Source organism: Streptomyces sp. NPDC006385, assembly GCF_040612485.1.
In the GTDB taxonomy this organism is placed as follows: domain Bacteria; phylum Actinomycetota; class Actinomycetes; order Streptomycetales; family Streptomycetaceae; genus Streptomyces.
In genome coordinates this window covers 54,608-150,480 of the sequence record NZ_JBEXQG010000018.1, presented here as the reverse complement: position 1 = coordinate 150,480, position 95,873 = coordinate 54,608, and the positions used below count along the sequence as shown (strand labels likewise).

General features: G+C 70.3%; 65 protein-coding genes, 10 tRNA genes, 1 other RNA gene, 9 pseudogenes and 1 riboswitch (1 of these 86 cut by a window edge). Of the genes and pseudogenes, 35 read left to right on the top strand and 50 right to left on the bottom strand.

Annotated features, from left to right (window positions below; genetic code table 11):
* Window positions 1-126: 126 nt before the first annotated feature.
* Window positions 127-951, top strand: coding sequence for a tRNA (guanosine(46)-N7)-methyltransferase TrmB (trmB, locus tag ABZ078_RS17150; protein WP_356575980.1), 825 nt, complete (start codon window positions 127-129; stop codon window positions 949-951).
* A 91-nt stretch (window positions 952-1,042) separates the two neighbouring features.
* Window positions 1,043-2,431 carry a PrsW family intramembrane metalloprotease gene (locus tag ABZ078_RS17145; RefSeq protein ID WP_356575978.1) on the top strand — a complete coding sequence of 463 codons (1,389 nt, stop codon included), beginning with the start codon at window positions 1,043-1,045 and terminating at the stop codon, window positions 2,429-2,431.
* A gap of 83 nt (window positions 2,432-2,514) precedes the next feature.
* Here the strand turns inward: ABZ078_RS17145 and ABZ078_RS17140 are convergent, their stop codons facing one another.
* From ABZ078_RS17140 to ABZ078_RS17125, 4 genes are all read right to left on the bottom strand, one after another.
* Window positions 2,515-3,459, bottom strand: coding sequence for an aldo/keto reductase (locus ABZ078_RS17140; RefSeq protein ID WP_356575976.1), 945 nt, complete (start codon window positions 3,457-3,459; stop codon window positions 2,515-2,517).
* Window positions 3,460-3,653: 194 nt separating this feature from the next.
* The gene (locus ABZ078_RS17135) at window positions 3,654-4,676 is read right to left on the bottom strand and encodes a M23 family metallopeptidase (RefSeq protein ID WP_356575974.1); all 1,023 of its coding nucleotides are present in this window, start codon (window positions 4,674-4,676) and stop codon (window positions 3,654-3,656) included.
* An 11-nt stretch (window positions 4,677-4,687) separates the two neighbouring features.
* A riboswitch (cyclic di-AMP (ydaO/yuaA leader) is annotated at window positions 4,688-4,852 on the bottom strand.
* Between the two features lie 311 nt (window positions 4,853-5,163).
* Window positions 5,164-5,237, bottom strand: a tRNA-Met gene (locus ABZ078_RS17130).
* Between the two features lie 77 nt (window positions 5,238-5,314).
* Window positions 5,315-6,448 (bottom strand): dihydrofolate reductase family protein, encoded by a 1,134-nt coding sequence (locus ABZ078_RS17125; protein WP_356575972.1) that lies wholly within the window; start codon window positions 6,446-6,448, stop codon window positions 5,315-5,317.
* A 69-nt stretch (window positions 6,449-6,517) separates the two neighbouring features.
* Between ABZ078_RS17125 and ABZ078_RS17120 the strand changes: the two genes are divergently transcribed.
* Window positions 6,518-7,033 carry a MarR family transcriptional regulator gene (locus tag ABZ078_RS17120; protein ID WP_356575970.1) on the top strand — a complete coding sequence of 172 codons (516 nt, stop codon included), beginning with the start codon at window positions 6,518-6,520 and terminating at the stop codon, window positions 7,031-7,033.
* A gap of 132 nt (window positions 7,034-7,165) precedes the next feature.
* Window positions 7,166-7,846: a GTP cyclohydrolase II gene (gene ribA, locus ABZ078_RS17115; protein WP_356575968.1), complete on the top strand. Its 681-nt coding sequence runs from the start codon at window positions 7,166-7,168 to the stop codon at window positions 7,844-7,846.
* A gap of 66 nt (window positions 7,847-7,912) precedes the next feature.
* Here ribA and ABZ078_RS17110 read toward each other — a convergent pair whose 3' ends face one another.
* Both ABZ078_RS17110 and ABZ078_RS17105 read right to left on the bottom strand, forming a co-directional pair.
* Window positions 7,913-11,191, bottom strand: coding sequence for a S8 family serine peptidase (locus ABZ078_RS17110; protein WP_356575966.1), 3,279 nt, complete (start codon window positions 11,189-11,191; stop codon window positions 7,913-7,915).
* Window positions 11,192-11,815: 624 nt separating this feature from the next.
* Window positions 11,816-12,100: a hypothetical protein gene (locus ABZ078_RS17105; RefSeq protein WP_356575964.1), complete on the bottom strand. Its 285-nt coding sequence runs from the start codon at window positions 12,098-12,100 to the stop codon at window positions 11,816-11,818.
* Between the two features lie 239 nt (window positions 12,101-12,339).
* Between ABZ078_RS17105 and ABZ078_RS17100 the strand changes: the two genes are divergently transcribed.
* On the top strand, window positions 12,340-12,882 hold the full coding sequence (locus ABZ078_RS17100; protein WP_356575962.1) for a DUF5994 family protein: 543 nt from the start codon (window positions 12,340-12,342) through the stop codon (window positions 12,880-12,882).
* On the opposite strand, the gene ABZ078_RS17095 is transcribed toward ABZ078_RS17100, so the two are convergent.
* From ABZ078_RS17095 to ABZ078_RS17085, 3 genes are all read right to left on the bottom strand, one after another.
* On the bottom strand, window positions 12,849-16,232 hold the full coding sequence (locus tag ABZ078_RS17095) for a M48 family metalloprotease (RefSeq protein WP_356575961.1): 3,384 nt from the start codon (window positions 16,230-16,232) through the stop codon (window positions 12,849-12,851). The genes ABZ078_RS17100 and ABZ078_RS17095 overlap by 34 nt on opposite strands.
* Window positions 16,229-16,759 carry a hypothetical protein gene (locus ABZ078_RS17090; RefSeq protein ID WP_356575959.1) on the bottom strand — a complete coding sequence of 177 codons (531 nt, stop codon included), beginning with the start codon at window positions 16,757-16,759 and terminating at the stop codon, window positions 16,229-16,231. Before ABZ078_RS17090 ends, ABZ078_RS17095 begins: the two co-directional genes overlap by 4 nt.
* A gap of 212 nt (window positions 16,760-16,971) precedes the next feature.
* Window positions 16,972-18,012: a LacI family DNA-binding transcriptional regulator gene (locus tag ABZ078_RS17085; RefSeq protein ID WP_356575957.1), complete on the bottom strand. Its 1,041-nt coding sequence runs from the start codon at window positions 18,010-18,012 to the stop codon at window positions 16,972-16,974.
* A gap of 200 nt (window positions 18,013-18,212) precedes the next feature.
* Between ABZ078_RS17085 and ABZ078_RS17080 the strand changes: the two genes are divergently transcribed.
* The 5 genes from ABZ078_RS17080 to ABZ078_RS17060 all read left to right on the top strand — a co-directional run bounded on the left by ABZ078_RS17080 (window position 18,213) and on the right by ABZ078_RS17060 (window position 24,104).
* The gene (locus ABZ078_RS17080) at window positions 18,213-19,526 is read left to right on the top strand and encodes an ABC transporter substrate-binding protein (RefSeq protein WP_356575955.1); all 1,314 of its coding nucleotides are present in this window, start codon (window positions 18,213-18,215) and stop codon (window positions 19,524-19,526) included.
* A 130-nt stretch (window positions 19,527-19,656) separates the two neighbouring features.
* Entirely contained in the window at window positions 19,657-20,625 is a 969-nt protein-coding gene (locus ABZ078_RS17075) for a sugar ABC transporter permease (RefSeq protein WP_356575953.1), read from the top strand.
* Window positions 20,622-21,464, top strand: a complete 843-nt coding sequence (locus ABZ078_RS17070; protein ID WP_356575951.1) for a carbohydrate ABC transporter permease — start codon at window positions 20,622-20,624, stop codon at window positions 21,462-21,464. The genes ABZ078_RS17075 and ABZ078_RS17070 overlap by 4 nt, the downstream gene beginning before the upstream one ends.
* A 64-nt stretch (window positions 21,465-21,528) precedes the next feature.
* Window positions 21,529-23,184 carry a glycoside hydrolase family 13 protein gene (locus tag ABZ078_RS17065; protein WP_356575949.1) on the top strand — a complete coding sequence of 552 codons (1,656 nt, stop codon included), beginning with the start codon at window positions 21,529-21,531 and terminating at the stop codon, window positions 23,182-23,184.
* A gap of 488 nt (window positions 23,185-23,672) precedes the next feature.
* Window positions 23,673-24,104, top strand: a complete 432-nt coding sequence (locus tag ABZ078_RS17060) for a methyltransferase domain-containing protein (RefSeq protein ID WP_356575947.1) — start codon at window positions 23,673-23,675, stop codon at window positions 24,102-24,104.
* Window positions 24,105-24,384: 280 nt separating this feature from the next.
* On the opposite strand, the gene ABZ078_RS17055 is transcribed toward ABZ078_RS17060, so the two are convergent.
* The 5 genes from ABZ078_RS17055 to ABZ078_RS17035 all read right to left on the bottom strand — a co-directional run bounded on the left by ABZ078_RS17055 (window position 24,385) and on the right by ABZ078_RS17035 (window position 30,982).
* Window positions 24,385-26,028 carry an alpha-amylase family glycosyl hydrolase gene (locus ABZ078_RS17055; protein ID WP_356575945.1) on the bottom strand — a complete coding sequence of 548 codons (1,644 nt, stop codon included), beginning with the start codon at window positions 26,026-26,028 and terminating at the stop codon, window positions 24,385-24,387.
* Window positions 26,029-26,126: 98 nt separating this feature from the next.
* Window positions 26,127-27,008, bottom strand: coding sequence for a carbohydrate ABC transporter permease (locus ABZ078_RS17050; RefSeq protein ID WP_356575943.1), 882 nt, complete (start codon window positions 27,006-27,008; stop codon window positions 26,127-26,129).
* Complete coding sequence (locus ABZ078_RS17045) at window positions 27,005-27,940, bottom strand: sugar ABC transporter permease (protein ID WP_356575942.1); 936 nt, start codon at window positions 27,938-27,940, stop codon at window positions 27,005-27,007. The genes ABZ078_RS17050 and ABZ078_RS17045 overlap by 4 nt, the downstream gene beginning before the upstream one ends.
* Before the next feature lie 24 nt (window positions 27,941-27,964).
* Window positions 27,965-29,254, bottom strand: a complete 1,290-nt coding sequence (locus ABZ078_RS17040) for an extracellular solute-binding protein (protein ID WP_356575940.1) — start codon at window positions 29,252-29,254, stop codon at window positions 27,965-27,967.
* Between the two features lie 12 nt (window positions 29,255-29,266).
* Window positions 29,267-30,982 carry a glycoside hydrolase family 13 protein gene (locus ABZ078_RS17035; protein WP_356575938.1) on the bottom strand — a complete coding sequence of 572 codons (1,716 nt, stop codon included), beginning with the start codon at window positions 30,980-30,982 and terminating at the stop codon, window positions 29,267-29,269.
* Between the two features lie 179 nt (window positions 30,983-31,161).
* Here ABZ078_RS17035 and ABZ078_RS17030 point away from each other — a divergent pair, with 179 nt between their 5' ends.
* On the top strand, window positions 31,162-32,319 hold the full coding sequence (locus ABZ078_RS17030) for an ROK family protein (protein WP_356575937.1): 1,158 nt from the start codon (window positions 31,162-31,164) through the stop codon (window positions 32,317-32,319).
* Window positions 32,320-32,439: 120 nt separating this feature from the next.
* On the opposite strand, the gene ABZ078_RS17025 is transcribed toward ABZ078_RS17030, so the two are convergent.
* The 4 genes from ABZ078_RS17025 to ABZ078_RS17010 form a co-directional block, all read right to left on the bottom strand.
* A tRNA-Lys gene (locus ABZ078_RS17025) sits at window positions 32,440-32,512 on the bottom strand.
* 400 nt (window positions 32,513-32,912) lie between these two features.
* Entirely contained in the window at window positions 32,913-35,051 is a 2,139-nt protein-coding gene (locus tag ABZ078_RS17020) for a DEAD/DEAH box helicase (RefSeq protein ID WP_356575935.1), read from the bottom strand.
* Window positions 35,052-35,336: 285 nt separating this feature from the next.
* Entirely contained in the window at window positions 35,337-35,750 is a 414-nt protein-coding gene (locus tag ABZ078_RS17015) for a hypothetical protein (RefSeq protein ID WP_356575933.1), read from the bottom strand.
* 255 nt (window positions 35,751-36,005) lie between these two features.
* The gene (locus ABZ078_RS17010) at window positions 36,006-36,356 is read right to left on the bottom strand and encodes a metallopeptidase family protein (RefSeq protein WP_093911179.1); all 351 of its coding nucleotides are present in this window, start codon (window positions 36,354-36,356) and stop codon (window positions 36,006-36,008) included.
* An 85-nt stretch (window positions 36,357-36,441) separates the two neighbouring features.
* Here ABZ078_RS17010 and ABZ078_RS17005 point away from each other — a divergent pair, with 85 nt between their 5' ends.
* The 7 genes from ABZ078_RS17005 to ABZ078_RS16975 all read left to right on the top strand — a co-directional run bounded on the left by ABZ078_RS17005 (window position 36,442) and on the right by ABZ078_RS16975 (window position 43,001).
* Entirely contained in the window at window positions 36,442-38,058 is a 1,617-nt protein-coding gene (locus ABZ078_RS17005; RefSeq protein WP_356575931.1) for a metallophosphoesterase, read from the top strand.
* A gap of 80 nt (window positions 38,059-38,138) precedes the next feature.
* Window positions 38,139-38,211: transfer RNA gene (locus tag ABZ078_RS17000), tRNA-Glu, on the top strand.
* A 37-nt stretch (window positions 38,212-38,248) separates the two neighbouring features.
* Window positions 38,249-38,323: transfer RNA gene (locus ABZ078_RS16995), tRNA-Asp, on the top strand.
* Window positions 38,324-38,348: 25 nt separating this feature from the next.
* Window positions 38,349-38,422, top strand: a tRNA-Phe gene (locus ABZ078_RS16990).
* Between the two features lie 100 nt (window positions 38,423-38,522).
* Entirely contained in the window at window positions 38,523-42,467 is a 3,945-nt protein-coding gene (gene hrpA, locus ABZ078_RS16985; RefSeq protein ID WP_356575929.1) for an ATP-dependent RNA helicase HrpA, read from the top strand.
* Window positions 42,468-42,561: 94 nt separating this feature from the next.
* A tRNA-Asp gene (locus ABZ078_RS16980) sits at window positions 42,562-42,636 on the top strand.
* 167 nt (window positions 42,637-42,803) lie between these two features.
* A complete protein-coding gene (locus ABZ078_RS16975; RefSeq protein ID WP_356575927.1) occupies window positions 42,804-43,001 on the top strand; it encodes a DUF6274 family protein in 198 nt (65 codons plus the stop codon).
* Window positions 43,002-43,508: 507 nt separating this feature from the next.
* Here the strand turns inward: ABZ078_RS16975 and bldC are convergent.
* Both bldC and ABZ078_RS16965 read right to left on the bottom strand, forming a co-directional pair.
* Complete coding sequence (bldC, locus tag ABZ078_RS16970; RefSeq protein ID WP_003949541.1) at window positions 43,509-43,715, bottom strand: developmental transcriptional regulator BldC; 207 nt, start codon at window positions 43,713-43,715, stop codon at window positions 43,509-43,511.
* Between the two features lie 575 nt (window positions 43,716-44,290).
* Window positions 44,291-45,133 carry a hypothetical protein gene (locus tag ABZ078_RS16965; protein ID WP_356575925.1) on the bottom strand — a complete coding sequence of 281 codons (843 nt, stop codon included), beginning with the start codon at window positions 45,131-45,133 and terminating at the stop codon, window positions 44,291-44,293.
* A gap of 220 nt (window positions 45,134-45,353) precedes the next feature.
* Here ABZ078_RS16965 and ABZ078_RS16960 point away from each other — a divergent pair, with 220 nt between their 5' ends.
* Together ABZ078_RS16960 and ABZ078_RS16955 are read left to right on the top strand one after the other, a co-directional pair.
* Window positions 45,354-46,442: a Glu/Leu/Phe/Val dehydrogenase dimerization domain-containing protein gene (locus ABZ078_RS16960; RefSeq protein ID WP_356575924.1), complete on the top strand. Its 1,089-nt coding sequence runs from the start codon at window positions 45,354-45,356 to the stop codon at window positions 46,440-46,442.
* A gap of 314 nt (window positions 46,443-46,756) precedes the next feature.
* Window positions 46,757-47,008 (top strand): DUF3073 domain-containing protein, encoded by a 252-nt coding sequence (locus ABZ078_RS16955; RefSeq protein ID WP_356575922.1) that lies wholly within the window; start codon window positions 46,757-46,759, stop codon window positions 47,006-47,008.
* Window positions 47,009-47,077: 69 nt separating this feature from the next.
* Here ABZ078_RS16955 and purM read toward each other — a convergent pair whose 3' ends face one another.
* The 9 genes from purM to purS all read right to left on the bottom strand — a co-directional run bounded on the left by purM (window position 47,078) and on the right by purS (window position 56,153).
* A complete protein-coding gene (purM, locus tag ABZ078_RS16950) occupies window positions 47,078-48,184 on the bottom strand; it encodes a phosphoribosylformylglycinamidine cyclo-ligase (protein ID WP_356575920.1) in 1,107 nt (368 codons plus the stop codon).
* Between the two features lie 34 nt (window positions 48,185-48,218).
* A complete protein-coding gene (purF, locus tag ABZ078_RS16945; RefSeq protein WP_356575918.1) occupies window positions 48,219-49,748 on the bottom strand; it encodes an amidophosphoribosyltransferase in 1,530 nt (509 codons plus the stop codon).
* 61 nt (window positions 49,749-49,809) lie between these two features.
* Window positions 49,810-50,580: an META domain-containing protein gene (locus tag ABZ078_RS16940; protein WP_356575916.1), complete on the bottom strand. Its 771-nt coding sequence runs from the start codon at window positions 50,578-50,580 to the stop codon at window positions 49,810-49,812.
* Window positions 50,581-50,660: 80 nt separating this feature from the next.
* Complete coding sequence (locus ABZ078_RS16935; RefSeq protein WP_356575914.1) at window positions 50,661-51,458, bottom strand: sterol carrier family protein; 798 nt, start codon at window positions 51,456-51,458, stop codon at window positions 50,661-50,663.
* A gap of 9 nt (window positions 51,459-51,467) precedes the next feature.
* Window positions 51,468-52,301 carry a M23 family metallopeptidase gene (locus tag ABZ078_RS16930; protein WP_356575912.1) on the bottom strand — a complete coding sequence of 278 codons (834 nt, stop codon included), beginning with the start codon at window positions 52,299-52,301 and terminating at the stop codon, window positions 51,468-51,470.
* Window positions 52,302-52,329: 28 nt separating this feature from the next.
* A complete protein-coding gene (locus ABZ078_RS16925) occupies window positions 52,330-52,836 on the bottom strand; it encodes a helix-turn-helix domain-containing protein (protein WP_356575910.1) in 507 nt (168 codons plus the stop codon).
* Between the two features lie 121 nt (window positions 52,837-52,957).
* Window positions 52,958-55,216, bottom strand: coding sequence for a phosphoribosylformylglycinamidine synthase subunit PurL (gene purL, locus ABZ078_RS16920; RefSeq protein WP_356575908.1), 2,259 nt, complete (start codon window positions 55,214-55,216; stop codon window positions 52,958-52,960).
* On the bottom strand, window positions 55,213-55,893 hold the full coding sequence (purQ, locus tag ABZ078_RS16915) for a phosphoribosylformylglycinamidine synthase subunit PurQ (protein ID WP_356575906.1): 681 nt from the start codon (window positions 55,891-55,893) through the stop codon (window positions 55,213-55,215). The genes purL and purQ overlap by 4 nt, the downstream gene beginning before the upstream one ends.
* Window positions 55,890-56,153 (bottom strand): phosphoribosylformylglycinamidine synthase subunit PurS, encoded by a 264-nt coding sequence (purS, locus tag ABZ078_RS16910; protein WP_030251612.1) that lies wholly within the window; start codon window positions 56,151-56,153, stop codon window positions 55,890-55,892. Before purS ends, purQ begins: the two co-directional genes overlap by 4 nt.
* A gap of 278 nt (window positions 56,154-56,431) precedes the next feature.
* On the opposite strand from purS, the gene ABZ078_RS16905 reads away from it, so the two are divergent.
* From ABZ078_RS16905 to ABZ078_RS16870, 8 genes are all read left to right on the top strand, one after another.
* Entirely contained in the window at window positions 56,432-56,749 is a 318-nt protein-coding gene (locus ABZ078_RS16905; protein WP_128435391.1) for an Lsr2 family protein, read from the top strand.
* A 162-nt stretch (window positions 56,750-56,911) separates the two neighbouring features.
* Window positions 56,912-56,983 (top strand) — tRNA-Gly (locus ABZ078_RS16900).
* Window positions 56,984-57,063: 80 nt separating this feature from the next.
* Window positions 57,064-57,136 (top strand) — tRNA-Gly (locus ABZ078_RS16895).
* Window positions 57,137-57,266: 130 nt separating this feature from the next.
* Window positions 57,267-58,232, top strand: a complete 966-nt coding sequence (locus tag ABZ078_RS16890; protein WP_356575904.1) for an ABC transporter ATP-binding protein — start codon at window positions 57,267-57,269, stop codon at window positions 58,230-58,232.
* Entirely contained in the window at window positions 58,229-59,005 is a 777-nt protein-coding gene (locus tag ABZ078_RS16885; RefSeq protein ID WP_356575902.1) for an ABC transporter permease, read from the top strand. Before ABZ078_RS16890 ends, ABZ078_RS16885 begins: the two co-directional genes overlap by 4 nt.
* 20 nt (window positions 59,006-59,025) lie before the next feature.
* Window positions 59,026-60,243 carry a histidine kinase gene (locus ABZ078_RS16880; RefSeq protein ID WP_356575900.1) on the top strand — a complete coding sequence of 406 codons (1,218 nt, stop codon included), beginning with the start codon at window positions 59,026-59,028 and terminating at the stop codon, window positions 60,241-60,243.
* The gene (locus ABZ078_RS16875) at window positions 60,240-60,854 is read left to right on the top strand and encodes a response regulator transcription factor (protein ID WP_356575898.1); all 615 of its coding nucleotides are present in this window, start codon (window positions 60,240-60,242) and stop codon (window positions 60,852-60,854) included. The genes ABZ078_RS16880 and ABZ078_RS16875 overlap by 4 nt, the downstream gene beginning before the upstream one ends.
* A 23-nt stretch (window positions 60,855-60,877) precedes the next feature.
* Window positions 60,878-60,950 (top strand) — tRNA-Gly (locus tag ABZ078_RS16870).
* Window positions 60,951-60,989: 39 nt separating this feature from the next.
* Here the strand turns inward: ABZ078_RS16870 and ABZ078_RS16865 are convergent.
* From ABZ078_RS16865 to ffs, 6 genes are all read right to left on the bottom strand, one after another.
* The gene (locus ABZ078_RS16865) at window positions 60,990-61,889 is read right to left on the bottom strand and encodes a phosphoribosylaminoimidazolesuccinocarboxamide synthase (RefSeq protein WP_356575896.1); all 900 of its coding nucleotides are present in this window, start codon (window positions 61,887-61,889) and stop codon (window positions 60,990-60,992) included.
* A gap of 109 nt (window positions 61,890-61,998) precedes the next feature.
* Entirely contained in the window at window positions 61,999-63,489 is a 1,491-nt protein-coding gene (locus ABZ078_RS16860) for a N,N-dimethylformamidase beta subunit family domain-containing protein (RefSeq protein WP_356575895.1), read from the bottom strand.
* A gap of 342 nt (window positions 63,490-63,831) precedes the next feature.
* Window positions 63,832-66,141, bottom strand: coding sequence for a hypothetical protein (locus tag ABZ078_RS16855; RefSeq protein WP_356575894.1), 2,310 nt, complete (start codon window positions 66,139-66,141; stop codon window positions 63,832-63,834).
* Between the two features lie 440 nt (window positions 66,142-66,581).
* On the bottom strand, window positions 66,582-67,835 hold the full coding sequence (gene purD / locus ABZ078_RS16850; protein WP_356575893.1) for a phosphoribosylamine--glycine ligase: 1,254 nt from the start codon (window positions 67,833-67,835) through the stop codon (window positions 66,582-66,584).
* A gap of 105 nt (window positions 67,836-67,940) precedes the next feature.
* Complete coding sequence (locus tag ABZ078_RS16845; protein ID WP_356575891.1) at window positions 67,941-70,445, bottom strand: DNA polymerase III subunit gamma and tau; 2,505 nt, start codon at window positions 70,443-70,445, stop codon at window positions 67,941-67,943.
* Between the two features lie 58 nt (window positions 70,446-70,503).
* Window positions 70,504-70,602: signal recognition particle sRNA small type (ffs, locus tag ABZ078_RS16840), an RNA gene on the bottom strand.
* Between the two features lie 72 nt (window positions 70,603-70,674).
* Here ffs and ABZ078_RS16835 point away from each other — a divergent pair.
* Window positions 70,675-70,762 (top strand) — tRNA-Ser (locus ABZ078_RS16835).
* Window positions 70,763-70,841: 79 nt separating this feature from the next.
* Here ABZ078_RS16835 and ABZ078_RS16830 read toward each other — a convergent pair.
* The 9 genes and pseudogenes from ABZ078_RS16830 to ABZ078_RS16790 form a co-directional block, all read right to left on the bottom strand.
* Window positions 70,842-72,023 (bottom strand): annotated as a pseudogene (locus ABZ078_RS16830) (tyrosine-type recombinase/integrase).
* A 10-nt stretch (window positions 72,024-72,033) separates the two neighbouring features.
* Entirely contained in the window at window positions 72,034-72,267 is a 234-nt protein-coding gene (locus ABZ078_RS16825) for an excisionase family DNA-binding protein (RefSeq protein WP_356575890.1), read from the bottom strand.
* Window positions 72,260-73,559: pseudogene (locus ABZ078_RS16820) on the bottom strand (replication initiator). Before ABZ078_RS16820 ends, ABZ078_RS16825 begins: the two are co-directional and overlap by 8 nt.
* 140 nt (window positions 73,560-73,699) lie before the next feature.
* Window positions 73,700-73,942, bottom strand: a pseudogene (locus tag ABZ078_RS16815) (SpdD protein); the annotation flags it as partial.
* Between the two features lie 25 nt (window positions 73,943-73,967).
* Window positions 73,968-74,150: a hypothetical protein gene (locus ABZ078_RS16810; RefSeq protein WP_356575988.1), complete on the bottom strand. Its 183-nt coding sequence runs from the start codon at window positions 74,148-74,150 to the stop codon at window positions 73,968-73,970.
* Between the two features lie 29 nt (window positions 74,151-74,179).
* The gene (locus ABZ078_RS16805; RefSeq protein ID WP_356575888.1) at window positions 74,180-74,371 is read right to left on the bottom strand and encodes a mobile element transfer protein; all 192 of its coding nucleotides are present in this window, start codon (window positions 74,369-74,371) and stop codon (window positions 74,180-74,182) included.
* 11 nt (window positions 74,372-74,382) lie between these two features.
* Window positions 74,383-74,948, bottom strand: a pseudogene (locus ABZ078_RS16800) (DUF2637 domain-containing protein).
* A gap of 88 nt (window positions 74,949-75,036) precedes the next feature.
* Window positions 75,037-76,346: pseudogene (locus tag ABZ078_RS16795) on the bottom strand (FtsK/SpoIIIE domain-containing protein).
* A pseudogene (locus ABZ078_RS16790) lies at window positions 76,346-76,701 on the bottom strand (hypothetical protein). The pseudogenes ABZ078_RS16795 and ABZ078_RS16790 overlap by 1 nt, the downstream one beginning before the upstream one ends.
* A 1,721-nt stretch (window positions 76,702-78,422) precedes the next feature.
* Here ABZ078_RS16790 and ABZ078_RS16785 point away from each other — a divergent pair.
* The 6 genes from ABZ078_RS16785 to ABZ078_RS16760 all read left to right on the top strand — a co-directional run bounded on the left by ABZ078_RS16785 (window position 78,423) and on the right by ABZ078_RS16760 (window position 89,171).
* Window positions 78,423-78,746: a hypothetical protein gene (locus ABZ078_RS16785; protein WP_356575886.1), complete on the top strand. Its 324-nt coding sequence runs from the start codon at window positions 78,423-78,425 to the stop codon at window positions 78,744-78,746.
* A gap of 441 nt (window positions 78,747-79,187) precedes the next feature.
* Window positions 79,188-80,660, top strand: a complete 1,473-nt coding sequence (locus tag ABZ078_RS16780; RefSeq protein ID WP_356575884.1) for an ATP-binding protein — start codon at window positions 79,188-79,190, stop codon at window positions 80,658-80,660.
* Window positions 80,661-80,998: 338 nt separating this feature from the next.
* Complete coding sequence (locus ABZ078_RS16775; RefSeq protein WP_356575882.1) at window positions 80,999-82,111, top strand: hypothetical protein; 1,113 nt, start codon at window positions 80,999-81,001, stop codon at window positions 82,109-82,111.
* A 117-nt stretch (window positions 82,112-82,228) separates the two neighbouring features.
* Window positions 82,229-82,732 carry a hypothetical protein gene (locus ABZ078_RS16770; RefSeq protein ID WP_356575880.1) on the top strand — a complete coding sequence of 168 codons (504 nt, stop codon included), beginning with the start codon at window positions 82,229-82,231 and terminating at the stop codon, window positions 82,730-82,732.
* 1 nt (window position 82,733) lies between these two features.
* Window positions 82,734-86,120, top strand: coding sequence for a CHAT domain-containing protein (locus ABZ078_RS16765; protein ID WP_356575878.1), 3,387 nt, complete (start codon window positions 82,734-82,736; stop codon window positions 86,118-86,120).
* A gap of 2,109 nt (window positions 86,121-88,229) precedes the next feature.
* Window positions 88,230-89,171, top strand: a complete 942-nt coding sequence (locus ABZ078_RS16760) for a helicase-associated domain-containing protein (RefSeq protein ID WP_356575876.1) — start codon at window positions 88,230-88,232, stop codon at window positions 89,169-89,171.
* A 7-nt stretch (window positions 89,172-89,178) separates the two neighbouring features.
* Here the strand turns inward: ABZ078_RS16760 and ABZ078_RS16755 are convergent, their stop codons facing one another.
* The 6 genes and pseudogenes from ABZ078_RS16755 to ABZ078_RS16730 all read right to left on the bottom strand — a co-directional run.
* The gene (locus ABZ078_RS16755) at window positions 89,179-91,662 is read right to left on the bottom strand and encodes a SpoIIE family protein phosphatase (protein WP_356575874.1); all 2,484 of its coding nucleotides are present in this window, start codon (window positions 91,660-91,662) and stop codon (window positions 89,179-89,181) included.
* A gap of 414 nt (window positions 91,663-92,076) precedes the next feature.
* On the bottom strand, window positions 92,077-93,900 hold the full coding sequence (locus ABZ078_RS16750) for a PEP-utilizing enzyme (RefSeq protein WP_356575872.1): 1,824 nt from the start codon (window positions 93,898-93,900) through the stop codon (window positions 92,077-92,079).
* 111 nt (window positions 93,901-94,011) lie between these two features.
* Complete coding sequence (locus ABZ078_RS16745) at window positions 94,012-95,082, bottom strand: PEP/pyruvate-binding domain-containing protein (protein ID WP_356575870.1); 1,071 nt, start codon at window positions 95,080-95,082, stop codon at window positions 94,012-94,014.
* A 56-nt stretch (window positions 95,083-95,138) separates the two neighbouring features.
* A pseudogene (locus ABZ078_RS16740) lies at window positions 95,139-95,373 on the bottom strand (hypothetical protein); the annotation flags it as partial.
* Window positions 95,368-95,517, bottom strand: a pseudogene (locus ABZ078_RS16735) (excisionase family DNA-binding protein); the annotation flags it as partial. The pseudogenes ABZ078_RS16740 and ABZ078_RS16735, both read right to left, overlap by 6 nt.
* Window positions 95,518-95,630: 113 nt before the next feature.
* Window positions 95,631-95,873, bottom strand: a pseudogene (locus ABZ078_RS16730) (FAD-dependent oxidoreductase); its annotated part runs 237 nt beyond the window's last position; the annotation flags it as partial.

Sequence of the window (95,873 nt, the reverse complement as noted above, 5' to 3'; positions counted from 1 at the left end):
TTACGTGCCGCTCGTCCGGCACGCCGACACCCTCTGGCAGCAGTTGCACTGAAAGCAGCGGGCCGGCGCCGGCGGGGGACCGTCCCTCAAGGGGGCGGGGCGGCTCCGCGTAAAATCGACCTCACTGTGTCTGACTCCCTCAACGCCCCCGAAGCACCCCGGCCCGGCGAGCACCCCGATCACCGCCCCGGTGTCTCCGTTCGGCACACCCGGGCCAAGGGTGAGCCCCGGTTCCCGGACGGGCCCAAGGCCGATCCGGCCGGGTCGCATTTCGAGCGGCGGATCCGGAGTTTTCAGCCGCGGCGGAGTCGGGTGACCGCGGGGCAGGCGGACGCGTTGCAGCGGCTGTGGCCCAAGTGGGGGCTCGACATCGACGGGCAGCGGGTCGTCGATCTCGGTGAGCTGTTCGGGACCGACAACCCGGTCGTTCTCGAGATCGGGTTCGGGATGGGGGAGGCCACCGCCCAGATGGCCGCTGCCGATCCGGGCACCAACATCCTCGCCGTCGATGTGCACACCCCTGGGCAGGGGAACCTGCTCGCCCTCGCCGACCGGAACGGGCTGTCCAACCTCCGGGTCGGCAACGGCGACGCCATCATCCTCCTGCGCGAGATGCTCGCCCCCGACTCGCTCGACGGGCTGCGCGTCTACTTCCCCGACCCCTGGCCCAAGAAGCGCCACCACAAGCGCCGCCTCATCCAGCCCGAGTTCCTCAGCCTCGCCGCGACCCGGCTTAAGCCCGGTGCCCTCGTGCACTGCGCCACCGACTGGGAGCCGTACGCCGAACAGATGCTCGAAGTTCTGACCGCGCACCCCGACTTCGAGAACACCCAGGCCGACGGCGGTTTCGCGCCCCGTCCACAGTTCCGGCCGCTGACCCGTTTCGAGGGGCAGGGACTGGACAAGGGTCATGTGGTGAACGACCTGCTCTTCCGCCGCGTACAGCGGTAGGCAGCACCGAGCAGCACCGACAGAACCCCACCGGCGCCCGAACCCCTCGCGCTGCTGCGGGCGGCGCCCCTGTCTCGTTAGGGTCGATGCCGTGGCCACCTGTCCCCCGTACCCGACGCATCCCACCGGTCCCGCCGGTCCCGCCGGCGGCGCACTGCGGCACGCGCACTGGTGGCAGAAGCGATGGGTGCGTTACGGCGCGCTCAGCACCCTGCTGGCGCTCTCCGGGCTGGTCATCCTCGCCCTGGTGCGGGAGCAGACCGGCACCGAGGGGTTCCTGGTCGGGCTCGGGCTCGCCGTCCTGCCGGTGCCGCTGCTCGTCGCGTCCTTCCGCTGGCTGGACCGGGTCGAGCCGGGGCCCTGGCGCAATCTGGTGTTCTCCTTCGCCTGGGGCGCCTGCGCGGCGGCGCTGATAGCGATCGTCGCCAACAGCTTCGCGACCGCGTGGATAGCGACCGCGACGGCCGATCCGTCGCACGCGGACACCCTCGGCGCGACCGTCATAGCGCCCGTCGTGGAGGAGACGGCCAAGGCGGCGGCCGTCCTGCTCGTCTTCCTCTTCCGCAGACAGGACTTCACCGGGATCGTCGACGGCGTGGTGATAGCCGGGGTCACGGCCACCGGCTTCGCCTTCACCGAGAACATCCTCTACCTCGGCACCGCCTTCGGCACCGACCAGCTCACCGGCGACAGCGGCATCGCCTCCGTCACGGCGGCGACCTTCTTCGTCCGCGTCATCATGTCGCCCTTCGCGCATCCGCTCTTCACCGTCCTCACCGGCATCGGCTTCGGCATCGCCGCGCTCTCGGGCGAGCGGCAGCACCTGCGCCGCGTCCTCCTGCCCCTCCTCGGGCTCCTGCTCGCCATGGGCATGCACGCCATGTGGAACGGCTCGTCGACCTTCGGCGAGTACGGGTTCTTCGCCGTGTACGCGGCCTTCATGGTGCCCGCGTTCGGGCTCCTGACCTGGCTGGTGATCTGGACCCGGCAGCGCGAGCTGAGGACCGTGCGGGAGGAACTGCCCGCCTACGTCGTCGCCGGGTGGCTGGCCCCGAGTGAGCCGTTCGCGCTCGGCTCCATGCGGGCTCGGCGGGTGGCCCGGCAGTACGCGCGGCACCGTGGGGGGCGGGTGGCGGCCCGGGAGGTGGCCCGGTACGAGGCGTACGCCACGTCACTGGCGTTCCTGCGGCACCGTGGGCGCCGCGGGCGGGCCGGCGCCGACTTCGTCGTACGGGAACGGGAGTTGCTGCACGAGCTGTGGCGCCGGCGGGACGTCGCGCGGCCGGCGCTGGAGCATGCGGTCGCCGCCGCGCAGGCCTGGCCGGCGCACGGGTACGGGTACGGGTATGGGCACGGGTATGGGCACGGGGCGCCGGCTCCGGGTCAGGGGCAGCCGTACGGGCCGGTCCACGGGGCCGGGTACGGGCACGGGTACGGGTCGGCGGCGCCGTACCCCGCGTACAACCCCTATCGGACGTGATCGCTGTGGGGCGTGCGTGGTCGGGCACCGCCGGTCCGCGCCGTCGTGGCTGATCGCCGTTACGGCGGGAGAGAAGGGGTCGGTCAGGCCGACGCCTCCGTCAGCCTCGCCAGTTCCTCGTCCGTCAGCCTCAGCTCCCCCACGCCCACCAGCGCCGGGAGCTGCTCCACCGTCCGTGCCGAGGCGATCGGGGCCGTCACCGTCGGCTGCGCCGCCAGCCAGGCCAGGGCCGTCGTGGCCACCGGCGCCCCGTGGGCGCGGGCGATCTCGTCCAGGGTGTCGAGCACCCGGCGTCCCCGCTCCGTCCGAAGGTGCCTGGCGGCGCCCTCGGCGCGCGGGCTGCCCACCGTCGTACCGGCGCGGTACTTGCCCGTGAGGAAGCCGGACGCCAGGGCGTAGTACGGGACCGCCGCCAGGCCCTCCCGCTCGGCGAGCTCCTGGAGTTCGCCCTCGTAGGTGTCGCGGGAGACCAGGTTGTAGTGGGGTTGCAGGGCCACGTACCGGGCGAGGCCCTCGCGGTCGGAGAAGTCCAGGGACGCCTTCAGCCGCTCGGCGGAGATGTTGGACGCGGCGATGTGCCGTACCTTGCCCGCCTTCACCAGTTCGTCCAGCGCGCCGATGATCTCCTCGACCGGCACTTCCGGCTTGTCGAAGTGGGTGTAGTAGAGGTCGATGCGGTCGGTGCCGAGGCGGCGCAGGGAGGCGTCGGCGGCCGCCTTGATGGTGGCCGCGCTCAGGCCCTGGAAGTCGGGGTGCTGGCTGACCTTCGTGGCGATCACGACGTCGTCCCGGTTGCCGCGTGCCTTCAGCCAGTTGCCGATGATGGTCTCGGACTCGCCGCCCACGTTGCCCTCGACCCACGCCGAGTACGAGTCGGCCGTGTCGATGAAGTTGCCGCCCGCCGCCGCGTAGGCGTCGAGCACGGCGAAGGACTGGGTCTCGTCGGCGGTCCAGCCGAAGACGTTGCCGCCGAGGGAGAGCGGGAAGACCTCGAGGTCGGAGGAGCCGAGCTTGCGCAGAGAAGTCATGCTCTACGTCAACTGCCGTGCGGCAGCGGCCCATTCCGCGGCGGCGACAAAGTTCCCGTGAACACTGCGCGCCCGTGCGCGCCCATCGGGTTGCCCGCACCAGGAAAAAGGAAAACCGGCAGCCCTGACGTCGGGGGGTCGTCGTCAGGGCCACCGGGGGATCTGCCGTGGAGGGCCTCAAGGGCCGCCAGATGTCAGGGCGTGAGACCCTTGCCGCGCAGCCATGCCAGCGGGTCGATGCCGCTCGCGCTGCCGCCGGTGTGCACTTCGAGGTGGAGGTGGGCGCCGGTCACGTTGCCGGTGGCGCCCACGCGGCCGATGACGTCGCCCGTGTTGACCTTCTGGCCGACGCTCACGCTGATCGACGACTGGTGCGCGTACCAGATCTCGGTGCCGTCGTCGAGGGTGAGGACCGTCTTGTAGCCGTACGACCCGTCCCAGCCGGCGAAGGTGATGGTGCCGGAGTGCACCGCCTTGATCAGGGTGCCGGTGGGCGCGGCGAAGTCGAGGCCGGTGTGGTAGCCGGAGGACCAGTAGGCGCCGGCCTGCCCGAAGGTCGAGGTGATGGTGTACGAGGAGGTCGGCAGCGTGTACTGCTTGGCCAGCTCAGCGAGGCGCTCGGCCTCGGCCTTCTTGCGGGCTTCCTCCTCGGCCTTGGCCTTCTCGGCGGCGGCCTTGGCCTTGGCCTCCTTCTCCGCCTTGGCGGCCGCGGCGGCGGCCTCCTTCTCGGCGGCGGCGACCGCTTCGGCGGCGGCCTTGCTCTCGATCTGCTCCTGCTGCTGCTCGACCTGGGCGATGATCCGGGCCCGCAGCGCCTCACCGGCGTCGCCGGTGCCCTGGGTGGTCTCCTCGGTCGTCGCGCCCATGGTGCTCAGCGCGGTGCCGGCGTCCTCGGCGGAGGAGTCGCCGTCGGATATGAGGGGCAGGTCCGGGATGGTGATGGCGACCGGCGGCTTGCCGCTCTGCGCGGTGGCCATGCCGCCCGCGCCGACGGCGGCTATGACGCCGACGCCGAGAACCGTGGAGCTGCGGGCGAGTCCCCCGCCGCGCTGCTTGGAGACGCGATGCCTGCCGCGTACGGGGCGAATGGTGTCCGCGGTGGGGTTCCACTCCTCGAACGGGCCCTCGTCGGTGCGGTCACGGTCGTAGCCGAAGGTGTCGGTGCTGCGCTGGCTCGGCACGAACGGGGCTTGCGTAGCAGGCCTGTTGGACGCCACGTGGGCGTACTCCTTTCCTTCCTTCTCGCCTACCGGGTTAGCTGACGGGTTCGGAGCAGGAAGGTCTCCTACGCGCGTATACCGACCGTGAGTCCACGGCGGCTTCAGCGCGATTCACCCCAGGGTGGTGGTTCCCCGGTTCCCGTACGCGGTACGGGATTCGGCGCGTGCGCACGGAGCCGCCTCTTGTGACGGCTGGGACGACCGCGCTGCGTTATCGAACGTTAATAGACGGGGGGTGCGGATTCCAAGCTGTTCCGCTTGATCGTTAACGTTTTTCGGGTGGACTTACGGGTCATGAGCGGCCCAAATCGGGCGAGTTGGCCAAGGCTCAGGAGTCGCACAATGATTGACAGTATGTCAGTTGTTATGCGGAGGGCGGTCGCCCGATCACGGTTGGTGACGGCGGTCAAGGGCGCCGTACGGCGATGAGGCCAGAAAAACACTCAGGGCCGGAACTTGATCAGTTCCGGCCCTGAGCCTTCAGTAGCGGGGACAGGATTTGAACCTGCGACCTCTGGGTTATGAGCCCAGCGAGCTACCGAGCTGCTCCACCCCGCGTCGATGAGTCCATAGTACGCCATCCGCGGGACCCGAAGCACACGCCTTTCCGCGCCCCCCTCCTGATGGGCGCCCCGTCACGGCAGCAGATGCCGGTTCGGCGCCTTGGCCCGCCCCTCGAACTCCGGCACGACCACGACGTCCACGCCCTCCCCCGCCAGCACCCCGCTCCCGTCGGCCCCCGCCACGAACGTGTCCGGCTCCCGCCAGGCCGTCACCACCCTGCGCACCCCCGCATCGAGGATCAACCGCGCACAGGGCAGGGGGCGCGACGCACGCCGCGTGCACGGCTCCAGGCTGCTGTACACCGTCGCGGCCGCCAGCCTCGGATCACCGGCGTCGATCTTCGCGAGCGCCGCCTCCTCCGCGTGCACCACGGGATCGCCGCCCTCCCGGGAGTGCCCCCGCGCCAGCTCGGTCCCGTCGGCCGCCACCACCACCGCCCCGACACTGAACGCCGTCCGCGACGGCGGGCACTGCGCCGCCAGGTCGCACGCCAGCGCCAGCCAGTGCCGGTCGGTCGCGGCGGGGAGGACACCGACGCCGGGCGCCGTCGGCTCGTAGCGCATCAGCACGACGTCCTCGATCCGCCGCGTCTCCAGCAGCCGTAGCCGCCCGCCCTGGTATCCGCCCGGGCCGAACAGGCGCGGCGCGTCCGGGTCCCCCACGAACAGCGGCGCCAGCACCAGCTGCAGCTCGTCCGCCAGCCCCTGCTGGAGCAGCTGCGTGTGGATCGTGCCGCCGCCCTCCACCATCAGGCGCTCGACGCCGCGCACCTCACGCAGGTGCTCCAGCAGGCCCCGCCAGTCCAGCTCCGCGCCCAGCGCGACCACGTCCGCCGCGACCGGCGCCCGCCGCAGCCGCTGAGCGCCCTTCTCCGTCGTGTAGACGACCTTCTCGCCGCCCGTGTGCCAGAAGTTCGCCGTCGCATCCAGCTCGCCGGAGGCGCTGACCGTGACCTTCAGCGGATACTCCGGTTTGCCCGCCGCCACCCGTGCCGCCCGCCGCTCGGCCGAGTTCACCAGCAGCCGCGGGTTGTCCGCCCGGATCGTGCCCGCGCCGATGAGGATCGCGTCGACGGACGCCCGTACCTCGTCGACCCGGTCGAAGTCGGCGGGGCTGGAGAGCAGCAGCCGCTCGGGGGTGGTGTCGTCGAGGTAGCCGTCCAGGGAGACGGCGGCGGACAGCAGGACGTAGGGGTACGACGGCATCGGCGCGCTCTCCGGCTCGGAAACGGTCTCGGGCTTGGTTCAAGTTTGAAACAAACCTACACTGGTCGCATGACGACTCGCTGGCTCACGTCCGAGGAGCAGCGCGCCTGGCGCGCGTACATCGCCGCCGCCGCGCTCGTGGAGGACGCGCTGGACCGGCAGCTCCAGCAGGAAGCCGGCATGCCCCATCTGTATTACTCCATCCTCGCCACCCTGTCCGAGTCCCCGGAGCGCCGGCTTCGGATGACCGATCTCGCGGAGCGGCTGAAGATCACCCGCAGCCGGCTGACGTACGCCGTCTCCCGCCTGGAGAAGGACGGGCTGGTGCGACGCGAGGACTGCCGCTGGGACAAGCGCGGCAGCATCGCGACGCTCACCGGCGAGGGCATGCGGGTCCTGCAGCGGGCGGCGCCCGGTCATGTCGAGACCGTGCGGTCGCTGCTGTTCGACCGGCTGACCCCGGAGCAGGTCGGCCAGCTGGAGGAGATCTTCACGGCGGTCGGCGAGGGGTTCCAGGGGGACAGCGCGCACGCCACCCCGGACGAGGTGCCCTGGCGGCGGCGCTCCACCAAGCCGTGTTCGTGAGGCACACCTCGCTGTCATGATGTGCGCCACACCGCTATTGCTTCAAATTTCAAGCATGGGGTAGGGTCCAGGACCGAGGAGCTGCTTCAAATCTGAAGCAGAAGACCCACGTACGGAACCCGGAGAACCCGCATGCCCGACTTCACCGCCGCCGCCACCCAGCGCGCCCGCGTCCGGGTCCCGCTGCGCTTCCACGACGGTTACCGCGTCGACGCCGAGGTGGTCACCTTCCACGGCCTGGCCGACGGCCAGGAGCACGTGGCCGTCGTCCTCGGCGACCCGGCCCCGGGCACCACCCCGCTGGTCCGTCTGCACTCCGAGTGCCTGACCGGCGACGTGTTCGGTTCGGCCCGCTGCGACTGCGGCCCCCAACTGCGCGAGGCCGTCGAGCGCATCGCGGAGCGCGGCGGCGTGCTGCTGTACCTGCGCCAGGAGGGCCGGGGCATCGGTCTCTACAACAAGCTCGACGCGTACGCCCTCCAGGACCAGGGCCTGGACACCTACGCCGCGAACGCCGCCCTGGGCCTGCCCGAGGACGCCCGCGACTACACGGCGGCGGCCCAGATGCTCACCGCCCTCGGCATCGGCGAGCTGGATCTGCTCTCCAACAACCCCGACAAGGCCGACCAGTTGCGCGCCCTCGGCGTCGCGGTGCGGGGCCGCGTCCCCACCGGCGTCTTCGCCACCCCGGACAACGTCCGCTATCTGCGCGCGAAGGTCCTGCAGACCCAGCACACGCTGCCCCTGGGGGATCTGGAGGAACGGGGGGAACTGGCGGAACGGGGGGAACTGGCGGAGCTGACCGCGGGCTGAGCGGGCGGCATGACGAAGGGGCGGGCGTCCGACACCGGACACCCGCCCCTCAGCCGTGTGTGACGACTACGGAGTGACCTTCTCGATCGTCACCCCGCCCACACCCGCGGTCGTCCCGCGGGTGTTCACCAGCCGTACCTCACCGACGAGCGCGCGGCCCTCGCCCACGGCCTTCGCGACCGTGACCTGCGCCGACACCTTCGCCGTGGCGCCCGTGCCGAGCTTCACCGGCGTCGACTCGTCGACGGTGACCTTGCCGAGCGCGGAGGAGAAGAACACGTCCCGGTAGTCGTACGCGGTTGAACCGGACGGCACCTCGAAGCCGTCCACCTCGACGGTGTACCTACCGGCGGCCGGGTTCGCCACGGAGACGGACTCGTCGGAGTCGCCGTCCGCCGACTGGGCGACGACCTTGCCCTGGGCGTCGTACACCGTCAGGTCGAGGTCGGAGGCCGCGTCGGAGACGCCGCCGATGGCGACGTCCAGCGACGTGGTGCCCTCGGGCACCTCAAGGGTGGTGGTGTGCGTCTCACCGTTCTTGATGGTCGGCCGCGCGGTCGTCGACGAGCCGAGCGCGCCGCCCTTCAGGGTGCCCTCGACGGCCGCCAGCTTGTTCGTCACCGTCCAGGAGGCGTCGACCGGGGTGCCGACCTTCGCCTCGGGCACGGTGACGGCCGCCGGGTCGAAGGACGCGCCGTACACGGTGGCGTCGAGCTTGAACGGGTTGTCCAGCAGCGCCGACGTACGGCGCGCGTCGACCTCGATCTCCCAGACGCCGGGCACCGGGTCCTCGTAGGAGGCGATGTCCGTTGTGTTCGCATCGCTGTCGGTGGCCGGGACGCCGTACGGGTTGATGGCGCTGAACACCGTCCGGCTGCCCTCCTTCAGGCCGCCGAGCGCCACCTGGAGCGACTTCGCGCCCTCGGGGACGGTGACGAAGTACGACCTGAAGCTGTTGCGCTCCACCGAGCCCGAGGCGGTGAAGGTGTGGTCCACCGGCGTGGAGACGACGACGGTGTTGAGGATCTGCTTGTCGACGCCCACCGTCCTCGGGTCGTCGGCCTGGAGGATCGCGCTCTTGATGCCCGCGTGCTTCGGCGCGGCCTGGATCTTCACGGTCACCGGCTTGTTCAGCGGCAGGTTCACCACGCGCGGGCCGACGATGGAGAAGGTGCCGGCCTTGTTGTTCGCCAGACGCAGGGTGTGCGGGAGCGAGCCGGAGGGGCCGGACGTCCGGGTGATGGTGACGTCGTACGTCCGCTTCTTCCCGGCCTTCAGGCCGCCCTCGCGGTCGTAGACGCCGGTGCCGAAGCCCGGTGTCTTCAGCGCCTGGTCGAGCGCGGTGTCGACCGGGGCCTTGACGGTGTAGTCGTGGGCGGTGGCGCCCGCCCTGACCGCCTTCCAGGCGTCGACGACGTCGATGAGGCCGGCACCCTCCTCGTACGCCTGGAGTCCCTCGATGTGCCTGGCCGTCGAGGTGAGCGCGGTGCGCAGCCTCTCGGGCGTCAGGTCGATGCCCTTCCGCTTGGCGGCCGACAGCAGCAGCGCGCTCGCGCCCGCGGTCTGCGGGGCCGCCATCGACGTGCCGTTGTACATGGCGTAGCCGGCCGGCAGCTTCCAACCCGCCTCGGCGATGGGAGCGCCGGGCATCCAGGCCGGGATGGTGCTGACCGCGGCGCCGGGGGCCACGACGGTGGGCGTGAAGCCGCCGTCCTCACGCGGGCCGCGCGAGGAGAAGTTGAACAGTTGGTACTCGTTGCGCACGCCGGTGCCGTAGTTGGCGGCGAAGGTCTCCTTGGAGACGCCCGCGCCGGCCGAGATGACCTTGTCGGCGAGGCCCGGGTCGCCGATGGTGTTGGCTCCGGGGCCGGAGTTGCCGCCGGAGAGGACGAGCTGGACGCCGTAGGTGTCGATCAGGCGCGTGTACAGCTCGGCGCGGGCGGTGTTGCCGTCGTTCAGCGGGGGCAGCCCGCCGATGGACATGTTGACGACGTCGACGCCGCGGTTGACGACGAGGTCGATCATGCCCTCGATCAGCGCGACGCTGGAGCAGCCCGGGCCGAAGACGCAGGCGCGGGACGAGACGATCTTCGCGCCGGGGGCGGCGCCGTTCATGTTCTTGCTGCCGAGCAGGCCGTGGGCGGCGGTGATGCCGGCGACGTGGCTGCCGTGCGAACCGGCGGTGAGGCCGATGTTGACGAAGTCGGCCTTCTTGCCGACCCAGCCGCCGCCCAGCGGGTCCATCGGAACGTCCTTGCGGACCTCCACGACGAAGTCCTGGCTCTCGGGGATGTCCGTGGCCGGGTCGTCGGTGCCGAAGTGGCCGACCTGGTGGCCGTCCTTGTACGGCTTCATCGGGGTGTCGTCGGTGAAGTCGCCGTTGTCGTTCACGTCGACGGTCACCGTGCCGGCGGCCGGGTCGTAGAGCACGCCCCAGTCGTCGGTGGTGTCGCCGTCGCGGTTGACGTCACCGTCGGCGTCGCCGTCCGTGACCTTGCCCTGCGCGGTGACGGCCTCCCGGAAGGTGCTGATCCGGTACGTGCCCTCAGAGGCCTTCCAGGTCTTGCCGGCGAACGTGAAGGAGGGCCCGGAGACGGAGGTGGTCATCGCCCGCCAGGTGCCGTCGCCGTCGACGATCGGGTCGGTGGCGGTCACCCAGTCGACGATCTTGCGCTCACCGGTCGTCGTCTTCTGCAGCGCGGGGCTCGCGAGGTCGACGCCCGTGTCGAGGACGCCGATGGTCACGCCGCGGCCGTCCGCCTTCGGGTTCTTCTTCACGAATTCGACGGCGCCCGTCTCGAAGGACGGGTTGTACGGGTTCTTGGCGGGGGTGTCCTTGCCCGGGCCGGGGTAAGTCGCCGCGGAGGGGCTGGACTTGCCGCCGCCGAGGCTCGGCTGCTCCAGGGGTATCTCTTCCCGCAGGTCGATGGCCTGCACGGAGGTGAGCCGCGCGGCGGTCGCGATGGCCGAGTCCGCCTTGCCGGTCGGCACGGTGGCCCGTACGTAGCCGAGTTTGTCGTACGTACGGCCGACGGAGCCACCCTTGATCGCGTCCAGCTCCGCGGCGACCTTCTCGGTCTGGCCGGGTGCCGTGGCGATCATCATCGTGACGGTCTTGTCGCGCTGTGCCTTGGCCTGGGCGAGGAGGTCGGCGTCGTCCGAACCCAGCTTGTCGTGGGCGGACTTGACGCCGGGGTCGGCCGCGGGGGCGGAGGAGCCGTCCGCGGCGAGGGCGAGGGGTACGGGCCCGGCCGCGGAGAGCGCGGCGACGAGGCCGGCGGCCACGGCGATACGGGCGGCGCGTTTCGCGCCCGATATCGGGGCCGGGTGGGGGGTGGTGGGCATGGTGATCCCTGGTGCTGAAGGAATGAAGGCATCGGCGGCCGTATCGAGCACCTTCGACCGCCGCAGTCCGGAATGTTCTCCCGGATGATCGCCCAGCTTCCCTCAAAGGACCGATTTTCGTTGTTACTTCATGGCGGCGAGATCGCTGACTGACGCAAACTCGCCATACGCCACCGGGGACTTAGTGGAGCATGCTGTGACATTCCTGTGAGTCGGGACGGCGGACGGCGGTGCCCACGGGCGCGAACCGCTCGGCGGCGGTGGGACCGCCGAGGACGCGGACGGGGGCCTGCTCGGTGGTGGTGGTGCTGCTGCTGCGGCTGGTGCCGCACCGCACGACAGCGCGGCAGAGGGCAGTTCGCGCGCCCGTCCACAACAAGGGGCGCTCGACAATTTCGAGGGGTACGGCTCTGTCGATCGCCCGGGGCCTCGACTACTACACGGGCCCGTCTACGAGGGGCAGGGCAGTTCGAGGACTGGCCGAACTACGGCAGCATGTCCATCAGACAGACCCGCATCTTCGCCGAACCGCTCTCCGGGGGCACACGAGGTCAAGGACCTTGCCACGGGCGCGCAGGCCCCCGCCGACCCGCAGACGTGGCAGCGTCCCTGAGCCCGGCCGGGTCACCCGCCCAGCCCGGGTTCGCCCGACTCCTCCTCCCCCTCCATGAACCGGATGCCCTCATGGGTCAGTGAGGCGGTGGCCGGCGTCCGGTGCGAGGTCCAGTCGACGGTGATCAGGCCCTCGTCGGCCAGGTAGGCGCAGGCAGCGCTCAGGTCGTCGTCGGGCATCCGGAGCTGCTCGCGGAGTGCCGCCCCGCTGATCTCGGGACGGTTGCGCTCCAGGGCCGCGTACAGGCACCGGAGAATGGCGTTGCGGTAGGTCTTGCGTTCACGGAGTGTCGTCATGGCTGCCGCCCTCGGGCTCGCGGCCGACCCTGCGGACGCCGACAGGCAGCCGACCTGCGGCCTCGCACAGAGCGTCCGGCGTCCGGGTGCCCCCCTGCGCGCCGCCCATGCGGCCTTCCCCGACCGCAAACCCACGTCACCGCGATGTCACGCGACGCCGACGCTCGCGGTGATCAGGAGTAGCGTGGTCAGACAAGGCGAATCCCACCTTGGCACCGGCCCCTGAACGGGTGGTCCTCATGACCGGCTCCGGCACCTCTCCTGGTTCCCGGCACCTGCCCAGTGGCATGCATCCGGCGGTACGGCCGGGAAGCGCACTGCTCCGACTGGAGACGACGGCGACACGCGAGGGCGTACTCGACGGGGCCTGGTGGCCGCGGTCGCATGACATCGGTGCGGAGTTGCCGGCGCTGCTGAGCGCCCTCACGGAGCACCTCGGCCCCCTGGACCGCGTCGGGCTGGACGCCACGGCCTGGGAGGGGCTCCCGACGCGGATCGTCGTCGACGACCGGGTGGTGCACGTCGACTCCTTCCCGGTGGGGGACGACACCGTCCTGATCACCCGGGGCGACCGGGACCTCTTCTCCCTGCTGGTGATTCCACCGGACACGACCACCGAAGCCGCCCACGCGGCGATGGCCCAGGCCGTCCTCGCCGGCAACCCCAGCACGGCCGAGCAGATCCTCATCGACACAGGAGGCGGGCAGACACCGCAGGGCACGGAGGCCGAGCAACTCATGAGAACCCGTCATGACCGCGGCCCTTCCCTCCCTCCGGGATAGAGGAAGGTGTAGAGGGCCAGCGACAGGGCCATGTACTGGTCCGCCGCCGTGACCAGCTCACGGACACCGCGCTCGGTGAGCGGGGCGGACCCGGCGTCCAGGCCGCTGCCGCAGAACGCGCCGCCGCGCTGGGCGTGTTCGGCGATGGCAGCCCAGTCGGCGGCCTCGGGGGCGTCGATCGGCGGGGCGGGCAGGCGGGCGGCTCTCGCGCCGGACGCGGACCAGAAGGCGCACACCGGCTTGTACACCTCCGGGGGATAACCCCGCGCGGGCGGATGCTTGACCAGCGCGTCCCTCAGGGCGCGGTAGTCGGTCGCGTAGGCGTTCATCACGGCCATGCCGCCCTTGTCCAGCCAGGCCCGCAGCGCCTCCCGCTGTCTCGCCTTCTCCCGGGCGCGTTCGCCCTGCTTGCCCTGCGCGGTCGAGGGATCCCCGAACGCCACCAACTCCCGCTGCCCGCTGAGCAGCAGCACCGGGGCCAGAAAGGCCGCCACGACATACGCCCGGCGCAGCATCCGGCGCCGCCGCCGGACCTCGGGCGGTGCCGGCGGCAGCGCGCGCAGCGCCAGCACGAGCAGCACCGCCGGCGCGGCGGCGAGCACGGCCAGGGCGGCCAGCCGGGGCAGCAGCAGGAGCCGGGTCAACTGCCACACCGGTCCGAGCCGCGGGTCGCACCCGGCCCACAGCGTGGCCAGACCGGGCAGGCAGCCCTCGGCCGCGGTGAGCGCCGTCGCCGCGCACAGCCCGGCCAGCAGGCTCACCGCCGCCGCGCCGGCGGCCGCCGCGGGCCACCAGACGCCACGGGCGCGCAACGCCACCACCACGGCGGTGACCGTCGCCACCGCGACCAGGGTCGCCGCCGTCCACAGCATCACACCCGGCAGCCACTGACCGCCCTCCAGCGCCTCGGCCTTCGACGGACGCAGCCCCGCCAGCACCGCCCGGCAGACGACAACCGCGGCGATCGCGGCCCCCGCGCACACGGCGGCGGACAGCAGCCGCCCTCGCCAGGGCTTGCTGTTCCCTTGCTGCGCATGTGTCGCCTGCGTCGGATGTGTCCCGCGTGTCCCGCGTGTCACGTGTGTCGCATGTATCACCTGTGTCGCATGTGTCACGTGTGTCGCGTGTGTCGCGGCTGGGTGGGCGTACGACCGTGCCCGCCGCGCCCACGCCACACGCACCGGACGCCGACTCACCGCCGCCGCCAGCAGCGCGGTGACCGTCACGGCGTAGAAGCCGAGGCCGAGGCCGTACGGGGCGAGGTGGACGTGCACCATCATCCATCCGACCCGGCTGTCCCAGACGCAGTCCGAGGCCACCGCCTGCGCGCCCGGCACACAGCCGTCGGCGGAGGCGAGCACGACCACCGCCGCCAGTCCGGCCATCAGCACCGAGCCGCCGACCGCCAGGGCCAGTGCCAGCCGGTGCCGCCGCGTCGTCGCGTACACCGCCCAGGTCGTGACCGCGACCGCCGTCAGGACGGCGAGGAGGCTGAGCCCCGACACCTGGGCCAGCCAGGCCCCGCCGCGGTAACCGACGGGCGGCCTGGTGTGGTGCAGCCACATCCGGGTGCCGAGCAGAGCCAGCACGGTCAACGCGCCGCCCACCGCCACCCGGGTCAGCAGCCACCGCATCGCCGGCACGGTCCCGTCGAGGTCGGGCCACGGTCCCTGCGGCCGCGCCCGCCGCAGCCACGGTGCCGGGCCGGACCCCTGAGCGCGGGCCCAGACGGCGAGCGGGAACAGCCACAGCACGGTCCCGCCGACGTGGACCATCGGCGACGAGGTGACGGGCGGCACATAGGCCAGCCACTTGAGTACGTACAGATAGGGCATCTGGTCGGGCGGCGTGCCGGGGTACACCTGGCGAAGCGTGGTGTCCCAATCCACCCCGGCGAGGAAGTCCCCGGCCTCGAAGAGATGACCCCGCGAGGTCCACCAGGTGAACCAGCCTCCGTAGACCACCAGCAACGCGGCCGTCCCGGCCACATGGCTGGGCACCAGGGAACGGCCCCGGCAGGTCGTCACCCACAGCTCGGCGCACTGGGCGGCCCACCACAGCAGCACGGCCGACCCGGCGACCAGGACGAGCAGTACCTGCGGCGCGGGCGGCAGCCAGCCCGTGCCGGCGTGCTGGAAGGTCAGCAGGTCGCCGACGCCCAGCCCGAGCCCCAGCCACAGCCCCAGCCACAGCCCCGCCCGCAGCCCCGACGGCACCCGCAGCCCGCAGGCCACCGCGTACGCCACCGCTCGCCATACGGCCACCCCGGCGATCCCGGTGACGATCGCGGCGGCCGTCCACTCGGGCAGGTCCGAGGACCACGACGTCCCGGAACCCGACAGATCCCGCACGGCCAGGTCGAGGTTGAGGGCCACTTGGGCGGTCACCACACCGGACAGGAACATGGTCGAGGCGCGGACACCGAACATCGGCCCGGGATCGAGCAGCGAGGCCGCCCGCTCCGACCACGCCGGATGCGTACGCCACGCGTCCCGCACCCGCCGCAGCGGGCCGCCACCGGAGCGCGCGTCGGGCGCGGGCAACCGGCGGGCGCCCCCGTTCCAGCGGGCCGCGTCGAGATCGGCGTACAGCTCCCGGGTGCGCAGCACGTCGCCCCGGGCCAGCAGGATCAGCGCGACCAGGAAGGCGACGTGGAACAGCCCGCGCAGCCCCAGCGACCACTGGGTCCGCCACAGGTCGAGGACCTCGGCCGGCGACTGGCTCCAGGGCCTCGGGTAGAGGGCGAGCACGGTGGAGGGGAGGAGGACGAGGACCGCGAGGGAACGCCACAGTGCCTCGGTGGCGTAGGCGACGCCGACATCGCGGTTGCGCAGGTGGGCCAGCTCGTGCAGGACGACGAACCGGAAGCCCTCGCGGTCCTGGGCCCGCCGGACCAGCAGACCGGCGTGCAGGCTCACGGTGCGCGAGCGCCGGTGCCCGAACGCCGACGCGCTCGCCGTCACGGCGGACGGGGCCAGCCGGAAGGCCGGGGGCGGAGTGACGCCGGCCCGCTCGGTCAACTCCGCGAGCTCGTCGAGGAGTCCCTGGTCCCTGATCTCGACGAGCCCGGCCCGGCGCCGCTTCCAGGCCGGTGCCAGCCCGTACAGCAGCGCGGCGGCGCCGAACACCGCGACCGTGCCGAGGACCGTCCACAGCCATGCGGCGTCCCCCTGCTGCGGGGCGCCTCGGGACACCAGATTGACGGAGGCCGCCGCGATCAGGACGACGATCAGGGCGAAGCGAAGATGCGTACCCGCGGCCAGGACCCGGCGGTCCAGATCGGCACCGGCACCGGTGGCGGTGGCGGTGGCGGTGGCGGCCGGCCCGACAGGACTGGGACCGACGGTCACCCGGACTCCCGCTCGGGGTCGTCCCGCCCCGAGGACGGGTCCTGTCCCACGGCCTCGTCCCGGCCCTCCGCCGTGGACAGCTCGTGGAACACGGCGTTCGCGATCGCGGTGGCGCGGCCCGCGCTCAGCCCGGTCTCCAGGCACTGCGTGAGCACCGCGTCACGCACCGCGCCGAGCTGCTGCGCCGACAGCGGCAGCGTGATCTCGGGCTCGCCCTCCGGCTCCCGGCCCCGCAACCGCTGCCACCGGGACCGCACCGCCTGCGCCGAGGCCCGCACCGCCGATGCCGCCGTCTCCCTGGCCGCTTCGGTGAGCACCAGCCACAGCACCGGTGTCACCAGCGGTACGACGACGTCCAGCCCGTAGTCGAGCGTGGACGGCGACTCGCGGCGGTCCCGGCCCATCGCCGCCAGGTGTCTCCTTCTGCGCCCGGGCTCCATCCCCTCGACCGAATCCAGCAGCACCAGCTCCTCGGGAGCGTGCTCGCTGACCACATGACGGACGACACGACTGACGGGAACGGCCATGGAAATCCCCCGAGTTGACGCGATGGAGCGGGGGGAGTGTACAAGAGCGGGGCGTACCGGCCCGGTCTTCTCGCCAGGGTCAGGAAAACGAAGCAGCGCCCGACTCAGCCGGCGCGCATGCCGCACCGCCCGCCCACGCATCGCTCATACATCGCTCACGTACATCGCTCACGTACATCGCTCACGCATCGCTCACGCCGACACTCCGAGGATCAGAGCGCCGACCGCCGTACGGCGCTGGTCGTGCCACGCAGCACCAAGCGGGTGTCGAGGCGCTGCCGGGGTTCGGCGGTCGCCCCCTGTTCCACGGCGTCCACCAGCATCCGGCCGGCGATGAGCCCCTGTTCGTAGACGGACTGGGCGACGGTCGTCAGGTCGAGAAGGTCGGCGATGGGGCTGTCGTCGAAGCCGATGAGCGACATCCGCCCGGGCACGTCGACGCCGGCACGCCGCAGGGTGCGCAGGGCACCGGCCGCGATGTCGTCCGCTTCGGCGAACACCGCGGTCGGCGGCGTGCGCAGGGAAAGGAGCTGCGCCATGGCCTGTGCGCCGCCGTCGATGCCCCAGGGGGCGGAGACGATCGAGTCCTGCTGCACGGGCAGGCCGCACTCCGCCATGGCGGCGAGATAGCCGTCCAGGCGGCGCTGGGAGACACCGCGGTGGATGCCTTCCTCGTCGGTCGCCCGGATCATGCCGATCCGCTGGTGTCCGAGGTTGGCCAGGTGCCTGACGGCCATCGCCGCTCCGGCCGGATCGTCGATGCCGACGCTCGGATGCCCGCCGAGGTCCGTACTGGCTCCCACGACGGGCATGCCCAGGCCACCCAGGCGTTCGATCTCCTTCTCGGACAGGGAGAGAGCGATGACCACCAGGCCGTCCGCCCTGCGTCGTACGGGCAGCGTTTCGAAGAACTCCCGGCGCTCGGCGATCCCTTCGACGTGGTAGAGCACCACCTCGAAGCCGGCGTTGCGCAGGACGTGGTGCGCGCCCGCCAGCGCCCGGGCGTGGAACCAGCGACTGATGTGCGGCACCAGGACCGCGACGGAGCCGGTGCGTCCGGTCGCCAGCCCGGAGGCACCGGGCGACACCACGTAGTCGAGTGCCTCGGCCGCCCGCAGGATGCGGCGGCGCATGGCCTCCGAGACCCCCGGCAGGCCACGCAGCGCCCGCGAGACCGTACCGGTCGAGACCCCCACTGCCCGGGCCACGTCCGCCATGGTCGCGGCCGGCTGTTCCCCACTCACCGAACTCACCGAGGCAGGCTATCAAGCTGTACGCAAGCGCTTGAGCAGCTTCCCTCCTCGACTGCTTTCAAGGAGGGAGCTTGGCGTCAGCCGCGCCCGTTAACAGTAAGGATATTTCTGCGTTTGAGCCTCTTGACGGGGTGCGAGCAGTCACGCAAGCTAACGCAAGCGCTTGAGCAAACGTTGCGCGGGACAGGAAGAGAGCCGCAGTGATCCACAAACCAACGCGCCGCGCCCACCGCCTGACGAGGCTCGCCGCGGCCGTGCTCACCGTCACGATCACCGCCGCGTGCGGGAGCGGACCGGGCGGCGCGGCGGGCGACGGGCGGGTGAAGCTCACCTGGCAGGCGGCGCCGTTCGGCAACCGCGCGGACGACGCGCGACGGTATCTCGTCACGGCCTTCGAGCGGGCGCACCCCGACATCGATGTGCAGGTCGTCAGCGCGCCCACCAACGTGGACACGAACCGCGCCGGCCTCACCACGCAGATCCTCGGCCACTCGGCCTCGCCCGACGTGTTCAACGGCGACGTCGCCTGGGCCGCGCAGTTCGCCTCCGCGGGCCTGGTGTGGCCCATCGGCAAGCATGTGCCGAAGGGCTTCTGGGACCGGTTCGACCCGGCGACCGTGAAGGGCGCCACCTACCAGGGCACGGTCTACGGCGTCCCTCTCACGCTCGACCAGGCGTTCCTGTACTACCGCAAGGACCTGCTGGCCAAGCACCACCTGGCCGTGCCGACGACATGGCAGCAGGTCGCCGAACAGTCCCGGATCCTGCGCGAGGCGGGTGACGTCGACACCGGCGTGGTCTGGCAGGGGGCCTCGTACGAAGGGCTGACCGCGGTGACCAACGAGTTCCTCGCCGCCGCCGGCGCCGGACTCCTCAGCGAGGACGGCCGGCACGCGGGCACCGAGTCGCCGGCGGCCGCACGCGCACTGAGCTACATGGACGGTCTCCTTCGCGACGGGGTGAGCCCGAAGGCGACCGTCACCTACCAGGAGCCGCAGGCGCTCCAGGCGTTCGCCAACGGCGACGCGGCCTTCCTGCGCAACTGGGCTTACGCGTACGGCACCTTGGAGGCCGAGGGCTCACCGCTCGCGGGCAAGGTCGGAGTCACGGCCATGCCCGCCCTGAAGGGGGGAGACGGCACCCGCGCCTCGACCGTGGGCGGCTGGAACGTCTACATCAACCCCAACTCCCGGCACCAGAAGGCCGCCCTGGAGTTCGTCACCTGGCTGACCAGCCCCGCCACCCAGAAGCTGATGGCCGAGCGGTCCTCGACCATCCCCGCCGTCGACAGCGTGCGCACCTCGCCCGAGGTGCAGAAGCTGAGCCCGGTGCTGCGGGCTTCGGCGGAGAACGACCTGGTCGCCCGGCCGACGACGTCGCGCTACTACAGCCAGATCAGCCAGGCCACCTCCAGCACGGTCAACGGCATGCTCTCCGGAACGGTCGGGGTGTCCGCAGCCCCGCGCCGACTCGCCGAGGACATCGACGCCGCGCTCGCCGGGCGACGGCTGTGAGGCGGATGCGCTCGCGGTGGCGTCCGACGCCCCACCCGCCGTGCCTCCCGCTCCCCGGAAAGCCCGCTCAAGGCCCCGCTCAAGGCCCCGCGCAAGCCCCGCTCAAGGCCCCACGAAAGGCCCCACCGTCATGACCGCACCCGCATGGCCCGCGAGCCGCACTCGCCGAGGGGCCGCCACCTCACCGGCACCGGCACCGCCACCACCCTCGCGAGCCCGACGCGCTTCCCGTACCGCGTGGTGGTACACGGCACCCACCCTGTTCGTCGTAGGCGCCGTCACGATCGCCCCGATCGCGATCTCCCTGGTCATGAGCTTCTCGGAGGTCCGGCTGAGCAGTTCGGGATTCGAGCTCGGTGATTTCGGCACCCGCAACTACGAGGCGCTGCTGGCCAGCACCGCCTGGCGCGACGCCCTCGCCTTCACCGTGACGTACACCGTGCTGAGCGTCCTGATCGAGCTGGTCCTCGGCGTCCTGGTCGCGCTCGTCCTGGAGCGGCTGACGAAGGCCCGGGGCTGGATGATGGCGCTGCTGCTGATCCCATGGTCCATGATCACCGTGGTGTCGGCCCAGTTGTGGAGCTACCTCTACAACTCCGCGTACGGGGCGCTGTCCTGGCTCATCGGCCTGGTGACCGACGAACCGCCGATCATCCTCGGCACACCCGTCTCCGCCTTCTCCGCGATCCTCGTCGCGGACGTGTGGAAGACGACCCCCTTCGTGGCGATCATCGTGCTCGCCGGACTGGTCACCATCGACCGCAGTGTGTACGAGGCCGCCGAGATGGACGGTGCCGGCGCCTGGACCACGTTCTGGCGGATCACCCTGCCGCTGCTGCGCGGCACGCTGGCCATCGCGGTGCTCTTCCGGGTGCTGCAAGCCTTCGGCGTCTTCGACCTGCCCTTCGTACTGACCGGCGGCGGGCCCGGTACCTCGACGCAACCCCTGGCCATGCTGGGCTGGAAGGTGATGTTCCAGAACCTGAACATGGGCGCGGGTGCGGCGGTGGCCGCCTCGACCGCGCTGATCGTGTTCCTGGTGTGCCTGCTGTGCCTCAAGGCATTCCGTTCCCAGGTCGCGGAGGAGGACGCCAAGTGACCACCGCCCCTTCCGCCCGGCGCCGCCTGTTCACCCCGGTCCATGTCGGGGCGGTCGTCATCGCGCTGCTGACGGCCCTGCCGCTGTACTGGCTGGCTGCCTCCTCCTTCAAACCGGACGCCGAACTGGGCAGCACCCCGCCCGCCCTGTGGCCGTCCCACCCGACGCTGGACCACTACCGGGACGCCTTCGGCCAGTACCACTTCGCCCGCTACCTGGCCAACAGCCTGCTGGTGGCGAGTCTCACCACCCTCGGGGTCCTCGCCCTGGGGCTGTTCGCCGGATACGCCCTGGCCCGGCTGCCGATGCGCGGCAAGCGGCCCATTCTGATCGCGCTGCTGATGATCTCGGTGTTCCCGACGGTCTCCGTCATCACGCCGCTGTATCTGATCGAGCGTGAGATCGGCTGGCTCAACAGCTACCAGGGCCTGGTCGTCCCGTACATCGCCTTCCATCTGCCCTTCGCCGTCTGGATCCTGCGCAACTATCTGCTGCGCATCCCCTTCGAGATGGAGGAGTCGGCACGGATCGACGGCGCCGGGCCCACCCGCACCGTCCTGCAGATCATCCTGCCGCAGGCCGGGCCCGGCCTGTTCACCGCCGGTGTCTTCACTTTCACCGCCGCGTACACCGAGTTCCTGATGGCGCTGACCTTCAACAGCGAGGACGCCTTCCGCACCGTACCGGTCGGAGTGGCACTTTTCGGCGCCGAGTTCGAGGTCCCCTACGGCACGATCTTCGCCGGGTCGATCGCCGCCCTGCTGCCGATCGTCGTCCTCGTCCTCGTCTTCCGCCGCGCTGTCGTCTCCGGCCTGACGTCGGGGGCGGTCAAGGGCTGAGCCCCGGCCACCGCCTCGTACATCGGCTTCCACTGCTCCACACGCAACCACACGAGAGGAACCCGTGACCCAGACACCCCCCACCCCGTCAGGACCCGCCGCCTGGTGGCGCGAAGCCGTCGTCTACCAGGTGTACGTCCCGAGCTTCGCCGACTCCGACGGCGACGGAATCGGCGACCTGCGCGGAGTCACCGACCGGCTGGACCACCTCGCCGACCTCGGCGTCGACGCGCTCTGGCTCACCCCGTTCTACCCCTCACCCTGGGCCGACGGCGGCTACGACGTGTCGGACTACCGCGACGTCGATCCCCGCCACGGCACCCTCGACGACTTCCGCGAACTGGTCGCCCGGGCCCATGCGCTCCGCCTCAAGCTGATCGTCGACATCGTCCCCAACCACTGCTCCGACCAACACCCCTGGTTCGTCGAGGCGCTGGCTTCCCCGCCCGGTTCACGGGCCAGGGACCGTTTCATATTCCGCGACGGACAAGGCCCCGACGGGAGCCTGCCGCCCGCCGACTGGCAGTCCAAGTTCGGCGGCGGTGCCTGGACGCGCGTACCCGACGGCCAGTGGTACATGCACATCTTCTCCGCCGAGCAGCCCGACCTGAACTGGGAGAACGACGAGGTCCTCGCCGACTTCCAGGACACCCTCCGGTTCTGGCTCGACCTCGGAGTCGACGGATTCCGCGTCGACGTCGCCCACGGCCTGCGCAAGGACCTGGCACCCCCTCTGCGGAACACCGCCGGATGGGACGCCGCCCCTCTCAACTCACCGCCCCAGGGCGACGACCACCCCTTCTGGGACCGCGACGAGGTACACGAGATCTACCGTGCCTGGCGGAAGATCATCGACAGCTACGAGCCACCCCGCATCGCCGTCGCGGAGGCGGGCGTCAGCGCGGCCCGGCTGCCGCTCTACACCCGCCCGGACGAACTCCACCAGGCATTCAACTTCTTCTTCCTGCGCTGTCCCTGGACCGCCGACGACCTGCGGAAGGTCATCAACACCTCGCTGACCGACGCCCACGCGGTCGGCACCCTGCCCACCTGGGTCCTCTCCAACCATGACGTCGTACGCCACCGCAGCCGCTACGGCCTGCCGCAGGACACCGACCTCACCGCCTGGCTGGCCACCGACGGCACCGCCCCCGCCGCCGACGACACACTGGGCGGCCGCCGCGCCCGGGCCGCCGCTCTGCTGGCCCTCGCCCTGCCCGGCAGCGCCTACCTCTACCAGGGCGAGGAGCTCGGCCTGCCCGAGGTCGCCGACCTGCCGCCGCAAGCGCTGCGCGACCCCATGTGGGAACGGACCGGACACACCGTCAAGGGACGCGACGGCTGCCGCGTACCCCTGCCATGGACCCGCTCCGGGACCTCGTACGGATTCGGCCCGGCCGGCAGCTGGCTGCCACAGCCGGACCACTGGGGCGACCACGCCGTCGAGGCCCAGCGAGGACGGCCCGGCTCCTTCCTGGAGCTGTACCGGGCGGCCCTGTCCCTGCGCGGACGCTTCCGCGGGGACGAGACGTTCGCCTGGCTGCATTCCCGTGAGGGCGAACTCGCCTTCCGCAAGGGAGGACTCGAATGCCGCGTCAACCTCTCCGACCATCCTCTCCCCCTGCCGACCGCCGCCCCCGTACTGCTGGCCAGCGGCCCCGTGGAGGACGACATGCTCGCCCCCGACACCACGGCATGGACGATCCCGGCACACGCCTGAACCCACCGCCGCCATCAACGCGACTCAGGCGCTGCGTAGCAGGCCAGAGGCCATATGCCCCGCCCGCTGCCGGTAGGCCCCGTGGTACTCGAACCCACACGAGCGGTACGCCGCCTCGTGCTGGGTGTACTCGCCGGGCGGATGGTCGGACCCGCGCGCGGCAGCAGTGGCGTCCACGTCCTCGACATCGAGGTCTAACTCCTGCCCCAACTGTGCCGCGGCGCCCCCCCCCCCCAGACCCCCGTCCGCCCTGTGCCCCGTGCGCAAGTGGGGCCGGCGGGCTCCATCGCCAAGCGGGCCATGCGCGCCATCCAGGCCGCTGGGTACACGGTCGACACCGAACTGTGGAACTCGACCGCCGAGTGCAACCAGTGCCACGCCGGATGCCACGACAGCCCAAGAGCGGCTGACAACCCCGCATCCCCGGTAAGACACTCCAGCCGTCCGGTGTCACAACCGGGCGGCTGACCCTATGAGCGGAGCACCAGGTGACAGTTACGGCAATCGCCTGGGACACCTACTCACGGCAGCGGTCCGAACGCCGGCCGGTCAACTCCCGAGGCGAGACGACCTGGTTCAACTGGACCCAGTACGAAGACCACGGCCCGGGCGCAGAACTGCTCGACCTGCCCGCAGGCGGGCGCGTCCTGGACTTGGGCTGTGGCAAGGGCGGCAACGCGGTCCACCTGGCCTCGCTCGGCATGCGGGCCGTCGGCGTGGATGTGCCCCGTGCAGCTGCGTGCGGCCGGTCAACGGTGGGGCGAGGTGCCGGGGCCGGCTGCGCCTCCGGGACGGCGCACGGTCGGAACGCTGATCGTGTCCGCCCGCGTCTGACAGCGGCCCCGGTCGGTAGCTGTGTCCCGACCGGGGCCGCTCCGTGTCTTGATCGTTTGCACTCGGGCCGGCAGCGGGCCGGCTAACGATCCCCAAGGCCCCAAAAACGCCACGAGCCCCAGTCCGGATGCGGTCTGAACTGGGGCTCCGTTGTAGGCCCTGTGGGACTCGAACCCACACGCATCGCTCACGCACGGCAGGCTGATGACCAGGTCCGCCTCAGCATGTAGGACCGTCTTGGCCCACCCTCATGAGCTCGAAGGTCGCCGCACCGCGGCAGGAAGCACCAGAGCGTTTGATGCCGGGCGGTCTGCGGAGAGACCGCCCGGCATCTCGACGATGATCAGGACGCGAGTTCCACGTCGATCAGTGGGAGACCCGCAGCCACGCCGTCGCGTCCTGCGGAAGACGGCCCGCTTCGAGAGGTGCGCTGCTCAGCAGGACTTCACCCTCGGGAAGGACCACAGGCTCCGTTCCGAAGTTGGTGACGCAGTGCCACTCGCCGGGGCGCCGGAAGTGGAGGACATCCGCCGGGCCGGACTCTATCCACTCGAAGTCCGCACCGGTGTTCAGGGCGGTGCGCAATTCCATGGCCCGGCGGTACAGGGTCAGCGTGGAGTCCGGGTCCTCCGCCTGGACCGAGACGGCGTAATGCCCGAACCACGAGGGCTGCGGCGGCCGCGCCGGCCCGGGGCCGAAGCCGAAGGAGGGCCCTTCGGCCGACCACGGGAGCGGCACGCGGCAGCCGTCGCGGCCCTTCTCGCGACCGCCGGACCGGGTCGCTATCGGGTCCTCCAGGACCTCGGGCGGCAGATCTCCCACTTCGTGGAGCCCCAGCTCCTCGCCCTGGTAGATGTAGGTCGAGCCGGGGAGGGCCAGGGTCACCAGGGCCGCGGCCCGGGCCCGTCGCTCACCGAGAGCGCGGTCGAGGGTGGGCGTCGTGCCGTCCGTCAGCAGCCACTGCCTCGCGGCGTCCATCGTCGTACGCTCCGGGTCCTCGGGCAGCCCGTAGCGGGTGGCCACCCGGGGCGCGTCGTGGCAGCCGAGGAGCCAGGTCGTGGTCGACCCGTGCTGGTACGTCTGCTGCAGCCCCGAGTCGATGGCCTTGTGGAAGTCCGCCGAGCGCCAGCCGGCCTCCTGCATCTCGAAGTTGAACGCCTGGCCGAGGCCGTCCGCGGAGGCGTACCGGGCGCGGCGCGACGGATGGACGCCTGCCTCCGCAACGGCGAAACGCGGGGGGTCGTACTCGTTGAAGACGCGGCGCCATTCCGCGTAGACCTCGTGGACCGCGTCACGGTCCCACAGGGGGTGCGAGCCGTCCGTCCGGCCGGCCTCGGCCACCTCCGTCCAGGGAGCGAACGGTTCGGACATGTCCTTGACCAGGCCGTGTGCGACATCGACCCGGAAGCCGTCGACGCCCCGGTCGGACCAGAAGCGCAGGGTCCTCAGGAAGTCGTCCCGGACCTCGTCGTCGTCCCAGTTGAGGTCCGGCTGCTCCTTGGCGAAGAGGTGGAAGTACCACTGCCCGTCGCCGACCGGCTCCCAGGCCGGTCCGCCGAATAGCGACTCCCAGTCGTTGGGCGGCAGTTCGCCCTCGGGGCCCAGACCGTCCCGGAAGATGTAGCGTCGGCGTTCGCGCGAGTCGCGCCCTGCCGCGAGGGCCGCCCGGAACCATTCGTGCCGGTCCGAGGTGTGGTTGGGCACGATGTCGACGACGACCTTGATGCCGGCCCCGTGCAGGGCCTCCACCATGGCGTCGAAGTCCTGGAGCGTGCCGAGGCGCGGGTCGACGTCGCGGTAGTCGTCGACGTCGTATCCGCCGTCGGCCAGTGCGGACGGGTAGAACGGGCTCAGCCAGACCGCGTCGACGCCCAGCCGGGAGAGGTACGGCACCCGTGAGGTGATGCCGGCGATGTTGCCCACGCCGTCCCCGTCCGTGTCGGCGAAACTGCGGGGATAGATCTGGTAGATGACCGCGTTCTTCCACCAGTCGGGCGGGGTGTGCGACATGAAGGAACTCCTGAAGTGGTCGGCGGATCCAGGGCAGTTGGGGCAGTTGGGGCAGTCGGGTCGAGACGGCCCGGGGCGGTGCGGTGCGGCGGGGTCGACTATTTGATGGCGCCGCGGGTGACGCCCGACATGACCCAGCGCTGGGCGAACAGGTAGGCGATGAGCGTCGGTGCCATGGCCATCAGGTAGGAGGCGAAGGCGACGTTGTAGTTCGAGGCGAACTTCAACTGGAAGATGTTCTGCACGACCGGGATGGTCTGGAGCGAGGGGTCACTGATGATCAGCGACGGCATCATGAAGTCGTTCCACGAGGAGAGGAAGGCGAAGATGCCGACCGTCGCGTTCATCGGGGCCAGCAGAGGAAGGATCAGCTTCCAGAACACCTGCCACGTGGTGCAGCCGTCCATGCGTGCGCTCTCCTCCAGTTCGTGCGGGATCGAGCGCAGGAACGCGGTGTAGAGAAGGACGTTGAACGACATCGCGAACAGGATGTGCAGCACGGCGACGCCGAACGGGTTGTCCAGGCCCGCCAGGGACGTCAGCTTCACCTGCGGCAGCGCCACGACCGGGAACGGGATGAACATCGCGGCCAGCAGGTAGAAGTAGGACCACTTGAACAGCCTGCGGTTCCAGTTGCGCGCGATGGCATACGACGCGAGCGAGGACACGATCAGCTGGCCGACGACCGCTATGGCGGTGACGGTCAGGGAGATGCCGAAGGCTCTCGGGAAGTCCGTGAGTTCCCACGCGGTCTTGAAGTTGCCCAGTTCGATCGGTGCCGGCCAGGCGAAGCCTGAGCCCGACGCCGCCTGTCGGTCGGACTTCAGCGCCATGGAGACGGCGAAGTAGAGCGGGACGAGCACCACCAGGGTGCCCAGAACCAGAAGCGTGGTCTGGAACCAGCTGACCCGGTATCTCTCCTTCGGTGCCTTGATGGCCTCCGCCGCACGGGCGGTCACCGTGGGATCGATCGCTGTCATGACAGGTTCACCTCACGGTTGCGCACGAAGAGCAGCTGAAGCAGGGAGACCAGGACGGTGAAGACGAAGAAGACGACGGCGTTGGCCATCTGGAAGGCGTAGTCGCCGTCGGAGAAGCCGTTGAAGATGGTCATGGCGACGCTCATGGTCGCCGTGCCGGGGCCGCCGCCCGTGAGCGCGATGATGATGTCGTAGGCGTTGAGGAACCCCTTGAACCCCAGGATCGTGTTGATGATCACGTACCCGAAGAGCAGCGGGAAGGTGATGCTGCGGAACCGGCGCCAGGCGCCCGCGCCGTCCAGCTGGGCCGCCTCGTAGATGTCGTTCGGGATCGCCATGAGGCCGGCGAGGTAGATGATGACGGCGCCCGGGACGGCCTGCCATGCCGTGACGATGACGATGGCCAGCCAGGCCCAGTCCTCGTTGGCGAGGATGCTGGTCTCCCCGGCGGTCCAGCCGAGTTGGGCCGCGAACTGCGGGACGGCGTTGGAGAAGAGGTAGTTGAAGACGTAGGCGATGACGATGCCGGAGATCACCATCGGGATGAAGTAGATCCCGCGCAGCCCCGTCTTCCACTTGATGCGGCCGTTGAGGCCCAGGGCCAGCAACAGGGCGAGGACGTTCACCACGACCGTCGTGACGACCGAGAACCAGATCGTGAACCAGTAGGAGTCGAGGATCCGGGGGTCGCCGAACATCGACGTGTAGTTCCGGATGCCGATGAACGTCCAGTCGCCGTAGCCCGCGTAGTTGGTCAGGCTGTAGAACATGCCCACCAGGCCGGGCACCGTGATGAACAGGGTGAACAGCAGGACCGCGGGCACGAGCATCAGGTAATAGGTCCGCTCAGCCTTGCGGCGCCGTACCTTCCCCGGGCCCGGCGGCGCGGTGACTGTGCTGGGACCTGCTTCCTTGACCGCCGTCAGACTCATGGTTGTCTCCTCCCGGTCGCCACGTCAGGCATTGCGCTGGGCGTACCGGGCCCAGTCGTCGTCGAGCTGGGTCAAAAACGCCTTGGCGTTCCGGCTGAGCACGAGTTCCTGCAGGTAGTTCAGAACGGGTATGCCGCCCGGGAAGTAGGTGCCCGCGCCCTGATAGAACCGGGCCGCGTCCACGTAGGGCTGGAGCCCGGAGACCCGCTCGTCCTTCGTCTTCGGCGCGTTCTTGGTGGTGGACCAGGCGAGGTTCTTCGCGTTGTAGGTGTCCATCACCTCCGGTCGCATGAGGTAGTGGAGGAACGTCCGGGCCGCGTCCTGTTTCGAGGAGGCGTTCGGAATCCACAGGGCCTGGTCGAGGTTCACCCGCACCTTGGTGTCGTCCGGGTTCTCGGTTCCCGGCATGGCGAAGGTGCCCAGTCTCACCTTCGGGTTGATCTTCGCGATCTCGCCCATGGCCCACGGCCCTTGGAGATACATCGCGGCATCGCCCCGCGCGAAGGCGACGTTGCCGTCGGCGTAGCCCCGGCTGGGGGCATCGCGGTTGGTGTAGTCCAGGAGCGCGAGCATCTTCTCGACGGCGTCCGGGAAATCCTTGCTGAAGGACACCTCGGCGTTCCGGCCGGCGTCCGGTCCCAGAGCCTGGAGCCTGCGGAAGAAGCCAGCGACGTCGACAGCGCTGCCGGACACGTAGTCGAAGAGACCCTGCGAGATCGTCCACGTGGTCTTGAAGGTCTGTACGACGGGCACGATGCCCTTGCGCTTGAAAGTGCGGCAGGCGGCCAGCAGTTCGCTCCACGTCCGCGGGACGGACACCCCGAACCTCTCGAAGAGGTCCTTGTTGTAGATGACGCCCGCGGCGGTGATGGAGTAGGGCAGCACACTGGTCTGGGACTTGTACTGCGCGTACTGCGCCACGAGGTCCTGGACACCGGGATCGATGCGCCTGGCGTCCGCAAGGCCCGCGAGGTTCGACAGCGCGCCGCGTTCCAGGAATCTGGACGCTTCGAGGCTGTAGTAGTAGCAGGCCAGGTCGGGCGGTGTCCCCCGCACGAACTGGGGGGTGAGCGCCGTGGGCGTCGTGTCGTGTATGACGTGGACCTCTGACTGCGAGGCGTTGAAGTCGGCGACCAGCTTGGCGAAGTAGGTGACGACCTCGGGCTTGTTCTGCAGGAAGCGGATCGTGGTCCTTCCGTCTGCGGAGGATCCGCGCCTCGCGAGCAGAGCACCCCCGGACGTGGCGGCCGCGAGGCTGCCGAGGAGGAAGGTGCGGCGGGGAAACGATCGCTGTGACATCGTCGTCGTGCGCATGGGCCGTGCTCCTCAGTTCATGACGTCCGGGTGGGCGTCCGCCGCTGCCGGCTCCAGCCACGCGGTCGTGTCCGGCGGGAGCTGCGCGCCGACGACGGGACCGCTGGCGATGACCAGGCGCCCCTGCGGAAGCGGTGCCGGGGACGTGCCGAAATTGGTGACGCAGGTCCACCCGCCCGGGCGGCGGAAGTGCACGACGTCCGTCCTGTCATCGACCCAGGTCAGCGACTCGGCCGTCTGAAGCCGTCGCCGCTCGGCGAGGGCGTGCCGGTAGAACGACAGGGTCGATCCGGGATCGGCCTCCTGGCCCTCCACGGAGCGCTCGGCGAACGCGGCCGGCTGGGGCAGATGCGCCACGCCCTGTCCGAACCCGAACGACGGGCCCGCCGCCGTCCACGGCAGGGGCATGCGGCAGCCGTCCCTCCCCCGTTCGGTGCCCTTGGACCGCTTCCAGGTGGGGTCCTGAAGGGCTTCCTCGGGCAGGTCGGCCACCTCGAACAGACCCAGTTCCTCGCCCTGGTAGAGGTAGCTCGATCCCGGCAGAGCGAGTGCGAGCAGCGTGGCGGCACGAGCGCGCCGGAGCCCCTTTTCCGTGTCGGGCCTCGGGTCCAGGCCGCCGCTGAGCAGCCATGAGCGCAGGTCGGTGCCGTTCGGCAGGGCGTAGCGTGTCGGGTGCCGTACGACGTCGTGGTTGGAGAAGACCCACGTGGACGACGTGCCGGAGACCCGGGCCAGCTCCAGGTTCTCCGCGATGATCCGGCGGAACGTGACGGCGTCCCACTCAGCCCGCAGCAGGTCGAAGTTGAAAGCCTGGCCGAGCCCGTCGGGCGAGGCGTAGCGGGGCCGGCGGTGAGCGGGGACCCATGCCTCCGCGACCGCGGTGCGCGGCGGATCGTACTCGTCGAAGACCGCTCGCCATTCGCGGTAGATCTCGTGGACTTCGTCGCGGTCCTCCAGACGGTGTGTCCCGTCGGGCAGGCCGTCGGCCCGGAGCTGGTCCTGGCCGGGCAGCGGCTCGGAGAGGTCCTTGGCGAGCATGTGGGCCACGTCCACGCGGAAGCCGTCGACGCCGCGGTCGGCCCAGAAGCGCAGTGTCGTCAGGAAGTCGGCGCGCACCTCGGGGTTGGCCCAGTTGAGGTCAGGCTGCTCGGGGGCGAAGAGGTGCAGGTACCAGTCGCCGTCCCCCACCGGTTCCCAGGCCGGCCCGCCGAACGCGGCGGTCCAGTCGGTCGGCGGCTCCTCGCCGTCCGGGCCACTGCCCCGTCGGAAGACGTAGCGGTCACGGGCCTCCGAGCCGGGCCCGGCGGCCAGAGCTTCGCGGAACCACACATGCCGGTTGGACGTGTGGTTCGGGACGATGTCGACGATCACGCGGATCCCCGCGGAGTGCAGCGCGGCGACGAGAGTGTCGAACTGGTCGAGCGTGCCGATGCGCGGGTCGACGTCCCGGTAGTCGTCCACGTCGTATCCGCCGTCGGCGAGCGCCGAGGGATAGAAAGGGCTGAGCCAGACCGCGTCCACGCCGAGGTCGCGCAGATAGCCCACTCGAGAGGCGATCCCCGGGAGGTCGCCGATGCCGTCACCGTTGGCGTCGGCGAAGCTGCGCGGATAGATCTGGTACACGACGGCCTGCCGCCACCAGGCGTCCGCTTCCGTCCGTGACGCACTCGACGCGCGGAACTCCGCGTCGAGCACCTCCCCGAGCACTCCCGCAGCTGCCTCCGTCATCGGCAGGCCCTTTCACCGAGGATTAAATATAGGAACTAGATTTATTTCCCGGATGTAAGCTAAGAGGCGAGCCAAGGGGGGTCAAGGGGTTGTCTGGGAAAAAGTCGTCCACCTCGACACGGCAGATCCGGGAGGCGAACCTCCGAGCCGTACTCCATGACATGTGGGACTCCGGTCCCGTGACGGGGTCGGACCTGATGGCCTCGACGGGCCTTACCCGGGCGACCGTCCACGACGTCTGTGAGGACCTCGCGCACCGCGGCTGGATCCATGAGGTGGAGAACCAGCGCGAGCACGGTGACTACCGACTGGGCCGGCCGGCGCGCCGCTACTGCTTCCAGCCCATGGCCGGCGTACTGGTGGGTGTCGACTGCGGCCAGGACATGGCCATGGCCACGGTCACGGACCTGCGGGGACGGACCCTCACCCGCCACGACAGCGCCTTCTCCAGCACCGAGCACTCGGCCGAGGAGCGCCTCGACGTGCTCGATCGGACCGTCCTCGGGGCGCTGGAGAAGGCAGCGCTGGCGGCCTCGCAGGTACTTGCCGTGGCAGTGGGAGTGCCTGCGCCCGTGGACGTCGACGGACGGACGGTGGGGACGGCCAACCCCTTCTGGGAGCGGATGAACCCGAACATCGTCGAGTACCTGGCCCATCGCCACGGCTGGACCACTCTCGTCGACAACGACGCCAACCTCGCGGCGCTCGCGGAGGGTTGGCGGGGTGCCGGCCGAGGCCTCAGGAACTTCGTGACACTGCTCACCGGCGAGGCGCTCGGCGCGGGCATCGTGGAGGAAGGCCGGCTCCTGCGCGGGGTCCGCGGGGGCGCCGGCGAGATGAGGTTCCTCGATCTGGTGGAGGGGGTGGGATCTCCCACGGGAATCGGTGCGCTGAGCCGCGAGTGGGCCCGGGAAGCGGTGCGCGATCCCAAGACGCATCCCACATCGAGCCTGCGCGAGCTCGCCCCGGAGGACATCGACGCCGAGGCCGTCTTCGCGGCGGCGGCCGCCGCCGACCCCCTCGCGACCGATGTCGTCGAACGGCTCGGCGCGAGGTGCGCGAGGATCGTCAGCACCCTCGCCGTACTTCTCGACACGGACCGGATCGTGCTGGCCGGCGCTCTCTCAGGGTCGTATGCGGGGATCCTGCGGACCATCGAACGAGACCTGCCGCTGTACGTCCACCCTCCTCTCCCTGTCGTCTCCGCATCCGAACTCGGCGACGAAGCCGTCTCGATCGGCGCCGTCCGGCGCGCTCTCGATCACGTCCGGGAGCAGGCACTCGAGATCGAACTGCCGCACGCGCACCCGGTGCCCGCTCCTGCCCACCCGTCCTGACGGCTCGTCCGGCACATCCGCTCACGCACGGCCCCGAAAACGAGTCAGCGCCCGAGCCAGCCGAAGCCGACCCGGACGCTGCGTAGCAGGTCAGAGGGAGTATCCCCCGCCTGCCACCGGTAGGCCCTGTGGGACTCGAACCCACAACCAATGGATTAAAAGTCCACTGCTCTGCCAATTGAGCTAAGGGCCCAGGCGATGTTGCCACCACGAGCATAGCCGGACACGGCCGCGTCGCCGATCGGGTATCGGGGTCACGGCCGCGTCGGCGGTGGCGCAGGCCCGCGGAACGCGCCCTCACACGGCTGGAAGATCCCCTTGCGCCCCTGCCACCCGGTCGGGATCCGCACCCACGGCCCGAACGAACCGTTGCCGTCACCGTTGTTGCGGTAGAGGTTGCCGACGGTGGTCAGTGAACCCGCGCCAACGGCGGCAAGGCTCACCAAAGTCAGTGCGACCGACGCCGGAAGGGCCCGCACGAAGACATCGTGCGGGCCCTTCCCGGGGCAATCGGCCAAACGGTCAACCGATCAATCGGTCAAACGGTGGTCAAGCGGTCAAACGGTCAAACGGCGTCAGCCGGTGTGACTGGATCAGCCGTTGCGCTTCCAGCGCGGCTTGTCCTCGCGGCGCCCGAAGGAGCCGGAAGTGCCGCCACGGTGGTCGTCACGACGGCCGTACGGGCGCTCGTGACCGCCGGAGCGGAAGCCCGGACGGTCGTCGCGGCGGTCGCGGTTGAAGGGGCGGTCGCTGCCGCGGTGCCCACCGCGCTCATCCCGGCGCTCGAAGGGACGACCGGCCGGCCGGTCGTCCCGGCGGAACCCACCCCGGTCGTCCCGGCGCTCGAAGGAACGCCCACCACGGTCACGGTCGAAGGAACGGCCACCGCGGTCGTCCCGACGGTCATCGCGGCGGAAGCCGCCACGGTCGTTGTCCCGACGCTCGAACCCACGGTCCCCACGGTCACGGTTGAACCCACCGCGGTCGTTGTCCCGACGCTCGAAGGAACGCCCACCCCGGTCATCCCGACGGTCATCGCGACGGTCATCCCGACGGAAGCCGCCACGGTCGTTGTCCCGACGCTCGAACCCACGGTCCCCACGGTCACGGTTGAACCCACCGCGGTCGTTGTCCCGACGCTCGAAGGAACGCCCACCCCGGTCATCCCGACGGTCATCGCGACGGAAGCCGCCACGGTCGCTGTCCCGACGCTCACGACGCTCGTACGCCGGAGCCTCCGCCTTGTCGACGTCCTGCGCCACCGGCTGCTCGGGCACGGCCACCTCGACGGCCTCGACCGACGCCGCCTGCGCCTCGGCCACCGCGGCCTCCGGGTCCTCACCGCGCTCCCGCGCCACACGGGCGACGAGCCGGTCGGCCTCCTCACGCAGCTCCACGGCACGCCGCTGCGCCCGCTCCAGCTGCTTGGTCAGCTGAGCCACCTCACGCTCGGCCTGCTGAGCGGCGTTGCCCGCCGACTCCGCCTGCACCTCGGTCATGGAACGGGCGCCGGTGATCTCGGCGACCTCCGGGTCGAAGGCGGCACCGCCCTGGATGATGTGACGCCCGGCGTCGACGCCCGCGTCCTCCATCAGCCGGAAGATCTGGCGGCGCTGGTGCGGCAACGACAGCGACACCACCGTGCCGGTACGGCCGGCACGCGCCGTACGCCCCGCCCGGTGCAGGTAGTCCTTGTGGTCCCCGGCCGGGTCGACGTTCAGCACGAGGTCGATGCCGTCCACGTGGATACCCCGCGCCGCCACATCCGTCGCGACGAGCACATTGACGTACCCGTCCTTGAAGTCGGCCAGCGTCCGCGTCCGCGCGCCCTGCGTCATACCGCCGTGCAGCGCGTCCGCCTTCACACCGGCGTCACGCAGCTGCTCGGCGACACGGTCGGCACCCAGCTGGGTCCGCACGAAGATGATCGTCCGCCCCTTGCGGGAGGCGATCGCCGCCGTGACCGGCGCCTTGTCCTTCGGCTTCACGATCAGGATGTGGTGCGACATGGTCGTCACCGCACCCTGCGCCGCGTCGACCTCGTGCAGGACCGGGTCCTTCAGGTACCGGTCGACGAGGGTCTTGATCTCGTTCTCCATCGTCGCGGAGAACAGCATCCGCTGGCCGCCCGGCGGAACCTGGTCGAGCAGCTCGGTCACCTCGGGCAGGAAGCCCAGGTCGGACATCTGGTCGGCCTCGTCGAGCACGGCGACCTCGACGTCCTCCAGGGAGCAGGCACCGCGGTTGATGATGTCGCGGAGACGGCCGGGGGTGGCCACGAGGACGTCCACGCCGCGCTCCAGGGCGTAGATCTGGTTCCCCATCGACGTACCGCCGCAGACGACCTTCATCTTCAGGCCGAGCTGGTCGCCGTACGGCTGGAGCGCGTCCGCGACCTGCATCGCGAGTTCACGGGTCGGGGTGAGGATGACGGCGCGCGGCTTGTGCTTCTCGGTACGGCCACCGGACAGGCGGGCCAGCGTCGGCAGACCGAAGGAGAGGGTCTTGCCGGAGCCGGTACGGCCACGGCCGAGGATGTCCTTGCCGGCCAGGGCGTCCGGGATGGTCGCCGCCTGGATCGGGAAGGGAGTGGTCACGCCGTTCTGCGCGAGCTTGCGGACGACGCCCTCGGGGAGACCGAGGTCCGCGAAGGTCACCTCGGGCGCGTCCTCGACGGCCGCGTTCTCCGCGTCCTCGGGCACGACGACGTGATCAGTACTGGAAATGGACATGCGTATGCGAAACCTTCCGGAGTCTCGTCGGCACGCGCCCGTCAACTCCGTGATTCGCAATACGACCGCCTCAATGCGGTCAGCCACGGCAAGGGAGAGTACGCGCCACACGGCGCGCTCTGCAGTGGCGCCGGGCAAATGGGATCAAACGATCTACCACCATACGCACCCACAGCCCCCCAAGGCAAACCGACCGCCACCCGTGTAGGCAACGTCACTTGCCACCACCCCCACACCCCCGCCGGCCCTACCCCCGCGGCCCCCGCCGACCCGACCGGTCCCGACTCACGCCGGCGCCCCCGCAGCCGGAGCCGGCTCACGCTGGGCCAGCTGCGGCCCCGTCTCCTCATGCGCCGACGACGACGGCTCGGCCTGCGTAGGCGTCGGCGAGACCGACGTCGGCTGCTCCGTCGGCGTCGGCTGCGGATCCGGCGTCCGGGTGGGCGTCGGCTCCGCCGGACGCGTCGGCCCCGGCTTCGCGCTCTGCCCCGGCCGCCCCGGCCCGCCCCCCGCAGGAACGGACGCGCTCACCTCCGCGGACGGCGAGACGGACGGAGACGCCGACCTCCCGGCCCGCTCCTTCTCCTTGCCCTTGCCCTTGCCCTTGCCGTCCTTCTCCCGCTGCCGCTCGCCACCCTCCGCATGCGCCCCGACCCCGGACCCACCACCCGACACCGCCGCCCCACCGTCGGGCGCCACACCACCCCGTTGCCCCACGGACGGCGACGGCCTCGCGCCATCCCCTCCGCCGTCATCACCCACGCTCATACAGCCGGCGGCAGCAGCCACCGCCACGACCGCGGCGGCCAGACGGACAGGTACGTACAAGGGGCGCACGGAAGCCACCTCCAAGGGCGGGCGAAGAAGTCAACCTGCCCAACTCCCGCCGCCCACAAGAGGACACGCGCCCCGCGACAGACCGCGCATCACACCCCTACGAGCACCCGCTCATACTCACCCATACCCCAGCGCATGCAACCGCGCGTCGTCGATCCCGAAGTGATGCGCGATCTCATGCACCACCGTCACCTCGGTCTCCTCGACGACCTCCTCCCGCGACTCACACATCCGCAGCGTCGGCCCCCGATAGATCGTGATCCGATCCGGCAGCACCCCCGCGTACCACTCCCCGCGCTCCGTCAGCGGAGTCCCCTCGTACAACCCGAGCAGCTCAGGATCGTCCGCAGGCGGCTCGTCCTCCACAAACACCGCGACGTTGTCCATCAGCCGCGTCAATTCCGGCGGAATCCGGTCGAGCGCCTCAGCGACCAGTTCCTCGAACTCCTCGCGCGTCATCTCCAGCACAGACCCATTGTCCGGTACGACCCCACCGCGAAGGAGCCGCCAACGGCCCCGCATATCCACCCCCGCACTTGGGCATACGGGACCAATGGCCCGCGTCCCCGCCGCAGTCCTGAAAGCCCTCGGTCACCTCCCCAGGGCCTCGCGCGCCCTCGCCCACCGCTTCACCACCCGGCGCCCGCACCCCACCCCCGAACTCGTCACCCAGCCCCACCCCTGGGCCCGCCCGTCGCCCACCACCGCCCTACTCGACGGCGCTCCGCGCCGGCGCCTCAAATCTGCCCTCAGCCTGCTCACCGTCGTCGTCGTCGGCACCTGGCTCGGCCTGCTGATCGTCGGCAACGTCCGCGTCCCCGTCGGCCCCATGAACACCACGATGACCCTGCGCCCCTCCCTCACCGGCGGCACAAAGATCAACGTGTCCCCGCTCGGCGCACTCCAACTCGACAGCCACACCGCCCCCGTCCGCCTGGACGTCAACGTCGACCAGCTCGACCCCGAACGCGCCCAGGCCCTCGTCGACCGCCCCGAACGCCTCTCCGGCCTCCAGGACGAAGTCACCCGGGACGTCACCCACGGCACCCGAGACCTCGCCGTACGCAGCTGCGTCGCCGTCGTCACCGGCGCCACCGCCCTCGGCCTCGCCGTCTACCGCCGACCCCGCCGCGCCCTCGCGGCCGGCGGCCTGGCGCTCACCCTCCTCGCCGCCTCCGGCGGCACCGCATACGCGACCTGGAACCCCGATTCGGTCCTCGAACCGAAGTTCTCAGGACTGCTCTCCTCGGCACCCTCCCTCGTCGGCAACGCACGCAGCATCGTCACCGAATTCGACGTCTACCAAAAGGAGTTGGCCCGCCTGGTCACCAACGTGACCAAGCTCTACGACGCCACCTCCACGCTCCCCGCCTACGCACCCGACCCGAGCACCATCCGCGTCCTGCACGTCTCCGACATCCACCTCAACCCGGCGAGCTGGAAGATCATCGCCTCGCTCGTCGACCAGTACAAGGTCAACGTGATCGTCGACTCCGGCGACACCATGGACCACGGCACCGCCGCCGAGAACGGCTTCCTCGACCCCATCGAGGACCTCGGCGCCCCCTACGTCTGGGTCCGCGGCAACCACGACTCCCGCACGACCCAGCGCTACCTCGAACGCCTCAAGAACGTCCACGTCCTGGACGACGGCAAGGCCAAGACCGTCGCCGGCCTGCGCTTCGCCGGCATCGGCGACCCCCAGTTCACCCCCGACCGCACCCAGGTCCCCGGCGGCGACGCGGCCAACGAACTGGCCGGCGCCCGCCTGGCCACCTCCCTGCGCGACCAGAAGACCGCCGGCACCCCCGTGGACGTCGCCATCGCCCACGAGCCGGTGGCCGCCCGCCAGACCGACGGCGAGGTCCCCCTCGTCCTGGCCGGCCACATCCACCGCCAGGAGATGGAACTCCTCCCCTACGGCACCCGCCTGCGCGTCGAGGGCTCCACCGGCGGCAGCGGCCTGCGCGCCGTCGAGGGCAAACACCCCGACCCCATCCAGACCTCGATCCTCTACTTCGACCGCGACACCCGCCGCCTCCAGGCCTGGGACGAGATCGAACTGGGCGGCCTCGGCCTCACGACAGCGGAGGTGAGGCGCCACCTGGCCGAGGAGAACCAACCGGGCGCCACCGACTCCCCGACCCCCACGCCCAGCCCCTCGCCGTAAACCGTTTTGGCGATACCTCCCGCCATCCCATATGCTTCTCACGTCCCCGACGCGCTGAGAAGCGCCCAGGCGGGCCGATAGCCCTCATCGTCTAGCGGCCTAGGACGCCGCCCTTTCAAGGCGGTAGCACGGGTTCGAATCCCGTTGGGGGCACGCAACACCGTGTGCGACACTGTCGTACACAACGCTTGGTCCTGTGGAGCAGTTTGGAGTGCTCGCCACCCTGTCAAGGTGGAGGCCGCGGGTTCAAATCCCGTCAGGACCGCTGAGGCTTTGCAAAAAGCCTTGACGGCTGGGTAGCTCAGTTGGTACGAGCGATCGCCTGAAAAGCGATAGGTCGCCGGTTCGACCCCGGCCCCAGCCACAGTCGCGGCAAGGCCCCGATCTTCGGATCGGGGCCTTGCCGCTGTCTGAGGCAAAAGCGTTCGCCAGGGATTTCGGTGGGATGAGATCCTGGATCGCGTATGTCTACGCACCCTGCTCCCGCCCTCGGCGCCCTCGCCTCCCGTCTGACCGAGCTCTCGCTGCGCGATGCGCAACGGCTCGGTCGGCGGCTCGAAGGTGCGCGCAAGATCCGTAAGCCGGAGGCACGTGCCGCTGTGCTTGCCGAGATCGAGGCGGAGGTCGCGAAGGGCGAGGAGCGCATGGCCACCCGGCGCGGCCGTGTGCCCGACGTCACGTATCCCGAGCAGTTGCCCGTCAGTCAGAAGAAGGACGACATCGCGGCGGCGATCCGTGACCACCAGGTGGTGATCGTCGCCGGTGAGACCGGGTCCGGGAAGACCACGCAGATCCCGAAGATCTGTCTTGAGCTCGGGCGTGGCGTGCGCGGCATGATCGGGCACACCCAGCCGCGTCGGATCGCCGCGCGTACGGTCGCCGAGCGGGTGGCGGAGGAGCTGGACACCCCGCTTGGTGAGTCCGTCGGCTGGAAGGTGCGTTTCACCGACCAGGTGAATCCGGACGCGACGTTCATCAAGCTCATGACGGACGGCATCCTGCTCGCCGAGATCCAGACCGACCGTGAGCTGCGCGCGTACGACACGATCATCATCGACGAGGCCCACGAGCGGTCTCTGAACATCGACTTCCTGCTCGGCTATCTGGCCCAGTTGCTGCCGAGGCGGCCGGATCTGAAGGTCGTGATCACGTCCGCGACCATCGATCCCGAGCGTTTCTCCCGGCACTTCGGTGACGCGCCGATCATCGAGGTCAGCGGGCGTACGTACCCGGTGGAGGTGCGGTATCGCCCGCTCCTGGAGGAGGACTCCGACGACGCCGACCGCGATCAGATCACCGCGATCACGGACGCCGTCGAGGAGCTGATGGGCGAGGGCAAGGGTGACATCCTGGTCTTTCTCTCCGGTGAGCGGGAGATCCGGGACACGGCGGACGCGCTCACGAAGAAGCAGTACCGGTTCACCGAGATCCTTCCGCTGTACGCCCGTCTCTCCCATGCGGAGCAGCACCGTGTGTTCCAGCCGCACACCGGGCGCAGGATCGTTCTGGCGACCAACGTCGCGGAGACGTCGCTGACGGTCCCGGGCATCAAGTACGTCATCGATCCCGGTTTTGCCCGGATCAGTCGCTACAGCCATCGCACGAAGGTGCAGCGGCTCCCGATCGAGCCGATCTCGCAGGCGAGCGCCAACCAGCGCAAGGGCCGTTGTGGCCGGACCAGCGACGGTGTCTGTATCCGGCTGTACTCGGAGGAGGACTTCCTCGCCCGTCCGGAGTTCACGGACGCGGAGATCCTCCGTACGAACCTGGCGTCGGTGATCCTCCAGATGACGGCGGCCGGTCTCGGCGAGATCGAGAAGTTCCCGTTCATCGATCCGCCGGACCACCGCAACATCCGTGACGGCGTGCAGCTCCTGCAGGAGCTGGGCGCACTGGATCCGACGCAGAAGGACGTGCGCAAGCGGCTGACGGACACCGGCCGCAAGCTCGCCCAGCTGCCCGTGGACCCGCGTCTGGCCCGCATGGTCCTGGAGGCGGACCGGAACGGTTGTGTCCGTGAGGTCATGGTCATAGCGGCCGCGCTCTCCATCCAGGATCCGCGCGAGCGTCCGGCCGACAAGCAGGCTCAGGCCGATCAGCAGCACGCCCGCTTCAAGGACGAGACGAGCGACTTCCTCGCCTACCTCAACCTGTGGCGGTATGTCCGTGAGCAGCAGAAGGAGCGCGGCTCGTCGTCGTTCCGGCGGATGTGCAAGCAGGAGTATCTGAATTTCCTGCGCATCCGCGAGTGGCAGGACATCTACACGCAGTTGCGTACGGTGGCCAAGCAGATGGGCATCCACCTCGACGAGGAGGACGCTCCGGCCGACCGTATCCACGTCTCTCTCCTCGCGGGACTCCTGTCGCACATCGGCATGAAGGACGTGAAGGACGGCGCGAAGAACGAGTACCTGGGCGCCCGGAACGCCAAGTTCGCGATCTTCCCGGGCTCGGCTCTCTTCAAGAAGCCTCCGCGCTTCGTGATGTCCGCCGAACTCGTCGAGACCTCGCGCCTGTGGGCCCGTGTGAACGCGAGGATCGAGCCGGAGTGGGTCGAGCCGCTCGCCGAGCACCTGCTCAAGCGCACGTATTCGGAGCCGCACTGGGAGAAGGACCAGGCGGCGGTGATGGCGTACGAGAAGGTGACGCTGTACGGCGTCCCGATCATCGCGCAGCGCAAGGTGAACTACGGCCGTATCGACCCGGAGGCCAGCCGAGAGCTGTTCATCCGCAACGCCCTGGTCGAGGGTGACTGGCGTACGCATCACAAGTTCTTCGCCGACAACCGCAGACTCCTCAGCGAGGTGGAGGAGTTGGAGCACCGGGCGCGGCGCCGGGACATCGTCGTGGACGACGAGACGCTGTTCGACTTCTACGACCAGAAGATCCCCGAGCATGTCGTGTCCGGGGCTCATTTCGACTCGTGGTGGAAGCGCAAGCGGCATGAGCAGCCGGACTTTCTGGACTTCGAGCGCGAGATGCTCATCCGGGAGTCGGCCGAGGCGGTCACGAAGGCGGACTATCCGGATTCCTGGCGGCAGGGGCCGTTGAAGTTCCGGGTGACGTACCAGTTCGAGCCGGGTGCGGACGCGGACGGTGTGACGGTCCATATCCCGCTGCAGGTGCTCAACCAGGTCACGGACGAGGGTTTCGACTGGCAGATTCCGGGTCTGCGTGAGGAGTTGGTGACGGAGCTGATCCGTTCGCTGCCGAAGCCGATCCGCCGTAACTACGTGCCGGCGCCGAACTTCGCGAAGGCGTTCCTGGAGCGGGCGGTGCCCTTGCAGGAGCCGTTGACGGTGACGATGGCACGTGAGTTGAAGCGCATGGTCGGGGTGCCGTTCACCGCGGACGACTTCGACTGGTCGAAGGTCCCCGACCATCTGCGCGTCACGTTCCGGGTCGTCGACGAGCGGCGCCGCAAGCTCGCCGAGGACAAGGACCTGGAGGCTCTGCGGCTGCGTCTGAAGCCGAAGGCGCGCAAGGCCCTCTCACAGGCCGCTGCGGCCACCGCGTCCCGTCAGGGCGGGGAGTCACTGGAGCGCAAGGGGCTGACGGACTGGACGATCGGCTCGCTCACGCGTGTCTTCGAGACGCGCCGCGCGGGTCAGCCGGTGAAGGCGTACCCGGCGCTGGTGGACGACGGTGACACGGTGTCGGTCCGTCTCTTCGACACGGAGGCGGAGCAGCAGCAGGCGATGTGGAAGGGCACGCGTCGCCTGATTCTGCGCAACATCCCGGTGAATCCGGCGAAGTTCGCGAGCGATCGCCTGACGAACGCCCAGAAGCTGGCGTTGTCGGCCAACCCGCACGGCTCGATGCAGGCTCTCTTCGACGACTGCGCGATGGCGGCGGCGGACAAGCTGATCGGTGACTTCGGGGGCCCGGCGTGGGACGAGGAGTCATACCGCAAGCTGTACGACAAGGTGCGTGCCGAGATCGTCGACACGACGGTCCGTACGGTGGCGCAGGTGCAGCAGGTCCTGGCCGCCTGGCAGGCCGCTGAGCGCCGTCTGAAGGCGGTGGGCAGCCCTGCCCTCCTCGCGAACCTCACGGACGTGCGCAGGCAGCTGGACGCCCTTGTGAGGCCGGGTTTCGTGACGGAGGCGGGCCTGCGGCGGCTCCCGGATCTCATGCGGTACCTGATCGCGGTGGACCGCCGGCTCCAGCAGATGCCGACGAACGTCCAGCGGGACACGACGCGTATGGAGAAGGTCCACGAGATGCAGGACGAGTACGCCTGGCTGCTGGAGCAGATGCCGCAGGGCCGTCCGGTCCCGCAGCAGGTCCTGGACGTCCGCTGGATGCTGGAGGAGCTCCGGGTCAGCTACTTCGCCCACGCGCTCGGCACGGCGTACCCGGTCTCGGACAAGCGGATCGTGAAGGCGATCGACGCGCTGGCCCCGTGACGGGACGTGTACGTCGGGTGAGTTCGACCAGCGGGCTCACCCTCCTGTAGAGTCTCTTCTCGCAGCGCAACGCACGAATGGCGCGGCGAAATCTGGTCCTGTGGAGCAGTTTGGAGTGCTCGCCACCCTGTCAAGGTGGAGGCCGCGGGTTCAAATCCCGTCAGGACCGCAGTAGAGAGAAGGGCCCGCATCCCGCGAGGGGCGCGGGCCTTCTTCATGCCCTTCTCCATGCCTCGGTCCGCTCTCCGGCGGGGCCTCCCGCCACCTTGACGGAGTCACATTCCCTCGGTACTCACAAACCAGGGCACCTTCCCGTGTGGCCCCTGGAGGTGGCGTATGGCGGCATCGGTTAGGCACGAAACGCGGGCGTTGCTCCGCGCGCACCTGTCCGCCGCCTCCTCCTACCCTCGGCATCTGACCCGCCACTGCCCGATCTGCCATCGCCTGTTGCGGCTGGCGCTGGACTCCGCCCCGCGCACCGCTCAGGCGACGGAAGGCGAGGTCATCGGGGAGGAAAGCCCTTCCACCGCGTGACCGTCCGCGTGAGCGTCGTGGACGTCAACTCCCCTGCGGCGATGGGGTGCTGAGACCCTCACGCCTCTTTAGCGCACATGGGCCAGAGGCAACAAGCGCCGGGGTGTGTGACGGGTGTCACCGCATGAGTTTCCGGAAGCGCGGTACTTACACCCCGCCTACAACTGGTCAATTTAATATGTGCAATTGCACCAGCTTCCGGTGCTCTCCCCGTGCACGCTCAGCGACCGTCCAGGGCGAGTCCACAGGACATCCGGCACCCCTCCCCGGCTGCCGACGAGTACACCCACAGACGACCGGCCGGCACACATCCCGCACACAAAAAAAGATCGCGCTGGACCCGGCGGAGTCCAGCGCGATCCACGACGCACCCTCGTTGCGTGCCTGCAGAGCTCTGATCGGCTTGGGCGTGGGCTCTGTTGGGGCAGAGCCCGCGTCGCTTGGAGCTAGAGTTCGGGCGTCGCGGCGAGTTGGGGGAACTGCCGGTTTGCCCGGTTATGGAGTTGTTCAGGCCTCGCTGCGCTGCTGCGGGATGCCCGCGAGCAGTGCGCGGACCTCAGCCTCGCGGTAGCGGCGGTGTCCGCCGAGCGTACGGATGGACGTAAGCTTCCCGGCCTTCGCCCACCGCGTGACCGTCTTGGGGTCGACGCGGAACATGGTGGCGACCTCAGCCGGGGTCAGCAGCGGCTCGGCATCAGGGGTGCGAGCGGTCATGAGCGGCCTCCTCGGGAGAACCGAACCTTCTCGGTTCTTTCCTCTAAATTCTGCACCTTGACCCGCGTTGCCCGAAATGGCGGACGCGAGTCGAGTCGGTTATAGGACGAACGGCTTGTCCTCGGCACTACAACTACACCATCTGTCCAGCCGCGTCGGCCAAACCGATGGAATTGCCCTCCCAGGTGTTCATCAGCGACGGAAGCCGATGGACCATGCCATAGCGGACAGTCACGCCACTGTGACGATCAGTCACAGTGGCGTGCAGGAGTCTCAAGACCCCCCAAAGCGTGCAATGTCGAGCTAGAGTCCTCCCCGGACTCCTTGTCCTATTTTGGCACGAGGGGGGGTTAGGGGCGCAAGGGCCGCGTACGTGCGGTCCGTCACGCTTACGCGCGTTGCGGCACGCTTGATGCATACGCCCGGATCGGGACCTACGTCCCTTGTTGACGAAGCATCAAGAACCCCAGAGCGAGCACGAAACCCCAAAACGGGCGTGTCGTCAAACGCCAGTTCGTTACCTCACACAGTGCGCTACATCACACCGGACCCGGCGAGACGTCACACCGGACCGCTCAGTTCGCCGACCGCCGGTCCCGCACCGACCGCCAGCGCTCCACGAGCCGCCCGTAGGCCTCCCCCGCGGCAGCCCCGTCGCCGTGCCGCAGCGCCTCGATGCCGACGGCCACATCGGCCGCCGAGTGGTCGTCCTCCAGCTCGCCGGCCGGCAGGGTGTGCACCAGGCCGCCGTAGTCCAGCTCGACCAGCGAGCGCGGGTGGAACTCCTCCAGCCAGCGCCCGACGTCCACCAGGCCGTCGATCAGCGGCCCCTCGTCCATGGCGTCCTTCAGCGTCCGCAGGGCCCGCGCCACCCGCCGCCGCGCCTGCACCATCGGCGTGCGGTAGCGCAGCATCGGCGGGATCTCTCCCGAGCCCTTCTCGAAGCGCCGCTCCTCGTCCGACACCAGCACGAACCAGTGCAGCGGCACCTGCCAGGTCGAGGTGCGGATCCAGGGCCGGGCGTCCGGGTTGCGGGCCAGCCAGCGCTCGTAGTCCTGGGCCGCCTGGCGCCGTACGACCTCCGGCAGCGCCGCGTCCAGGACCGGCCTCGGCAGCTCGTCCGCCAGCTCCCCGAGCGCCTGCCAGCCGCGCAGCCGGGTGCGCCACGGGCACACGCACAGCACCCCGTCGACCTCGGCCACGAAGGCGTCGCCGCTCTCGTGCACCGGCACCGGGACCGGCGGGGTGGGCAGCAAGTCGGCCAGGGAGCGGCGCAGTTCGTCCTGGTACGAGGGACGGTCGGCGCGGCGGGCGTAGCGGTCCCAGTGACCGCGCTCCGGCTCCGGGAAGGCGGCCAGCGGCTCGTACACCCGCAGATAGGTCGCGTACGGGACGATCACCGAGGACACCTTGGGCACGCCTGCTCCCTCCCCCGCCGTCTGCCAGGAAAACCTGCGAAACCCGCTCACAAACGTGCGGGAAAACTATGCAAATCGTCGCACGGCTGTACTCCAGGAGTAGGTGATCCTGAGCACTGCGGGTTCGGCGGGCGCCGACGGGTCTAATCTCATGCTCACAGCCCCCGCCACCCGTACGGGAGCTCGCTCCGATCGCCGCACGTACTCAGGAGTCACCACAGTGACCGACGTAACACACGGCGTCCTGCACACCCTGTTCCACTCGGAGCAGGGGGGTCATGAGCAAGTAGTGCTCTGCCAGGACCGCGCCAGCGGCCTCAAGGCCGTCATCGCCATCCATTCCACCGCTCTGGGCCCCGCCCTCGGCGGTACACGCTTCTACCCGTACGCGACCGAGGAAGAGGCCGTCGCCGACGCGCTGAACCTCGCGCGCGGGATGTCGTACAAGAACGCCATGGCCGGACTCGACCACGGCGGCGGCAAAGCCGTGATCATCGGCGACCCGGACCGGATCAAGACCGAGGAGCTGCTGCTGGCCTACGGCCGGTTCGTGGCTTCGCTGGGCGGCCGGTACGTCACCGCCTGCGACGTCGGTACGTACGTCGCCGACATGGACGTCGTGGCGCGCGAGTGCCGCTGGACGACCGGACGCTCCCCGGAGAACGGCGGCGCCGGCGACTCCTCCGTGCTCACCGCGTTCGGCGTCTACCAGGGCATGCGCGCCTCCGCGCAGCACCTGTGGGGCGACCCGTCGCTGCGGGGCCGCACGGTCGGCGTCGCGGGCGTCGGCAAGGTCGGCCACATCCTGGTCGAGCACCTGGTGGCCGAGGGCGCCAAGGTCGTGATCACGGACGTGCGGGAGGAGGCCGTGGGCCGGATCCTCGCGGCGCACCCGGGCGAGGTGAGGGCCGTCGCCGACACCGCGTCCCTGATCCGTGTCGAGGACCTCGACGTCTACGCGCCGTGCGCGCTCGGCGGGGCCCTGAACGACGACACCGTGCCGGTGCTGACCGCCAAGGTGGTGTGCGGCGCGGCCAACAACCAGCTCGCCCACCCGGGCGTCGAGAAGGACCTCGCCGACCGCGGGATCCTCTACGCGCCGGACTACGTGGTGAACGCCGGCGGTGTCATCCAGGTCGCCGACGAGCTGCACGGCTTCGACTTCGACCGGTGCAAGGCGAAGGCGGCGAAGATCTACGACACCACGCTGGCCATATTCGCACGTGCGAAGACGGACGGGATTCCGCCGGCCGCCGCGGCCGACCGGATCGCCGAGCAGCGGATGGCGGAGGCGCGCGGGGCGCTCTGAACCGGGCAGCCGACCGACAACACGGGTTAACACGGGTTTGACCGGTACCCGCCGGTGGGCAGGTGGAGAGAACTCTCACTTCTACCGGCGGGTCGACCGCCGATAAGTGGTTAAAATCGCGGTTGACCAGCGAGGACGGGGCACCTCGAAGGTCCTGTGCACACGCGCGTGCTGCGGGCGACGTACCGTATGGGCGCGGGCTCAGGTACCGTGGAAGCCCTACGGACCGGCCTCTCCATGGAGAGTCCGTTCCGGATCATGAACGCGTGTCAGACTCTGGGGCCGTCGAGCCCCGTCGTTGAGGGGGTCGAGCCATGGGGCGCGGCCGGGCCAAGGCCAAGCAGACGAAGGTCGCCCGCCAGCTGAAGTACAACAGCGGTGGGACAGACCTCTCACGCCTGGCCGAGGAGCTGGGCGCATCGACGTCGAACCAGTCGCCGAACGGCGACCGCTTCGAGGACGATGAGCAGGACGACGACCTGTATTCGCGGTACGCCGACCTGTATGAGGACGACGACGAGGAGGACGAGGACGGCCAGTCCTCGCAGCAACGTCGCGGCGCTTGACCTTGCACTGAGCACTCACCCGGTCGGTGACTCCGGTCACCGACCGGGTTCTGTGCTGCCCGCAGGGCCTCAGCTCGCGTAGTCACCGATCAGGGCCGCGCCCGTCTCGTGGTCGCCCCTGTCCGTGATCTCGCCCGCGACCCAGGCGTCCACTCCTCGGTCGGCCAGCGTCGCGAGAGCCACGTCCGTGGACTCCTCCGGCACGATCGCGATCATGCCGACGCCCATGTTCAGGGTCTTCTCCAGCTCCAGGCGCTCGACCTGACCGGTCCTGCCGACGAGGTCGAAGACCGGGGCCGGGGTCCAGGTGGTGCGGTCGACGATCGCGTGCAGGCCGTCGGGGATCACCCGGGCCAGGTTGGCCGCGAGACCGCCGCCCGTGACATGGCTGAAGGCGTGCACCTCGGTGGTGCGGGTGAGGGCCAGGCAGTCCAGCGAGTAGATCTTCGTCGGCTCCAGCAGCTCCTCGCCGAGGGTGCGGCCGAGTTCGTCGATCCGCGTGTCCAGGGTGAGGCCGGCCTGGTTCAGCAGGATGTGGCGGACCAGCGAGTACCCGTTCGAGTGAAGACCGGATGCCGCCATGGCGATCACCGCGTCACCCTTACGGATGCGATCCGCGCCCAGCAGCCGGTCGGCCTCCACGACGCCCGTACCGGCGCCGGCCACGTCGAAGTCGTCCTCGCCCAGCAGCCCCGGGTGCTCGGCGGTCTCGCCGCCGACCAGGGCGCAGCCGGCCAGCACACAGCCCTCGGCGATGCCCTTGACGATGGCGGCGACACGCTCGGGGTGGACCTTGCCGACGCAGATGTAGTCGGTCATGAACAGCGGCTCGGCGCCGCACACCACGATGTCGTCCATGACCATGGCGACCAGGTCGTGGCCGATGGTGTCGTAGACACCCATCTGACGCGCGATGTCGACCTTGGTGCCGACGCCGTCGGTGGCGGAGGCGAGGAGGGGACGCTCGTAGCGCTTGAGGGCGGAGGCGTCGAAGAGGCCGGCGAAACCGCCGAGGCCGCCGAGGACCTCGGGGCGCTGGGTCTTCTTCACCCACTCCTTCATCAGCTCGACCGCGCGGTCGCCCGCCTCGATGTCGACGCCGGCGGCCGCGTAGGAAGCACCGGACGCACCGGTAGTGCCCGTCGCCGGAGGCGACTGATCTGACACAGCAGACATTGCCTGGGATCTTTCGGGTTGGTTTCTACGGGGCTTACGGGCGACGGATCGCGTCGACGGCAGCCGGGGCGGCCGTACCGGCCGCGAGCTCGGTCTCCAGGAGCTGCTTGCCGAGCAGCTCGGGGTCCGGGAGCTCCATCGGGTACTCGCCGTCGAAGCAGGCGCGGCACAGGTTCGGCTTGGCGATGGTGGTCGCCTCGATCATGCCGTCGATGGAGATGTACGACAGCGAGTCGGCGCCGAGCGAGGTGCCGATCTCCTCGATGGTCATGCCGTTGGCGATGAGCTCGGCGCGGGTGGCGAAGTCGATGCCGAAGAAGCACGGCCACTTCACGGGCGGCGAGGAGATCCGGATGTGGACCTCGGCGGCGCCCGCCTCGCGGAGCATGCGGACCAGGGCGCGCTGGGTGTTGCCGCGCACGATGGAGTCGTCGACGACGACCAGGCGCTTGCCCTTGATGACTTCCTTGAGCGGGTTCAGCTTCAGGCGGATGCCGAGCTGGCGGATGGTCTGCGAGGGCTGGATGAACGTACGGCCGACGTAGGCGTTCTTCACCAGACCCGCGCCGAACGGGATTCCGCTCGCCTCCGCGTAGCCGATGGCGGCCGGGGTGCCGGACTCCGGGGTCGCTATGACCAGGTCGGCCTCGACCGGGGCTTCCTTCGCGAGCTTGCGGCCCATCTCCACACGGGAGAGGTAGACGTTCCGGCCGGCGATGTCGGTGTCCGGGCGGGCCAGGTACACGTACTCGAAGACACAGCCCTTGGGCTTCGCTTCCGCGAATCGGGAGGTGCGCAGGCCGTTCTCGTCGATGGCGACGAACTCGCCCGGCTCGATCTCGCGGACGTAGCTGGCGCCGACGATGTCGAGCGCGGCGGACTCGGACGCGGCGACCCAGCCGCGCTCCAGGCGGCCGAGGACCAGCGGGCGGATGCCCTGCGGGTCACGGGCGGCGTAGAGGGTGTGCTCGTCCATGAAGACGAGGGAGAAGGCGCCCTTGACCTGCGGGAGGACCTGGTGGGCGGCCTCCTCGATGGTCAGCGGCTTGCCGTCCTCGTCGACCTGGGCCGCGAGCAGCGCGGTCAGCAGGTCGGTGTCGTTGGTGGCCGCGACGCGCGGAGTGCGGCCGCCTTCCTGCTTGGGCAGGTCGGCGACCATCTCCGCGAGCTGGGCGGTGTTGACCAGGTTGCCGTTGTGGCCGAGCGCGATGGAGCCGTGCGCGGTGGCGCGGAACGTCGGCTGGGCGTTCTCCCACACGGAGGCGCCGGTGGTCGAGTAGCGGGCGTGACCGACCGCGATGTGACCCTGGAGCGAACCGAGCGAGGTCTCGTCGAAGACCTGGGAGACCAGGCCCATGTCCTTGAAGACGAGGATCTGGGAGCCGTTGCTGACCGCGATTCCCGCGGATTCCTGGCCCCGATGCTGGAGGGCGTAGAGCCCGAAGTACGTGAGCTTTGCGACCTCTTCGCCCGGAGCCCAGACACCGAAGACGCCGCAAGCGTCCTGGGGGCCCTTCTCGCCGGGGAGCAGGTCGTGGTTGAGTCGTCCGTCACCACGTGGCACGCCACCGAGTGTAGGCGAGATCGACCACTGGTCCGAATTGGGGATACGCGCCCGTAAAGGATCACTCGGCGGCGGTCGCCTTGACGCTGTCGCCGTTTTCGCTGGTCAGGGTGAGATTGCGGTGGTCGAGTTCGTACTTCACCGTGCCGTCGAAGAGTGCCAGGAGGGTCTTCTCCGTATTCATGAGTGAGGTGTCGCACATCATTCGGGTGGTGGACGCGGTGCCGAGCGTGATACGGCCGTCGCTGACCGTCGCCTTAGCCCTCACCTTGTTGCAGCCGAGGCTGCCGCTGACCTGTCCGGCCTTCTCGTCGAAGGTGAGGTGGGCGTTGCCGTCGCTGTCGGGGCTGGTGACGGTCCACTTCGTGCCCTTGAGCGGGGCGGCCTCCTGCTTGGTGAGGGCCACCCGGTCGCCGTCCGCGGTGGTGAGGGTGAGCTTGTCGCCGTCGACCTCGGTGGTGAGGTCGCCGTCGGCGAGGGTGCGGGCGAGGGTCTGCTCGAAGTCGGCGGGGACGCCCTCGCAGGCCATCTCGGTCGCCTGCAGCTTGTCGAAGGTGACGCGGCTGTCCTCGAAGGAGGCCTCGGCGCCGAAGTTGTTGCAGCCGAGGTTGCCCTCGACCCTGCCGCCGTCGGCGATCCGCAGGTAGGCGTTGCCCGGGGCGGCGTTCCTCTTGCCGTCGACGGTGACGTCGTCGACGGCCCAGTGGGCGCCGGCGACGGAGGCCGACGCTCCGACGCCGACGGTGTCGCTGCCCGCCTTCTCGCTGCCGCAGGCCGCGGTGAGCGGGAGGAGGGTCAGCGCGGCCAGGGCGACCAGTCGCTGCTTGTCCATACCGAGTGTGCCGAGTGTCTTCATGCCGGTGGGACGGGAGGGACGCGGGACCGGTTCCGCTCGATTCCGCTTGTCGGGTCTCACCCCATGAGCGGCAGCAGTCCGCCCAGGTCGGCCCGTTCCCCGTGCGCGCTCACCTCGGCGTCCGCGAGGGCCCGCGGCCACGCCAGCCGCCCGGTCGCGAGCCGGATCCAGGTCAGCGGGTCGGTCTCGACGACGTTGGGCGGGGTGCCCCGGGTGTGCTTCGGCCCCTCGACGCACTGCACGACGGCGTACGGCGGTATCCGCACCTCGGTCGAGCCGCCGGGCGCCCTGGTGGCGAGCGCGTCGGCGAGGAGGCGGGTGCAGGCGGCGAGGGCCTGGCGGTCGTAGGGGATGTCGAGGCCGGGGACGGCGGCGTTCAGGTCGTCGGTGTGGACGACGAGTTCGACGGTACGGGTGACCAGGTAGTCGGCCAGGGTCATGAACCCGGGACGGGTGGCGAGCAACCGCTCGCCCGGGGTGGCGGCCAGCCGCTCGGTCAGCCGTTGTTCGGTGCGGGCGTACAGCACGTCGAGGTCAGGGTGCTCGCGGGCGAAGTCGCGGGTCCGCCCGGCGCCCGCGGCCGCCAGTGCAGCGGTCGCGAACGGCCAGTCGAGGAGGGCGAGTTCGGCCTTCGCGGGCGGCTCCAGGTCGATGGTCCGGCTGACGCTCTCGACGGCCATGGCGATATGCGCGGCCAGTTCTCGCACGGTCCAGTCGCCGAGGCGGGTGGGGCGCGCGAGCTGCTCGGGGGTGAGGGTAAGGACGGCCGGCCGCACGTTCCCGAACTGGGCCAGGACGGCGGCGCGGATCTTGACGGGGTCGTAGCTGCGGGTGCGCTTCTTGGCCGGGGACATGGCGGCAGCCTATGCGGGCTGGGACGCCGTCGCGGGCGCCTCGAAGATCTCGTGGTTGCGAGGGACGCCGATTCCGCGCCAGGTGAAGGGGATGCCGCGGGCGGTGTCCGGGTCGGGGCCGTCCATCAGCTGGAAGTGGAGGTGGGGTTCGGTGGTGTTGCCGGAGTTGCCGCAGCGGGCGATCGGCTGTCCGGCCCGCACCCGGTCGCCCTCGCGGACGGTGAGCGAGCCGCGCTGGACGTGGGCGTAGAGGGCGTGGGTGCCGTCGCCGAGGTCGAGGACGACGTGGTTGCCGATGACCCACTTGACGCCGGCCAGGTCACGCACGGACGCCTCGACCACCATCAGGTAGAGCAGCGCGAACAGGGAGGTGCGGCTGAGGTGGTCGCGCTGACCGTCGGTGGCCCGTACGACGGTGCCGTCGGCCACCGCGAGCAGCGGGGCGCCGAAGGCGGGAAAGGCGCTGGTGCGGCGGGCGAGCGGCCACAGCCGGCTGAAGCCTGGGCGGGCGCCCGGCTCGGGCTCGGCGACGACGTCGATGGCGTACGTCTGGCCGTAGGCGTGCGTGCCATGGCTCGGCGTGCGGTCGGCCGGGCTGTTCAGCGCGGACCAGCGGCCGGTGACGGGCGGGTCGACCTCGACCGGCTCGCGGGCCGCGCGGGGGCTGTCCGGGGCGCCGCCCCACCGGTGGGCCGCGATGAGGATCGCGTAGGACAGGGCGAGCGGCAGGAAGTTCCACCACCACGGGTATCCCCAGTCCAGCGAGACGTGGGCGATCACCAGGCCGACGAACGTCAGCTGGAGAAAGCGGTAGACGATCTTGACGAGCTTGCGTGCGGACATCGTTCCCCCAGTGCGGTGGTTCAGTCGTTCACGGGCGGGCCGCCGACAGCGCCACCAGGAGCGGTACGACCCGCCCCGGCGGCACCTCGTAGCGGCCGCGGCCGGTGGTGTGCAGCCAGCCGGCGCCGGTGAGTTGGCGCAGGTGGTGGTAGATCTGGCCGGTCGTGCCGATCTCCTCCAGCTCGGCCAGTTCGGCCGCGGTGCGCCGGCCGCCGATGACCTCGCGCAGCAGCCGCAGCCGCACCGGATGACCGAGCGCCGCGAACGACTCGGCGGCCCCCGGCCAGTCGTCGTCCAGCAGCCCCTCGGTCAGTGCGCCGTGCTGCCACTCGTACTGCTCCCCGGTCGGAAGGCGGACGGCCCCGGTGAACAGCACTCCTCCGTCGGCCGCCTTCAGCTCGGCCAGCTGTTCCTTGAACCCGTGCAGGGCCCAGAAGTCACCCTCACCGAGGCGCGGGGCGGTGTGCCGCGCGTTCTCCAGCGCTGCCAGCCGTCGCTCCAGGTCGGCGACGCGTTGTTCGAGTTCGAGCTCCACGGCTCGATATTACGGAACTACGTAATTACGTGCAAGCGGCGGGAGTCAGTGGACCGAGGGTGGGGACGGCACGACGAAGCCCCCGTCCGGCGGACCGGACGGGGGCTTGGGGGTGCGGAACTCAGGCGAGCAGCGCCGGGATGGTCTCCTCGTGCGCCGTCCGCAGCTCCTCCAGAGTGAGCGCGAACTCGCCCTGGATGTCGACGGAGTCGCCGTCGACGACACCGATGCGGGTGGCCGGCAGGCCCCGGGCGCCGCACATGTCGTTGAAGCGGACCTCCTCGGAGCGCGGCACGGCGACAACCGCGCGGCCGGCCGACTCGGAGAAGAGGAAGGTGAAGGCGTCCAGACCGTCCGGGACGATCAGGCGGGCGCCCTTGCCGCCGAGCAGCGCCGACTCGACGACCGCCTGGATCAGACCGCCGTCGGACAGGTCGTGCGCGGAGTCGATCATGCCGTCGCGGGAGGCGGAGATCAGGATCTCGGCCAGCAGGCGCTCGCGCTCCAGGTCCACCTTCGGAGGCAGGCCGCCCAGGTGGTCGTGGACCACCTGCGACCACGCCGAACCGCCGAACTCCTCACGCGTGTCGCCGAGGAGGTACAGCAGCTGGCCCTCCTCCTGGAAGGCGACCGGCGTGCGCCGGGCGACGTCGTCGATGACGCCCAGGACCGCGACGACCGGGGTCGGGTGGATCGCCACCTCGCCCGTCTGGTTGTAGAGCGAGACGTTGCCACCCGTCACCGGCGTGCCCAACTGCTGGCAGGCGTCGGCCAGTCCGCGCACCGCCTCCGCGAACTGCCACATGACGGCCGGGTCTTCGGGCGAGCCGAAGTTCAGGCAGTCGGAGACCGCGAGCGGCTTGGCACCGGTCGTGGCGACGTTGCGGTATGCCTCGGCGAGGGCCAACTGGGCGCCCGCGTACGGGTCCAGCTTGGCGTACCGGCCGTTGCCGTCCGTCGCGATGGCGACGCCGAGGCCGGTCTCCTCGTCGATGCGGATCATGCCGGAGTCCTCGGGCTGGGCGAGGACGGTGTTGCCCTGCACGAAGTGGTCGTACTGCGAGGTGACCCACTTCTTGCTGGCCTGGTTGGGCGACGCGACCAGCTTCAGGACCTGGTCCCTCAGCTCCTCGCTCGTCGCCGGGCGCGGCAGCTTGTTCGCGTCGTCGGCCTGGAGCTCGTCCTGCCAGGACGGGCGGGCGTACGGGCGCTCGTAGACCGGGCCCTCGTGCGCCACCGTGCGCGGGTCGACGTCGACGATCTTGCCGCCGTGCCAGTAGATCTCCAGGCGGTCGCCGTCGGTGACCTCACCGATGACGGTGGCGATGACGTCCCACTTCTCGCAGATCTCCAGGAACCGGTCGACCTTCTCCGGCTCCACGACCGCGCACATGCGCTCCTGCGACTCGCTCATGAGGATCTCCTCGGGCGAGAGCGTGGAGTCGCGCAGGGGTACGTCGTCCAGGGTCACGCGCATGCCGCCGGAGCCGTTGGAGGCCAGCTCGGACGTGGCGCAGGACAGGCCCGCCGCGCCCAGGTCCTGGATGCCGACGACCAGCTTCTCCTTGAACGCCTCCAGGGTGCACTCGATGAGCAGCTTCTCCTGGAAGGGGTCGCCGACCTGCACGGCCGGGCGCTTCGACGGCTTGGCGTCGTCGAAGGTCTCGGAGGCGAGGATCGAGGCGCCGCCGATGCCGTCACCACCGGTACGGGCCCCGTACAGGATGACCTTGTTGCCCGCGCCGGACGCCTTGGCGAGGTGGATGTCCTCGTGCCGCATCACGCCGATGGCACCGGCGTTGACCAGCGGGTTGCCCTGGTAGCAGGCGTCGAAGACGACCTCGCCGCCGATGTTGGGCAGGCCCAGGCAGTTGCCGTAGCCGCCGATGCCGGCGACGACGCCGGGCAGGACGCGCTTGGTGTCGGGGTGGTCGGCGGCGCCGAAGCGCAGCGGGTCGACGACCGCGACCGGGCGGGCGCCCATGGCGATGATGTCGCGCACGATGCCGCCGACGCCGGTGGCCGCGCCCTGGTAGGGCTCGACGTACGACGGGTGGTTGTGCGACTCGACCTTGAAGGTGACCGCGTAGCCCTGGCCGACGTCCACGACACCGGCGTTCTCGCCGATGCCGACGAGCATCGCGTCGGACTCGGGGGCCTTCTCGCCGAACTGGCGGAGGTGGACCTTGGAGGACTTGTACGAGCAGTGCTCGGACCACATGACGGAGTACATGGCGAGTTCGGCGCCGGTCGGGCGGCGGCCGAGGATCTCCACGACCCTCTCGTACTCGTCCTTCTTCAGGCCGAGTTCGGCCCAGGGCAGCTCGACGTCGGGGGTCGCGGCCGCGTGCTCGACCGTGTCCAGAGGCGTCCGGCTCATGCGTTGACCAGCTTCTTGAGGATCGAGGTGAAGAAGGGGAGGCCGTCGGTGCGGCCGGTGCCGATGAGCGACTCGACGGCGTGCTCCGGGTGCGGCATCAGACCCACGACGTTGCCGGTCTCGTTGGTGACGCCGGCGATGTCCCGCAGGGACCCGTTGGGGTTGAGGTCGAGGTAGCGGAACGCGACCCGGCCCTCGGCCTCCAGCTTGTCGAGCGTGTACGCGTCGGCGACGTACTGCCCGTCGATGTTCTTCAGCGGGATGTGGATCTCCTGGCCGGCCGTGTAGTCGGTGGTCCAGGCGGTCTCGGCGTTCTCCACCCGCAGCTTCTGGTCACGGCAGATGAAGTGCAGGTGGTTGTTGCGCAGCATCGTGCCCGGCAGCAGGTGCGCCTCGGTGAGGATCTGGAAGCCGTTGCAGATACCGAGGACCGGCAGACCGGCCCTCGCCTGCTCCAGCAGCGGCTCCATCACCGGGGAGAAGCGGGCGATGGCCCCGGCGCGCAGATAGTCGCCGTAGGAGAAACCGCCGCACAGCACCACCGCGTCGACCTGCTTGAGGTCCTTGTCCTTGTGCCACAGGGCGACCGGCTCGGCGCCCGCGAGGCGGATCGCACGCTGGGTGTCCCGGTCGTCGAGGGAGCCCGGGAAAGTGACGACGCCAATACGAGCGGTCACTTCACGGCCTCCGCGACTTCCTCGACGCGGACGGTGAAGTCCTCGATCACGGTGTTGGCGAGGAAGGATTCCGCGAGATCATGGATGCGGGCGAGCGCGGCCTCGTCGACCGGCCCGTCAACTTCCAGTTCGAAACGCTTTCCCTGACGGACGTCCGAGATGCCGTCGAAACCCAGCCGCGGCAGTGCGCGCTGCACCGCCTGGCCCTGGGGGTCGAGGATCTCCGGCTTGAGCATGACGTCGACTACGACGCGTGCCACGTGCACTCCCGGTGGTGTGGTGCTGAGCAGGTTCCTGCAGTGGTTTCAGACTACCTGCACAAAATTTCTACGCGCGTCGACTTGTAGGAAGCTACGTGACGGCCATCACGGCCTGACGGAAGGGTGCCGGTCGGCGAAAAGTTCCGGAAAAGATCCCGGATCGACACCCGAGACCTATTGCGCTCGGACACGCGGAAGGATTTAGTCGAGCTTCACATCGCATTGTCGGGCACTGTACAAATGAATTGTCAACGTGCCGTACGAAGGGACCGATATTCGTGGCGCAGAAGGTCGTGGTCACTCTCTTTGACGACATCGACGGCTCGGAAGCGGCGGAAACGATCGCCTTCGGACTCGACGGCAAGTCGTACGAGATCGACCTGAATGAAGCCAATGCCAAGAAACTGCGTAAGGCGCTCGCGCCGTACGTGGAAGCCGGCCGCAAGCGGTCCAAGTCGGGCAAGGCGTACAAGCAGACCGAGGTCGCCCCTGACCCGGCGGCCGTCCGGGCCTGGGCCCAGGCCAACAAGATGGAGGTACCGGCCCGCGGCCGGATCCCCAAGAAGGTCTACGAGGCCTTCGCCTCCGCGCGGTGAGGTGACCTCAGAGCGTGTCCCCAGGGTCCGTCAGCGGGCCCTGGGGGCAGTCGACTTGTGCGGGCCGGCGCGGCAACCGACTTGCGCTACCCCCCTGCCGATCAGCTAGTGTCTGGGACACGCCGCCGGGCGGGGCAGAAAAAGCCCAGCTCGCGAAGGCATGCGGGTGTAGTTCAGTAGCAGAACATCCCCCTTCCAGGGGGAAGGCGCAGTGTGCAATTCCTGTCACCCGCTCTGCACCGTCGTACGGACCACTGAAGTGGATCAGGTAGGCTGGTGCTCGCACCGATCGGTGAGAGCCGGTCGGGGGCAATGCGGACGTAGCTCAGTTGGTAGAGCGCAACCTTGCCAAGGTTGAGGTCGCGAGTTCGAGCCTCGTCGTCCGCTCGGGAATGAGACCCCGGTCCACTGGACCGGGGTCTTTTCGTTGTGCGGCGTATGTCCGCCTGACATTTGTCATGTGGAGTGGTGACAGCGCGCACTGCTGGCGGGGCCCGGTAGCCGGGACGCTGATGTCATGAACACCAACGAACACGAACACGTGATTGAGGTCACTGACCTGCGGCGTGTGTACGGGGGCGGGTTCGAGGCGGTGCGCGGAATCTCGTTCTCCGTGGACCGCGGCGAGGTCTTCGCGCTGCTCGGCACCAACGGCGCCGGCAAGACGTCGACCGTCGAACTGCTGGAGGGGCTCGCCCGGCCCGCCGGGGGACGGGTGCGGGTGCTCGGGCACGATCCCCGCACCGAGCGGGCCGCCGTACGGCCGCGGACCGGGGTGATGTTGCAGGAGGGCGGCTTTCCGTCCGAGCTGACCGTCGCCGAGACCGCGCGGATGTGGGCGGGGTGCGTCAGCGGGGCGCGGCCGCCGCTGGAGGTGCTGGAACTGGTCGGGCTGGCCGGGAAGGCCCGCGTACGGGTCAAGCAGCTGTCCGGGGGTGAGCGGCGGCGTCTGGACCTGGCGCTCGCGCTGCTCGGCGATCCCGAGGTGCTGTTCCTGGACGAGCCGACGACCGGACTGGACGCCGAAGGGCGCCGGGACACCTGGGAGTTGGTGCGGGCGCTGCGCGACGCCGGTACGACGGTGCTGCTGACCACGCACTACCTGGAGGAGGCCGAGGACCTCGCCGACCGGCTCGCGATCCTGCACGAGGGGCGGATCGCGGCCACCGGGACACCGGCCGAGGTGACCGCGGCCCAGCCGTCGCGGATCTCCTTCGAACTGCCCGAGGGCTACTTCCTGGGGGACCTGCCGCCGCTCGACGAGCTCGGCGTCTCCGGGCACGAGGTCCACGGGCGGGTCGTACGGCTGCGAACGCGGCAGTTGCAGCGGGCGGCGACCCGACTGCTGGCCTGGGCCGAGCGGGCCGGAGTGGAGCTGCACCGGCTCGATGTGCGGTCGGCCTCGCTGGAGGAGGCGTTCCTGGGGATCGCCCGGGAGGCGCCCGGCGCGGAGAAGACGGCGGCGAAGGAGTACGCGGCATGAGCGGTACGGTCACCACCCCGGCGGGCCGGATGACGGCGTTGGCCCGCGCCGAGCTGACGCTGCTCGGACGCAGCAGGGGGACACTCGTCGCCGCCCTGTTCGTGCCCCTGGTCATGCCGTTCAGCGTGTGGTCCGCGACCAAGGACATGGACCTCGAGAAGTCCGGCCTCACCGTCGGCACCGTCGTCCTGCCCGCCGCGATCGGGTTCTCGCTGCTCTTCGCGGTGTACGGGGCGCTCGTCGGCGTCTTCACCGCCCGGCGCGAGGAACTCGTCCTCAAGCGGTTGCGCACGGGGGAGCTGCGGGACACCGAGATCCTCGCCGGGTCCGCCCTGCCGGCCCTCGCCACGGGCCTGGTGCAGTCCCTGCTCCTGGCGGCCGGCTGCATCGTCCTTCTCGACGTCCCCGCGCCCCCCGCCCCCTATCTCGCCGTACCGGCACTGCTGCTGGGCCTTGTGCTGTGCGCCTCGCTCGCGGCGGTCACCTCGGCGTTCACCCGCACCACCGAGAGCGCCCAGGTCACCACGCTGCCGGTGATGATGGTCTCGATGCTCGGCTCCGGCATGTTCGTCCCCCTGGAGGTCCTGCCCGACCGGTTGGCCTCGGTGTGCGAACTGCTGCCGCTGACCCCGGTGATCACACTCCTGCGCGGCGGCTGGACCGGTGACCTGTCCGCGTACGAGGCACTGGGCGCCGTGGCGACCGGCCTGGCCTGGACGGTCATCGGCGTGTTTGCTGTACGGCGGTGGTTCCGGTGGGAGCCACGGCGTTGACGTAGGGGGAGAGCGGCGGAATGCGCGGGCCGGGCAAGTGGTGGCGGGGAAAGAGCACGCCGGCGAAGGTCGAGACGTACACGCGGTGGTCGTTCCACTTCATCGCGATCGTCGGAGTCGTGACGGCCGCCCTGCCGGTCATCGGCGCGGCCGGGCACCGGCTGGGCGGCTGGCTGCTGCTCATGGTGTGCGCGCACACGGCGATCTGCTCCCTGACCGTGTCGCGGACGGTGGACTGGGCGTGCGGCCGGCGTGCGCAGCCCGTACGGCTGCTGTGGACGCTCGGCGCCGTCACGGTGGCGGTCGCCGTCACAGCCCTCGCCGTCACCGAGCACGGTCCGAACAGCGCCGACACCGTGGCGAACGGGGCCTTCGGCGTCGTGCTGACCTTCGGCTCGGGCATCATCGCGCTCGGAGTGCGCAGCCGACGACGCGTGTACGCCGTCGTCTCGGGCTTCGCGGCGGGTGCGGGACTCCTCGCCTTCCTGATGGGGCAGCCCGCGCTCGCCGCGCTGGTCAGAGCGCTGACGGTGTTGTTCGGCGGCGCCTTCATCGGCTCCACCGCGGTCTTCTCCGTCTGGCTGCTCAGGGCCGTCTACGAGCTCGACGAGGCCCGCGAGACCCGCACCCGGCTCGCGATCGCCGAGGAGCGGCTGCGGTTCGGGCGGGATCTGCACGACGTGCTCGGCAGGAACCTGGCCGTCATCGCCCTCAAGAGCGAGCTCGCCGTGCAGCTGGCTCGGCGCGAGCGGCCCGAGGCGGTGGAGCAGATGATCGAGGTGCAGCGGATCGCGCAGGAGTCACAGCGCGAGGTGCGGGATGTCGTACGGGGATATCGAGAGGCCGACCTGGAGGTCGAACTCGCCGGCGCGCAGGGTGTGCTGACGGCGGCCGGGATCCGGTGCGAGGTGACCGGCGAGGCGGCCGGGCTGCCCGCCGAGGTGCAGTCGGCGCTGGCCTGGGTGGTACGGGAGGCGACCACCAATGTGCTGCGGCACGGCGACGCCGGGCGGTGCGCGGTGGGCGTGCGGGTGACGGAAGGACGTGTGGTGTTGACGGTGGAGAACGACGGTGCCGCCGGGGCCCCCGACGGGGGCGGGGGCTCGGGACTGGCCGGGCTGCGGGAGCGGCTGGCGGCGGTGGACGGGACCCTGGAGGCCGGACGCGTCGGGGCAGGCGCGTTCCGGGTGGTGGCGGAGGTGCCGTTGACGGCGGGCGTGCGGGAGGTCACCGTATGACCGCCCCGGTACGGCTGCTGCTCGCCGACGACGAGCATCTGATCCGCGGCGCGCTCGCCACGCTGCTCTCCCTGGAGGACGACCTCGTGATCGTCGCCGAGGCGGCCACCGGACCCGAGGCGCTGGCGATGGCCCGGGCGCACGAGCCCGACGTCGCCGTACTGGATCTTCAGATGCCCGGCGCGGACGGTGTGAAGGTCGCCACATCGCTGCGCGCCGAACTGCCCGGCTGCAAGGTGCTGATCGTGACCAGTCACGGCCGGCCGGGACATCTGAAGCGGGCCCTGGAGGCGGGTGTGCGGGGATTCGTCCCGAAGACCGTCAGCGCTCAGCGGCTCGCGGAGATCATCCGCACGGTGCACGCCGGGAACCGTTACGTCGACCCGGAGTTGGCCGCCGACGCGATCGCCGCCGGGGACTCGCCGCTGACCGCGCGGGAGGCCGAGGTGCTGGAACTCGCCGCCGACGGGGCGCCCGTCGCGGAGATCGCGGAGCGGGCCGCGCTGTCGCAGGGGACCGTACGGAACTATCTGTCGTCCGCCGTCTCCAAGCTCGGGGCGGAGAACCGGCACACGGCGGTGCGTCTCGCGCGCGAGCGAGGTTGGGTATAGTTGCTCTCGCGCCACGGCGCAGTGCGGACGTAGCTCAGTTGGTAGAGCGCAACCTTGCCAAGGTTGAGGTCGCGAGTTCGAGCCTCGTCGTCCGCTCTCTTTCGAAGGCCCCCGGTTCTCCGGGGGCCTTTCGCGTCACGCCCAGCTCGTGCCCGTCAGGCGCTCGTACGCCTCCGCGTACTTCGCCCGGGTCGCGTCCACGACGTCCTGCGGCAGTGGCGGCGGGGGCTGCTCGCTCCTGCGCTCCCAGCCGGAGGCCGGCGAGGTCAGCCAGTCACGGACGAACTGCTTGTCGTACGACGGCTGCGCGCGGCCCGGCTCCCACTGGTCGGCCGGCCAGAAGCGGGAGGAGTCCGGGGTGAGGATCTCGTCGGCGATGACCAGCGTCTCCCCGTCGAAGCCGAACTCGAACTTGGTGTCCGCGAGGATGATGCCGCGGTCGCGTGCGATGTCCCGGCCACGGGAGTAGACGGCGAGGGTCGCCTGGCGGAGCTGGGCGGCGGTGTCGGCGCCGACCTGGCGGGCGACCTCCTCGTAGGAGACGTTCTCGTCGTGCTCGCCGACCGCGGCCTTGGTGGCCGGGGTGAAGATCGGGGCGGGAAGCTCGCTGCCGTCGACGAGGCCCTCGGGGAGGGCGAGGCCGCAGACGGTGCGGGACTCGTCGTACTCGACCAGGCCGGAGCCGGTGAGGTAGCCGCGGGCCACGGCCTCCACCGGGACCATCCGGAGCGACTTGCACACGAGGGTGCGGCCCTCCCAGTCGGCGGGGGCGCCGGCGGGCAGGTCGGTGCTCAGGACGTGGTTGGGGATCAGGTCGGCGATCTGGTCGAACCACCACAGGGAGAGCTGGGTGAGGATCCGGCCCTTGTCGGGGATCTCGGTCGGCAGCACCCAGTCGTACGCGGAGATGCGGTCGCTGGCGACCATCACGAGGTCGCCCGCCTCGTTCTGGTACAGCTCGCGCACCTTGCCGGTGTGCAGGTGTACCAAGCCCGGAACCTCGATCGGCTCGGGCTTTTCTACGAATCCGGACACGGTTCCTCCCCGTGGTTCTGTCCAAGTGGCTCGATTCTCCCGTATGCCGGGGATCGCCCTGGGAGTGGGGGTGGGGTCGAAAGGGGCGGTGACGTGGGCGTACGTGAGCTCAGTCACGTTTGCAGATGCGGTCCAGGAGGTTGGCCGTGGCGCGCTGGACACGGGCGTCGACATGGCCCGGGCGGTCCAGTGCCGGGGACCAGGCGAACGTCCCGGACGCGAAGACCAGGGCGCCGGACGGGGCGCGGTACAGGGACGTCTCCTGGTGGCGGACGACGCCCTCCTTGTCGGTGTACGGGGAGTGGGCGAGCAGGATGCGTTCCTCATGATCGGGCAGCGGGGCGCGCGGGAAGTAGCGGTCGGCCTCGCCCGCGACCATGCCCGCGATCTCGTCGCCCTCGTGCGCGCCGGTCGCCTCCCACAGCCAGTGGTCGGCGTTGCGGACGATCAGGGGGTGCGGCTCGGGGACGTGGCCCGCGTACTGGATCCCGATCACCTCCTGCTCGGGGCGGTCGATCTCCCGCCAGAGCACCGGGCGGCCGGGGCCCTTGCGTTTGCGGCAGGTGAGCAGGCGGTCGGGGACGCCGGACGGCGAGGGACCCAACTCCACCTGCCAGTACATGGAGTTGGCGGAGAGGAAGACCAGGGACGTGCCGTTCTCGCGGGCGAGTTCCACGGTACGGCGCATGTTCGTCGACCAGTACTCGTCGTGGCCGGGGAAGACCAGGCCGCGGTAACGGGTGGGGTCGACGTGTCCGGCGTGCAGGTCGCGGGCTTCGGCGTAGGCGAGGTCGTAGCCGTAGCGCTCGGCCCAGCGGATGAAGTCGTAGGCGTGGCCGACGTGCAGGGGCAGGCCCGCGCCCGCGTACGGGCGGTCGAAGGAGACGGTCGTGGCGGCGTCGGCCTCGCCGAGCAGACGGCCGTCCTCGTCCCAGGCGTGGTAGAGGCTGGCTCCGGTGCGGCCGTCCTCGGGGTAGAGGTTGTACGCCTGCCAGGTGATGTCCGGGAGGAGCAGGAGCAGGTCCGCGGGGTGGTTGTCGCGGACCGTGAACGGGATGTGCGAGCGGTAGCCGTCGGCGGTGGTGAGGACGGCCACGTACGCGCCGATGGTCCAGTACGAGGGCACCTGGAGGCGCCAGGACAGCCACCAGTGGTGGCAGGAGACCGTGCGGTCGGCGGTGAGCGGCGGGGGCTGGACGATGCCGGAGAGGCGCGGGCTGGTGGTGATCTTGGCCGCGCCGTCGCCGCCGTAGTGGCCGATGCGGTAGACGTCGACGGCGAATTCCTGGGGCGGGTCGACGGTGATGTGGAAGTCGACGGCCTCGCCGGGGGCCACCGCGCCGGTCGAGGTGAAGCCCTTGATCTGGCGGTGGATGTCGTCGGCGGAGCGGGGGCCGGCGCTTCGGGGGGCCGGGACCCGGGGGGTGTCCGCCGTCGGCGGGTGGGCCTGGCCGTCGACGTACCAGGGGACCACCTGGCCGCTGTCGTCGAAGTACGTCACGTTGCCGCGCAGCCAGGGGACGGGGCCCTGGCCGAAGGGGTCCGTCACGGCGTGCGCGAGTGCTCCCGACTCCCAGCGGCGGATCTGCTCCGACCCCATGGCCGTACCCCTCCCTCGTCCCCCGTGGTGGTGCGTCGAGCGTTGTCCTTCAAGTGACCAGGTGACTCGGGCTTTGCGACGGCTGGCGTATGTCGTAAGCCCTTGCCATATGCGTTATCGATCCCAGCACATCACATTGCGCACGCATCCTGTCACTATTCGTTGTGAATTGGCCGAAAGTGGAACCAGGGCCTCCGGCTGCATAGAGCTGGCGTTGGCGGCTTGGGGCGGGCCTGGGGCGGGCCCCGGGCGGGCCCGGAGCGGGCCTGGGGCGAGCCGAGGGCTGGCCTGGGGCGAGCCGGGGGCGGGCCTGGGGCGAGCCGAGTGCGGGCCTGGGGCGGTTCAGACGAGGCGTACCGGCTTCTCCGGGCGTATCCCCGACTCCAGCAGCCAGGCGCGCAAGGGCGCCGGATCGCCGTCCTCGATGAGGCTGAGGACCCTGGGCGTCAGATCGGCGGCTCTCTCGCCGTTGATCAGGAGGGTGGGGCCGTCGAGCCAGTCCAGGCCGGGGGCCGCGCCGGCGGTGTCCATCGCGGCGCAGCACACCATCGCCGTCACGTGGTCCGTGAGCAACTCGCGTGACGTGCGCGGCGGCTGGAGCGGGAAGAGAGGGAGCGCCCCGATGTCGAGGAGGGTGGCACCGGCGGCCGGCGACGCCGTCTGCGCCGCGGGGGCCGCCGCCTCCTCGCGGGCCAGCTCGGCGGTCAGGCCGGCGGCGAGAGCGGAGCTGCGTTCGGTTTCCTCGTCTTCGGGGGTGGGGTCTTCGGCCATGGATGCGTAGGGGGGTTTGGGGGGCTTGGGGGGCTGGGGGGCTTTGGGGGGGTTGAGGGAGGGGTGGGGGGTGTTGGGGGTGGTGGTGGTTGTGGGGGTGGTGGTGGTTATGGGGGTTGTGGGGGTTGTGGGCGATGCTTGCTCGGCTGTGGGAGTGGGGTGCGCGGTGAGGGCCTGGGTCTCCGCGGGACTTGTGTCGGCGACCTGGATGGCAGTGGCGGGGGCGTCGGATTCCCGAGTGTCTCCGACGCGGGCGGCGGGGGCCTGGGCGTCCGTGGAGGGCGCGTCGGCGGGCCCGGCGTCAGGGGCGGAGGCGTCGGCCTCCCGGGCGTCACCGGCACGGGCGGCGGGGGCCGGGGCGTCCGTGGAGCGCGCCTCGGCGGGCTCGGCGTCAGGAGCCGAGGCGTCGGGCTCCCGGGCGTCACCGGCACGGGCGGCGGGGGCCGGGGCGTCCGTGGAGCGCGCATCGGCGGGCTCGGCGTCAGGAGCCGAGGCGTCGGCCTCCCGGGCGTCACCGGCACGGGCGGCGAGGGCCTGTATGTCGGTGGTGTGGGTGGTGCTGGGCGGCTGGGGGTCGGTGGGGAGTGGCGTCGACAGGTGGTCCAGGACTCGGGCCAGGGTCGGGCCGTCGGTCTGTGGGGACGCGCCGTCGGTGGCGCGGCGGACGCCGAGGGCGTCGAGGACGCGGTGGAGGCGGGCCGCGTCGGTGCGCCATTTGCGGTCGACGACCTCCTCCGGATACTCCTGCCAGCCCACCGGGGACCAGTCCGGGCCGGGCTCGGCGGGGCCTCCGTGGAAGAGGCGGGCGGCGAGCAGCGAGGCGGCCTCGTCGACCGCGCCGGGTTCTTCCAGCAGGTCGCAGGCGGGACGCTCACCCAGCCGGGAGGCGAACCCCTCCGCCAGCCGGTCCCGCCGGGACAACTCGGTGAGCGCGGCCACGACGCCGGCGTCCAGCCGGGACGGCCAGCGGCCCATCCGCCAGGCCGGCAGCGCGACGCGGGTGAGCAGCCGGTCCCAGCCCGCGTACGCCAACCCGACCTGCTCCTGGGCGACGATCCGCAGCCCGTAATCCACAGCCTGTGCACGCTCGGCGGCCGCGGCGGCCACGCCCCGCTCCATCTCGGCGGCGTGATCCCGGCAGCTGCGCAACAGCAACCGGGCGACCCAGCCGAGGGCCGCGCACACCGCCCGCGACCCCGGGCAACGGCCGCGCGTCGAGGCGACGGCCACGGCGGCGTCCAGGCCCCGGACGAAGCGCCGGGCCAGGGCTATGTCCGGATGGGCGGAGGGGCCCGTACCGGCGACGACCGGGGCGAGGACCGCCCGCAGCTCGCCGACGCGCATCCACCACAGGAACGGGGAGCCGATGACGAGGACGGGGGCGGCGGGCGTACGGCGGTGGGCGCCGCGCATGGCTGAGCCGCGCAGACCGTGGAGTTCGTCGTCGTCCTCGGGTGAGGGCGGGCCGTGGGACGGGTGGGTGCGGTCCTCCAGCCAGCTGTCGCAGTCCGGGGTGAGCGCTATGGCGGACGGGGCGGGGACGTCCAGGCGGTCGGCGAGGTCGCGCACCATCCGGTACAGATCGGGTGCCTGCGCCTCGGCTATCGGGACCGTCGGGCTGACGGCGGGGCGGGCGCGGGCGACGACCAGGGCGATACCGGCGGCGACGAGCAGGACGAGGACGGCGACGGGCGTCACCACCCAGCGGGCGGCGTGCCAGCCCGGGCCGACGAGGTGACCGGTGGAGTCGCCCACGAGCAGCACCACGGCGACCGCGGCGGGCAGCAGGGCCACGGCGAGCGCACGGCTACGGATGCGCAGTACGGCGAGCGCACGTGCACGCGCCGCCTGCGCACCCATCTCCACACCCATACCGGTCACGCCGGACCTCACCCCCTCCCCGCTGCCCTGGCTGTCCGAACTGTCCTGGCTTTGCTCACTCCCCCACTGTGGCACCCACCACTGACATCGCAATGCCGGTGGGCCAAGTGCCGGAACGCTTGCGCCGCACCCTAGTTGGGGCCTTGGCCCACGTCAGCCGGATGGGGCATCGGTCACTCGATGGAATGGCTTTGGGGAAAGGTGGATGACGGACAGCGAGGATCAGGCCCCTGGTCGAGCCAAGGAACAGGCCCCGAATCCTGAGACGGATTCGGGGCCTGCGGGGTTTATCGAAGGCGGGGTCTCCGGGTCTCGGGTCTCCGGGTCTCGGGTCTCGGGTCTCCGGGTCTCCGGGTCTCCGGGTGTCCGGGTCTCGGGGTCTCCGGCTCCCCGGCTCTCCGAGGTCTCCGAGGTCTCCAGGTCTCCAGGTCTCCGGGGTCTTACGCGCCCGCCGCCGCCTTCGCCGCGATGTCCGTACGGTGCTGGGAGCCGTCGAGGCGGATGCGGGCCACGGCCTGGTACGCACGCTCGCGCGCCTCGGTGAGGTCCTTGCCGGTCGCCGTCACGGACAGGACGCGGCCGCCGGCGCTCACGACCGCGTCGCCGTCGCGCTTGGTGCCGGCGTGCAGGACGTAGGCGTGCGGGGCGTCCTCGGCGGCCACCTCGTCGAGGCCGGTGATCGGGTCGCCGGTGCGCGGGGTGCCGGGGTAGTTGTGCGAGGCGACGACGACGGTGACCGCGGCGTCCTCGCTCCAGCGCAGGGGCGCCAGGTCGGCGAGGTCGCCCTTGGCGGCGGCCAGCAGGACGCCGGCCAGCGGGGTCTTCAGGCGGGCCAGGACGACCTGGGTCTCGGGGTCGCCGAAGCGGGCGTTGAACTCGATGACCCGGACGCCTCGGGAGGTGATGGCGAGACCGGCGTAGAGGAGACCGGAGAACGGGGCGCCGCGGCGGCGCATCTCGTCGACGGTGGGCTGCAGAACCGTCTCCAGCACCTCCCCGACCAGCTTCGGGTCCGCCCACGGCAGCGGGGAGTACGCGCCCATGCCGCCGGTGTTCGGGCCCTCGTCCCCGTCCAGCGCCCGCTTGAAGTCCTGGGCGGGCTGGAGCGGGACGACCGTCTCGCCGTCGGTGATGGCGAAGAGGGAGACCTCGGGGCCGTCGAGGTACTCCTCGATGACGACGCGCTCGCAGGAGTTGGCGTGCGCCCGGGCCGCCTCGAGATCGGCGGTCACGACGACGCCCTTGCCGGCGGCGAGGCCGTCGTCCTTGACGACGTACGGGGCGCCGAAGGCGTCCAGGGCCTCGTCGACCTCGGCGGGCGTGGTGCAGACGTAGGAGCGGGCCGTAGGGACGCCGGCCGCCGCCATCACGTCCTTCGCGAACGCCTTGGAGCCCTCGAGCTGCGCGGCCTCCTTGGAGGGGCCGAAGACCGGGATGCCCGCCTCACGTACGGCGTCGGCGACCCCGGCGACGAGCGGCGCCTCCGGTCCCACGACGACGAGGCCGGCGCCGAGTTCCGTGGCCAGCGCGGTCACGGCCTTGCCGTCCAGGGCGTCGACCTGGTGCAGCTCGGCGACCTCGGCGATGCCGGCGTTGCCGGGGGCGCAGTGCAGCGCGGTGACGTCGGGATCGAGGGACAGGGAACGGCACAGGGCGTGTTCGCGGGCGCCGCTACCGATGACGAGGACCTTCACGGGGGTCAGCCTAACGGGGTTTTTGTGCGGGGTGACGAGGGGCCGGGGGTTGGTGACCTGTACGTTCCTCCAAGACACGGGCGGCGACGGCCTCGTCAGCTTCCGCTACTCGTTCACGATCTCCTCCACGACCGTCGCCCCCAGCTCCCGCACGATCAACTCGTAGCCGGACAGGGCCGACTCGTTGAGGTCGGGATCGTCGTCCTCGGGGATGTCGTCCTCGATGGACACGGGGGGCGGCGGCTCCGGCGCGGAGGACTGGTGTGCCGGGGTGGGGGCGGCGGTACGCGCCGAGGCCGTCGGAGGTGAGGTGGGTGAGGTGGGCGCCGTGGATGCCGTGGGCGCCGGCTGGGAGGGGGCGGGGCGCTGGGGGGACGTACCGCCGCCGCCGCCGTGGCCGCTGTTGCCACTGTTGCCGCCACCGCCGTAGCCGCTGCTGCCGCCACCGCCGTGATTGCCGGTGCCGCCTCCTCCATAGCCACCCGCTCCGCCGCCACCGAAGCCGGGGGAGCCGCCGGTCGACGGGGGAGCCGAGCCGCCGCCCGACGGGTCGACGATCGCCTCGATCTTCCACTGGACGTTGAACTGCTCGGCCAGCGCCTGCCGCAGTACGTCCTCGCTGCCGCTGCTCACGAAGTTGTCGCGCGCTCCGGCATTGACGAAGCCGAGCTGGAGGGTGGTGCCGTCGAAGCCGGCCACCTGGGCGTTCTGGCTGAGCAGAATCCAGGTGAAGCGGCGACGGTTCTTGACGGCCTCCAGGATGTTCGGCCAGAGCATGCGGGGGTCGAGGCCGCCGCTCGGGGGTGCGTAGGCGGGTGCTGTAGCGGGTGCCGTGCCCGAGGTCGGGGCGGGCGAGGGCGTCGAGGGCCGCGGTGGGGGCGTGGGGGCGCCGCTCGATGCGGCGGAGGGCTGGGCGCCGCCACCCGCCGGGGTCGCCGTGGGCCAGCCGCCGGGGCGTCGGCCGCCGCCTGCGGGCGTGGCGGTGGGCCAGGCTCCGGGGGCGGGGGTGGACGCGGGGTTCGCGGCGGCCGGAGAGGACGCGGGGGTGGGCGCCGGGGTGGGCGGGGTCTGGGGCGGCTGAGGCTGCTGAGGCTGCTGGCCGCTCTGCGGCGGTCCACCCGGAGCCGAGGGCGCGGACGGGGCCGATGGAGTCTGCCCCGTGGGCGTGCCCTGCCCTGCCGGAACCGATCCGGCCGTACCGCCGCCGGGACCACCTGGAGTACCCGGACCACCCGGACCACCTGGGCCACCTGGGCCACCTGGGCCACCTGGGCCACCGCCGCTCGGCGCACCGGTGCCGCTCGCGGGCCCCGGCCCACCCGAAGCCCGTACGGCGGCCCGGGCCGCGGCAGCCCCGCCACCCGGCGGAACGGACGCGGCTGCCGCTCCCCCATGAGCGTCGGGACCCGGCACGTACCCCATGGCGGGCATGCCACCGCCGGCGGAGAAGTTGACGCCACGCTCCAGCCGGTCGAGACGGGCCATCACGGAACGCTCGTCCCCGTACGCGGCGGGCAGCAACACCCGGGCGCAGATCAGCTCGAGCTGGAGCCGCGGCGAGGTGGCGCCCCGCATCTCCGTCAGCCCCTCGTTGACGAGGTCGGCGGCGCGGCTCAGTTCGGCGGCGCCGAAGGTGCCGGCCTGGGCCTGCATACGCTCCAGGACGTCGGCGGGGGCATCGAGGAGCCCCTTCTCGACGGCATCCGGCACGGCGGCGAGGATCACCAGGTCCCGCAGCCGCTCCAGCAGGTCGGCGACGAACCGCCGGGGGTCGTTGCCCCCCTCGATGACACGGTCCACGACCTCGAAGGCGGCGGCCCCGTCACCGGTAGCGAAGGCCTCCACGACGGAGTCGAGCAGCGACCCGTCGGTGTACCCGAGCAGAGATGTGGCCATGGCATACGTCACACCCTCCTCCCTCGCACCGGCCAGGAGCTGGTCCATGACGGACATCGAGTCACGCACGGATCCCTGCCCCGCGCGCACGACGAGCGGCAGCACGCCGTCCTCGACGGGGATGTTCTCCCGGGAGCACACGTCGGCGAGGTAGTCCCGGAGCGTGCCGGGCGGCACCAGCCGGAAGGGGTAGTGGTGGGTCCGCGACCGGATGGTCCCGATGACCTTCTCGGGCTCGGTGGTGGCGAAGATGAACTTCAGATGCTCGGGCGGCTCCTCGACGACCTTCAGCAGCGCGTTGAAGCCGGCCGACGTGACCATGTGGGCCTCGTCGATGATGTAGATCTTGTAGCGGCTGCCGGCGGGCCCGAAGAATGCCTTCTCCCGCAGCTCACGGGCGTCGTCCACACCACCGTGCGACGCGGCGTCGATCTCGATGACGTCGATGGAACCGGGCCCGTTGCGAGCCAGGTCCCGGCAGGACTGGCACTCGCCGCACGGGGTCGGAGTGGGTCCCTGCTCACAGTTCAGACACCGCGCGAGGATCCGCGCGCTGGTCGTCTTGCCGCACCCGCGCGGACCACTGAACAGGTACGCGTGATTGACCCGGTTGTTCCGCAGCGCCTGCTGCAGCGGGTCAGTGACATGCTCCTGCCCGATGACCTCGGCGAACGACTCCGGGCGATAGCGGCGGTACAGCGCGAGAGACGACACGCATACGAGGTTATAGGCGCCCACTGACAACCGGCCCCGCCCGCGGAGTCCGGCCCCGAACGCAAGCGCCCCCCACGCACCCGCCAGAGCCGACCTACCCTTGCTGCCTTCCGGCCCTGGGGGAGTTCAGTCAGATAGCGCCGCGTGAGGGGCTCCACAGAGAGTACCCGATGTCAGCAGCGGGGAACGAGTTCGCGAGCACTCCTCTCGGTCATGTAATGTTTCCGGCGGAGGATTCGCCTAGAGGCCTAGGGCGCACGCTTGGAAAGCGTGTTGGGGGCAACCCCTCACGAGTTCGAATCTCGTATCCTCCGCCAGTGCCTCACCGGGCACGATGTCGAAGGGCCCCACCGCTTGCGGTGGGGCCCTTCGACGTTGTCCGTCTCAGTTTCCGTCTCAGTTGGTTTTCGGGACCCACAGCGCGTCGCCGACTTGCTGCGCGACCTTGCGGAGCATGGTCCCCGTCACATGTCGATCACGACGTCAGGGACGCCGAGGATCAGCAGGACGGTCGCGGCGGCGTGGCGAGCGTCATGGAGACGGGCGTCCCGTACGCCCGCATCCCGAAGCAGACGCTTCCAGACGTGGAAGTCGGTGTTCGGGCTGAGGGGACCGCCGGTCGGCGCGGCGAAGACGTAGCCCTTGTCCTCCCAGTCGGCTCCAGCGGCGATCCGTTCCCGCTCCTGCTCCTCCTGGTGCTGGCGGAGGAGCTTGATCAGCGGATCGGGCAGGCCGACCGTGCGACGTCAGGCGCGGGACTTGGTGCTCTTGTGCTCGCGGCGGGTCTGCTGCCGCTGTGGGCAGTAGCCCGGCTTCCGGCCGCAGGGGTTGTCTCCACAGCCGTGGGCGTACCTGGGCCGGAGTCGGTTCTTGCGGATGCGGACGTATCCCGCGTCCAGGTCGACGTCTTCCCAGTGGAGCCCGAGGGCTTCCCCTTGGCGGAGGCCAAGCGCCAGTGCGACAACCCAGCGCGCACTGTTGCGGAGCTTCGACGCCTCGACCAAAAGGCTCTGTACCTCGTCGATCGTGTACGGCTCGATGTCCTCTTCTTCGAGACGCGGAGCCTTGGCGATCTCGGCCACGTGGTGGCGACGTGCCCGCGTCGGACCGCTTCGCCGAGGGCGACCCGGATCGTGCGGTGAGCATGGTGCGCGGTGCCGGCGGACCTCCCGGACTCCTGCATCTTCCGGTAGAAGCGCTCCAGGTGCTCGGGCTCCAGGCGGTCGAGCTTGTGAGCGCCCAAGCCCGGGACGAGGTGAACGCGTACGTCGACCTCGTAGCCGTCGTACGCGTTCTCGGAGACGTACGGCTTGGCGATGTTCTCGACCCAGTGCTCAAGCCAGGCTTGGACCGTCCAGCTATGGCCCGGCTTCCTGAGCTTCTTCGCGTCGCGCGCCCGCTCCATCTCGCGGACGACCTTGGTCACCTCGGCCTTGGTCTTCCGCTCGATGTGGCGCCGGTCCGGCTTGCCGTCGTCGCGGACGCCGACGGTCACTCTTCCGTGTGCCACTTTCCGTCCTTGCCAAGGTAGATCGACGAGGCTCCGTTGGGCTGGCGGGTGCGCTTCTTCTCTGGCATGGCTTCCCCCTCAGGCGGCTTCGGCGGGTTGGTGGCGGAGCTTGGCCACGTAGGCGGGTATGGCGTCGGCAGGGATGCGGCGCAGCCGCCCGACCGTCACCGATTCGATCTCTCCGGCGAGCACGAGCCGGAAGCACGTCGTACGGCCGATCCGGAGTCGCCGGGCCGCCTCCTCGACGGTCAGGAGGACCAAGGAAGGGTCGTGGGGCTCCAGGGCGGTGGCGGCAGTTCGGGGTTCAGCCATGGGTCGGTTCTCCTTCCAGTCCGGGGCGGGTTCGAGGGATGCGGCAAGCCAGGCTTCGGCGTCGGACAGGCCGGTTCCGGCGAAGACCCAGTGCGCGAGGACGTACGTCGTATTGGGTTCTGGGCCGTTGGCTGCTGTTGCCTGTGCCCGGCGCCATTCGGCGCGGGCGTGGCGGAGGGCGCCGAGGGTGGTGGAGTAGCGGCGGGACTTGGTGGAGAAGTGGCCGCGGAAGCCGAACATGTGGGCCCAGGCGCGCAGGCGGAGGTGTTCCAGATCCTTGCGTGCGCCGAGGGTCCAGGCGGTGCGGATGAGGCGGCGGGCGTGGTCGCTGATGTCGAGCTGGGCGAGATCGGCAGCGAATTTCAGGGGCCGGTCAAGGGCGCCGGTCGCTGTCTCGGCGCCCTTGGTGGCGTACTTGGCGATGTAAGCGGCGACGGCTCGCTCAGTCACCTCCTGGCCGTCGTTGAAGTCGGCGGATCGGATGGTGCGGACGTCGAGTTGGCGGCCGAAGGTGAAGGTGTGGGCGCGTCCAACGATCACCGGACCGTCCACGCGGACCTTGGTTGCGGCGGTGCGGATGGCGTCGGTGAGCAGTTCGGCGGTGTCCCAGGGCGGGGGCGGGGTGTCTGCGCCGCTGGGGCCATCGAGGCGGATGACGGCGTGGAAGTGGACGGCGCCGCGTTTCTGGTATTCGGCGACCTTGGCGAAGGACACGCGCGCGTGCTCGCGGAACCGTCGCTGGGAGAGCCCCGCGCGCTTGGCGACCTCCCGGCGCAGGTAGGTGGAGAAGCGTCGCCAGAGCATTCCGGCGTACGCGTTCCACAGCACGGCGGCTTCGTAGTCGTACGTCTCGGGTCGAGGGGTGTGCCGAGTGTGTCGTCGTCCTGGTCGTGATGTGTGCCGCAGCGGCAGGCACGGCCGCTGGAGGGGCGGTTGTGGACGGGGCCGAAGCTCGGTGCGGTGAAGGTGGCGAAGACGCGGGGGTGGGCCGCGACTTGATCCGGGAGGCCTTTGCCGCCGCGCATGCCTGAGGTGATCAGGTGAAAGGTGTCGCGGCGGTAGGCCTCGGCGCAGGCCGGGCAACGGGTGGTGCGGCGGTTGTTGCAGCGGACGAGGAGTTGGCCGGCGGGGAGGCTGGTCGAGTCGAGGTGGTGGAGGATGCGACCGATCTCGCCGGTCGCGGTGTCGACGTCCTACTCGGTGCGGTGGCCGCCGAGGCGGATCGGGTGAGTGCAGCCTCCCAGGCCTGAGAGCTGGCGGAGGATACCCAGCAGCGTGCCCTGCGCGGCCAGGTTCGCGACTTCCGGGAGTGGGGCCGGAGTGGTGCGGGTGAAGATGGCTTCTCTCCTTCTGACTGGCTCGGTCGGGAGGAACGGGCCCCGGGGCGGCGAATGCTTGGTCGTGTGCCGCCGCCCCGGCGGCCAGGCGGGCTTCGGCGGTGGTGTTCGCGAAGCAGGCAGCGCAGGACTACGGCGGCCACGGCGACCGAGATGGCCGTGACGGCGACGGCGGCCAGGAGCGCGGTCAGGACGACCCCGCCGACCACCAGGGCGACGACGGCGTTGGTGTCGAGGGAGACCGACGGGAGCGAGCGCGGTGCGGGTGCCGGGTCGGTCGGGGTGTGAGTGTGCGCGGGCGGCGGGGTGGGGTTGTCGGGGTACTTGGGCAGGAACACGGTCACGATCTCCTCATCTACTCGTCTAGGCATGTGAGCCGTTTATGACGGTCACGCTGGTGCGTGTGCCGGACTCGATGGCGGGGGCGAGGAAGGTGTGGGAGAGCCAGAAACCGAAGAGGGCGATCAGGACGACGATCCAGGTGCGGACGCCGAGGAACTTGATCGCTCCCCAGGCGAAGAAGCCGAGGACGACGAGGAGCGGCAGGCTGACGGTTCACGGGGTCTGGAGTCCTCTCAGCGGATGGGGCAGCGGTGGGTGCGGGCGGCCAGCTCGGCGGCGGCGCGGCTGTCGTAGTCGGCGGAGAAGCCGCAGCGCGGGGCGGTGCAGGCGGCGGTGTGCTTCTCCTTGCCCCTGCCGTCGTACGACGTGGCGACCTGGACAGGGCCGATGCGAGTGACGTTGCGGAAGCGGCGGTTGGGAGTCACCGGATCTCCTTTCAGAGGTGGGCAGCGATCGCTTCGGCCATGGGTGCGGGCACGCCGAGGCGGGTGCGGAGGGTCGGGGTGTCGATGGGGGTGCCGGTCCAGGTGTGGTGTTCGGCGGCGACCTTGCGGGCGTGCTCGATGAGGCCGCCGGGACGGGCACGGCAGGCCGCTCGGGCGGAGGCTCGATCTTGCCGTCGGTGTCGGTTGTCGGCGTCGGTGCGGAGTGGGCGAGGAGTGTTCCGCCGAGGAAGGCGACCGCAGGCCAGCCCGCGACGAGGATGCGCAGCCAGGCCGGCACCTGGGTCAGGTCGAGCAGTCCGGCGGTGGCGACGTTGACGCCGAGGGTCGCGGCGAGCGCGATGACGAACCAGCACCATCCGGCCGCTTTCGCGTCGCCGGATCGCAGTCGACGCCAGGCAGCGACGAGCAGCAGGTCAACACTGATCGGGTAGGCCCACGCTTTCCAACCGTCCTGTCCTGCCGCCGAGGCGATGTCGTGCAGGTGGGCGAAGGACAGCGCGGCGGCGATGAGCGCCTGGACGAGCACCGCGTCGACGCGGGCCAGCAGGGCGCGCATGGTGCGGCTCCTTTTCGGATGCGGGCATGGGAGGGGTAGGGACTTGGCGCGAGGCGGTCACGCCAACCGGGTCGGGGAGTTCAGCCGGTCACGGCTGGAAGGGCTTGAGCACGGGCAGCTCGGGCACCAGATGCGCCGCGTCCCGGCAAGTCTCGGCGGCGTCGCCGAGGGAGAGGTACGGCGTGCGGATGCGGGACCAGCCGCCGGAGGTGTCACCGGCCGCGGCGAGACCGGGCCTTTCGGGGACGATGGCGCAAGCGGCCAGGATCGCTTCGGGCGCGATGTCGCCGAGGGCCATCTTGGCGGAGGCCTCGTCGTTGACGCGGTGGCAGACACGGCCTGTCAGCTGGGCCCGGAGCATGGTGGCGCCCTTGCCCAGCTCGGCGCCGAAGCGCTGACCGCAGACCTCCAGGTAAATCCCGGCGGCGCGGCCGAGTTGAGCGAGCTGGATGAGTTGGGTGACCATCCCATCGCGCCGTTGCTCGTCCTTCTTCGTGGCCACCAAGAAGAGTTCGGCAACCTCATCGATGAACAGCACGATGGGCACGGGGCGTTCATTCTCGGGCAAGCCCCAGATGTCAGAGGTGATCTCCTCGTCCGGGGTGCTGGGAGCGATGCCCTGCCGGGCCTTGATCAGATCGTATCGGTCCTCCATTTCTTCGATCAGCGCAGGCAGCAGCTCGGCCGCTTGGTCCGGGTCGACAGCAAGTGCCGAGAGCCGGGAGGCGAACGGGGCCAGCTCCACACCCCTCTTGCAGTCGATGCCGACCAGGGCGACCGGCTGCGGAGCCAGCCCAGAGATCAGATGGCGCAGGTCCATGGACTTGCCCGAGAGCGTTGCGCCGAGGGTGAGTTGGTGCGGGATGGTGCGATAGTCGCGCATGAAGGGCGTGACGTCCTCCCGCATGGCTACCGGCACCTTCAGGAACCCCGCCCGGGGTCTTGCGGGGCATCCTTACCCGCCGCAGTACGTCGAAGCCGACGAGCCGTAGTTCGACGACTCCGGGTTTGACGCTGGTGACGTAGACGGCGTGAACGCCCCAAGCGTGCCGCAGCCGTTCAGCAGAAGCGGCGACATCCGCGGGTTCCTGGGCCGGAGCGAGCCGGAGACGCAGTCGCAGCCCGGTTGTCGTGGGGCGGAGCCCCGACGCGGCGGGACGGGCCGTACCTCACGTCGGGAGGTGGCCTTGACCGCGAGGACCCGGAGCCGGGACGGAGCCACGGTCAGGCCGCACGCTTCCATGACCGAGCCGCACGAGCCGGGCAGCCGGGCCGTGGATATCGGCAGACCGATGGTGGACCAGTACGCCGCCGGGTGCTGGCCCGGGCGTAGGCGGCCCCGCCGCAGAGCGCGGTGAGGGGACCACCCACTTCCAGAAGCGTCGCTACGTCGGTCATCAGGCGGCGGCCCCCGTGGTGGCCGGGAAGGCAGCCGGGGTGACGGCGGCGGCGCGGTAGGCGATGCCGTGGCGCTGCTGCCCATTGAAGACGCTCTCCCACGGCCGGGCGATGAGCCCCGGCAGCGAGACAGGCGCCCCGAGCGTGAGCCCCTCGGAGATGCCGCCCTCGGGGGCGGTGACCTTGATCAGCGACGACTCGCCGTCCTCAATGTAGACGACGCCGATGGTCATCAGCGCCTCGCCGCCGGTTGCGTCCTTGGCAATCTCTCCGGTCTGACGGTCACGGACCTGGGCTCAGGAGCCTCGTTCAGCAGGATCGTGGCGCCGGAGGTCTCAACGCGGATGGTACGCAAGCTCCTCCTCCTATCTACTCGTCTATACATGGGCTTTCTCCACTGGTTCAAGGCGGCTCGCTCCGCTCCCCGCGCGCGGCCCGGCCCCGGCCGGGCCGCGCTTAAAGCATGCAGCCGCTTGATGCCAGAGAAGGGGTGCGTCGCGGCTGGGACAGTCGGCTCCGCGTAAATAATCCTTTGCAGCCTAAAAACAAGGCGGCGCGCCGACCGCCTGAGGTACCTCATTCTCCGTTGAGGCGACGAGAGTGCTAAATGGAATTCGTCCATCCGATTACCTACAAGAGGTGTCCGCCGAATGGGACCCAACTCCTGTTACAACATTTCAGCCACTTGAATAATTCCGCCAGAGAGTGGCTCAAATTTGGCGGATCGCCAGCAAAAGTGCAGGTAGACGCCGCAACCGTGAGACGTCAACACTTTTTGAATTGTCGAAGATATACCGATTCCCCCCTTTTTTCCGCACGGCCATCAATATCTACTTGACGGAAAACTAATTGCAGATCGCACGGGTGTCGTGAAATGAATTACGTATCCACCTGTGCGACGCGGCAAGTGGAAGTAGATTGAGCTCGCACGTGACAAGAAACGGGAGGGTCTAACTGTGAGCACGACCAAGAGGAAGATTGCTATAGCGGGACTCGGACTCATTGCCGCTATGGGCCTGGCTGCACCGCAAGCTTCTGCTGATGAAGCAGCGGTCCGAGCGCTGTCCTGTACGAAGAGCGTGGGCGATACTGGTGGCTGGGTTGAGTGCACCGGTAGCGGTGAGTGGCGCACTGTGTCTATCTGTGACTTCGAGCGCGACCGGACCAGCGTGTGGTACTCGCAGAGTGGGGGCAAAATGCGAAAGTCCGTGCTTGAGTGCCGTTGGGATCTGGCTGACATCAAGATCGAGAAGCGCTGACGACACTTGTCACCAGGCGCAAACTGTGCCTGGCAGCCAGGTGAACCACAGTCAATGGCGGGTGCCGGGGCCAGCCCCGACCACAGGCCTTTCTGTGACGAGCCAGCTGTTGCTGTACAGCAACGAGGTACAGCAACCACAGCAACCGACTACCGTCAGCCGCTCTGAGGCGCCGAGCTACGGATCAGAAGGTGCACGTACCCCATCCGTGCCCGATCCAGCGGGAAGCCGCGGGGAACCACGGTGCTGAGCGGGAACCGCGCACGACGACGGCCCCTGACCAATTGCCTGGTCAGGGGCCGTCTTGAACACACGGTGACTTACGCCGCGAGGGTCAAGACCGAGCTCCGCCCAGGGTTCTCCGTGTCGAACGGGTCGTGCCATTCGCGTGCCAGATCCTGCGGGAATCTACGGGGAACAGTGGGGACTGGCCACGGTGCGACCAAGGGCCCCGGCACCGCCCCGTCGCAGGTCAGCTCAACAGCCGCCGCCAGGAAACCCAAGCTTCCCAAGCTCAGCGCAGGCAATCCGTCCGTTGTGGGGTGCTTCAGCCTCCGCGACCGTATGCTCAGCCGACTTTCACATCTCCTGGGGGTGGGGCTTGCGTCGCTTCGTCACGGTCGTGCTGCTGGCCAGCGTCTGCACCGCGGGCTGCTCTCACACGCCCACATCCAGCCGGACACCGTCTGCCGGGACTGCTGTGTCATTCGCCAGCAGCGCGGCATCCGCGTCTCCTACAGTTCCCGCCTGTGAGGCATCTGTCCATGCTGACGATGCCTTGTCCAAGTCAGGCGAGCTGCTGGTGACTGCCGTGTCCTTGAGCGACGCCACCCTGTCCGCTACGGGAAGGATCGTGAAGCAGGCTCAGGGCCTGAAGGACGTTTCCGAAGCGGTGTGCGGCCTTGAGACCGGCAGCGGTGGCAAGCCGAACCGGGAGACGGTATGCCAGACGGCAAAAGAGTTGGACCGTGACGGCGGTTTGAGAGCACAGACAGAGGCGGAGAGCGCAGCGGATGCGGCAAAGCTGGCACTGCCGGATGACATAGCCACGTTCAAGGCACAGTTGGATGCCGTCGCCGGCCCGGCGAGTGCTGGCACCATCGCTCTGCTGGCCCAGTACTGCGACGACCCTCTCTCCTAAACGCCCCCGTGGCGCATCAGTCATGATCGTGGCCGTCTCAGTTTCCGTCTCATTCAGCCCCGTTCACGGCCGTTCAGGCAAGACTCGGAGCCGTCCCCGCACCCGCGGCCAGCCGCCTATGAACCCAGGTGAACGCCACTGCACCCACCCCAAGATCCCACCAACACAGTTGGAAAGCGTGTTGGGGGCAACCCCTCACGAGTTCGAATCTCGTATCCTCCGCAGCCGCCTGAACAGGCGAAATGAGGACCCCGGACCGCTCAGCGGCCGGGGTCTTCGGCGTGCCCTGGTCTCATTTACTTCCGGCGTTCAAGGCATTCTTCTCGTAAGCCGCATCCCACGCTCCCCGCGAGTCTTGGCCCTGACGCTGCTCAAGGTGCACCTACGGACAGATGCAGAGGTACGTTTCATGTAGGCGTACTTCTATATCTGGAGCGAGGCATGGACAAGCCTGCCGAGATGTTCGACCGGGACTACGAGTGGTCGGCGCTGAGCCGGTTCATCACCGATCCACAGCCGGGCGCGACCCTCGGCGTAGTCTCCGGACGTCGCCGCCAGGGCAAGACTTTCCTGCTGGACGCAGCGTGCCGCGCCGCCGGGGGTTTCTATTTCGGTGCGACCGAAGCCACGGACGCCGAGTCGCTGCGAAGGATCAGCACCGCGCTGACCGATCACGTCCGGCCCCCCAGCCCGTTCCACTTCGCCAACTGGTCGGAGGCTGTCGACGCGCTGCTCGCCCTCGGCTCCGAACGCCCCGTCCCCGTGGTGATCGATGAGTTTCCCTACCTCGCCAAGGCCAACCCGGAGCTGCCCTCGATCATCCAGGAGGCGCTGCGCCCACTGCGCGACCAGCGCACCGGCTCGCGCACCCGGCTGCTGCTGTGTGGCTCAGCGCTGTCCTTCATGGGCCGACTGCTGTCGGGCAACGCCCCGCTGCGCGGCCGGGCGGGTCTGGAGCTGGTCGTGCGCCCCCTCGACCACCGCCTCGCCGCGGACTTCTGGGGCATCACCGATCCTCACCTGGCCATGAAGGTGAACGCGATCGTCGGCGGCACCCCCGCTTACCGGCGCGAGTTCGCGCGCGGCGACACCCCCAAGGGGCCGGACGACTTCGACGGCTGGGTTGTCCGCACCGTCCTCAATCCCGAGACTCCCCTTTTCCGCGAGGCCCGCTACCTGCTGGCCGAGGAACCCGACCTTCGTGACACCGCCTTGTACCTGTCCGTCCTGGCCGCCGTCGCCGACGGCAACACCACCCGCGGGGGCATGGCCGGCTATCTGGAACGCAAGGCCACCGACATCGCGCACCCCATCAACGTTCTCGAAGACGCCGGACTGCTGCACCGCGACGCGGACGCATTCCGCAACAACCGGCCTACATACCGCATCGCCGAACCACTGATCGGCTTCTACCACGCGATCATGCGCCCGCTCTGGGACCAGCTCGAACGCCCCGGCAGTGCGGCACGGGTCTGGCAGGCCAGCCGCCGGCGCTTCGTGAGCAACGTTCTGGGACCCCATTTCAAACAGGTCTGCCGCGACTGGGCCCTGCACCACTCCGACCCCGAACTTCTGGGCGGTCTGCCCGCCCGCGTCGGGCACGGCGTGGTCCACGACCCCAAGGCCCGCATCGGCCATGAGGTCGACGTGGCGGTCATCGGCATCGCCGACGGCGCCAAACCGCCGCTCCTGGCCATCGGGGAGGCCAAGTGGAACGACACCATGGGCATGGCCCACATCGACCGCCTCCGGCATATCCGCGACCTGATCGCCCAGGCCGGACGCTATGACACGAGCGGCACCCGGCTGCTCTGCCTCAGCGGAGCGGGCTTCAACGACAAGGCGCACGCCTCAGCAGAGGCGAATCCCGACATCCATCTGATCGACTTGGCGACCCTCTACAGCCCAACCTGATACAGGACCACACCTCCCTGGCCGGTATCCGCGGGTCAGCCTGGAAGGCTGCCCCCAGAACCGTGGTCACGGTGGCGTACGACTGCGGCTGTCCGGGATGAGCTCGGCGGTGGCGACCAGGAGACTGTTACGCAGTCGGGTGTCGCACACTCTGCTCAGCATTCCGTCTCAGCTGACTTTTTGTCTGCCGTCTCCCCTGCCCAGGTGGGAGGGGCAACACTATGTACCGATAGGTGCACGCCTGAAGCATTCCCGTGCGAACGAGTGAGGCGGAGATCTCTGTGGTGTCCTTCCTGGGCCGTGACAAGTCCGGCTCTGGGGCCGGCCGTTGTCGAGCCGTGCCCGTTCCGCTGCGGATCGGCGAGCGGGAGATCGAGGCGTACCGAATTGTCGGGGCCCTCTCTCGGGAGGGGCCCGCGGCGGCGGACGTCGGTGCTCTGCACGACCTCGTTCGCTCGGTCATGTCCCAGGGCAGCTGTGTCGTTGTTCAGCATGATCCCGCGATCCTCGGCCCCGGGCATCACCACCACTCGCTGGACTGCGTCGGCGACTGCGCGAGAGTGGCGCTCCCGCTCCTCGGGGTGGCGGACGCCTCCGGTTCTTGGCTGATGGGACCGAAGAAGATGGTCCGTGAGCTGTGCTCTGTGAGCGAGGTGTCGGCTGCGCACATCGCGGAGTCCCATCCGCTGATCGATGACTTCAGCAGGTTCAGCCATCTCTGGAACGGCAGCATGCGCGTGTCGCAGCCCGAAGGCCCTCGGTCTCTGGGTGCCGCTCTGGGGCAGGGATTGGGGGAGATGCACCGCAGGGGCATCGTGCACGGTGATGTGCGCAGTCACAACATCTTCGTTCAGGACGACGGCCGCGTCATGTTTTACGGCGACCTCGCCGGGGCGAAGTTTGTGTGCGCGTCGGCTCCCCCGGAACTGTTCGCCACCGACCTCGTACACGTCCTGGAGATGATGATCCCCTCTATGTGGGAGGGGTTCCGGGAGCGGTACACGCAGGAGTGGCCGGGCGGGCACCAGGTCGTCGAGTTCGTCGAGAGGTCGGGGCACCCGACGTGGCAGGCGGCCGTCGACGCCGGGGACTTCATGGGCGGCCTGAGGCGCATTGACGAGGTCCTATCGGGTCCGAGCCTGAACAACCTGGAGCGAATGGCGCTGCTGGCGAGCAAGGGCATGTGCCTGGCCCAGCTGGGCCGCCCACAGGCCTCGGCGGAGGTCAACAAGGAGGCGCTCCGTCTGGCGATCGGGGAGGAGTTGCCGGACGACGTGACCAACGAGATGCGGTACACCCTCGCCGTCTCGCTCAGCCTGGCGGGTGACGACGCCGCGGCCCTGTCGACCCTGACGGCGCTCATGGCCAAAGCGAGAAAAGGGCATCTGCACCCCGACCTCCAGGAGCGCGTCGCGCAGAGCATCGAAACCATCAACAGGAGAAGAGGCTGAGCCGGAGCAAGCCGTCCCGGCCTGCGAGGGATTTCTCAACCACCGTCCGCCGTCGCTACATTCGGTCCAGGGCGCCGCAGCCGACGCCGTCGTTCAGGGACTGATTCCGGGGGAAGCGTGACCGAAGCACTACCGCTGCACGGGGAGTTGTTCGTCGACGACGAGGTGACGGCCGACGATCGGCAGCTGCTGTCCGATGCCGTGGGCGGACTGGGGGTGACCGTACGGCCAAAGCCGACTCCTGCCCTGCGCGGGGCGGACACCGTCACCTGGGTCGTCCTGGCTCTGCTGCCCCTGCAGGCGGTCCTCACCAGCCTCGGCACCAAGGCCGGTGAGGACGCCTGGGCGCGGTTACGGAAGACCGTTGCCTCGATCGCCGCCCGTCGGGGCACCACCGCACAGGAGCCTGGCCCTCCGACAGGCACATCCGCCACCCCCCTGGTTCTGCAGGACACCACCACCGGAATCCGGATCCTGATGGAGCCGGACCTGCCGGACGGCGCCTATGCCGCACTCCGGGAACTGGACCTGAGCCGGTTCCAGTACGGGCCGCTGCATTACGACCGAGAGGCCCAGCGCTGGCGCAGCATCGCGGACGAGGTAGCAGAATACGGCCTGTGACATGCGCAGAGAGCATCTGGACGAACTGCTCGCCCTGCTGACCGAGTACGAAGCGGGCGGCGATCCGGAATCGGTCACCGGTTTCGAGGCACTTCGGGTGATCTTCGGGGCGCTCGGTCGTGCCACCGGCGAGTATCACCTCACAGGCACGTTCGATCCCGTGGCTCTGCGCGCGACGTCCCGGATCTTCGACCACCGCATCCGGGCCGCGAGCACCCCCGCAGAGGCAGAGCAGCAGCGGACCCTGCTCCGGTCCGTCATCAAACAGTTCGGCAGTCTCCCGGCTCCCACCACAGGCGGACCGGCCCTCCCCACCCCCGAGGACGATCTGGAGGCCCGGCACGCCAAGGGCGTTCGGCTCCTTGATGCGGCGCGGAACGAGCGCAACCAGTACGCCTCCAATGGTGCCGTCGTGGTACTCCGCGAGGTGGTCGAGCGGATACCGGACCACGACCATGCCTTCAGGGCCTTTGCGCTGTCGAATCTCCGCCAGGCCCTGATGCTGCGCTACGGCTACGGCATGGGGCAGGCGGGCGACATCGACACCGCGCTGCGGCACATGCGGACGGCGGTCTCGCTCAGCGCCGGCGCCCCACAGCCCTTGACGCGTGCCCTGCATGCCATCAACCACGCGGAGATGGCCCGGTTCGCGTTCAACCACACGCAGAATCCCGCTCAGCTGGAGGAGGCCCGCGCGGCATACCGATCGGCCTACGAGCTGCACCCTGAACCGGACATCCGCAGGGAGTTGCGTAAACGTGCGGTCGTGTGCGCCTCCTTACTGGTGCGGCTCAACAGCGCTCCCGACGTGCTGGACGACACCGTCGCGTTCGCCGTCCGGACGCTGCCCGCCGAGACCGACAAGTCCTACGCGCAGGACGTCCACGCCATCGCGGAGCTGTACCAGCGGGCGTACCAGCAGGGTGGGAACGCCTCTCATCTCAGGCAGGCACAGGCATACTTCGAGCAGGGCCTCGGCCACGCGCCACCGGGTCACCCGGCGCGGGCCGAGATCCTCGAAGGGCTCGCCCTCAACCACCGGCTCGCTCACGAGCGGGGCAACGACCCGGCGCACCTGGAGGCCGCCATCGCCGCCGGCCGTGACGCCGTGGCGGCCTCCCCGGGCGGGTACTCCGACGCCTCCCTGCACCTGCTCGGTCTACAGGAGCTGAGCGAGACGCTGCGCGGCCACTACGCGCACAGCATCACACCGGAATCGCTGGTGGAAGCGATCGAGGCGGCGCGCCAAGCCGTGGCGGTGGCTCCACCTGATCCCGAACGGGCGCGCAGGTCGGTGGTCCTGTGCATCCTGTCGCAGCTCCAGTTCCAGCGCACGGAGGACCCCCTCGACCTGCACGAGGCTGTCGAGGCCGGGCGAGCGGGACTGCGCGGCCTGGCGGCAGAGGACCCGAGCCATGTGCTCGCGGCCTGTTCCCTCGCCTCGGCCCTGCTGCTCCTGAACACGCCCGACGCGCTCGACGAGGGTGTCGCCACGCTGACCGACGCGGCGCGGCTGCTGCCACCCGACCACCCCTACACGCAACGGTGCGCAGTCGATCTCTCCGGAATGCTTCACGAGCGGTACCGCACAGCGGGTCGGCGGGAGGACCTCGACCAGGCCGTGGAGGTCGGGCGGGCGGCCGTGGCGGTGGCCACGGACGGCCCGTACGGCGCGGAAGCCGCGTTCCGCCTGGGTACCGCTCTGGCCGCGGCGCACGCGGCTGACGGCCGTGCCGGACCAGCCCAGCAGGCGATAGAAAGGTTCCGGGACGGCGCCGCGATCACCTCGGCACCACCGGACGACCGGTTGACGTGCGCGGTGGCCTGGGGCAGCACCGCAGCGGCAAGCGGCGCCTGGGTGGAGGCGACACGCGGACACACGTACGCGGTCGGTCTCCGCGCAGAGCAGTCCGTACGACGCCTGCGGCGACCCGATGAGAAGCCGGTGCCTACGGCATCCGGGCACGGCAGCCTCGTCCAGGACGCCGTTGCCGCCGCGATCCGCGCCGGCGATCCGGTCCAGGCACTGCGGCTTGCGGAGCAGGGACGGGCGATGCTGCTGGACCAAGCGCTGGACTCGCGGAGCGACCTCACACTGCTGGAGCAGGTGGCGCCCGACCTCGTCCCCCGCTTCCGAGACCTGGGTGCCGCACGTGACGTCCTGGGGGCCGGGACCGGTCCGGGGAACACCGCCCGTTCGGCTGCGGCAGAGCGCGAGCACCGCGCGGCACTCGCCCGGGAGTGGGACACGCTCCTGGCCGAGATCCGCGATCGCGGCAACGGTCTGGAGGACTTCCTGCGACCGCCGGACGAGGCCCAGCTGCGTGCGGTCGCCGAGGACGGCCCGGTCGTCGTGCTCAACGTCAGCCGCTACGGCGCTGACGCCGTCGTACTCCGCGCCGACCGCGTCTTCTCCGTGCCGCTGCCAGGGCTCTCACTGTCCGACCTCACCGGACCGCGCGGGTGGGTCACCAGGTTCGTACATGCCATGCGGACGTTCACGGGGATTCCCGGCGAGCCGGCCGCCCGCGAGATGAGGGCCGTCTTCGCCTGGCTCTGGGAGGCAGTCGCGGAACCCGTGCTGTCGGCACTCGGCCACAACGGCACACAGCCGGACGTCCCTTCCGGGCCTCGGCTGTGGTGGTCGCCGACCGGCCCGCTGACCCTGCTGCCTGTGCACATGGCAGGTCGGCACGACGGCAGCCGGGACAACGTCCTGGACCGAGTCGTCTCCTCCTACGCGACGACAGTACGGGCACTTCGGCACGCCCGGTCCCGGCCGGCCAGGACCTCCAGCAGTCCCCTGGCCGGCCTGGTTGTCTCGCAGCCGTTCACGGGGCGCAGATTCCTGAGGGAGGCGGAGGCCGAAGCCTGGTTGCTGCAGCGCCGGTTCCCGAACTGCGAGGTGCTCCCCGACCACATGGCGACGCGGAAGGGCATCAGCCGTGCACTACTCGCCGCGCACTGGGTCCACTTTGCGTGTCATGCCAGCAGCGATCCCACCCGGCCCGAGACCGCGTACCTCCAGGCCATCGACGGACGGCTGACCCTGACGGAGATCTGCCAACTGCGGTTGAGCAACCCCGAGTTCGCCTATCTCGGGGCATGCGATACCGCCCGGGGCGGTGAGGACCTGTGTGAACCCCTGCACCTGGCCTCGGCCTTCCAGCTCGCCGGTTACCGCCACGTGGTCGCCGCGCAGTGGCCCCTGCCCGACGACATCGCACTCGCCGTGGCCAAGGCGTTCTATGAACGCTTCGATCCCAGCCGGGCCACATCGACCGGGGTCGACCCCGCCCTCGCCCTGCATGCGGCCCTGTGCCAGGTGCGTGCCGAGCATCCCGGGTGTGAGGAACAGTGGGGGGCATTCGTCCACTTCGGCGCCTGAGGGCTCCGTACGCACAACGGCTCCGACCACAACCTCACGGCTGCGTCCGTCCCTGCCTCGGCCCGCTCACCTGGTCCACTCCGAGCCCTTGACCGTCACCTTTGTCGTCCTGATATCCAGCGATGGAGAGGCTGGGTGTCGCAGGGCCAAATCTGCCCGATAGGTCATTCGCTGACGTTGAAGGTGACTCCCGTGGTTTCAGTTCTGGTCTCATTGCCCCCCCGTCCAGCGCCTCCGAAACGCCCGCCGTCACCCGCTCCGCCCCAGGTCTGAACACCCCCGTCCGGCCTCGAACCCCCAGACGAACATTTGGAAAGCGTGTTGGGGGCAACCCCTCACGAGTTCGAATCTCGTACCCTCCGCAGCCGCCTGAACAGGCGAAACGAAGAACCGAGCCACAGTCGTGGCTCGGTTCTTCGGCGTGGACCGGTTGCAATTTTGGTTGCGTTCATAGCGATATTCGGGACATCCCGGAGAAGAGTCAGGTGCACGCTCCGCATCCCACGGCGGTGGCCGGGCACCAGCTACGTGGCGGGCCCCCTACGGAACCTGGTGGTAGACGTCGTGACGGTTGCCGTCGGCGGGCGAGCCCTTGGAGGGTGCGAGCCGCCAATGCTCGCGAGGGAACCTGCCCTCATGCCGCACCCGCTGACCATGGGGATACGCCATTCTTGAACCCGCGCCGAGACTCCGGCCCTGGTCCACGACCCCTGGTTCGACGAGGTGCATGCCGCGTGAAGTCCCGATCAACGCTGGCGACATGGCTGGGCAGCCTCGACGGCTCTCGTCTGGCACGCGTGCTCGGTGCGTGAAGGGACGCCATGTCCCCTCCGGAGCCGCGCTCGGTGGGGAACTGGCGGACCGTCTTCAGCGCCCGGGACCGGTGGCCCTGTCCCTGCCGCGGCTCGCGCTGCCGCACCTCCAGGTGGCCGAGGCGATGGCGGCGCTGGGTGCGCCCGCGTCGCGCGATATGGCCTGGGGAGTTGCTGGGGGCGTCGGGCGAGGAATCCACTCGCGCACTGGACGCCGTACTGGAAGTGCTGGCCGATCATGCTCTGGTCTGGCCGGACGGCGCGGGCGAGCTCCGCATGGCTGGATCGCTGCGCCAGGCATGGGACGCACCCCTGGGACTGGATGCCCCGCTGGAGCAGCTGCTCGCGGGCGCCACCTCGGACGAGCTGGGCCGCATGCTGGCGGCATTGGGCGTCAAGCCTCCGGGCACCAAGCCGCAGCGACTGGCCGCACTGGTGGAACACCACAGCGACCCGGAACAGGTTGCCTCGGTGGTCGCGAAAGCCCCTGCGGCGGCCCGGAAGCTGCTCGAACGCCGCGCGGAGGGCGAGCCGGAGCAACCGCAGTTCATCGTGCTCGGCGCTCCCGGCCCCGGCCTCGAACCGGGCGCCCGTTGGGCACTGCACCGGGCACTCCTGGTCCAGGACCGTCACGGCTACGGTCCGGTCCGTATGCCGGCCGAGGTGGCGCTCGCGCTGCGCGGGCCGGGCTGGCACGCTCCGTTCGAACCCGTCCCGCCTTCCGTGCGATCGGTGTCCGTCACCCCGGCGGAGGTGGACCACGAGGCATCAGCCGCGGCCGCGGCGTTCGCGTCCCATGCCGCCTCAGTCCTGTCGGCCTGCTCGGCGACCGCGCCGACGCGGCTGAAGTCCGGCGGGATCGGTGCGCGTGAGCTGGCCCGCATCGGCAAGGCCGCGCAGGCCGACGACGCCGTCGTACGCCTTGCCCTTGAGACCGCGTACGCCGCCGGGCTCTTGGGCCGGGACGGCGGTGGCGTGGCGCCCACCGAGGCGTACGACGCCTGGGTGGAACAGGAACCCCCGGAGCGGTTCGCCGTGTTGCTCCAGGCGTGGCGGACCCTGGCGCTGATCCCGACACAGGCACGTGACGCGGACAACAAGGCCCTTCCCGCGCTCGCGGGAGCACCGCCCTGCGACGGCTGCGTGCAGGCTCGCCACGGGCTGTTGGCCGCGACCGCCCAGCTCCCGGCCGGGCAGGGTGCGACGGTCACCTCGGATCTGGGGTCCCTGATCGCCTGGCACCGCCCGCTCGCCCACGCATCACCCTCGGACGGAACACCGTTCGCCACCGTGATCCGTGAGGCCGAGATCCTCGGCGTACTCGCTCGCCGAGTGCCGGCGGCTGCTGCCCTCGGCCACCGCGACGGCACGGATCGGCGCCGACCTCACCGCCGTCGTCACCGGCACACCGTCCGCGCGGCCGGCCTCGCTCCTGGACTCCGTCGCCGCCCGGGAGACCAGCGGCACGGCATCAGTGTGGCGGTTCAGCGCCGGCAGCATCCGCCGGGCACTGGACGCCGGCCGTACCCGCGACGACATCACGGCCGACCTGGCCGCTGTCGCCGCCGAATCCCTGCCTCAGCCGCTGACGTACCTGATCACCGACACCGCACGCGGCCACGGGCGCGTGCGCGTCTCCCCCGCCGCCTGTGTCATCCACGGCGACGAGCCCTCCCTCCTGGCCGAACTCGCCGCCCACCGCGGGCTCGCGACGCTCGGGCTGCGACAGCTGGCGCCGACGGTGCTGATCAGCCGCAGCCCGCTCGAGACGACTCTCGCCGCGCTCCGCGCCGAGGGTTACGCCCCTGTCGCCGAGACCGCCGAGACCGCCGAGACCGCCGAGGGCACGGTACGGATCGAGAAGACCCGGCCTCAGCGGGCCGCCGCTCCTGTGCCGGCTCCGCGCGGCACCGGCGTGAGGGGCAGCGGCCGTATCGCTGCCCCAGGCGTGGCGAAGGCACCCGCTCCAGTTGATCCGAACGTCTTGGCGACCCGGCTGCTGAAGGCCCCGACGACGCCTCCCGCACCTGGGCCGCTCGACGGGGGAGCCCATGCCATCGATGCCGGTGAACCCAGCACCGTCGAGTACGTCGCCGCCTCGGGCAGCCGGACGGTGCGCACCCTCAGCCGCCACATGCTCGACCCGCCCTACCTCGAAGCCTGGTGTCACCTGCGAGACGACGAGCGCGTTTTCACCCTCTCCCGTATCCATGGCGTCATGAGCCTCACGCCCGAATGAGAGCGCGTCAGGCGGCCTCGTGGTTCTCCTGGGTCGCGCGCGGGCCGTCGGCGGCAGGAAGGGCCTGCTCGCACCAGATCGTCTTGCCGGTGGTGGTCTGCCGGGTGCCCCACCTCTCGGTGAGCTGGGCGACCAGCATGAGGCCCCGCCCTCCCTCGTCGAAGACCCGCGCCCGCCGCAGGTGCGGTGCTGTGCTGCTGCTGTCGGAGACCTCGCATATCAGCCTGCGGTCGTTGATCAGCCGGAGTTGGATGGGCGGGGCGCCGTACCGGATGGCGTTGGTGACCAGTTCGCTCACCACGAGCTCGGTTACGAAGGCCGCCTCCTCCAGACCCCAGGCCGCGAGCTTTCGGATGCTCTCGGTCCGGACGTGGGCCACCACGGCCGGGTCCGCGGACACGTCCCACACCGCGACCTGTTCGGCGTCGAGCCCACGGGGCCGCACCACCAGCAGCGCGGCGTCATCGGCCGGGCGATCGGGCAGCAACGTCCGCACCACCTGGTCGCACAGCGCTTCCAGGGAGTCGCCGGGTGAGGTCAGCGCCCGGCGCAGCATCTCCAGCCCCTCGGTGATGTCGCGCTGCCGGGATTCCACCAGACCGTCGGTGTAGAGGGCGAGGAGGCTGCCTTCCGGCAGCCTCACCTCCACCGATTCGAACGGCAGACCCCCCAGGCCGAGTGGCGGCCCGGCGGGGAGCTCCAGGAAGGACACCGTTCCGTCCAGGGCGACGAGGGCGGGCGCCAGATGGCCGGCGCGGGCCATGGAGCAGCTGCTGGACACGGGGTCGTACACCGCGTACAAGCAGGTGGCTCCCATGTCCCCGACCTGCGCGGCCGTTCCGCCCAGCCCCTCGTCCGCACCGCCGCCGGACTCCGCCGACTCCTGTATGACCAGGTCGTCCAGCCGGGTGAGCAGCTCGTCGGGCGTGGGGTCGACATCGGCGAGGGTGCGTACGGCCGTGCGCAGCCGCCCCATGGCCGCCGCGGCGTGCATACCGTGCCCGACCACGTCCCCGACCACCAGCCCCACCCGGGCGCCGGACAGCTCGATCACGTCGAACCAGTCGCCGCCCACCCCGGCGCGGGGGCTCGCGGGCAGGTACCGCGAGGCGACCGCCATTCCCGACGGTTGGGGGAGCCCCTGCGGCAGCAGGCTGCGCTGGAGCACGAGCGCCGCCGTGCGCTCCCGGGTGAAGCGCCGGGCGTTGTCCAGGCAGACCGCCGCCCGGGACACCAGTTCTTCGGCGAGGGTCAGATCCTCCGGCCCGAAACCGTCCGGGGAGTCCCGATCCCGGGTGAGCATCACCACGCCGAGCGTGGTGCCTCTGGCCCTGATCGGGGCGAGGATCCATGAGTGCGTCCCGAACCTGCGGGCCTTCGCCACTCGTGCGGGCTGCTCGTTCAGCCAGGTGTCGACGACCGGGTCCGTCGTCCGGTACAGCGCGGAACGGCCACCGGCCAGGCACAGGGCCGCGGGCGAGTCGGCCGTGAAGACGTCGGCGTCGTCAGCGGTGTGCAGCACTTCCAGGGAGCCCTCGGCCCACCTCGTTTCGGCCATCCGACGCAGCCGGACCGGGCCGGGGAGCGGCCCCGGGGCGGGCTCGTCCCCTCTGAGCAGGATCTCCAGCAGATCGACCCGGACGAAGTCGGCGAACCGGGGGACGATCACCTCGGTCAGTTCCTGCGCGGTCCGGCTGAGGTCCAGGGTGCTGCCGATGCGGGCGCCGGCCTCGTTCAGCAGGGCGAGCCGCTCCCGAGCGACTCGGACGTCTGTCACATCGCTCATGGTGGTGCACACCCCGAGCGTCCGCCCCCAGCGGTCCCGGAGCGGGGTGGTGGAGACGCTGTACACACGAGAGTGCGCCAGGTGCGGCGGCTTGGCGCGGACATCGAAGGCGTCCTGTTCCTCACCCGTCTCCAACGCCAGGCGCATCCGCCGCTCCCACTCCGCGAGCTCGCGGCCGCTGAGAGGCTCCACCAGAGGTCGCCCGCGGCGGACCTCCTCGTCCGGTATGCCGGTGAGCCGCCGCATCGCGGCGCTCTGACACACACAGCGCAGCTCCGCGTCATAGAGCGCGACGGCCGCCGGCGAACTGTTCAGCAGCCACTGCGACAACGCCTCCCGCTCACGGCGTCCGGTGGGATCGGGAGGCGGCCCGAGCAGCAGCACCCAGTCGGACAGGCCGTGGTTCGCCACCAGTGGATGCCGGGACACGGGAAGGGGCACCCCCCGGCCGTCCCGGTGGCGGACGGGGAGCACGACACGGCTCTCCTGCGGGCCGCCGCCCGGGCCGATCCCGGCCGGCAGCGGCACGCCCAGCAGTTCCGTCACCGACCGGCCGACCGCTTCCGCGGGCTGGTAGCCCAAGAGGTCTTCGGCCCCCTGACTCCAGGCACCGACCACACCCTGGGCGTCGGTGAGGACCAGCCCCAGCAATCGGTTCCCGGGGCCGCCGCCCACCCCTTCCAGGGCTGAATCGCCACCTGCCATGCTCCCCAGCTTGGCGCCGTTCATGTGGTCGAACAACTTGCGCGAACGGCGCCCGGCTCCCGACGCCAGTTGCTGGGGCCTCCCATCGACTGCCGCCACGGCTTCCAGCGCGTCAGCCATGGCGTGCGCCGCAGGGGTGGGCGTGACGGACTGGCGACCGCCGCCAGGATCTGCTCCGGGACGACCGGCTTCCAGCCGGTGCTCTGCGGCGGGACCGCAGGGAGGGGCGGAGGGTCGGGAGGGTCGGGAGGGTCGGAGGGTCGGAGGGTCGGGCCCGTCCTCCGGCAGCTTGTCGACCAAGGCGGACGCCGGGCCGGGTGGCTGGTCTGCCACGGTATCCCGGGGGTGGTGGGCGGCGGCGGGGCGTTTCACGGTGCCTCTCCCCTTCCGGTGGCCCCTCTGGTGGCCGCAGCGTCAGTCGAGGATCGTGGCGGTGCCCGCGTTTCCGTCCACCCGGATCCGCTGGCCGGTGGTGATGTGGGTCGACGCCGACCCGGTGCCGGTGACGGCGGGTACTGAGTACTCACGGCAGACGATGGCGGTGTGCGACATCACCCCGCCGATGTCGGTGACCGCCGCGCGTATCCTGCCGAACACCGGGCTCCAACCCGGCGCGGTGACCGCCGCCACGATGATCTCTCCCTCCTGGACCAGGGGGAGATCGTCGGGCCCGTGGACGATCCGTGCCGTACCTTCGGCGATCCCCGGTGAGGCGGCCAGGCCGGTCAGTTCCCGTTCGCCACCGCCCGTGGGCCCGCTCAGCCAGGAGCGGATCCGCTCGGTGGTGATGCCCGCGAGCATGATGGTGAACGGCTCGGTGACCGCTTCCGGGGGCGTCCCGAGCGCGGGTTCGGGACGCCGACGGGCGAGGGCGTCCACGATGCGCCGCCGCCGCTCGATCTCCGGCGGCCAGTAGTCCGGGCCGACCGGCCGAGTCCCCGAGGCCCAGCCGTTGACGTAGTCGAACAGGGCCTCGCGGACCTCGTCGCGGGTGAGGTAGAACATGCCGTCCCGGTCGGGCCAGAAGCCGGCCTTCGCGAGCAACCGGGACAGTCGCCGCGCCTTGCGCCAGAAGACGCTCATGGTCCAGTGCTCGATGTAGAAGTTGTGGTTCTCCACGTACGGGTAGGCCTGGCGGGCCAGGGCCAGCTTCAGCTGGAAGAGATCCCGTTCGGTGGGGTCGAGCAGCGCCGCGTACTCGCCCGTGATCCGCTCGCGCTCGTCGACCAGCCCGGACAGGTCCCGGTCGATGATCTCGCCCCGCCGCAGCCGCAGCACGTAGTCGCGGATGTACCCCAGGGGCAGCGACGGGTCGTCGAGCCAGTAGACGTCGCTGGCGTAGAAGCCGTTTCCGGAGGTGAAGTTGAACCACGGGTCACCGGCGTCGCGCCAGGCGTCCAGCCAGGCCCGGCCCTGAGGGCTGCCGGCCAGGGCCTTGAGGAGGGGCGGGCCGGGGTCGGTTGTCGTGATGACGCCGTCGACGCCCAGTTCCACGGCGAGCTTCGCCAGCCGCTTCAGCTCGTCGTCCGGGCGGAACAGGTCCATCCGTACGCCCTGGACCATCTTGGCGATGCCCAGTTCCGGAATGTCGGGGAACCAACGTCTGCACGCCGTGAAGAAGTCCAGGTACGCCGCGTAGCCGAGGTTCAGGAACTCGAAGTGGTACTGCCAGGCACGGTGGCACAGCGCGATCAGCCGGTCGTACTGGTCCAGCAGGGAGTCACTGGAGTCCAGCCCGAGGCCCGCCTCGATCTCCGGGAAGGGCTGAGCGTCGGGCAGGGGCCCGAACCGGATCGCCTCCAGCTCCCGGACCGTACCGAGGACCTTGCGCTTCCAGTTGGCCAGCAGCTCCTCCCAGTGATCGAAGTAGTGGTCGGCGCGTCTGAGGAACTCCGGCGCGCGCGCCTCGACCTGGCCGGCGGGGACCGCGACCGGGCTCACATAGCAGTAGCCCTGGTGGATACGGGACTGCAGGCCGTACGCGGTCGGCATCAGGAAGTACCTGGAGTTGTACTGACCCAGGCCCTTCACGCTGAACTCCACGCCGATCGTCTCGAACGGCCTGATCACGCGAGGCCAGTGCTGGGTGTCGCAGAACCAGAACGTGGACTCGTCAGTCTTCCGCCGACCGGGCTGGAACACGAGGTGGTAGGGGTAGAGGCGCTCCCACCCTTCGGCGCCGGCCGGAGCCGGCAGCTCGCTGAGGCGGGGAAAGGTAGTGCGGGAGGCCGTCGGCATGGCGTGGTCCTCATTTCCGGATGGCTGGTTCCCCCGGGTACTGAAGATTGTCCGCCCAATGCCGGATTTGTTGGATTCGATCCCGCGCTAAAGACCTAAAGATCTAAAGACCTAAAGACCGAACAGGGTGTCGGCGATTCCGGCGGCACCGGAACCCGTGACGCCTGTAGAAGGTGCCGGCCTGCGGCTCCAGACCGTCTCGGCGCGACTCTGCAGCAGACGGAGGCCGTTTGGCGCGGGCGCGTCCCGGGCGATGGCCCACTCGATCTCCTGTGGCAGGCCGCAGTGCCGCTCGGCCTCTTTGGCCAGCCGCGCGACCTCGATGACCTCGTCGGCCCCCAGGCACGGGGCCTCACGGCGGCCGACGTCGAGCGGTCGCCGCACGAGCCCCCGCCCGTCCGGGGTGGGCACCAGCTCGTACGACTTGCGCGCCACCGTGGTCCGGACAGGGACGAGCAGCACCTTGTCCACGAGGTAGTGGTCGGGGGGCTCCATACCGGACATGACCGGCTCTCCCAGGCCCCACCCGGCCTCGATGACGATCTTCGTGCGGTCGCCGTTGGACGGGTTGACGGTCATGGCGGCGCCGCCGGTCCGCGCATCCACCATCTGCTGCACACCGACCGCCATGGCCAGCCCCTCCTCGGGCACTCCGTTGGCGGCGCGGTAGCCGATGGCGCGGGCGGACCACAGGCTCGCCCAGCACAGCCGTACGGCGTCCAGGACGGCTTCGGCCCCCCGGACCCACAGGAACGTGTCATGCTGCCCGGCGAAACTGGCGTACGGCTGGTCCTCCGCCGTGGCGCTGGAACGGACGGCCACCGGCACGTCTCCCGCCCCGAGCCCCTCGCAGAGAGCGCCGTACGCGCCGATGACGGCCTCGGCGACCTCGGGCGGCACCGGGTGCCCGCTCAGTATGCGGCGGATTTCGGCGCTGCCGGCCTCGGTCGCCTCGACCCAGGCGGGTTCGGTGGGATCCAGTCCGCGGATGACCGACTCGACGCCCCTGCGCAGGACGGGGTCCGCGAGCAGCGCCTCGAAGGCGTCCACGGTCACCACGAATCCCGGCGGCACCGGGCACCCGGCCCCGGCGAGCGCCACCAGTCCGGCGCACTTGCCACCCACCCGGCCCGCGACCACATCCGCTCGGGCTTCCAACGCGACGGTGTACGGACCCGTCATGGAACAAGCAAAACAGGTCTCGGGGAGAGGCGGAAGGCGGAAGGCCCCGGTGAAGCCCTGTCATCCCGTGCCCGCTCCATTTCGCGGACTGTCTTGGTGAACCTCTGCCTTGGTCTTGCCTTCGATGTGGCGGCGGTCCGGCCTGCCGTCATCCCGGACGCCGACGGTCACTCGTCCGTGCCACTTGCCATCCTTGCCGAGGTGGATCGAGGAAGCGCCGTTGGGCTGGCGGGTGCGGTCCTTCTCCGCCGTGGCGTCTCCCTCAGGCGCCCGGGCGGGTCGGTGGCGCAGCTTGGCCACGTACGCGGGCACAGCGTCGGCGGGGACCCGGCGAAGCCGCCCGGCCGTGACCGACTCGATCCCTCCGGCGAGGACGAGCCGGAAGCACGTCGTACGGCCGACAAGGAGCCGCCGGGCCGCCTCTTCCACGATCAGGAGGACCGACTCGGACGCCGAGGCCTGGCCGGCCGCATTCCTCGGCCCCGCCCCCGGAACGGAAGGAGAGCCGACGCATGGCTGAGCCGCAAGCCGCCATCACGCTGCTGGAGCCGGTCGCGGAAGAAGAAGCCGTCACAGGTGGCGCACCACGACACGCCCCGGCCGGAGAGCCCTTCCTCGTTCGGCAGGCCGAGCTTGCGGTAGCCCGAGCCGGTCGCCACGATCACCGTCTTCGCGCGGTGCACGGTGCCGGCGGAGTCGGTGACCTCCTTGATCCGACCGGTCAGATCGACGGAGACGATGTCGTCCTCGACGATCTCGGCTCCGAACTTCTCCGCCTGCGCCCGCATGTT

Coding starts and splice junctions, on each gene's coding strand:
- ABZ078_RS17140 (WP_356575976.1), bottom strand. CDS start 3,459: ATGACTTCTCTGCGCAAGCTCGGCTCCTCCGACCTCGAGGTCTTCCCG.
- ABZ078_RS17125 (WP_356575972.1), bottom strand. CDS start 6,448: ATGCCGTCGTACCCCTACGTCCTGCTGTCCGCCGCCGTCTCCCTGGAC.
- ABZ078_RS17120 (WP_356575970.1), top strand. CDS start 6,518: ATGACGACTCGCTGGCTCACGTCCGAGGAGCAGCGCGCCTGGCGCGCG.
- ribA (WP_356575968.1), top strand. CDS start 7,166: ATGCCCGACTTCACCGCCGCCGCCACCCAGCGCGCCCGCGTCCGGGTC.
- ABZ078_RS17110 (WP_356575966.1), bottom strand. CDS start 11,191: ATGCCCACCACCCCCCACCCGGCCCCGATATCGGGCGCGAAACGCGCC.
- ABZ078_RS17105 (WP_356575964.1), bottom strand. CDS start 12,100: ATGACGACACTCCGTGAACGCAAGACCTACCGCAACGCCATTCTCCGG.
- ABZ078_RS17100 (WP_356575962.1), top strand. CDS start 12,340: ATGACCGGCTCCGGCACCTCTCCTGGTTCCCGGCACCTGCCCAGTGGC.
- ABZ078_RS17090 (WP_356575959.1), bottom strand. CDS start 16,759: ATGGCCGTTCCCGTCAGTCGTGTCGTCCGTCATGTGGTCAGCGAGCAC.
- ABZ078_RS17075 (WP_356575953.1), top strand. CDS start 19,657: ATGACCGCACCCGCATGGCCCGCGAGCCGCACTCGCCGAGGGGCCGCC.
- ABZ078_RS17055 (WP_356575945.1), bottom strand. CDS start 26,028: ATGTCGCACACCCCGCCCGACTGGTGGAAGAACGCGGTCATCTACCAG.
- ABZ078_RS17050 (WP_356575943.1), bottom strand. CDS start 27,008: ATGACAGCGATCGATCCCACGGTGACCGCCCGTGCGGCGGAGGCCATC.
- ABZ078_RS17045 (WP_356575942.1), bottom strand. CDS start 27,940: ATGAGTCTGACGGCGGTCAAGGAAGCAGGTCCCAGCACAGTCACCGCG.
- ABZ078_RS17040 (WP_356575940.1), bottom strand. CDS start 29,254: ATGCGCACGACGACGATGTCACAGCGATCGTTTCCCCGCCGCACCTTC.
- ABZ078_RS17035 (WP_356575938.1), bottom strand. CDS start 30,982: ATGACGGAGGCAGCTGCGGGAGTGCTCGGGGAGGTGCTCGACGCGGAG.
- ABZ078_RS17020 (WP_356575935.1), bottom strand. CDS start 35,051: ATGTCCATTTCCAGTACTGATCACGTCGTCGTGCCCGAGGACGCGGAG.
- ABZ078_RS17005 (WP_356575931.1), top strand. CDS start 36,442: ATGGCCCGCGTCCCCGCCGCAGTCCTGAAAGCCCTCGGTCACCTCCCC.
- hrpA (WP_356575929.1), top strand. CDS start 38,523: ATGTCTACGCACCCTGCTCCCGCCCTCGGCGCCCTCGCCTCCCGTCTG.
- ABZ078_RS16975 (WP_356575927.1), top strand. CDS start 42,804: ATGGCGGCATCGGTTAGGCACGAAACGCGGGCGTTGCTCCGCGCGCAC.
- bldC (WP_003949541.1), bottom strand. CDS start 43,715: ATGACCGCTCGCACCCCTGATGCCGAGCCGCTGCTGACCCCGGCTGAG.
- ABZ078_RS16955 (WP_356575922.1), top strand. CDS start 46,757: ATGGGGCGCGGCCGGGCCAAGGCCAAGCAGACGAAGGTCGCCCGCCAG.
- purM (WP_356575920.1), bottom strand. CDS start 48,184: ATGTCTGCTGTGTCAGATCAGTCGCCTCCGGCGACGGGCACTACCGGT.
- ABZ078_RS16940 (WP_356575916.1), bottom strand. CDS start 50,580: ATGGACAAGCAGCGACTGGTCGCCCTGGCCGCGCTGACCCTCCTCCCG.
- ABZ078_RS16935 (WP_356575914.1), bottom strand. CDS start 51,458: ATGTCCCCGGCCAAGAAGCGCACCCGCAGCTACGACCCCGTCAAGATC.
- ABZ078_RS16930 (WP_356575912.1), bottom strand. CDS start 52,301: ATGTCCGCACGCAAGCTCGTCAAGATCGTCTACCGCTTTCTCCAGCTG.
- purL (WP_356575908.1), bottom strand. CDS start 55,216: ATGAGCCGGACGCCTCTGGACACGGTCGAGCACGCGGCCGCGACCCCC.
- ABZ078_RS16890 (WP_356575904.1), top strand. CDS start 57,267: ATGAACACCAACGAACACGAACACGTGATTGAGGTCACTGACCTGCGG.
- ABZ078_RS16885 (WP_356575902.1), top strand. CDS start 58,229: ATGAGCGGTACGGTCACCACCCCGGCGGGCCGGATGACGGCGTTGGCC.
- ABZ078_RS16880 (WP_356575900.1), top strand. CDS start 59,026: ATGCGCGGGCCGGGCAAGTGGTGGCGGGGAAAGAGCACGCCGGCGAAG.
- ABZ078_RS16875 (WP_356575898.1), top strand. CDS start 60,240: ATGACCGCCCCGGTACGGCTGCTGCTCGCCGACGACGAGCATCTGATC.
- ABZ078_RS16860 (WP_356575895.1), bottom strand. CDS start 63,489: ATGGGGTCGGAGCAGATCCGCCGCTGGGAGTCGGGAGCACTCGCGCAC.
- ABZ078_RS16825 (WP_356575890.1), bottom strand. CDS start 72,267: ATGGCTGAACCCCGAACTGCCGCCACCGCCCTGGAGCCCCACGACCCT.
- ABZ078_RS16780 (WP_356575884.1), top strand. CDS start 79,188: ATGGACAAGCCTGCCGAGATGTTCGACCGGGACTACGAGTGGTCGGCG.
- ABZ078_RS16765 (WP_356575878.1), top strand. CDS start 82,734: ATGCGCAGAGAGCATCTGGACGAACTGCTCGCCCTGCTGACCGAGTAC.
- ABZ078_RS16755 (WP_356575874.1), bottom strand. CDS start 91,662: ATGGCAGGTGGCGATTCAGCCCTGGAAGGGGTGGGCGGCGGCCCCGGG.
- ABZ078_RS16750 (WP_356575872.1), bottom strand. CDS start 93,900: ATGCCGACGGCCTCCCGCACTACCTTTCCCCGCCTCAGCGAGCTGCCG.
- ABZ078_RS16745 (WP_356575870.1), bottom strand. CDS start 95,082: ATGACGGGTCCGTACACCGTCGCGTTGGAAGCCCGAGCGGATGTGGTC.